The following is a 113,435-nucleotide window of genomic DNA, read 5'->3' as shown; positions in this document are numbered from 1 at the left end:
CACTTCGACCGCGAACGCATCCCGGAGCGGGTCGTCCACGCCAGAGGCGTGACGACGTACGGGTACTTCGAGGCGTACGGGAAGCTGGGCGACGAGCCGATCTCGCGGTTCACCCGGGCGAAGCTGTTCCAGGAGGCCGGCAAGCGCACCGACGTGGCCGTGCGCTTCTCGACCGTCATCGGCGGGCGCGACTCGGCGGAGACGGCACGCGACCCGCGCGGGTTCGCGGTGAAGTTCTACACCGAGGACGGCAACTGGGACCTGGTCGGCAACAACCTGGGCGTGTTCTTCATCAGGGACGCCATCAAGTTCCCCGACGTCATCCACGCGCTCAAGCCCGACCCCGTCACGTTCCGCCAGGAGCCGGCCCGGATCTTCGACTTCATGTCACAGACGCCGGAGTCGATGCACATGCTGGTCAACCTGTTCAGCCCGCGGGGCATCCCGGCGACGTACCGGTTCATGCAGGGGTTCGGGGTCAACACCTACAAGTGGGTCAACGACCGCAACGAGACCGTGCTGGTCAAGTACCACTGGATGCCCAAGCAGGGCGTCCGGAGCCTCACCGTCGAGGACGCGGCGGCCATCCAGGCGAACGACCTGGGCCACGCGACCAAGGACCTGATGGAGGCCATCGACCGCGGCGAGTACCCCGAGTGGGAGCTGCTGGTGCAGGTCATGTCCGACGACGAGCACGACGAGCTGGACTTCGACCCGCTGGACGACACGAAGGTCTGGCCGGAGAACGACTTCCCGCCCAGGCCGGTCGGCCGCCTCGTGCTCAACCGCAACGTCTCCAACAACTTCGCCGAGAACGAGCAGATCTCGTTCGGGACCGGTGTGCTGGTCGACGGGCTGGACTTCTCCGACGACAAGATGCTCGTCGGCCGGACGTTCTCCTACAGCGACACCCAGCGCTACCGGGTGGGCCCGAACTACCTGCAGCTGCCGGTCAACCAGGCGAAGAACGCCGACGTCCGGACCAACCAGCGCGACGGCATGATGGCGTACCACGTCGACGGCGCCGGCGAGAACCCGCACGTCAACTACGAGCCGTCGATCACCGGCGGGCTGCGTGAAGCGCCTTCACCGGGTGAGGAGGTCGGACCGGTCATCACAGGCCGGCTGACGCGCCGTCGCATCCCGCGGACGAACGACTACAAGCAGGCGGGCCAGCGCTACCTGCTCATGCACCAGTGGGAGCGCGACGACCTCGTGCAGAACTTCGTCACGCTGATCAGCGAGTGCGCCCGGCCGGTGCAGGAGCGGATGGTCTGGCATTTCCTGCTGGCCGAGGACGAGCTGGGCCTGCGGGTCGGCCAGGGGCTGGGCATCACGCCGGCCGACGTCGCGCACCTGGACCCCCTGCCGGGCCAGGTACTGACGGACGAGGACCGCCAGCGGCTGTCCCGGCTCGGCAAGAACGGGCCGCGCGACGTCGCGGGCCTGCGGATGACGCACTGCGTGCCCGACGAGAGGGGCCTGCCCTCGTAGCGCGCGACCACTGGGCGGGCGTCCCGTGAGGCGGCGTCGCCGTTGAGGCAGCCCCGCCGTTAGGCGGCGTCGCCGTTGAGGCAGCCCCGCCGTTAGGCGGCGTCGCCGTTGAGGCGGCGTCGCCGTTGAGGCAGCCCCGCCGTTGAGGCGGTGTCGCCGTCCCGCACGCGGACGCCCGCCCACACCGCCGGTGTGCGCGCGGAGACGGCGTAAATTGATCAGGTGCGTGTAAACCAGCTTCACCCGTGGCCGGCGACAGTGGCCGAGGCGGAGGCCGTCCAGGACCGGTTGCGACTTCACGTCGAGATGGCCGGGCCGCGTGCGTTCACGCTGGTCGCCGGTCTCGACGTGCACTACCGGGACGACGAGCGGCTGACCGCCGCCGTGGTCGTGCTCGACGCCGCCACGCTCTCCGTCGTGGAGGAGGTGACGGCGCACGGCAGGGCCGGGTTCCCCTACGTGCCCGGCCTGTTCGCCTTCCGGGAGCTGCCCGCGCTGGTGGAGGCGCTCGAACGGCTCACGGTGACGCCCGACCTGCTGGTGTGCGACGGCTACGGGCTGGCGCATCCGCGCGGGTTCGGGCTGGCCTGCCATCTCGGCGTCCTGACCGGCCTGCCGGCCCTGGGCGTGGGCAAGACGCCGTTCGTCGGCGCCTGCTCCGCCCCGGGCCCGGAGCGGGGAGCTTGGACGCCGATCGTGCTGGACGGCTCGACGGTGGGCCGTGCGCTGCGCACCCAGGACGGGGTCAAGCCGGTGTACGTGTCACCGGGTCACCGCATCGACCTGGACACCACGACCGAGCAGGTGCTGCGCCTTTCCCCGCGCTACCGCCTCCCCGAGCCGATCCGCAGGGCCGACCACCTCGCCCGCCATCCGGACTCGCTTCCTCGCCTCTGAGGAGGTCGGCGCGCTCCATCCGGGCGCGTCGGCTCCTGGTCGGCCGGGATGCCGACCGAGCAGGAGCCGTCCATAAGCGTTACTTCTGGGTGGCAGCAGAACCATCTCTTGGACTTCTCCGCGAGGCAGGAGAAGGATGGATGCCTCTGCAGTCCGGAATTCAGGAGACGACATGCCCGAATACGAGAAGGCGATGCGGCCGGAGGACATCACCCGCCTGTTCGTCGAACGGTCGAACGCCGGCGACGCGGCCGGGGTCGCCGCGCTCTACGAGGAGGGGGCGGTGCTGGCCTACCCGCCGGGCCGGCAGACCGTGGGCAGGGACGCGATCCGCGCGCTGTGGGAGAAGGTGCTGGCCCACCGCCCGCGCTTCGAGCCGGAGGAACCCCTGCCGACGCTGATCAGCGGCGACATCGCCCTCACCTCGACCCCGCCGAAGGACGGATCCGGCGCGCGGGCCCAGGTGGTCCGGCGTCAGCCGGACGGCAGCTGGCTGCGCGTGCTCGACCAGCCCGAGTTCGTCCCGCCGGCCCGCTGACGGCGGGCTCGCGCAGCCGTCGGCCGGCGGCGGCGTCAGACGCCGGCGGCCTCCATGGGGGTCAGGATGGCCTGGGCGTCGACCCCGGCGAACCACAGGCCGATGACGAACGCCGCCGTCGCCTCCAGCAGCACCGCCCGGTCGAGCCCGCCGCCGTCCACCGGGGTGCAACCCAGGTCCGTGACGAGGGAGCGCACCCGCGACAGGGCGTCCGGGTCGTCGCCGCATAGGGGGACCGCGAGGGGGCGGCCGTCGAAGACGGGCGGCGTCATCCGCCACACGTCCACGTGACCCAGGTTGAAGGCCTTCACGACGTGCGCGCCTGTGAGGTCCGCGGCCGTGCGCGCGAGGGGACGCGTGAAGTCGAAGTCCGGCAGCCGGTTGGTCACGTCGACGAGCGGCTTGCCGCGCAGCGCCGGCCCGGCGGCCTTGAGCACCTCTTCGAGGCCGTCCGCCGCGACCGCCGCCATGACGACCTCGCCGAACGCGGCCGCCTCCGGCCACGTCCCGTGCACCACGGGCGAGCCGCCGGCGGCCGTCATCCGGGCCGCCGTGGCCGCCGACCTCGCCTCGTCGCGCCCGCTGACCATGACCTCGTGGCCGGCCCGCGACCACTGCGTGCCGAGGGCGTCCGCCATGTTGCCGGCCCCGAGGATGCCGATCCGCATCTCGCTCTCCGTTCATGTAAGAACTGTGATTACGGAAGGATCGTAGAAACCGCATCGCGCACCATTCGGTGCCTAACGGAGGATGTACGTTGTTCCTCGCCGACTGTCAGGCCAGACTCGCCTTCGACCTGCTGGCCCCCACCTGGAACGCCGTCGTCGTGTGCGCCCTGCGGCATGGCCCGCGCCGCCCGGGTGAGCTGCGGGCGGAGATCGGCGGGATCAGCCCCAAGGTCCTGACGGAGACGTTGCGCAGGCTGGAGGCCAACGGCCTGGTCGCCCGGCGGGCGTACGCGGAGGCTCCGCCGCGGGTCGAGTACGAGCTGACGGAGCTGGGACAGACGCTGCTGGGCCCGATCCAGGCGGTCGGGAAGTGGGCACTGGACCACGCCGAGGACGTCCTGGCGGCCCAGGACCGCTGGGAGGAGAGTTTGGAGACCTCTTCCTGACGGGTCCCCCGTCCGCCACGTCGCGGGCCGGTGAGGCATCGAGGAAGAAGCCGCCGACATCCGTCGCGTGGGAGCGGGTTGGGCGTGATCACGCCGGTCGACGTGCAGGCGGGTGGGGCGTGGCCACGGCCGGTCGACGTGCAGGCGGGTGGGGCGTGGCCACGACCGGTCGACGTGCAGGCGGGTGGGGCGTGGCCACGACCGGTCGACGTGCAGGCGCGTGGGGTGTGGCCACGGCCGGTCGACGTGCAGGCGGGTGGGGCGTGGTCACGGCCGGTCGAAGTGCAGGCGGGTGGTGGTGCCGCCGGTGTGGCTGTGCCGGCGGACCAGGTCGGCGACCTCGTCGACCAGGGTGAGCCCGTGCCCGCGGCCGGAGGACGGGGAGATGCGGCGTACCGGGGGGACGCCGAAGCGGCCGTTGTCGTCGACCTGGCAGACGAACGTGCGGGGCAACGTCCAGATCGTGACGATGCAGCCGTGAGTGGTGTGCTCGAAGGCGTTGGTGGCCACCTCGTTGACCGCCAGCACCACCCGCTCGACCTTCCGGTCGCCCAGCCCGGCGGCGCGGGCCTCGGTCGCGGCGAACGAGCGCACGTCCGCCAGCTCTCCGACGGCGGTGAAGGCCCGCCGGCGCGCCCCGGCGGGTGGCGGGCTGAGTGGCTGGTCGAACATCCGGGTGTTCTCCAGGGGATGGTCAGGAGGGAGTACGCGAACGGGTCGCGGACCTGATGCGGGCCGGGCCGGTCATGCCGGGGTGCCCTCGGCGGCCTGGATCCGGTCGCGGGAGGCACGGGGCGCGTGGAGGGAGTCGACGAGGGCCAGCAGCTCCGTCAGGGCGGGCCGCGGCCCGCGCAGCAGGACGCGGCCGCGACCCGCGGCGACCACGCCGGCCAGCAGGCGGGCGGCGGCGACGTCGGCGAAGGCGAGGCCCGCCACGTCGATGACCACGGGAGCGCCGCTCGTCGCCTCGGCCGCCAGGGGGCCGAGCACGGCGGCCAGGGCGTCGTGGTTGGTGCGGTCGGCGGCGCCGTCGAGCGACAGCCCGTCGGGGGTGCGGCGGATGCGGAGCAGGGGGTCCCACTCCTCGTCGCTGCCCGCCCCGGCCCGGGCGGCGCCCGGGTGGGCGGCGCTGATCCGTTCGAGCTCCGCGTGGGTGAACAGCCGCCGGTCGTAGCAGCACAGCGCCATCGCGTAGCCGGCGGAGAAGATCTGGTTGGCCTGCGCCTCGTACCAGGTCAGCTCGTCCATGTCGACCAGCGGGCGGACCGTCCAGCCCATGTCGGCGGCCACCCGCAGCCCGGCGTAGCCCTCGGTGCGCGCCTGGTCGATGGCGGCTGTCCAGCCGTTCAGGGCCCGTTCGGGCTCGAAGGACCCGCCGGACAGGAAGGACTCCTCCGCGGTGGTGACGTGCAGTTGCCCGGCGTGCAGCGGCTGCCGCACCTCCGCCCCGTAGGCCTGCGCGGCGGCAAGGAAGGCGGGAGGGAGGAAGGTGTCGGTGAAGTAGAGGACCTTCTGGTGGTGTTCCAGACCCTTGCGGAGGAACCTGACCAGAGCCCGCAGATGGCGCTCGTGGTCATCGAAGGTCCAGCAGACGTGGTCCCCGGGGAGGAGCCGATCGACTGTGGTGGGATCTGCCATGAACCGCTTCTCGTCATCGGGGGACGGCGATGGCGCTCAGGTTGTGCCCTCGGGGGCGCCCTCTCCGCGTCTCGCCGTTCTTTCCACAGTAACAAAGCGCAGGACACGACAATCCCCTACAAATAGGACGACAACGGCATTTCACCGCCCTAGTGCCGTCCGATCAGGCGACGGTCGCGCCCGGTGCCGTGTGAGAACGGCGAGGCCGGGCAGGGGGCGGCGCGCACGGACACGGCCGGTGATCGTCAGGAGTAGAAGCTCTCCAGCACCACGGCCACCCCGTGCTCGTCGTTGGACAGGGTGCGCCGCTCGATCGCCGCGAGCACGAGCCGGTGGGCGTTGGCCATGGCGTAGCCCGCTCCGGCGAAGGCGAGCACGGCCAGGTCGTTCGGCATGTCACCGAACGCCGCCACCTCGGCCGGGTCCACCCCGCGCTCCTCGCACAGCGTGGCCAGCGTGCCGGCCTTCGTCACCCCCGCGGCACTGATCTCGAGCAGCCCGCCCACGCCGGAGTGGGTCACCTCGGCCTGACCGTCCACGGCGGCGACGGCCGCGGTGAACATGTCGTCCACCAGGTGCTCGGACGACCAGACGAGCAGCTTGACGATGGGGTCGGCGCACCCGAGCAGCGAGGCCACCTCACGGCGGTGACGCGCGTCGCGGGCGTGCCGGACGCCATAGCCGGGCTCGGCCAGCACGCCCGTGCCCGTCTCGGCGGCGAACGCCACCCCGGGCAGCGCCTCGGCCAGGGTCTCCACCACATGGGCGGCGGCGGCGGGGGCGAGGTCGTGCCGGGCGACGATCTCGCGGGCGCCCAGGTCGTAGACGATGGCGCCGTTGCTGCAGACGGCCAGGCCGTCGACTCCGGCCTGCTCCGCGATCGGCTCGACGCCGCGCGGCGCCCTGGCGGTGACGAACACGATCTCCGCCCCGGCGCCGCGCGCCAGCCGCAGCGCCCGGCGGGTGCGCGGCGTGACCGTGCCCGTGGAGTCGAGGAGGGTGCCGTCCAGGTCGGTGGCCACGAGACGCGGAGGCTTCACGCTCCGATTATGGCCGCCGGCCCCGGTGCCGCCCAGGGTGGGTGCGCGCGCTACAGGCGCATCTCGGAGGGCAGCCGCCTGGAGGCGCGGGTCAGTTCGAGGCCCAGCAGCTCACCCGCGCCGCCGAAGTCGAGCGTCACGCCGTCGGCGGTGACCTGGCTGACGACCTCGCCGGGCGCGATCTCGTGCTTCATGGCGAGGTAGGCCAGGTCGTGACGGCGGTCGCGGGTCAGGTAGACCGTGTGCCTGCGGCGGCCCATCGGTTCGTCGTCCCAGCTCAGCAGCCCCTCGCGGGCCTCGTGGGAGCGGGCGAGCGCCGCCCGGACCACGTCGACGACCGTTTCCAGCGCCTCCAGCGCGTCCACACCGGTGACCTTGCGCTCGTGCTCCCACCCCGCCAGGCCGTCGATCCGGTACGGGCACGACCACTCCCCCGCCGCGTCCTGCGTGGGCATGCCGATGGTGACGACGACCTCGCTGGGCGGGTCGCCGCGCAGGGTGAGCGTGCGGTGGGCGATCTCGTACATGCAGGGTGATCTACCCCGGTCGCGCGGCGCGCAAGACACACACCTCCCGGGCGCCCACCCGGCCGGCGCCGCCATACCGGCAGCGTCGAAAGCCTTCCGGCGTGCCGCCGGCGGCGGCTACTCTGCCTACGGTCGTGGTGAGGGGGCCAGGTGTGGAATGAGCCGTTCGGGACCCGGCTGCGGGCCCGGCTCGACAAGTACGGGCCGCTGTGCGTGGGCATCGATCCGAGCCCGGAGCTGCTCGGGGCGTGGGGCCTCGACGACTCACCGGCCGGGCTCGAACACTTCGCCCGCGCGGTGGTGGGCGCCGTGGCCGACGTGGCCGCCGTGGTCAAGCCGCAGTCGGCGTTCTTCGAGCGCTGGGGCAGCCGCGGGATCGCCGTCCTGGAGCGGGTCCTCGCCGACCTGCGGGAGGCGGGCACGATGGTGCTGCTCGACGTCAAACGGGGTGACATCGGCAGCACGATGGCCGCCTACGCCGAGGCCTACCTCGACCCGGGCAGCCCGCTGGCCGTCGACGCGGTGACGCTCAGCCCGTACCTCGGGTTCGGGTCGCTGGAGGTGGCGATCACCAAGGCGGTGGCCAACGACGCGGGCGTGTTCGTGCTGGCGCGCACCTCCAATCCGGAGGCGGCCGAGCTGCAACCGGCGGTCGCCGGCCAGGTGCTGGCGGGGGCCGAGAAGGCGAACGCGGGGCACGCCCCGCTCGGGCCGGTGGGGCTCGTGGTCGGCGCCACGTTGCCGTCGCTCGACCTGCCGCTCGACCGGTTCGGCGGCCCGATCCTGGCGCCCGGTCTGGGCGCGCAGGGCGCCACGCCGGCCGACCTGGCGCGCCTGTTCGCGGGGGTGCGGCAGGCGGTGGTGCCGTCGGTGTCGCGCGTGGTGCTCGCCGACCCGGACCGGGTACGCGACTACACGCTCCGCTACCGCGACGAGTGCGTCCACCACCTGGCCCCCTGAGCCGCCCTACGAGCCGGCGCGGTGTACCGCCGCGCGTGAAGCCGGCGCGGTGTGCCGCCGCGCATGAAGCCGGCGCGGTGAGCCGGCGCGGTGAGCCGGCGCGGTGAGCCGGCGCGGTGAGCCGGCGCGGTGAGCCGCGGCGTCAGCCGGTGGGGCCGACGTCGGGGCGCACCTCCTTCTCGGTGACGGCTTCCTCCGTCTCCTCGCGTCCTTCCTGCCGCTCCGGCTCCTCGGATTCCCCAGGAGGCTGGTCTGTCGCGGAGGGCGGCTGGGCGGCCTGGGCCTCCGGCGGGTCGGCGGGGACGGGGCGGCCGGAGGTGGACGTCTCGGCGCCCGACCGCTGCGCCACCACATCGCTCTCGGCGTTCAGCCCGCGCACGGCGTCGGGCGTCTCCTCGTGGTTCTGGCTCATGGAACACCCATGCCCCGGGGGCGGGCGGTGATGTCGCCTCTCCCCGCCCGGCCGGTGCGGCCCCCGCCGACCGGTCACGCGGCCCAGCGATCATCGTGAGGGATGCGGGGCCCGTGGAAGCGAGGTCCGGAGGGGGTGCTCAGGACCGCGGCGGGCGCGGCCTGAGCGAGGTCGGCACGAGCGTCAGTTCTGGATGAAGGCGAGTGGCACGCCGTGGGCGTCCTCGGCGGCGACGTAGAAGCCGTCGGGAGTGGTGTGGGTGGCGATCATGTTGTGCTCGACGAGCTTGCGCGCGGCGGTCAGGTCGCGGACGGCGACGGTGTGGGCGGCCAGCAGGGGCAGGCCGGGCACGGTGTGTCCGGGCAGGAAGTCGTGGAGCGCGGACTGCGGGACGATCTCCACTCGGCCGTGCCGCAGGGGGAGCACGCGCTTGGGGCCGTCGATCCACACGTCGGCGTCCAGGAGGCGGGCGTAGCGCTCCTCGTGGCCGTCCACCTCGTTGTCGGCCACGACCAGCAGCACGCTGTGCAGGCCGGTCGCGCCGTTGGGGTGATCGAGATAGCGGGGCTGGTGCACGTACTGAGGGGTGAGATGCTGCGTGGCCTGGAGCGCGCCCTCAGGGGTGTGGGCGGCGTCGATCCGGACGCTCTCGGCGCGGACGGTCCGTGGGCCGTCGGGGGTGGAGACCTCGCGTTCCAGCGCGCGGATCCCGGTGGAGGCCAGGCCGGCGGCGCGCAACCGTCCGGCGGTGGCCTGGACGTCGCGCGAGCCGAGGGTCATGAGCAGGCCGGGGTAGGTCTCGCGCAGCCGGTGGACGCCCCAGGGGTCGGGAGCCGCGGGGTCGACGATGCCGAGCAGCTCGATGAACGACTGCCCGAAGTAGGCGCACCGGTTGGCGGTGCAGGTCGGCATGAGCGGGCCGCCGGGCCGTTCGGCCAGGTGGTGGGGCGAGACGGGGCTGAGCGTGAAGCCGAGGGCCTCGTAGCGGGCGGAGGTCGCGTCGAGGTCGGTGGTGATGAGCACCGTGTGGTCGATGTAGTCGATGTCGGCGGTGTGTTCGCTGGTCATTGCGGTGGTGTCCTGTTGCTTCGTGGGTGATGGGGCGGGGAGGCGTGGCCTCACGCGGCCGCCGCGACGGCGGCGGCGATGAAGAGCACCTGAAGGGCCGTGCGAGCAGGGAGGGGGGTCACCGGTTTGCCGGCCAGGGTGAGTCCGCGGCGGGCCGCCGAGACGTTGGCCGGGAACATGGCGATCATCAGCAGGGCCAGCACGATCGCCGCGTACGGCGCGACCGGCGCGAACAGCAGCCCGGCCGCGCCGGCCAGTTCGAGGACACCGGTGAGGGTGACCAGCAGGGCCGGTCGCGGGAACGCCGCCGGGATCATCGCGACGAGGTCGCGGCGCCATGAGGGCAGGAAGTGCGGCACGCCGGTGACGACGAACATGAGCGCGAGAGCGCCGCGCAGTGCCGGCTGCCAGGCGTCCAAGGCGTCGATGCCGGCCAGGCCGATGAGCCGCAGGACGACGAAGCCGCCCGTGAGGGCGATGAACGGAACCATTCCTCCTCCAATCTTGTCACCGGCAAGATTGGAGGAGTGCATCCATCTTGTCAATGTCAAGATAGAGTGAGGTCGGCATGCCAGGCACCCGAGCGTGGAGGTGAGGTAGATCAGCCAGCCGTCCTACCATCACGGCAATCTGAGGCGCGTCATCATCGACGCCGCACTTCAGGCCATCGGCGAATCCGGCCCTGCCGGGTGGAGCCTGCGCGAGCTGGCCCGCCGCGCGGGCGTCTCGCACGCCGCCCCCGCCTACCACTTCAGCGACAAGCAAGGCCTGCTGACCGCCGTGGCCGCCGAGGGCTTCACCATGTTCGCCGACACCCTCGAGCGGGCGGCCACCGCTGACGTGTGGGAGGTGGGCGTCGCCTACGTCCGCTTCGCCATCGACCACCGGCCTCACTTCGAGGTGATGTTCCGGCCCGAGCTCTACCGCGTCGACGATCCCAGCGTCCGGTCGGCGCACGAGCGCGCCGCCGCCGTGCTCGTCTCCAGCGCGCGCTCGCTGTCGCCGGGCCCGGAGCACGACCGGATGACCACGATCGCCGCCTGGTCGCTGGCCCAGGGCTTCACCAGCCTGTGGCTGAGCGGCGCCCTGCCGGAAAGCGCCGGCGGCGACCCCGAGGCTCTGGCCCGCTCGATGATCCGCCTCGTGTTCGGCGCCATGCGGGAAGGACCGGCCGACCGGTGACCCGGCCGCGAGCACGATCGCGCCCACGGACGGATCGCGGCCGTGCGCACGATCGCGCCCGCGGACGGACCGCCGGCCGCGCACGATCGCGCCCGCCCTCCCCGGGGAGCGGACGGACCCGGCGGTCCACCGACAGCGGGCTGCCGTCCGTGCCTCCCGGTGTTGGATGGGCGCATGACCCAGACTGCTGCCGCACGCCTCCGTCAGGCCGTCTCCCGCATCCGCGACACCACCCGCGACCGGACCGCCACGGGCCGGGGCGCCCAGGACGCCGACGACGTCGCGGGCACCTTCGCCACGGACGGGGCACTCGGCTTCGACCCGTTCCCCTTCCTCCGCGCCCTGCACGCGGCGGGCTCGCATGCCGTCGTCATCGGCCAGGTCGCCGGCATCATGCACGGCTCCACCGAGCTGACCGGTGACCTGGACCTGCTGTGGGACGGCACGCCCGGGGAGGCGCGCGCCCTGCGCGAGGCCCTCGTCATCGCCGGGTGCGCCGAGCCGCCCGACCTCGGCCACGCCCAGGTCGCCTACCAGGTGACCGGGGCCGGCGGAGACCTGTGCACGCCGGCGCTGTCCTGGGGCGGCCTCGACGTCACCGCGTGCCTGACCCGAGCCGTGCGTGCGGACGACCCTTCGGGCTTCACGATCCGCTATGCCGCGCTCGACGACCTCATCGGCATGCGGCGGGCCATCGGCCGGCCGAAGGACCTGCGCCGCGCCGACGAACTCGAACGCCTGCGCACCTGACCGCCGGCTCAGCTCAGGGCGGCGTCGATCTCGGCGCGGGTGGGCATCGAGGTGCTCGCGCCCTGCCGTCGCACCGACAGCGCCGCCGCCGCCGAGGCGAACCGCAGCGCCTCGGCCGCCGCGAGTCCCTCCGACCGCGCCACCGCCAGGGCGCCGGCGAACGTGTCGCCGGCCGCCGTGGTGTCCACCGCCTCCACCCGTACGGCGGCCACGCGCAGCCGCTCCCCCGACCGCGACCCGTACAGGGCCCCCTCGGAGCCGAGCGTGATCACCGCCTCCGGCACCCGGTCCAGCAGTGCCTCCAGCGCCGCCTCCGGCTCGCTCTCGCCGGTCACCGCGGCGGCCTCGTGCTCGTTGGGGATGACGAGGGCGACCGCGTCGAGCAGCTCGTCAGGGAGGTCCCGGGCCGGAGCGGGGGTGAGGATCGCCGGCACGCCCGCCTCCTTTGCGGCCCGCGCGGCACCGGTGACCGCCTCCAGGGGAAGTTCGAGCTGGAGGAGCACGGCGCGGGAGCCGGCGATGACCGCCCGCTCGGCGGCGTCCGGGGCGGTGACGGTTCCGTTGGCGCCGGGCACCACGATGATCGAGTTGCCGCCCGTGTCGTCCACCACGATGTGCGCGATGCCGCTCGGTCCGCGCACCTTCCGCAGGTGCTCGACGTTCACCCCCGCCACGGCCAGCGTGTCGCGGATCTCCGCGCCGAAGCCGTCGTCGCCGACGGCGCCGAGGAAGGTCACCTCGGCGCCCGCGCGGGCCGCCGCGATCGCCTGGTTGGCGCCCTTGCCGCCGGGGATGGTGCGGAACGCCCGGCCGGTGACCGTCTCGCCCCGCCTGGGGGCCTGGGCCACGTACGCCACCAGGTCCATGTTGGCGCTGCCGAAGACCGAGATCATCGCTCCATCATCTCCCGCGTCCGGTGGGCCAGCTCGTCCAGCCCGATGCCGTCGAAGCCCGTCAGGCTGCTCGCCAGCGCGTTCTTCATGATCCACCGATCGGGGACGCCGCCGTTGAGCGCCCCGGCGACCGAGCCGGCGGTGGCGCCGGCGGAGTCGGTGTCCCAGCCTCCGGCGACCGCGCCGGCGATGGAGGCGGTGACGTCGTCCGCGCCGTGCACGAGGGCGGCGGCGACCAGAGCCGCGTTGTTGATCGTGTGCACCCAGTGCAGGTGGCCGTGCCGCTCGTACAGGCGGTCGACGACCCGTTCGAAGTCGCGTTCGGCCGAGGCGTCCTCGGCCGCCAGCCGGACCGCCTCGTGCAGGCGCGAGCCGGGCGGCACCACCGACAGCCCGGCGGTCACCACCTCCTCGGCCGAGGTGGCGACGAGCGACTGGGCGCACAGGGCGGCGGCGAACATCGCCCCGTAGACGCCGTTCGCGGTGTGCGTGAGCCGGGCGTCGCGCCAGGCGTGCGCGGCCGCGGCGGCCGGGTCGCCCGGGTTGACCCAGCCGTACACGTCGGCCCTGATCAGCGCGCCGATCCACTCGCGGAACGGGTTGCGGTGAGTGGCGGTCTCCGGCGGCTCGACGCCGGACAGCAGGTTGCGGTACGCGACCCGCTCCGCGGTGAACGTGCGGCCGGCGGGCAGCTCGTCCAGCCAGACCGCCGCCACGTCGTCGGTGGTGAAGCCGCGGCCGTGGCGTTCCAGGACGGTGAGCGCGAGCAGCGGGTAGTTGAGGTCGTCGTCCTCGGGGATGCCGTCGATGTTCTCGGCCAGCGAGTTGACGGCGCTGCGCCGGTTCCACGGCCACCGCGCGGCGACCTCCCGCGGCAGCCCTTCGGCGGTGAACCAGCCGCGCAGGGGCCAGTTGCCGGTGGCCTCGGCGATCTCCCTGATGCCCTGGCGGGGGATCTTCTCCACGGGCTTGCCCAGCACGCACCCGGCCGCCCGGCCCTGCCACGCCCCGAGCACGCGCGCGGGGTCCCCCTCCGCCCGGCCGACACGGCGGGCGGGCGGGGCGGGCCAGGAGGGGGTGGCGGCGATGATGGCGGCGAGGTCGGTGGGCTCGGCGAGCGGCGACGGGATCGCGGCCAGCTCGTCGAGCAGCCGCTCGGCCAGGGGGCGCAGCGCGCGGGCGCGCGGCTCGGAGGCGCCGGCGCGGGGCGGGGCGTCGTGCCCGCCGGCCGCGTGCCAGCGGGCCGCGATGTCGCGCACCTCCCGGCCGTCCCTGCCGTCCTCGGCGGCCTGCCGGAGCTCGTGCCCGACCAGGTCCTCCGGCTGGACCCACGTGAGCCGGATCATGCCCGTCCCGCTCCCTCACCGCCGGTGAGGGCGGCGAAGGCGGACTCGTGGGCGCGGCGGCGGGCCAGGTCGTCGGCGTGGACCTGCCGCGCCACCTGGGCGACCGCCCGGCCGGGCGCCACCAGGTCCGTACGGCTGGCCTCACCCACCCGCGTCACCCACTCCGCCGGCACCGCCCCGAGCCCGCCGAGCGCGCCGGCGATGGCGCCGCCCATGGACGCGATCGAGTCGGCGTCACGCCCGTAGTTGACGCCGCCCAGCACCGTGTCGCGGTAGTCGCCCTTGGCCACCACCAGGAACGCCAGTGCCAGCGGGAGTTCCTCGATGCTGTGCAGCCGGCTCGGCCGCCGGGCGCCGAGTCCCTGGTCGCGGTAGGTGTCGGCGACCGTGTCGTACGGCCGGACGGCGGCGCGCAGCGCGGCGAACGAGCCGTGCCAGTGGCCGATGCCCTGGGCGGCCTCGCAGACCGCCTCGATCGCGGCCCGGGTGCCGTCCTTGGCCAGGCGCAGGCAGGCGGCCACCACGGAGTCGACGGTGGCCTCCGGCCGCATGGCCTCGGCGACGGCCGCGGCCATCACGCCGGCCGCCTCCCGCCCGTAGCTCGACTGGTGCGCGCCCGCCAGGTCGATCGCCTCGGCGTAGGCGGCGTCGGGGTCGGCGGCGTTGACGATGCCGACCGGCGCCACGTACATGGCGGCCCCGCAGTTGACGATGTTGCCGACGCCGGCCTCGCGCGGGTCCACGTGCCCGTAGTGCAGGCGTGCGACGATCCACTTCTCGGCCAGGAAGATCCGGTGCAGCGGCAGCGCCTCCGCCTCCAGTTCGGGGATCCACCGCCGCTCCCCCATCAGCTCCGGCACGAGGTGCTCGGCCATCGCGTACGCCCCGAGGTGCCCGCGCGCCTTCTCGTACACGCGGATCAGCGCGTGCGTCATCAGGGTGTCGTCGGTGATGTGCCCGTCGCCCTTGTGGTAGGGCGCGATGGGGCGGGCGTTGCGCCAATCCTCGTTGAACGGCGGCACGATGCCCTCGACGGGCCCGCCGTACCGGTCCACGATCTGCTCGGGGGTCCAGCCCTCGGTGGCGCCGCCCAGCGCGTCCCCGACCGCCGCCCCCGCGACGCAGCCCATGGCCTTGTCGGTCAGCAGGTCGGAAGGCTGGTCTGCGAGCGTCATGCGGGTTCCTCCGTCGATGTCGTGGTGAGAGTCGGGGTGAAAGTCGGGGTGAAAGTCGGGGTGAAGGTCGCGGCGAGTGTGAGCAGGTCCTGACCCGCCAGCCGCGGCAGGCAGCACCCGGTGAGCGTGCGGGCCGTGCTGATCCATCCTTCCGCAATCGCCGCGAGTCCGCCGCAGGCGCCCGTGAGCGCTCCGGTGAGCGCGGGCGCCGAGTCGGCGAGCGGCGCGAGGCAGGCCGCGGCGGGCACGGCGGCGGCCGGCGAGCCGCCGGCCACCTCGGTGAGGGCCAGCGCCACGGGCACCGTCTGCGCCGCGCCGACCGCGTAGCTGTAGACGTGGTCGAGCAGCGCGGCGTCGAGCGCGGGCACGGCGGCGAACGGGTCTCCCGCGGCGCGGGCCACGTCCAGCGCGAGGCGGGCGTTGTGCCCGATGGCGGTGTCGGCGGGCAGCACGTCGAGCGCCGCCCGCACCGCCGCGGCCGCCGAGCCGGTGGCGACCGCCTCGGCCACCGCCCTGGCCATGGCCTGCGCGCCCAGGACGCCGTCGCCGGAGTTGGTGACCTGCGCGTCCTCGGTGGGGTCGCGGCCGAGCGCGCCGAAGGCGACGGCCCGCACGGCGGCGGCGTCGTCGAAGTGGTGCGGGTTGTCGTGCCCGCTGGCGGGCGGCTCGACGCCCCGGGCCAGGTTGCCGAGCGCGGTGGCGACGGAGACGCGGGCGCGGACGTCGCCGCCCAGTTCCCTGAACGCCTCGGCGCGCGGCCGGTCGATGGTGAGTGCCGTCCAGGCCAGCCACTCGGCGTCGTCGGACGGGCCGAGAGCGAGCGGGGCCACGGGCTGGTTGAGCGCGAACGGCACCGGCAGCGTGGTGAGCCGGTGCTCCTCGGCGAAGGCGTCGAGCTCCCGGTGCAGCCGCCTGCTCCACGGGGCGTGCAGGGCGGCGCGGTGCCTGGCCGCCGGCCAGCCCGCGGCGTCGCCCACGGCGAGGCCGACGAAGGCCCCCTGGATTCTGTCCCCCGACATGCGTCTCCTACAGTCCTTCGGGCGGTCCGTCCGCGCGGTCCCGGGACGGCTCTGTCACCGGGTCCTCGCGCGCCGGGTCTCCGCGTTGCGCCGAGCGTTGCACCAGGGCGGACAGCTCGTCCGCCACGTCCAGCACGTGCCTGCCCGCGACCACCGGCAGGCAGGCGCCCGCGACCGGGCCGATCCGCGCGGCCCACCGCGCGGGCACGCCGCTCTCGCCCTGCCCCGCCCCGGCCACGGCGCCGGCGATGGCGCCGATGGTGTCGGCGTCGCGGCCGAGGCTCACGGCGAACGTCACGGACGCCTCCACCTCTCCCCCGCCGGCCAGGTAGGCGGCCAGCGCCAGCGCGACGGCCTCGGGGGCCAGATCGGTCCACGGGTAGTGCGGGACCACGACGGCCTCGTGCAGCGCCGCCACGAGGGCCGCCTCGCCGGAGGCGTCTCCCTGGGCGCCGGCCTCGGTCACAGCTCCGGTGCCGGGCTCGGCGCCGGTCTGGGGTGCGGCCGTGGTGGCGGGCCCGGTGGCGGCTCCGGGTCCGGCCGTGGTGGCGGGCCCGGTGGCGGCTCCGGGTCCGGCCGTGGTGGCGGGCCCGGTGGTGGCGTTGGTGGCGGACTCGACGGCGGCGCGGGCGCGTACGAGGGCGCGGGAGGTCCAGGAGTCGGCCGGGACGACCGACAGGGCGGCCCGCACCACCTCGTCCGGCGGCAGTCCCGCCATGGCGGCGGCCACGGCCCCGGCGACGGCCCGCCCGCCGAGCACCCCTTCGCCGGAGTGGCTGACCAGGCCGTCCTGCTCGGCGAGCCGCGCCGCCTCGGCCGGGTCGCCCGGGCAGAACACCCCGTACGGCGCGGCCCGCATGGCCAGGCCGTCCGACCAGCCGTGCTGGTGCACCCGCCCGGTCAGCGGGGGCTCCAGCCCGCGGCGCAGCGCCTCCACCGTGCCCAGCTCGGAGAAGCCGGCCCCCTTCATCGGCCCGGCCACCCGCGGGATGACCTCGGCCCGGTAGGAGGCGGCCACGTCGGCCGGGGTGAGCGCGTGCCCGTGCCGGGCCAGCAGCGACGCGGCGAAGATCGCGTACTCGGTGTCGTCGGTGCCGCCGCGCTCGATCTCGGTGAGCCGGCCCCAGCGCCGCCTGATCTCGGCCGGGGTGAGGTTCTCGGCGGGGGCCCCGAGGGCGTCGCCGGCCGCCAGGCCGAGCAGACACCCCCGGGCCCTGTCGCGATGCGTCACCGCTGGTACCGCTCCAGCACCTGGTTGCCGTCCTCGACGAGCCGCTTGGCCGCCTCGTCGATGGTGATCTTGTTGGCGTAGTACTCCTGGAGCACCGGCGTGGCCACCTTGCTCTTCCACTCGTCGAACCCGTTCACCTTGAGGAACGGCGCCACCACCAGGGCCTTGGCGGAGGCGGTGGCGACGTCCCAGCCGTTCTCCTTCGTGGTGATGGACGGGTCGGCCGCCGCCTTGACGGAGGTCGGCAGCAGCCAGTCGCCCTTGGCGAGCTTGGCCTGGTTGGGGCCGTTGAGGAAGAACGAGATGAACTTCATCGCCTCGTCGGGGTGCTTGCTGTCCTGCGCGATCGACAGGGTCTGGGAGACGGCGCCCTGCTGGGTGGTGGTGCCCTTCAGTGGCGGCAGCGTCACCCACTCGAACCCGTCGGGCGCCTGCTCGGCCACCTGCTGGCGCAGGTAGACGCCGGCGGGCAGCATGGCGAACTTGCCCTTGTAGAAGGCGGGCAGCGGGTCGGCCGTGCCCTGGCCGAGCGCGGCCGGATCGGCCGACTTGTCCTTGTACAGCTGGTCGTGGATGCGCTGCAGGACCTGCTTCTCCTCGGGCCCGACCTTGACCGTGGTCTTGCCCTCGGCGGTCTGGAAGAACGTGCCGCCGAAGTTGAGCGCCAGGTTGAGGGTCTTGTTGACCGGCGACTTCATCGGCCAGGCGACGCCGAACGTGCCGTCCTTGGTCATCTTCTTGGCCGCCGCCGAGAACTCGTCCCACGTCCACGGCTGCTCGGTGGTGGGCAGGCGCACGCCGGCCGCGTCGAGCAGCTTCTTGTTGGCGATGATGACCTGCGACTCCTGCAGGAACGGCACGCCGTACACGCCCTGCTTGCCCTTGCCGTCGTCGAAGGTGACGGTGTCCCACGACTGCTGCGGGATGTCGCTCTTCAGCTCGGCGGGCAGCTTGTCCGACAGGTCCAGCAGGTAGCCGTCGGCGGCGAAGCCGGACAGGGCGGGCGAGTCGTTGTGGATGACGTCGGGGGCGGTGCCGCCCGCGAACTGGGTGACGAGCTGGTCGTTGACGTTGTCCCAGCTACCCTGGACGTAGGTGACCTGGATGCCGGGGTTGGCCTTGTTCCACTCCTCGACGAGTTGCTTGTTGGCGGCGAGGGACTCCTTCTGCCAGGCCAGGCTGAGGAAGTTGAGCTTGACGGGCTCGCCGGGCTTGGCCGCCTCGCCGCCGCTTCCGCCGCTGCCACCGCTGCCGCACGCGGCAGCCAGCGCGACGACCGCGGCCGCCGCCAGAGCGGACTTCATTCGCATGTGTGCCTCCTAGCCCTTCACGGCGCCGGCCATCAGGCCGGACTTCAGGCGCCGCTGGATGATTGCGAAAAAGATGAGGCTGGGGATCGTGGCCATGAGGGAGGCCGCGGCCAGCGGGCCGAGCCGGGCCACACCCTCGGGGCCGACGAACCTCGCCAACGTGAGAGGGAGCGTCATCACGTCCGGGTCCTGCAGGACGACCAGCGCGAAGAGGAACTCGTTCCACGACGAGATGAACGCGAACAGCAGCGTGGCCACCACGCCCGGGGCGAGCAGCGGCGCGACCACGCCGGTGATCGAGCGCAGCCGGCCCGCGCCGTCCACGGCCGCGGCCTCCTCCAGCTCGGGCGGAACCGCGCGCACGTAGCCCTGGAGCATCCACAGCGCGAACGGCAGCGTGAACGTCACGTGCACGATGACCAGGCCGGGCAGCGTGTTGACCAGCTCCATGTCCCGCAGGATCAGGAACAGCGGGATGATGATCAGGATGAACGGGAACACCTGGCTGACCAGCACCCAGCCGATCGCGATCCGGTTGACCAGGCTGCGGTAGCGGGCCATCGCGTACGCGGCGGGCAGCGCGATCACCACGGTGATGACGCTGGCGAACAGCGCCACGACCAGGCTGCGGGTGGCGGCTCCCACCAGGTCCTGCTCGTCGAACGCGTCGGCGAAGTTGGCCAGCGTCGGCTCGCGCGGGATCCACGTGGGGTCGGCCTGCGCCATCTCCTGCGGCGTCTTCAGCGCCGTGGACAGCAGCCACACCAGCGGGAAGGCCAGGAAGACGACGTAGGCGGCCAGCGCGAGGTACTGCGGCGCGCGCCTCAGCCCGCCCGTCCTCCCGCGGTTCATCGCGCCTGCCCTCATCTCGCGTCCCTTCATCTCGCCTCCCTCATCTGCCGCCACAGGTAGAGGCCGAGCACCGCGAGCACGACGATGGCCATGGCCAGGCCGAGCATCGAGGCGTAGCCGGCGTAGCGGTAGCGGAAGGCCTCCTCGTAGGCGAACAGCATGGGCAGCCGGGTCCGGCCGCCCGGCCCGCCCTGGGTGAGCACGTAGACCAGGCCGAACTGGTTGAAGTTCCACACGAAGTCGAGCGAGGTGATCGCCACGATGACGGGCTTGAGCTGCGGCAGCGTGATGTTCCAGAACCGGCGCCAGCGGCCCGCGCCGTCGACCTCGACGGCCTCGTACAGCTCTCTCGGGATGCCCTGCAGGCCGGCCAGCAGCACGACCGCCGTCTGCGGCATGCCGGTCCAGACGCCGACCACGATGATGGCGGGCAGCGCGAGCGAGAAGTCGGCGAGCCAGTTGATGTCGGTGCCGAGCAGGCTGTTCAGGATGCCCGCGTCGGGATGGTAGACGAGCTTCCACATCAGCCCGATGACCACGGGCGGCATCGCCCACGGCACCACCGCCAGCACCCTGGCCACGCCCCGGAAGCGGAGGTTCTGGTTGAGCAGCAGCGCCAGGCCGAGCGCGGCGAGGAACTGCAGGACGGTCACGGAGACCGACCAGACCACCCCGATCCGGAACGACGACCAGAAGTCGTCGTCGCCCATGAGCTGGACGAAGTTGTCCAGGCCGACGAAGGTCGTCTCGTGGGCGCGGGTGTTGCGCGCGTCGGTGAACGCCAGCCCGATCCCGTACAGCAGCGGACCCACGCTGAAGAGCACGACGGGCACGAGGGCGGGCAGCATGAGCAGCCACATCTCGCGCGAGCGCCGTGACCGGCGGGCGCGCCGCACGTGCCTGGCGGGAGGCGCGGGGGGTTTCGTCACGGTCGCCGTCATGCGCCTGCTCCGTCCGCGCCGGGCCGGTCGGCGTCGCCGGCCGGCGGCGCCTGCTCGCCGGCGGTGGAGGCGCGCACCTCCAGCCGGGGCGGCACGGTGACCAGGCGGGGCGCGACGTCGCCGTCCTCCAGCCTGTCCAGCAGCAGCTCCGCTGCGGCGCGGCCGCGTTCGGCCGAGCCGAGGGAGACGCTGGTGAGCGACGGCCAGGACGCCGCCGCCAGGTCGGTGTCGTCCATGCCGACCACCGCCACGTCCTGCGGCACCCGCCGCCCGGCGGCGCGCAGCACGTCGAGCGCGCCGAGCGCGATCAGGTCGTTGGCGCACATGAGCGCGTCGATGTCGGGCCGCCTGTCGAGCAGGGCGGCCACCGCACGGCGGCCGTCGGCCCGGTAGAAGTCGCCGATCTCCACCAGCTCCTTGTCGTACGGCAGGCCGAGAGCCGCCAGCGCCTCGACGTAGCCGGCGCCGCGGGCCGCGCCGGGCACGGTGTCGGGCGGGCCGTTGACCAGCCCGACGCGCCGGCGGCCGAGGGCGTGCAGGTGGTCGAGGGCGAGGCGGACGCCGGTGCGCGAGTCGGCGCGCACGTTGTCGACCGGCGTGCCCTCCGGCACCGAGCCGATGACGACGACGGGCGCCCGGGCGGCAGCGAGCATCCGCAGGTGCGCGTCGGTGACCCGCAGCGGCACCATGATCAGCCCGTCCACGTAGCGCTCACCGAGGCTGTGCAGCACGCCGATCTCGTCGGCGACGTCCGCGCCGGTGGAGTGCAGGACGAGCCGGTAGCCGGCCGCCTTGAGCACGGGCTGGATCTCGCGCAGCATGGCCAGGTAGGCCGGGTTGCCGACGTCCGCCATCGCGAACGCGACCTGGTGGGTGCGGCTCGACTTGAGCGAGCGGGCCACGGCGTTGCGCACGTAGCCGAGCTCCTCGGCCGCCGCCATCACCTTGCTCACGGTGTCCTGCCTGGTCGGCAGGCCGTTCAGCACCCGCGAGACCGAGGCGATGGAGACGCCCGCGCGTTTGGCGATCGTGGTGATCGTGGGTCCCTGGGCCAAGGCTTTCCTTCCGCCAAGGCAAACGTTTCGCCCCTGCTTCTGTAAACGTTTACCGTGTGGGGCACATGAAACACTCGCGTAACTCCAGAGGTCAAGTCACGATCACATAACGCCAGGTCAGGGCCATGTCCGGCCAACGTACACCCCTGACCGACCGCTCAGGCGGCACGGGCGGCGAGCAGCCGGAGGACGAGCGCCAGCGGGGGCCAGTCCGCACGGCCCCGACGGACGACGGCGTGGGAGCGCATCGTCACCTCGGGGGCCGTCAGCGGCAGCAGGCGGACGCCGGGCAGCGTGGGCTGGTCGGCGGGCAGCAGGCCGACGCCGAGCCCGGCGACGATGAGGTCCTGGACCAGTTCGAGGCTGTCGGCGTGATGGGTGATCCGCGGCTCGAAGCCGGCCATCGAGGCGATCGTGCGCACGACGTCCTCGTCGGCCGTGTTGCGGGAGTTCACGATCCAGTCGTGGTCGCGGTACGCCCCGAACACCGCGGGCGCGTCACCCCGCGTCCGCGCGTGGGACGCGGGGTGCGGCACGGCGAGGCTCCAGGGCACCGACCACAGCGGCATCGTCTCCACCGTGGCGTCGGCGGAGACGGGGGCGAGGTTGTAGTCGTAGACGAGGGCGAGGTCGACGTCGTCCGAGGCGAGCAGCGCCAGGGACTCGGCGGGCTCGTGCTCGTGGATGCGCAGCCGTACCCGCGGATGCCCGGCCGCCAGGTCCGCCGCGACGGGGAGCAGTGAGCGGCGCACCGCCGTGGCGAAGCCGGCGACCCGCAGGGTGCCGGTCGGCTCGGCGTCCGGGTCCAGGTCCAGCCTGGCGGCCTCGACCGCGGCGAGGATCGTCACGGCGTGCCGCGCCAGCCGCCGGCCCGCGGGGGTCAGCCGCACCCGCCGCCCGTCCGGCTCCACCAGGGGCGTGCCGACCTCCCGGGACAGCGCGGCGATCTGCTGCGACACCGTCGAGGTCGTGGCGCCCATCTCCTCGGCGACCTCGCGCATCGACCCCAGCCGGGACAGGTGCAGGAGCATCTGCAGGCGCCGGACGTCCATCCGTGGATTGTTCACGAACCATGAACGGTATGTCAAGCATTCTCACGTGGACGCGAACGGTCGTGGTCGCGTCTACTGGGGCCATGACGACCACCGCACCCGCGTCTCCCCCGGCCGCCCGCGCCGGCACCGCTCTGGCCCTCGCGTCGATGCTCTTCGTCCAGCTCGGCCTGGCCGCCTCGGTCACCATGATCGACCAGGTGGGCGCCGAGGGCGCGGCGTGGCTGAGGCTCGCGTGGGCCGGGGTGCTGCTGCTCGTGGTGGTGCGGCCCCGGCCGTCCGGCTTCAGCCGCTCCGGCCTGCTCGCCTGCGTGGCGCTGGGCCTGGTCACCGCGGGGCTGACCCTGTTCTTCATGGCCGCGGTCGCCCGGCTGCCGCTGGGCACCGCCAGCGCGCTGGAGTTCCTCGGCCCACTCGGCGTCGCCGTGGCACGCGGCCGCGGCGGGCGGAAGCTGTGGCCGCTGCTCGCCGCGGCGGGCGTCGTGCTGCTCACCGAGCCCTGGCACGGCGGCACCGACCTCACCGGCGTCGCCTACGCGCTGGCCGCGGCGGTCTGCTGGGCCGCCTACATCCTGCTGACCCAGCGGGTCGGCGACGAGGTGTCCGGCATCCGCGGACTCGCCGTCTCCATGCCGGTGGCCGCCCTGGCCGCCACCGCGGTCGTCGGGCCGTCCGTCCTCGGGCGGCTCACCTGGGAGCTCCTCCTCGTCGGCCTCGGCCTCGCGCTGCTGCTCCCCGTGGTGCCGTTCATCCTCGAACTGCTCGCCCTGCGCAGGCTCACCACCGCCGCCTTCGGCACCCTGATGAGCCTGGAGCCGGCCATCGCCGTCGGCATCGGCTTCGTCTTCCTGCACCAGGCTCCGGGCTGGGCCGCCGCCGCCGGGATCGCGTTCGTGGTCGTCGCCGGCATCGGCGCCGAACGCACCGGCGCCCGCGGCCAGGCCGAGCACGCCGCAGAGCCTCCCCCCGCCTCACCCGTCCGGAGGGGCGGTGAACCGGTTGACGTACCAGGCGGCGATCTGCGCGCGTGAGGTGAATCCCAGCTTGTCCAGGATGTGCTTCACATGGCCCTCGGCGGTGCGCTGGGAGATGACCAGCCGGGCCGCGATGTCCCTGTTGCGCAGGCCTTCGGCGACGAGACCGGCCACCTCGGCCTCCCTCGGCGTCAGCTCCGGCTGCGACGGCCCGGGCGCCGGCGTGGGCTCCCGCGCCTCGGGCGGCTCCTGCAGGGCATGGCCGATGGCCTCGTTGACGTCCCAGCTCGCGCCCTCGTCGGCGGCGGCGCGGTAACGCCTGTCGCCGAGACGGGCGCGCAGCGACGACTCCGCGGCGCGGTGGGCGTCGTGGTACGGGCGGAACCCTTCGAGCGACACCTCGAGCAGGCGTCGCATCGTCCCGGCGGCGCCGAGCAGGCGCGCGGCGGGCACGTCGCTCCCCTGCGCGGCGGCGACCCAGGCGAGCGTCTCGACGAACCACGCCGGACTGTAGCGGTAACCGGCCGACCGTTCGAGGCGCAGGCTGGACCGGAACAGGGAGGCGGCCTGTGCCAGGTCGCCGGAGGACCAGTGGCCGATCCCGGCAGCCCACATCGCCAGCGCGATCTCGCCGCGCGAGCCCGCCGCCTCGGCGATCTCGCGGCAGCGCGCCACCCAGCCCCCGGCGCGGGGATCACCGGCGAAGATCGCGGACAGGGCGAGGTAGAACGTCGGCAGGAACGCGTTGCGCAGGACCCCGTCCTCCGTGATCTCGCCCGTGTCGTCCTCGTACCAGTCAAGGACCGGTTCGAGCAGGCGGACCGCCTCCTGGTAGTCACCCTCCATCAGGGTCAGCCGTCCCGACAGGAACCTCGTCACCGCCTTCGGCCCCTGGCGGTCCCAGGCGTCGGCCAGCAGCCGGCACTCCTCCAGCAGCGGCCGCGCGAGGTCGTTCCTGCCCTGCATCAGGGCGAAGAACGTGCCCACGGTCAGCACGCCGAAGCGATCCCGCCCGGTCAGCTGCCGGCATCCGAGCAGCCGGTCGATCCAGTGGCGGGCTTCGGAGGGACCGCCGAAGAAGGTCCAGTACCCCTCCAGCGACGTGAAGATCCGCATCGCCTCCTCGACGCGGAGGTCCTCGCCGAGGCAGTGCTCCAGCGCGGCCCGCAGGTTCGGCAGCTCGGGGACGACCCTGATGAAGCACTCCACCTGGTTCGAGCCGAACCAGCCGGCCCTGTTGCGTTCGGCCAGGCGCTGGTAGTGCTCGGCGTGCCGGCGTCGGGTCGCCGGTGTCGTCTCGCTCCTGTCCAGCCGGTCCTGGCCGTACTGGCGCAGCGTCTCCAGGATCCGGTAGCGCACGCGGGTGCCGCAGGTCTCCCTGGTCACGATCGACTTCCCGGTCAGCGCGGCGAGCAGCGGCAGGACGTCCTCGCGCGCGAGCGGCGCGGCCGAGCAGACCTCCTCCGCCGCTGCCAGGTCGAAGCCGCCGGCGAACACCGACAGACGTTCCCACATGATCTGTTCCTGGACGGAGCACAGCTCGAAGCTCCACTCGACCGCCGCGCCCAGCGTCTGGTGGCGCGGCAGGGCGGTCCGGTAGCCCCGTGTCAGGAAGCGCAGGCGGTGGCCGAGCCGGTCGATGATCTGGTCCAGCGACAGGACCCGCAGCCACACCGCCGCGAGCTCGATCGCCAGCGGGATGCCGTCGAGCAGGCGGCACAGCCGCGCCGCCGCCGCGGGCTGCGAGACGATGTCGACCTCCGGCGCGATGTTCCTCGCCCGCTCCGCCAGCAGCGCCAGGGCGTCGTAACGGAGGACGTCGCCCCCGGTGACCTCGTCGCCGGGGGCGGGCAGGGACAGCGGCGGCACGATGAAGGGCGTCTCGCCCGGCACTCCCAGCGCCTCGCGGCTGGTGGCCAGCAGCCGCACCCCGGGTGCCGCGCCGAGCAGGGCGTCGGCCAGCCGCGCGCAGGCCTCCACCAGATGTTCGCAGTTGTCCAGCACGAGGAGCAGCTGCTTGGTCCGCAGACAGTCGATCATGCTCTCGGTCGACGGCTGCGGCATCTCCTCCTGCAACCCCAGGGCCTCCGCGACGGCCACCGCCAGCAACTGCTCGTCCTGCAGGGAGGCCAGCTCGACCAGCCACACCCCGTCGGGGAAGGCGCGCCGCGCGTGGGCCGCCACATGGGTCGCCAGGCGCGTCTTGCCCACGCCGGCCGTGCCCGTCAGCGTCAGCAACCGGGTGGTGGACAGGAGGCTCCTGATCTCGCCGATCTCACGCTTGCGACCGATGATCTCGCCTGTCTCGGCGGGGAGGGTGGGAGTGATCTGCTCGGCTGCCGGTCGACCCATGAGGGCGACTATCTGCCCTCGGCCCGCCCGGCCGTAACCGGCACACGGTCGAGGGGTGGCATAGGTATCACCAAGGAACGGTCCGGTCCCGGCGCTCGGCCGCGGGTCCTGCCAGGAGGGACCCGGTGGCACCGGAAGCCCTGGTCACTCGCCGTCTCCCGGGCAGGTCCCCTACGGCGAGGCCGCCGCGACGGCCGTCACCCCTCCGGAGCCGGTGAGCGGGCCGAACCGGCGGCGGTAGGCCGTCGGCGTCAGGCCGGTCTGCCGCCGCAGCCGGGCCCGCAGGTTGGCGGCCGTCCCCAGCCCGCTGAGCCGGGCCACCCTGTCGAGCCCCTGCTCGCCGCGCTCGATCAGCCGGCAGGCCAGCGCCACGCGTTCGGCCGTGAGCCAGGCGAGCGGGGTGGTGCCAAGCTGGGCGGCGAACCGCCGGTGCAGGGTGGCCGGGCTGACCGCCGCGCGGGCGGCGAGGTCGGCGACCGTCAGCGGCAGATCCAGCCGTTCCTGGGCCCAGGCCAGCACCGGCGCCAGTGACGTGTCGCGGATGTCCGGTACGGGGCGCTCGATGAACTGGCGCTGGCCGCCGTCGCGGTGCGCCGCGAACACCAGGCGCCGGCTCACCGCGTTGGCCACGTCGGCGCCGTGGTCGCGGCGGATCAGGTGCAGGCCGAGATCCAGCGCGGCGGCGCTGCCGGCGGCGGTCAGCACATCGCCGTCGTCGACGAACAGCACGTCGGGTTCGAGCCGCACCCGCGGGTGGCGGGCCGCGAACGACTCCGCCCAGCGCCAGTGCGTGGTCGCCCGGCGGCCGTCGAGAAGCCCGGCCTCCGCCAGCACGAAGGCGCCGGTGCAGAAGCTCACCAGCCGGGCGCCGCGGGCGGCGGCGCGGCGCACCGCGTCCAGCACGGCTCCGGGCGGCCGCGTCAGCGGGTCCGGCCGGTTGGGCACGATCACGGTGTCGGCGTCGTCGGTCCGCTCGAGTCCGCCCACCCCGGACAGCGTGAACAGCCCGGCGTGCATGCGCAGGGCGGGCGCGGCGGCGCTGAGCGTGAAGTCGTACCACGGCCGGTCCAGTTCGGGCCGCCGCAGCCCGAACAGTTCGGTCGCGACGCCCATCTCGAACGGATTGGACCCCTCGTCCACGATCATGGTCACCCGGTGGGGGCGGCCCACAGGGAGATGCGAGGATTCGTGCGACATGTGCGATTCCTAGCACTCACGGCGTGCGCGCGCCAGCCGCGACGATGGCCGCATGACCGATGAGCCGATTTCCCTGCGGGCCGCGCTGGCCCGGTTCGACCGCCTGTGGAGCCCGCGGATCGTCACCCGGGTGAACGACTACGACGTCCGGATCGCCAAGGTCGCCGGGGAGCACGTCTGGCACGCCCACGCGGACACCGACGAGTTCTTCCTGGTGCTGGAGGGCGAGCTGACGATCGCCCTGCGCGACGGCGGGGCCGCCGGTGCCGGCGGGCGCGCCGTCACGCTGGCGGCGGGCGAGGTGTTCGTCGTGCCGCGCGGGATGGAGCACAAGCCGTCCTCGGCCGCGGGGGCGTCGATCCTCATGTTCGAGCCGACCGGCACGCTGAGCGTCGGCGACCGTCACGACGAGCTCCCCGGCCACCTCGACGCCACCACGGGCCACCGCCTCTGAGCGGACGCGCGGGGAGGGCGTCAGGCGGGCACGGGGGCGGTCGCGCGGGCGGTGAGGGCGCGGATGGCGGGGGCGCCCGTCAGGGCGACCACGGCGGACAGGACGGCGGGAATGATGAGCGCGGTCGGCAGCGACGACGCCTCGGCCACGTAGCCGAGCACGGCCGGGCCCACCAGCAGCCCGCTGTAGCCGAACGCCGTCACCATCGCCAGCGCCCGCCCGACGGGCCCGCCGGCCGCTCCGACGGCGCTGAAGATGACCGGCACCACGGTGGCCAGGCCGATCCCGGCGAGCGCCCAGCCCGTCCAGGCGCAGGCCACGCGCAGGGTCTCGCCGGTCAGTGGGGCGGCCAGGACGAGGACGTAGCCGGCGGTGGCGAGCAGGCCGGCGAGCTGGATCGTCCGTACGGAGCCGAGCCGGGCGCGGATGGGGTCGCCGAGCAGCCGGATGGTCGTCATGGCCACGGCGAAGACCGTGTAGGCGAGGGGCGCCGCGGCGGGGTCGGTGTCGAGGATCCAGCGCGCGTGCAGGGCGGCCCAGTCGATGGCGGCGCCCTCGGCGAGGTGCCCGGCGAACGCGGCGAGACCGAGCAGCGCGATCAGGCCCCACCGCAGCCCCGAGCCGGCGCGCCTGCCGTCGGGGGCGTCCTCGGCGGGCTGTCCGGGTACGGCCGGCAGCAGCAGCCGGGCCAGCGGCAGGTACAGGAGGGGCACCACGAGGGCCGCGACGACGAGCAGGGTCTGGGCGTCCAGGCCGGCCCGAAGGACGAGCGCGGTCAGCGCGCCGCCCGCCGCCCCGCCGAGGCTCCACGTGCCGTGGAACGCCGAGATGATGGGCCGCCCGTAGGCGCGCTCGACCTCGACGGAGTGGGCGTTCATGGCCACCTCGGTCACGCCGAGGCCGAGCCCGAAGACCACGGCGAGGACGGCCAGGTGCGGGAAGCCGGGCGCCACGGCCGGCCCGAGCAGGACGAGGGCGGACAGCGGGCCGCTGATCCAGCAGACGGTCCGGCTCGACCACCGGTCCACGAGCGGCCCGGTCACCAGCATCGACGCCAGCGCGCCGCCCGAGATGAGCAGCAGGACGGTGCCGAGCCGCGCCGGGCCGAGGTCGAGCCGGTCGTTCAGCGACGGCAGGCCGGCGGCCCACAGCCCCATCACGAATCCGGCCAGGGAGAAGTAGCCGAAAACCGCGATCCGGGCACGCCTGGCCTCTGCGATACTTATGTTCACGCCTAGAGCATATTCAGGGATGTGAGAATCGCACAATGGCGACGAACGGGGCGACGACGAGTGGGGAGCTGCGCGCCCACAACCGGGTGCGGCTGCTGCGCGCGGTGCACGACTGCGGCGCCACCCTCACCCGCTCGCGGCTCACCCGTGACCTGGAGCTGGCCCGTGGCACGGCGTCGGTGCTGGTCGCCGAGCTGGCCGACAGCGCGCTGCTGCACGAGGAGCCCGCCGCCGAGCACGGCCGGGGCCGTCCCACCCAGGTGCCCGGCCCGCACCCGCACGGGCCGCTCGCGCTGGCGGTGGACGTGCGCGAGGACGCCTGGGAGCTCGCCGAGTGCGCCCTGGGCGGGCAGGCGACGGTCCTGGAGGTGCGCCGCCACGACGGCACCCCGGAGGGTGCGTTCGGGCCGCTGGGCGAGGCGCTCAGGCGACACCTGGACCGGCTCGCCCCCCGGGTGGTGGGGGTCGGGCTGGCCGTGGCGGGGCCGGTGCGCGCCGAGGGCCTGGTGGACGTGGCACACCTGGGCTGGCGCTCGGTCGACGTCCCGGCCCTGCTCGGCCTGCCGCCGCACCGGGTTCCGCCCGAGAGGGACGAGACGGCCCACCCGCACGCGACGGGGGACCGCTCCGCGTACGGGATGCCGCCGGCCGGGGGCGGGGCCGCGCACGGGATGCCCCTGGTGGGCAACGACACGGCGTTCGCGGCGCTGGCCGAGGCGCGGCGGGGCGTGCTGCGGGGCGTCGGCGTGGGACTGCACCTGCACGTGGACTTCGACCTGGGCGGCGTCCTGGTGGTGGACGGGCGGCCGCTCGCGGGGGCGGGCGGCATCGGCGCCGAGTTCGGGCACATGCCGCTGACCGGCGGCGCCGAGCCGTGCGCCTGCGGGGCGCACGGCTGCTGGGGCCGCGAGGTGGGCACCAACGCGCTGCTGCGCGGGCTGGGCCTCGCCCACGGCGGCGGCCGGGGACGGGAGCGGGCCGAACGGGTCTTCGCCGACGCCGGGGCCGGTGACGCGGACGCGGCGCGGGCCCTGGCGGCGAACGCCCGCGCGCTCGGCAGGGGCGTCGCCGCCCTGGTGAACGCCCACGACCCCGAGGTGGTGTCACTGTCGGGCTTCGGGGTGGATCTGCACGCGCGGGCCCTGACGGCGCTCACGGAGCCGTTCGAGGGCGGTCTGATGACGATCCGCCGCGAGCGGCCGCCCCGCCTGGCCCTCTCCGCCCTGGGGTGGCGCGGGGCGCTGGTCGGGGCGATGGAGTCGGTGTTCGACGCGTTCCTCACCGTCGAGGGCGTACAGGAGTGGTGTCGCGCCCGCGCCACGACCCCCGCCTGACGCCTGCACCAGGGGCGCGACACGCCCGAACTGCAGAATGTGATGCATACCACCCGTCCAGGGCGAAACATCCCAAGCAGCCGCTACATAGGCCGCGGCGGGCGATCCCGGGGCGCCATCCCGAGGCCGGTACGGCCGGAGGCGCGCGGGAGGCGGAGGGCGGCCCGGACGTCAGGAAGGTGCCGCGGCATCCGGACACGCTCCGCGACCATGCCGGGCGGCGCCGCGCCGGGCGGCGCCGCGACGGGCGGCGCGCGAGGATGCGCCGCTCCCCGCCCGCCTCGCCGACGGGGTCCGCCACGTGGCATTTCTCCAGGTGGTGACGGGTGCGTGGCCCGTCGGCCCCGGGACCGGCACCCGACGAGGGCGACGCCTCCGTGGCTCACGCCATGACACCGGCCCGGCCGGGGATGCCGGGTCACACGGGTGCGGCCACCCGGCCCCACACATGACCGTTTTATGCCTTTTGACGGTCGCGTCCCGCTCTGGGCGGATTACGGTGAAGAGGAACGCGTGGTGGGCGGCGTCGGGGTCAGCGGAGGGACGGTCGCGCGGGACGTGGCGTGCGCCGAGGCGGGGGCCTCGGCGCACAGCGCGGGCCGAGCATCGCTTTCCGCACCAAGAACCGCTGGTATCCGCCATGATTAGCCACTGCACTACGGGTAACAGGATCCCGAACGTTAACTCCCCGAGGAGAGACAGATGGCACTTCCCACTCTCACCCCCGAGCAGCGCAAGGCGGCTCTGGAGAAGGCGGCCGAGGCTCGCGCGGCCCGTACGGCCCTGCTGGCCAAGGTCAAGGCCGGCGAGCTGTCCTTCAGCCAGCTCCTGGAGCGCGACGACGACATCGCCAAGAAGATCAAGGTGTCGCAGGCCCTGCGCGCGGTCAAGGGCGTCGGCCCGGCCAAGGCCACCGCGCTGATGGAGGAGGCGGGCGTCGACGAGAAGCGCCGCCTCGGCGGCCTCGGCGCCCAGCAGCGCAAGAAGCTGGTCGAGGCGCTCGGCTAGGACGTGAGCGGCCGGGTCCGCGCGCGTCTGCCGCGCGGACCGGCCGGCCACCCTCCACCGGACCGCACCCGGCGGCACAGGCCCGCCGTACAGCCCGCCCCACAGGCCCGCACAGGTGGGCCGGGCGTGGGTCAGGCGGGGGTCAGGAGCGGAGATAGGCGAGGACGGCGAGCACCCGGCGGTGCTGGTCGCTGTCGTCGGCGTAGAGCCCGAGCTTGCTGAAGATGCTCCTGATGTGCTTCTCCACGGCCCCGTCGCTGATCACCAGCTGCCGTCCGATGGCCGGGTTGGACCTGCCCTCGGCCATCAGCCCGAGCACCTCCCGCTCACGCGGGGTGAGCTGGGCGAGCGGGTCGTCCTTGCGCCTGCGAACCATGAGCTGCGACACCACCTGAGGATCGAACACGGTGCCGCCCGCGGCGACGCGCCGCAGTCCCTCCAGGAACTCGTCCACGTCGACCACCCGGTCCTTCAGCAGGTAGCCGACCGCGCCGCGGGCGTCGGCGAGCAGGTCGTCGGCGTAGGACACCTCGACGTACTGCGACAGGATCAGCACGGGCGCCCCCGGCACCCTGCGCCGCGCCTCCACGGCCGCCCGGAGCCCCTCGTCGGTGAACGACGGCGGCATCCGCACGTCCACCACCGACACGTCCGGCCGATGCTCGGCCACGGCGGCGACCAGGGCGTCGCCGTCGCCGACGGTCGCCACCACCTCGCAGCCGAACTCCTCCAGCAGCCTGACCAGGCCCTCCCTGATCAGGACCGCGTCATCGGCCACCACTACGCGCACGGCACCTCCGCCACGATCACCGTCGGCCCGCCGTCGGGCGAGTCGACCGTGAGCTCCCCGTCGACCGCGCGGAGCCGGTCGGCGAGCCCGGCGAGACCGTGTCCCTTGGCGGCATGGGCGCCGCCGACCCCATCATCCCCGATCGTCAGCATCAGCGTGTTCCCGGTGCGGGTGAGCTGGACGGTGCACACGGTGGCTCGGCTGTGCTTGGCGACGTTCGTGAGGGTCTCGGCGACGACGAAGTAGACGGCGTTCTCCACGGCCGCCTGGAAGCGTCCGGTGATCTGCACGTCCAGCTCGACGGGGATCGTGCAGCGGCCGGCCAGCGCCGCCAGCGCGGGCGCGAGGCCCCGGTCCGACAGGATGGGCGGGGCGATGCCGCGCGACAGGGCGCGCAGCTCGTCGAGCGTCTCGCGGGTGGCGGTGATGGCCGAGCTGATGGTCCGCTGCGCCGCCTCGGGGTCCTTGCCGAGCTGGCGCTGCGCCCGGGACAGCTCCATGGCCAGGGAGACGAGCCGCTGCTGGGGACCGTCGTGGATGTCGCGCTCCAGCTTGCGCAGCGCGTTGGCCTCGGCCGACACGGCGGCGGCACGGCCCTCGGCCAGGTCGTCGATGCGTTCCTGCAGCTCGGCGACGCCGGTCAGCAGTGCCCTGCCGAGCCCGGCGCGCAGCAGCGCGGACATCCGCGTCACGAACGGCAGCAGGATCACGAAGACCAGCCCGAGCAGCGCGTAGAAGATCGAGTTGGTGAGATAGCCGGAACCGAAGCCGAGCAGCTCGGGCAGCTCGACGTTGCCCTCGATGCGGGAGGTGACGAGGCCGTGGATCGGGTACGTCAGCGCCACAACCGGCACCGCCCAGAACACCAGGGTCAGCACGAACGCCGCGATGGAGATCGGGAAGTTCAGCAGGCCGTGCAGGAGGTCGAGCCACGACTGGCCGCTGGTGAGCGGGGTGACCAGCCTGCGGAACCGGCCGGCGCCCTCGGGAGCCGGCCGGTAGCGGGGACGTACGGGCGGGCGGCCCAGCACGTCGGACAGCCAGCCGCGTTCGGCGTCGGCGAAGCCCCGCGCCATCAGCAGCGTCCCGGCCAGGACCGGCACCCCCACCCACACGACGACGGTGCTCAGCCCCGCGGCGAAGCCGGTGATCAGGAGCACGAAGCCGATGACGGCTGTGGGGAAGCCCACGAGCGTGTAGCGCGTGTCGAGCAGGACACGCCGGGTCAGGGAGCGCATGGCCTCAACGGTAGGACGCGTCGGCTCCCGGTTCGAGCCGGTCCCCCGGTGTCCGATGGTAGGGCCTGCCCTACCCGCCCCGGTGGTGTGATCTGACCGCGAGACGGCGGCTCACGGCACTGTGCCGCGGCCCTCGTGCCGGAAGCCTGGGGGCATCGCGTTCCCGACGAATCGAGGCCCCCCATGACCGCCCTGCTCGCTCCCCCGCCTCCCCTACGGCGGGCGCCGGCACGCCCCTCGCCGGTGGCCGCCAGGGACCCGTTCATCGACCTGCTGCGGGTGTTCGGCATGGTGCTCGTGGTGGTGCAGCACTGGACGATCCCGGTGCTGGCCTTCGACGGCGCCGCGCTGACCACGGGCAACGTGCTGGCGACGCCGGGGGTGTGGGTGGTGACGTGGCTCAGCCAGGTGATGCCGCTGGTGTTCTTCGCGGGCGGGGCGGCGGGCGCGATCAGTTTCGGCCGGGCCGGGGGCGGCGCGCCGCGCTGGGTGCTGGCGCGGCTGCGCCGCCTGGCCTGGCCGCTGCTGCCGCTGGCGGCGGTGTGGATCCCGCTCCCGCATGCGCTGGCGGCGCTGGGCGTGCCGGCGCAGCCGCTGGAGACGGGAGCGCGGCTGACCGGCCAGCTCCTGTGGTTCCTCGCCGTCTACCTGATCGCCGTGGTGGCCACGCCGTGGATGGCGCGCCTGCACGCGCGGCACGGCTGGCGGGTGCCCGCCGTGCTGGCGGCCGGCGCGGTGGCGACGGACGTGGTGCGGTTCGCGGCGGGCTGGGACGCGCTCGGCTATCTCAACATCGTGTTCGTCTGGCTGGCCGTGCACCAGGCCGGCTTCCTGTACGCGGAGGGGAGGCTGACCCGGCCGGGGACGATGGCGGCTGCCGGGTTCGGCGCCGCCGCGCTGCTGGTGTGGGCCGGGCCGTACCCGGGCAGCATGATCGGCCTGCCCGGCGCCGAGCTGTCCAACATGGCGCCGCCCACGCTCGCCATGCTGGCGGTGGCCGCCGGCCAGATCGGCCTGGCGTCGCTGCTGCGGCCGTGGCTGCTGCGCCTGCCGCTGCGCGGGCTGCTCTCCTGGGCGGGCCCGCGCGTCATGACGGTGTACCTGTGGCACATGCCGGCGCTGTTCGCGGTGACCGGGGTGGTCGTGGTGGGGCTGGGAGCCGGCACGCCGCAGCCGTTCTCGTCCGGGTGGTTCGCCGGGTGGCCGCTGTGGTTCGGCGCGCTGTGCCTGGTGATGTGGCCGCTGCTGCGGGCGTTCGGCCGGTTCGAGGAGCCGCCGGCGCTGCCGTACGGGCGGGCGGGGTGGCCGGTGGCGGTGGCGGCGGCCGTGCTGACCGGCGGCGGGCTGCTGACGCTGACCGTGGCCGGGTTCGCGCCGGGGGTGGCGCCCGTCGCCGGGGCCGCCGCGGTCGCCGGCGGCCTGCTAATGACGCTGCCCGGCAGCCGCCGGGACGTGCGGTGAGGACCCGGAAAAGCGCCCGTCACGAAGTCTCGGCACAATGGGGCGCATGACGAAGCTGCGCCCCGTGGCCGACGCCGACCTGCCCGGCGTCGCCGCCATCTACGCCCACTACGTCGAGACCAGCGTGGCCACGTTCGACGAGACGCCGCCACCGGTGGAGGAGTGGCGGGCCAAGCGGGCCGCGATCGCCGGGGCGGGCCTGCCGTTCCTGGTGGTGGAGGACGAGGGTGAGGTGGCGGGGTTCGCCTACGCGGGCCCGTACCGGCCCAAGCCCGCCTACCGGCACACCGTCGAGGACACCGTCTACCTCGCCCCCGGCGCGACGGGACGGGGGCTGGGTCGGCTGCTGCTCGGCGAGGTGATCGACCGGGCCGGGCGGGCCGGCGCCCGGCAGATGGTCGCGGTGGTGGCCGACGGCGGCGACCCGGCGTCGTTGCGGCTGCACGCGGCGTTCGGATTCGAGCAGGCCGGGCGGCTGCGGAGCGTCGGTCTCAAGCACGACCGCTGGATCGACACGGTGCTCCTGCAGCGCGCCCTGGGGTAGAGCCGGTTCGACCACGTCTCATTCTTCGGCAGGATAGGCATGTGAGCCTTCTCATCGACCGCCTGCCAGAAGAGATCGACGCCGATCCGGACGCCATCTTCGACGCGTTCGTCGCCTGGAACTCCGAGCGGGGGCTCACGCTCTATCCCGCCCAGGAGGAGGCCCTCATCGAGGTCGTCTCCGGCAGCAACCTGATCCTCGCCACGCCGACCGGCTCCGGCAAGAGCCTGGTGGCGGCCGGCGCGCACTTCGCCGCGCTGACCCGGGACGTGCGCACCTTCTACACCGCGCCGATCAAGGCCCTCGTCTCGGAGAAGTTCTTCGACCTGTGCGCGGTCTTCGGCACCGAGAACGTCGGCATGATGACGGGCGACGCGAGCGTCAACCCGGGCGCGCCGATCATCTGCTGCACCGCCGAGATCCTGGCCAACGTGGCGCTGCGCGACGGCGCCCAGGCCGACATCGGCCAGGTCGTCATGGACGAGTTCCACTTCTACGCCGAGCCCGACCGGGGCTGGGCGTGGCAGGTGCCGCTGCTGGAGCTGCCGGGGGTGCAGTTCGTGCTGATGTCGGCCACGCTGGGCGACGTCGCCATGTTCGAGCGCGACCTGACCCGGCGCACCGGCCGGCCGACGGCGGTGGTCAAGCACGCCGAGCGGCCGGTGCCGCTGGTCTACTCCTACCGGATGACGCCGCTGCACGAGACGCTGGAGGAGATGCTCAGCACCGGCCAGGCGCCGGTGTACGTGGTGCACTTCACGCAGGCCGCCGCGATGGAGCGGGCGCAGTCGCTGATGAGCATCAACATGGCGACGAAGGCCGAGAAGGAGGCCATCGCCGCCATGATCGGCGGGTTCCGGTTCACCACCCGCTTCGGCCGGGCCCTGTCCAGGCTGGTCCGCCACGGCATCGGGGTGCACCACGCGGGCATGCTGCCGAAGTACCGCCGCCTGGTGGAGCGGCTGGCCCAGGCCGGCCTGCTGAAGGTCATCTGCGGCACCGACACGCTGGGCGTCGGCGTCAACGTGCCGATCAGGACCGTGCTGTTCACCGCCCTGTCGAAGTACGACGGCAACAAGGTGCGCCGGCTGCGGGCCCGCGAGTTCCACCAGATCGCCGGCCGGGCCGGGCGCGCCGGGTTCGACACGATCGGCTACGTCGCCTGCCAGGCGCCGGAGCACGACATCGAGAACGCCAAGGCCCTGGCCAAGATCGGTGACGACCCGAAGCGGCGGCGCGGCTACGCGCGCAAGAAGCCGCCGGAGGGGTTCGTCGGCTGGAGCCAGGAGACGTTCGAGAAGCTGCAGACGGCCGAGCCCGAGCCGCTCAACTCGCGGTTCAAGGTGAGCAACGCGATGCTGCTCGCGGTGATCAACCGGCCGGGTGACTGCTTCCAGGCGATGAAGCACCTGCTGACCGACAACCACGAGGACCGCAAGTGGCAGCGGCGGCACATCAGCCAGGCCATCGCCATCTACCGGTCGCTGCTCGCCGGCGGCATCGTGGAGCAGCTCAAGGAGGCCGACGAGCAGGGCCGGCGGGCCCGGCTGACGATCGAGCTGCAGGAGGACTTCGCGCTCAACCAGGCGCTGTCGACGTTCGCGCTGGCCGCCTTCGACCTGCTCGACGTGGAGTCGCCGAGCTACGCGCTGGACATGGTGTCGATCGTCGAGTCGATCCTCGACGACCCGCGGCAGATCCTGTCGGCCCAGCTGAAGAAGGCGCGCGGTGAGGCCGTCGCGCAGATGAAGGCCGACGGGATCGAGTACGAAGAGCGCATGGAGGCGCTGGCGGAGGTCATGTACCCGATGCCGCTGGAGAGCCTGCTGCTCGGCGCGTACGAGACGTACCGGCGGGGCCACCCGTGGGTGGGTGACTACACGGTCAGCCCCAAGTCGGTGGTGCGCGACATGTACGAGCGGGCGATGACGTTCAGCGAGTACATCCAGTTCTACGAGCTGGCCCGCTCGGAGGGCACGGTGCTGCGCTACCTCGCCGACGCCTATCGGACGCTGTCGCGGACGGTGCCCGAGCACCGCAAGACCGACGACCTGGTCGACCTGATCGAGTGGCTGGGCGAGCTGGTCCGTCAGGTCGACTCGTCGCTGATCGACGAGTGGGAGAAGCTCGCCAACCCGGCCGAGGCGCTGGAGCGCCAGGAGGAGCTGGAGGCCAGGGTGCGGCCGGTCACCGGCAACGCGCGGGCGTTCCGGGTGCTGGTGCGCAACGCGATGTTCCGGCTGGTGGAGCTGTGCGCCCTGGAGAAGGAGGAGGAGCTGGCCGAGCTGGCCCCCGACGTCGACTGGGGTGCGGCGCTCGACGCCTACTACGACGAGCACGAGGAGATCCTCACCGGCGCCGACGCGCGCGGCCCGGCGTTGCTGCGCATCGAGGAGGAGAGCGGCCTGTGGCGGGTCCGCCAGACGATCAAGGACCCGGCGGGCGACGGCGACTGGGGCATCGACGCCCAGGTGGACCTGGCCGCCTCCGACGAGGAGGGCCGGGCGGTCCTGCACGTCACCGGCCTCAACCGGCTGTAGGCGGGGCGCCCGGGGACGGGTGCCCGGACATGAAGATAGCCGTGTGCCGGAACGGACTGGCAAGGACGTCCCGGCACGCGGCTGTCTCTATTCATGCTCGCCACGCAACGTCCGCGTCGCGTCATGGCCATGTCTCAAGATCGAGACATTCGATCAGGACCGGGGTGGTGGAGGGCGTGGCTAGCAGGAGGCGATGGCGCAGATCTTGCCGAGCATGCGCTGGGCGTCCTTGGACTGCCGGGCGAAGTCGCCCTTGGCGGGCTTGCCCCACTCCCCTGCCTGCGTGTAGACGACGAGGGCGTTGGCGCGGCGGGCGACCACGGCGCGCTCGCCGCCGATGGCGGGCCGCCGTCCCTGGTAGCTCTGCCCGGTGACGGTCAGCGCCTCGTCGCCCAGCTTGACGGTGCCGGCGCTGTAGCGGTAGCCGCTGATCCGGCAGGAGCCCACGGCCGCGCGCAGCTCCTTGACGGCCCTGCGGGCGGCGGACTCCGACGTGTAGAGGATGACCTGCTCGGACCTGGAGAAGTCGGGCACGGCCGTGTAGACGATCGTGCGCGCCGCGGTGCGGCCGGTCTGGCCGAGTTTGGGGCGTTCGCACGGGTTGACGACGAGCGGGGCGGAGGTCTGGCGGCTCACCGCCCAGGAGGTCTCGGGGTCGTCGTCCTTGACCGTGGCGGCCTTGTCGTACAGGAGGAAGCCGCTGGGGATGGAGACGGCGGCGGCTAACAGGAGAGAGATGACCATGGCTCAAAATAGTACGAATGAGCGATGAGGAGATCCGGCGGGTCCTCGGCCTGCTGTCACAGGACGACACGGTGCGGGCGTTCGCCGCGTTACTGCTCGGCGTGGACGGCGAGCGGCCGGCGAAGGCGCTCGACCGGCTGGCGGGCGGCGGGCTGGCGGAGCGCGGCCCGGACGGGGCGTGGCGGGCCCGGCCCGAGCGGTTCCGCGAGCTGCTGAAGGGGCTCGCCGAGCCGCCCGCCCCGGTGAGCGAGGAGGAGCGGCTGCTGCGCACCTTCCTGGTGGACGGGCGGCTGCGAGCGATCCCGGTGCGACGGGAGAAGCGGCTGGTGGTGTTGCGCTACGTCTCGCGGGCGTTCGAGCCGGGCGTGCGCTACCCGGAGAAGGACGTGAACGTGACGTTGCGCGCCTTCCATGACGACTATGCGGCGTTGCGCCGCTACCTGGTGGACGAGTTGCTGCTGTCGCGGGAGGACGGCTTCTACTGGCGCACCGGCGGCCCGGTCGACGTGTGACCGGACAGCCCCTGACGCCCGGCGCCGAAGATCCTCCCAGGCGCCGGGCGGACAGCGGACGGCGCCTCGGCAACCCGCCCGGTGCCCGGCCCGCGTCCACCGCGCGCCTTCAGGAAGCGTTCACCAGACGCCTTCAGGAGCGTTCACCGCACGCCTTCAAGAGGTGTGAGCGGCCCGGAACGACAAGAAAGCCCCAGACTCCGGCGGACGCCGTGAGCTGGGGCTCTGTCTCCGTTGACCAGGTCAGACCTGATCTGCCATGGAGCGTGGTGGACGATACTGGGATTGAACCAGTGACCTCTTCCGTGTCAGGGAAGCGCTCTCCCGCTGAGCTAATCGTCCTTGGAGGTGGAGACGGGATTTGAACCCGTGTGGACGGCTTTGCAGGCCGCTGCCTCGCCTCTCGGCCACTCCACCGTGCCGAACTCCGAGCGGAAGACGGGATTCGAACCCGCGACCCTCACCTTGGCAAGGTGATGCTCTACCACTGAGCCACTTCCGCGTTGTCGCCCGTCCACTCTAGCGGGTTTTCCGAGCGGATGCTCACTTGCGGAGCTGTCGCGCCACGCTGCGTTCGGTCGCGGGCAGGCTCAGGAAGATCTCCAGGATGCGGGTGAGCCGGTGGACCTCGATGCGGTGGAAGGCGGGCCCCTCGGAGCGGGCCAGCAGCAGGGTGAGCGCGAGCGGCGGCAGCGGGGCGTGGATGACGTGCAGGCCCCCCTCCAGCGTGGCGGCCGTCGGCCGGGCGGGGACGCCGTCGGGCAGCGGCACCTTCTGGGGCGCCCGCCAGCTCGCGTAGACGACGCCGTGCTCGGCGGCCGTGGCGGCCCAGTCGGCGCTGAACAGCACCGGCAGCGAGTCGACGAGCGTGGTCAGCGCCCGGTCGCCGGCCGTGGTGATGTACTTGAGTATCTCCAGCTCGGGGTAGGTGCCCGGCGCCTCGCGGGTGCTCCAGACGCCCTCGACCGACACGCCCTCGACGCCGAGCAGGCCCTTGACCAGGGTCTCCTTGGGCGTGCCCTCGGGGCAGAACACGGTGAGGTCGTCGACCGCCCGGCCCTCTCCCCGGTCGAGCACGGTGACCTGGGTGATGTCGGCTCCGGCCGTGCCGAGGACCCGGGTCACCTGGGCCAGCGAACCCGGGCGGTCGGGCAGCGTGATGCGGACACGTAGGAGCATCCATCCCTCCCTGCGCAGATGCCGCTCCCAGCCTATCGGCGAATACCGGTAGGAGCCGGACCTGCGCTACAACTGAACGGGTGAAGATTGGGCCGATCGAGGTGTGGCCGCCGGTGGTGCTGGCGCCGATGGCGGGCATCACGAACGCGCCGTTCCGGGTGCTCTGCCGCGAGCAGGGCGCCGGGCTGTTCGTGTGCGAGATGATCACGACGCGCGCGCTGGTCGAGCGCAACCCCAAGACGCTGCGGATGATCAGATTCGCCGAGTCGGAGACGCCGAGGAGCATCCAGCTCTACGGGGTGGACCCGGTGACGGTGGGGCGCGCGGTCGCGATGATCGTCGAGGAGGACCTCGCCGACCACATCGACCTCAACTTCGGCTGCCCGGTGCCCAAGGTGACCCGGCGGGGCGGCGGCTCGGCGCTGCCGTACAAGCGGCACCTGCTGCGGCGGATCCTGCGCGAGGCAGTGGCCAACGCCGGCCCGCTGCCGGTGACGATGAAGATGCGCAAGGGCATCGACGACGACCACCTGACCTACCTCGACGCGGGCCGCATCGCGGCCGAGGAGGGCGTCGCGGCGGTCGCCCTGCACGCCCGCACGGCGCGGCAGCACTACGGCGGGGTGGCCGACTGGGACGCCATCGCCCGGCTGAAGGAGGCCGTGTCCGAGATCCCGGTGCTGGGCAACGGCGACATCTGGTGCGCCGACGACGCGCTGCGCATGGTGGCCGAGACCGGCTGCGACGGCGTCGTCGTGGGGCGGGGCTGCCTGGGGCGGCCGTGGCTGTTCGCGGATCTGGAGCACGCCTTCGACGGCTCCTCGGAGCGGGCCCGGCCGACGCTGGGCGAGGTGGCGGCGGTGATGGCCCGTCACGCCGAGGGGCTGGCCGCGTGCTTCGACGTCGAGCGGTACGCGGTGGCCGACTTCCGCAAGCACGTGGGGTGGTATCTCAAGGGCTTCACGGTGGGCGCCGAGCTGCGGCGCGAGCTGGCCACGGCCGAGTCGCTCGACGGCCTGCGGGCGGGGCTGGCGAAGCTGGAGCACGACCAGCCGTGGCCGCCCAACACCGACACCCCGCGCGGCAAGTCGGGCGAGCGCGCCAAGGTGCTGCTGCCCGACGGCTGGCTCGACGACCCGTGGGACTGCGCCGTGCCGGCCGACGCCGAGTCGGACATCTCGGGCGGCTGACGGTCGCCCCCGCCGCCCGGCGCGGCGCGGGTCCCAGCGCACACCAGCAGGTCCGCACACCACGCGTACGGGTGTCAGCGCACGCCGCGCGGCCGGAACTGGACGCTGATGCGTGGCCCGGTGGGCCGGCTCGTCTTGGGGATGGCGTGCTCCCAGGTGCGCTGGCAGCTGCCGCCCATGACGAGCAGGTCACCGTGGCCGAGATCGCGGCGGATCGAGTGGCCGCCGCCGCGCGGGCGGAGCAGCAGGGAGCGCGGGGTGCCGAGCGAGAGGATCGCGACCATGGTGTCCTCGGTGCTGCCCCGGCCGATGGTGTCGCCGTGCCAGGCGACGCTGTCGCGGCCGTCACGGTAGAAGCACAGCCCGGCCGTGCGGAACGGCTCCCCCAGCTCGTCGAGGTAGTGGGCGTTGAGCGCCTCCAGGGCGTCGTCGAGCACCGGGTCGGGCAGCCGCTCACCCTCGTCGTAGAACTTGAGCAGCCGGGGCACGTCGACGACCTTGTCGTACATCCACCGCCGCTCCTCCTTCCACGGCACACCCTCGGCGAGCCGCTCGAACACGACGTCGGCACCCGTCAGCCAGCCGGGCCGCGCGTCGATCCAGGCCCCCTGGCCGAGGACCGTCCGCTCGACCGTGTCACCGAGCGGGCCGAGGGCGATGCCGTGATCGAGGTCGAGCAGTGACGGCTGGAAAACGGCCTTCATGTCGCCGAGTGTAGGCGATGCTTCAAACACCCATTCGACCCAGGGTTCGCCTTCGGCAGCGGCCCGGGCGTGCGCAGGAGCGCATGCCCGGGCCGGGTGACCTGTCGAGGATCCTGGCATCGGGCCGGCGCCTACAGGCAGCCCATGCCGGGTGTCACGGCATGCAGGGGGTCAACACTCCTGGACGACTCCGATGACGCCTCCGGAAATGGTGAGCCCACCGCCCAGGGCGGCGATCCCTCCGCCGATGACCGCCCCGGGATGCCCGCTCGACATCGCCATGACGCCGCCGACGAGTCCCAGGCTCGATCCGGTGAGCTCCGCGGCCTCCTTCACACAGTCCGTGTTGACCACCTTCTTGTAGGGCGCCTTGGCCGTGCAGCGTTCGCTGCCGCTTCGGCAGATGACTTGAGCGCCGCCCGGGAGTGTGGTCGTCTCACGCCACATCTCCCCGCGGGGACTCTTCAGCGTGTATCTCTCGATCGTTTTGTCGCCTTCGCTGTGGCGTGACACGCAGAGGCTGAGTTCGTACCGCTCGACGGTCATGCAGCCGTGGTCCTGAGCGGGTGGCGTGGCGGCGGGCTGCGGCACAAGCGGCTTCGAGCCGATCGCGCCACGGCAGGGAGCCACCCCGTCCGGGCAGTTCGCCTTGTTCGTGTTGACGGGGTAGCGCGGCGCGGGCGGCGGCCGCCAGGGCGGCGGTACCGGGTTGTAGTGGGTGGCGGGGTTGCGCTCGCGCTTCGGCGGGCCGTACCCGTGGTCGCATTCGCCGTCGGGGCACATCGGGCCCTGAGGCATCCGCCCGTCGGGATCGCTGAGCGTCACCGGCGTGTTGTTGGCGTACGAGTACGCGTTCAGGTGCTCGGGCGTGCCCGGATCCAGCAGGGGATCCACCGAGAGGAACTTGCCGCCCGACGTGTCGTAGTCGCGCACGCCCAGCTTGGTCAGCCCGGTCGCCGGCTCGGCGATGCCGCCGACGAACCCGCGGCTCGACGGCCAACCGGCCGGCGCCTGCCCGCGCTGCTTGCCGAACGGATCCAGCCGCCGGTGGACGACCTGCAGGGTGGTCGCGTCGATCGCGGCGACGTCGCTGCTGTTGTGGTCCTGTGCCAACCAGGTCAGCGCCGTGGCGGTCCGCATGCCGATCACTTCGCCGTTGTGCCTGTAGTAGCGGGTGCCGGTCCGCCGGCCGGTCGCCTGGTCCCAGCGGACCTCGCCGCTGTCCAGGTACAGGGTGGAGCCGGTGCCGTCCCGGCTGATCAGCAGGTCTCCGTCTGGTTCGTAGACGGAGCTCGTCCCGGCCGAGGTGGACGCCAGGCGGTCCTCCTCGTCCCAGTCCAGGGTCTGGGCCGTGCCGCCAGGCCCTGGCCGGGTCCTGGTCGAGCCCGTCTCGTGGTAGCCGAAGGCGTCGGTTCTCGTACCCGCCGGACCGGTCGTGGTCACCTGCAACGGCGCGTGCGGGCGAGGCTGGCCCGTGGCGGGGTAGTCGGACCGGCGTACCGTGTCGCTGGCGCCGGCGAGACCGTGCTCGGTCTCGGTCTCCCTGTTGCCGATCGCGTCGTAGCGGTAGCTCGTCCAGTAGGGCGCCGGACCGTCGACGGTGCTGCCCGCGGCGAGCGCGCAGTCGTCGGTGGTCGTGCTGCCGGCCGTCCACACCTCGGTGAGCCGCCTGAGGTAGTCGTAGCCGAAGCATTGCCGGTCGGTCCGCTGCCCGGGGACGGTCGTCACCAGCTTGGTGACGTTGCCTTCCTCGTCGTGCGTGTAGCGCATGTCCGGCTGGGCGCCGACGACCTTGCGCGTCTCCACGGCGATCTGGGACAGCCGCCGTGTCGCGGGGGCGTAGTCCTTGAGCGTCCACGCCTCGTTGTTGACCACGCCGCGGCGGATCATCTCCACTTCGCCGAACTCGGTGTAGCGCGTGTAACCGACGTAGCTGTGGGTGTCGTTGCCGACGAAGCTCAGCTTGCCGAAGTCGTCGTAGCGGTAGTTGATCTCCTCACCGCCCAGGTCGCCGCCGAGCCTCGGCACGTTCTCCCAGGTCAGCGATCCTTCGGGGCCGTAGGTCGCCTTGGAGCGGTAGGTGCCGGCGAGTCCCGGCTCGGCGGCCGGGATGGTGATCAGTTTCTCGGTGACGTTGTAGGCGGCGTCGTAGCCGACGATCTCGGTCCTGTACGGCCGGCCGTCGACGAACCGGGTGCTGGAGGCGAGCTGTCCCCGCGCGCCCGGCACCGTGTCGTACGTCTTCTTGGTCAATGTCGTTGCGGTGTCCGATCCCGTGCGGGTCGCGATGGTCTCGTACTCGCGGCCGCGTTCGTCGTACCTGTACGTGATGCTCCGGCCGCGGGCGTCCGTCCGTCGGATCAGCTGGTCCCCGTCGTCGTACTCCATCGTGGACGTGCCCTTGTCCGGGTCTCTGGCCTCGATCCGCCGGCCGCGCACGTCGTAGCGGTAGGTCCACTGATTGCCCGCCGGGTCGGTGAGCGCCGTCAGACGGCCCGCCTTGTCGTAGGCGTACTTCGTGATGACCCCGGGCTGCCCGGCCAGAGTGTTGAGCTGGTGGAGCTCGGTCGTCCGGTTCCGGGCGTCCTTGAACGTCATGGTCGGTGTGCCGCCCTTGGGAGGCCTGACCACGGTATGGTCCCCGCGGTGCTCGGTCGTGGTGACCCACGTGCTGGAGAGCGGCCGGCCCTGGCTGTGCAGCTCGGACCTGACCTCCCGGCCGGCGCCGTCGTAGGTCAGCACCCTCTGCGAGGGAATCTGCGCGTCTCCGGAGGTCGGGGCGAAGAGGTTGCCGTTCGCCGCCTGTCCGTCGAAGTACTCGCCGTTGCGTTTGACCTCGAGACCGCGCGTGTCGCGGAAGGTGTCGGTGATGACCCTGCCGGTGCGTCCGCCCTCCAGCCACGCCGGTTCCTGGGTCTGTCTCGGCCGCAGGAAGCCGTCGAGGAGCACGTACGAGGTCCGGGTGTTGAGCCCGGCCTGCAACGACTCCGTCGCCACGGAGCTGGCGCCGTCGTTACGGATGTTGTAGGTGAACCGCGTGTGGGGGCTGTCCTGCCCCTTGGTCCGGCCCGGCATCCACACCGCGGTGAGGCGGCCGAGCCCGTCGTAGGTCATCTCGGTCCTGCGGCCGTTGATGTCCGTCGTGGACAGCGGTTCGGGAAACGCCGGATCCATCAGGGCCGTCGTCCTGGTGTTGCACGCCGGGTCCGTCGCGGGCTCCGCGGCCGTGTCACATGCCGGATCTCTGGTGAGGACCGTCGTCGGCGGACCTGTCTCCGGATCGTAGGTCGTGGCGTCGGTCCTGCCCAGCGCGTCGGTGACCGTCAGCGGCCGGCCGTAGGCGTCGTAGGTGGTCTGCGCGTCGAGAACGTAGACCGGCTCACCGTCGACGTAGTCCTTGAGCCGCTCCTTCCTGGTGGCGAACCCGGCGGTCGGCGCCGCGCCCAGCGCCTGGCCGTCGTAGTGGATGCGCTCGTCGGAGATGGCGTCACGCGGGAACGTGGGAGTCGTGCCGCAGGCGGCGCCGACGGTCGTGACCTGGCTGGGCAGGTCGAGAATCCACAGGTCGCGGTTCTTCGCGTAGGCGGTCGTCGTGCACCGGTCGTCATCGGCCTCCGCGACGTCGCCGAGGTCGTTGACCGTCCTGACCCTGTGGTCGTCGTCGTAGGTGTAGCCGATCTCGGACCTGCGGACCCCGCCGGCCGCGAGCGTGGTGCGGCCGAGCGTCCTGGCCGGTTTGACCACGTAGGCGTGGGCGGTGCCCTGGCCGGCGGTGTTCACCCGGTAGGGCAGGTTCAGCGTGCCGCTGACCTCGGGGCCGTTCACCCCGTCGAGCGTGCGTTCCTCCAGCAGGAACCCCTGCAGGCCGTCGGAGTCCTCGTGCTCGGCGGTCGTCGAGTCCGCGACCTTGGCGGTTCTGCTGCCGCCGTCGCGGTTGAGCCGGTCGCCGTGCATCCCGCGGAAGTAGCGGTACTCCTTCTCCGTCTGCCGCACCCCCGGCTCGGACGCCGGGTCACCGGTACGAACCCTGACCAGGCCGTAGCCGCGCCACTGCGTCCAGGACCGGTTCTCCGGCTTCTGCATGGGGTCGTCGTTGTAGTGCCAGGCGCCGCCGCCGAAGTAGTGGTAGGACGTCTTCTCGATCTTCCCGCCTCCGACGCGCTCGTCGGCGTTGACCTCCGCGACCACGTACTTGCGGAACCAGTCGTTCTTCGCCTCGGCTCCCTTCGGCGTCCAGCGCACCGGGAAGCAGCGCAGCGCGTTCGCCTCCGGTGCGAGCTGGGCCAGCCCGCTCGCCGGGCAGTCGTCCGGCGCCCAGTTGATCTCGGTGCGCCCGCCGCTCTCGTTGTAGACCGTGTGGATGCGGTACTTCTGCATCGGCAGCAGCCCGTCCTCCGGCGTGTTGACCCGGTTCGGTTCGGGCGTGCCGCGGAACTCGATCGGCGGGATGGTGGTCTGCCGGCCTCCGGCGAGGCCGACCCGGGTCAGCTTCTGCAGCCAGAGCGCGGGATCCGACGAGTCACCGGTCAGGGGGAAGCCCTGCTCCAGGGTCCAGGAGTCGACCGGCTTCCCGCCGATCGACGTGGTCACCTTGGCCAGCCGCTTGGTGCTCCAGAATGTCGGGGAGACCTTCCCCGAACAGGTGGCGTCCGTGCACTCCTGGTCGTAGGGGACGTCCGGGTAGCTTTCCTTGGTGTGCTCGGCGCAGTCGGCGCCCGTCCGGCAGCGGTCGGCGCTCTCGAAGTCCACCATCGCGGTGGCCGGCACGCCGGCGCGGGAGCCGTACTCGACGCGGTCGAGGGTCCCGCCGCGGGTGTACGCGACCTTGGCCTGCGCCATGTTCAGGCCGTAGTGGTTGATCTCTTTGTCGTAGAAGTAGGTGATGGTGTTGCCGGCACGGTCGACGACGTGGTCGAGGTTCCAGCGCCACGCCTGCTGGCACCAGGAGGCGCCGAAGCCGGAGGCGTTGTTGCACGGCTCGCCGGCGTTGTTGCCGAACACCGGCACGGTCCAGGTCGAGTGGGTCTCCGGCTTGCGGCCGAAGTAGTACTGCGTGCCCCCGGTGGTGGTGACCCGCCAGTACTGGCCGTCGTGATCGCCGTTGCCCACGCCGGACACCTGCTCCACGCGCGAGCCGTCATCGTCCTTGAGCCGCCAGACCCTGCGGCCGCTGTCGTAGAGCAGTTCGGACGCCTTGCCGTCGAAGACGATCGAGGCGTGGTCACCGGCCCAGCACATGTCGCCGGTGTCCTGACCGGTGACGCCGTCGTCGGCGCATCCCTTGAATCGCCATTCGACGTAGCCGGACCACAGGGACCAGCCCTCGCCGACCCAGGAGACCTGGTTGTTGGTGGACGCCGTCCGGCCGTCCACGCTGCCCGAGGAGTACGACAACGCGAACTCGGGTACCAGCCCGCCCGGCACCGCGGGCGCGGGCAGCGGGTACGACAGGGTGAAGCTGCCGCTGTTGCCGCCGGCCGCCCACTGCATCGACGGTGACAGCGAGGTCGCCTTGTAGTCGCCGGTCTGGCCCTCGGGGGCGGGGTCCAGGGCGTACACCGCTCCGTCCGTCGCAGCCGTGACGCGTGCGAAGGCCTTGCCGGCCCTGGCGTCGTTGCGGGTCGGGACGAGGGTCTGCCGGCGGCATTCGGGCTTGTCCGGGTCGGTGAGCGCGCAGGCGGGCAACGCGACGACCCTGAGCCTGGCGCCGAAGTCGCCGCCGAACGCCCGCCGGAAGCCGGAGTAGTCGAGTTCGAGATCGACCGGTCCGTTGCCGGGCTTGCCGTCCGTACGGCGCACGTCCACGACCAGCCCGCGTGCTCCCACGCTCTCCACGGCCGCTCGGTCCCACAGGTTGACATGCACCTTCGCGGGCGAGGGGGCGCCGTTCCGGTCGGACGTGGCGGCGCGGACGGCCACCGGCGACACGCCGACGCGCATGGCCTTGGCCGCCGATTCCAGCTCGACCTCGGCAGCGGCGGGCGCCGGCCACCTCACCTCCGTCCTGCCTCGCAGCCGGCCCTCCCACGCGGGATCGGCGGGTTTGGCCGGGACCGCCAGGGTCTTGCCGTCGACGTCCGCTGCCCGGCTCAGCGGCGCCGGATCGCCTGGCGGTCTGTCCGCCACCGCGGTGGCGGTGGCCGGTAAGGCCACCACCAGGGAGATCCAGAGCGTCGCGGCCAGGCCGAGCGCCCTTCCGACAGGTGAAGATCGCATCTGATCCCTTTTCCGTAAGGCTTGGACGAACCCCGCGACGGCACGGATCTGTGGCCGACGGCGTGGCGTCATCGGATGGCGGGTCGTGGAAGGCGATGGTCGGGCTCGGTGGGCCCCCCGTAGTGGGTGGTCCATCGGGCCCGTTCCTCGCCGGAGGGCGGGCTTACCCGGTGATGCGGGCGGGGTCGAGACCGAAGCCGAGCGACCCGAGGACCTCCTGCCCCTCGCAGTCGGGGTCGGTCGATTCGAACCGCTCCCTGATCTGGCCGATGTCGGCGCAGCTGAACAGTTCCTGCGCGGCGGGATCGTCGGGCCGCCGCGGCCAGATCCAGCCGAGCATCTTGAGCCGCTCGGCCTGGTCGCTGCCGCACGCTGCATCGTTCGAGGCGTAGGTGTCCGTCCCCGAGCGGCACAGGTGGAGAGGGATCAGCCCGGTCACGTCGCCGGAGCGAAGCGCGATGAGATCGCGCCGCACCTGGTACAGGGCCGGCACGTTGCCCACGTCACTCCTCCGGTCCGCCGGGCCGTCGAAGGTCCGGTAGCTCGACAGCAGCGTGTACGGCAGCACGTAGCCGAGCTCCCCCTCGACGGTGTGGCCCTCGCAGTCGGCGGTGACCGAGTCGAAGTGCTCCTGCCAGCCGTCGCGGACCTTGCACCGGGTCACCTTTCTGGGCGTGATGCCGGGCGGCGGGCTGCTGTAGACCGGCCCGAGCGGCCCGAGCGACTTGTGGCCCTCGCAGTCCGGCGACCTCGAGGTGAATCCGTTGAAGCTCCCGCTGGCGGTGACGGAGACGCAGCTGTAGAGCATGTGCGTGCCCGGCGTGCCGGGCGGCGCGTAGAAGCCGAGCGTGTTCTCCCTGCGGTACTCCACCGGCATCGGCCCGTTGCCGCTGCGGTGATCGCCGCGCAGGTCGATGAAACGGCCGTGCGCGGGCAGCCGGCTCCGGTCGGGCAGCGGCGAGCTCGCCTCCGCGTCGATCTCCCCGGCACTGCGCACCCCGCTGTGGACGCGCACCTCGTCGATGGCCCCCACCCACGGGTCGACGTTCCTGCCCAGGTACAGGGCGCGGCCGATCTGGAACGCGCCCGCGGCGTTCCACTTCGCGGCGGGCACGGCCCGCGGCGCGCCGCTCTGCGCGCCGTTGACGTACAGCCGCAGCTCGGGCACCGACTCGTCGTAGACCGCGGCCAGATGCGTCCACGCGCCGTCATGGACCGCCTCGGTCGACGTGACCTGCGGCCGGGCCGACGTGCCGCTGTCGGCGTCCGGCACGACGAACTGCCACGACGGGGCCGCCTCACCCTCCCCCCAGCGGTACTGCAGGAAGAAGCCGCTCATGACGCTGCCCGACTGCGCCGCGACCGTACGGACGCCTCTGGCGAGCTTCGCCGGTCTCACCCAGGCCGACACCGTGAAGCTGTCGTCGGTCCGGACGGCCGGCCCGTCGGCGACCACGTGGTCGCTTCCCTCGTAGGTGCTGTCCATCGCGAACCCGGTCGTGCCGTCCCGGCCCGTCGTCCAGGACCGGGCCGGGAGGGCCGCGACGCGCGGGTTGCCCGTCGCGTCGTGGGTCGTGACGCCCGACCCCTCGTCGAAGGCGAACACCGCCTCCTGCAGCGAGGTCTGGGCGAGCGCGTCCAGTTCCGAGGGGCCGTTGTCGATCCGGACGTCGGACAGGGCGCGGTCGTGGACCTTCACCTCGTCGATCGCTCCCGGCCAGTAGTCGCCGATGGTGTCGGCCCACATGCCGCGCCCGATCTGCAGGGACTTCGGCGCGGCGCTCCCCCAGAACCCGTCGTGCGGGCTCTCACCGGCGAGCAGGCCGTTGACGTACAGCCGGATCTTCTTCGCGGTCACGTCGTAGGTGCCCGACAGGTGCGTCCACACGCCGACGCGCGGCAGGAAGCCATCGTCCATCGCGACGGCCGAGTCGATCCGAGGCGTCGTGGAGTCCTCCGACATCATGGAGAACGCCCATCTGCGGGTGCTCTCGCCCTTGTACTGCAGCGCGAAGCGGCTGACGTGCCCCCCGTCCTGGCTGACCGCGGTCACCCACCGGCTGCCCGGATCGGTGTCCAGCCGCACCCAGGCGCTGACCGTGAAGCTCGCGGTGGTGTCGAGGGCGGGACCGTTGCGCGTGCTCACGTACGAGCCGGCGGCGCCGGAGAAGTCCAGGGCCCGGCCGGCCCTGCCCTTGGTCCACAGGGCCTTGCCCGCGGGGAAGGAGCCCGGGTGGTCACCGGTGGAGTCCCTGACCTCGGTGTCGAGATGCTGCCCCTCCAGCCGCCAGTGGCCGGCGGGAGGCGTGGGGCCGTTGACCCGGATCTCGTACCGGCGGACGTTGCTCAGCTCGGGCCGGAGCTCGTTGTCCTGCCCGACGTTGCCGGCTCTGTCCTCGATGGTGACGTCGAGCCGGATGGGGTCGGCCGTCGTGGGCGCGATGTCCACGGAGGCGGAACCGTTCACCGCCGGAACGGACTTCCAGCCCTGCCCGCTGACCCGGTAGCGGAACCCGGCGGCGTCCGCCAGGCCGGCGGCGTCGAAGAGGAACCGGCCGGACTTGCCGGGCGCCCCGCTCGACACGCCCTCCGGATAGTCGGTCGACGAGACCGTCGGCTTGCGGTCCGGCGCCGTGGTGTCGACGCTGATCTCGCACCAGCGGGTCCAGGGGGACTCGGCGCCATGGGGGTCTCTGGCCTTGACGCGCCAGGAGATCCGCGAGCCGTCGCGGTACAGGCCGGCCGGGGCGGTCACCTGGAACTGCGAGCCCGATTCCTGCTCGCCGACCACGGCCTCGTGCAGCGGCGCGGACCCTCCCGAGTTCCAGAACTCGAAGACCGCCGTCAGCCTGCCTCCGTCCGGGTCGTCGAGTCGCGCCTTGACCGTCGGTGTCGTCGTGGTGACGTACGGCTCGTCCGGGGCGTAGGCACAGCCGGGCTTCGGTGCTGCGGTCAGCTCGCCCGGGGTGTGCGGGTACTGGTTGAACCTGACGATCAGCTTCGGGTGCTCGCCCTGGGACGTGGTGTCCCATTTGCGCCAGCCGTACTTGTCGTTCTCCGGGCCGCTGAGCCGGAACGTCACGTGGTCCGTCCTCGCGTTGGACCACGCCACGTCGGAGCCGACGTCCCAGCCGACCCACCGGGCACCGCAGCCGGTCCGTCCGAAGCCGCTTTCCCAGCGTTCCTGGGTGTGTCCGGTGCCGGGCTGGTTGGCCCACGTCGTACCGCTCCAGACGCCGTCCGAGTGCGCCAGCCAGTAGGTGCTGTTGGCGCAGGTCGCCGAATACCCGCCGAGGATGTTCAGCTCGGCGCCGAGGACCTGTTTGTCCCGCATGGAGCGCAGGTCGAAGTGGTAGAAGGAGCGGACGGTGACCGGAGGCCAGTCCCAGTCGCCCGAGTAGCCGGCGCGAGCGCGCATGTCGCTGCCCATGTTGGCGCCGTTCCAGTAGGAGTCATGCGGATACTGCGCGTACACCGACGTCCAGCCGAACTGGCCGACGGGCCACCACTGCTCGGCGATCCGGATCGGGAACCCGGCGTCCGGGTCGTCCAGGATTCCGGTGTCGGGCGTGATCACGATCTCGTCCCCGGAGGAGGTGATGGCCGAGTGGCCGCGGCGGGTGCCGGGATCGCCGTCCGGCCGGGAGTCCTGCACCACGGAGGTGGGCGACTGGAAGATCGCCTTCCCGGCCGCGGTGACGGCGGTCCGCACGCCTTTCTCGGTCTTCACCGTCAGGCCCTCGACCGGGATGCGGATGTCGCGCAGCGCCGGATCACGCGCGGCGGCGCGATTCTTGACGATCAACGCGTAGCCGAAGCCCTGCTTGAACGTCTCCAGATGCAGATCGACGCCCGGCAGCACCTCGCGATAGATCGCCTTGTGGCCGTCGAGCTCGGGCGTGGGAAGCGCCGTGGGCCAGCGCAGCACGAGCCGATCGGCGCCGGCACCGAACTCCGCCAAGGCGGCCGTGCCGCCACCGGAGTAGAGCGTCGGTGTGACGGTGGCCGCGGGCGCGACGCGGCCGTCCTGGCGGGCCTTCACGGTCGTGTCGACGTCAACCCAGTCCCGTCCCCGCCGGACCCGCACCGGCTCGGCCGACTGCTCCATCTTGTAGGAGCCGTCGGGCTGCGCGAACACCTGGGCGCGCTCCGTACGCTGGGACATCACCTCCACCGGTTTCCCGGTGACCATCGCCTGCTCCTCGGCGGTCAGCGCCACCGACTGCGCCGCGGCGGGGAAGACCGGCATTCCCTGCAGAACCGACAGCAGCACAAAGCTGCGGACGAGTAACCTTCGCACGCTCGCCTCTGATTCAACGATTCATCGACAAATGACGCGAGCTGACGAAGCGGCTTCTGATCGGCCCAGCTGGAAGGCAGCCACATGCTCGTCAGACATCGAGTGTCTTACCTTGGCTGAACCCGTTTTCAGCCCGATCCGTTGTTCGATGATCTCCCACTCGGATCAGGGGCGCCAAGGCTGGAAGCTGCCATTGACCGCGTTTTTCCCGCCAGTCATCCTGCCGATCCCTCGACGGGCACTTCTTGATCGTGGGCCCCTGCGGTGCCGCGACGACTTCAACCATGTAACGTCTCCTTCGTGTTGAGCCGTTACATGGTCGGTGCCGTGGCAGCGCGCACCGGTGACGAGATGTCCGGTCCCGCCCTGCTCCTCGCGGGGCTCGCCCTGAGCGGGTCCCCCGTTCCGGGGTCGTGGCTGCTGGCGGGCCTGACCGCCTCGGCGGCCGTCGGCGGACCCCTGCTCGGGGCGCTGCTCGACCGGGCCGGACGGCCGGGCCGGATGGTGGGCTGGTGCCTGCTCGGCTACACCGCCGGCCTGCTCGCCGTGCTCCTGGGGCTGGGGCGGCTGCCCGACGCCGCGCTGGTCGCCGTCGCCGCGCTGGCGGGGCTGCTGGGGCCGGCGCTCACCGGCGGATGGACCTCCCAGCTGCCCCTCGTCGTCCCGCCGGACCGGCTGGCGCGGGCCAACGCGCTGGACGCGATCAGCTACAACGTGGCGGGCCTGGTCGGCCCCGCGGCGGTGGCCGCGGTCGCCGCGGCCACGAGCGGGCAGACGGCCGTGCTGGTGTCGGCCGCGCTCCTGCTCGCGGCGGTCCCTCCGGCATGGACGCTCCCACCCCGCCGCCCCACTCCCGCCCCGGGCAACGCCACGGCATCGGACGCGACGGCGACGGACGGCGCGGCATCGGACGGAGCGGCGACGGACGACACGACGACGACCGGCGCGGCGGCGGGTGGGACGGCGGCGGGTGGGGCGGCGTTGCGCCGGGAGCTCGCCGCCGGGTTCGGCGCCATCGCGCGCAACGCGTCCCTGAGGCGGGCGACCGCCACCTCCATGGTCTCCTTCTGCGGAGTCGCCGTGCTGGTGGTCGGCACGCCGCTGCTCGGCGCCGAACTGACGGGCGAGGCGTCGTACGGGGCGCTGCTGCTGGCGGTGACGGCGGCCGCCGCGCTCGCCGCGAACACGGCGGCAGCGCGGCTGCGGCGCTGGGAGCCGCGGCCCGACACCGTCCTGGCGGGTTCGACGCTGCTCCTGGGCGCGGCCATGGCTCTGGCCGCCGGGGTCGCGCACACCGGCGGCCCGTTCGCGCTGGCGGTGCTCGCCGCCGCGCTGGCGGGAGCGGCGGAGGGGCCGCAGCTCACAGCGCTGCTGGCGGTGCGGCACCGGGAGGCGCCGCCGCGCCTGCGCGGCCAGATCTTCACCACCGGAGCCAGCCTCAAGATCACCTCGTACGCCGGTGGCGCCGCGCTGGCCGGCCCGCTGGCCGCGTACGACCTCGGGGCGGCCCTGCTGGCCGGGGCGATGCTCCAGGTGCTGGCCGCCGGGGTGTACCGGCTGCTGTCGCGTCCAAGTGGCCGGCTGCGCGAACCGTCCGGGACGAGCGCGGCAGGCTGACGCTCGCGGCCGGCGGGATGCCGGGGGCCGCGCTCCCGCGGCGGGCACTCCCGTGCGATCCCGGTGTGCGGCACGGGCGAGACGCCCTTGTCCGCAGCTCACCAGGGATCATTCCGTCAGCCCCATGAGTCAGGCACGGGCCCGGTGGGCGGCCACGCGTTCGCGGGTGGCGCAGCGGGTGCCGCAGAAGCGGCGCGGGCTGCCTCCCCCGAGGTCGAGGTAGGGCCGCCGGCACCCGGCCGAGGCGCACAGCCCGCCGGGCACCCGCTGGTGGTCGGCCAGCAGGACGGCCAGCGCCATGGCCGACGACGCCAGGAACCACTCCGCCCACGGCACGTCGTCATGGGCGTCCACGTGCACGTGCCAGGGGGAGGCGCCACCATGGCTGGTCAGCCGGGGCGGCCGGGCCGTGTCGGCGAGGATCCGGTTGAGCAGCCCGGCGGCGGCGTCCGTGCCGGGTGCGGCCAGCACCTCGACCAGCCGCCCCGCCGCCTCCCGCATCGCCGCCACGTCGTCGGCCCGCACAACCTCCGCCCGCGCGACCTCCGCCCGCACACCCTCGGCCCGCACACCCTCGGCCCGCACACCCTCGGCCCGCACACCCTCCACCGGCATGACTTCCGCCCGCGAGTCTCCGGCGTCCTCCGCCGGCTCGCCTTCGGCGACGGCCCGCTCGCCGTGGGCGCGCAGCAGCCGGGCCACCGACTCGGCCGACGGTTCCTCGTACAGCAGGGCCACGCACAGGTCGACGGCCCGCTCGGCCATCGCCCGGGTCGAGTGCACGCTCACCCCCGCAGCGTACGCCGGGCGCGGCTACGGCAGCGGGCGGCGGCCCGCGAAGCCCAGCTCGGTGCGGTGGTACCAGCGCAGCTCGGTCTCGCCCTCGATCCAGCACAGCCGGACCGAGGCCCCGTCGAGCACGGCCGGGAAGTCGAGCAGGACGGGGGCGACGCCCTTCACCTCGATCCCCTGACGCGCCCAGCCGCTCAGGAGGTCCTCGATGCGGGCCTCCAGCGCCTTCAGCTCGGGGATGCCGCCCAGCGGCGACGTGCCGGCGGTGCGCCGGTCGTGGGCGAGCTGCGTCATGTCGGCGCGCGCGGCGATCAGCGCGCGGGCGTCCGCGACGATCGAGGGCAGCAGCGCACGGGCCTCGTCCACGGTGAACAGCCTGTCCATGGCGGCACGCTACCCGTTCGGCTCGTAGGCGCGCGTCAGCTGCTTCTCGGCCTCGTCGAGGTAGCCGTCGAGGTAGGCGGCGGCCTCCTCCGAACGGCCGGACCGCAGCAGCTCCAGCAGGCGCCGGTTGCGCTCCACGAACGGCTCGTGGAACGCGCGCGGGTTACGCATGACGGCGAACACCAGGCGCAGCTCGGCCAGGAGCTGCCGCATCGCCTCGTCCAGCCGGGGGCTTCCGTTGAGGCTCACCAGCGCCTGGTGGAAGCGGATGTTGGCGGTGCCGACGCCCTGCCAGTCGTCCCGCTCGGCGGCCCGCTCGGCGTCGGCGAGGGCGGCCTCGATCAGGGTGAGCTGGTCGGGGGTGAGCGCGCGGCGCACGGCCGCGCCCTCGATGACGCGGCGCACCCGGTAGAGGTCGGCGACGTCCTCGGCGGACAGCATCCGGACGAACACGCCGCGGTTGAGCCGGTGCTCCAGGAGCCGTTCGTGGCCGAGCAGCCGGAACGCCTCGCGCAGCGTGTTGCGCGACACCCCGAGCGCCTCGGAGATCGACTCCTCGGACAGGCGCTGGCCGGGCGTGAAGAAGCCCTCGCTGATGCGGTCGCGGAGGATGTCGGCCACGCGCTCGGCGGTGCTGCTGCGCCCCAGCCGGGTGCGGTCACGCTCGAGATCGGCAACGGCGTCGTTCACAAGCGCCAGACAATCATCGAACAAAACCCTTGTCGAGTTGTTCAACGATCCTTATGTTGAAGGGAAGCCCCCCGAGAACGAACAGGAGCGGTGACATGTCAGGCTCCACGCAACAGACACGCCGGGTCATCCTCGCCAGTCTGATCGGCACGTCGCTGGAGTGGTACGACTTCTTCCTCTACACGACGGCGGCCACCCTGGTCTTCGGCAAGCTGTTCTTCCCGACGTTCGACCCGCTCAACGCCACACTCCTGGCACTGACCACGAACGCCGTCGCCTTCGTGGCCCGCCCGCTCGGCGGGATCGTCTTCGGCCACTTCGGCGACCGCGCCGGGCGCAAGACCGTGCTCGTGGTCACCCTCCTGGTCATGGGCGTCTCGACGTTCCTCATCGGCGTGCTGCCCGGCTACGACAGCATCGGCGTCGCCGCGCCGATCCTGCTGGCGCTGCTGAGGTTCGTCCAGGGACTCGGGCTGGGCGGCGAGTGGGGCGGCGCGGTGATCATGTCCCTGGAGCACGGCGACGACCGCCGGCGCGGCTTCAACGCGAGCTGGCCGCAGGTGGGCGTCCCGGCGGGGTTCGTGCTGGCCACCGCGCTGCTGACGATCCTGTCGGGCACCCTGTCGGAGGCGGCGTTCCTGTCGTGGGGGTGGCGGGTGCCGTTCCTGCTGTCCGGGGTGCTCGTGCTCGTCGGGCTCTGGGTCCGCGTGAAGATCACCGAGTCGCCGCTGTTCGCGCAGGTGGAGCGGTCGGGGGCCAAGGCGAGGATGCCGCTGGTCGAGGTGCTGCGGACGCACCCGCGCGCCCTGCTGTCGGCCTTCACCGCGCGCATCGGGGTGGACGTGGCCTTCTACACCTTCACCGCGTACATCCTCGTCTACCTCACCGGCTCGCTCGGCATGGACCGCTCGGTCGGGCTGAACGCGGTGCTGATCGGCTCGGCGCTGCAACTGGTGCTGATCCCGCTGTTCGGCTCGTTGTCCGACCGCTTCGGCCGGCGTCCGGTCTACCTGGCGGGCGTGGTCGGCGCGGCGATCTGGGTGTTCGCGTTCTTCCCGCTGCTCGACACCCGGTCGTTCCCGCTCATCGCGCTCGCCGCCGTCGTGGCGCTGGTCACCCACGCCGCCATGTACGGCCCGCAGGCGGCGTTCATCGCCGAGCTGTTCACCACCCGGCTGCGCTACAGCGGCGCCTCCATGGGCTACCAGGTGGCCGGGATCGTCGGCGGCGCGCTCGCCCCGATCATCGCGATCAAGCTGTTCGACGTGTACGGCACGACGCTCGCCGTGTCGATCTACGTGGTGGCCGCGCTGGCCGTCACCGCCGTGGGCCTGGCCATCGCCCCGGAGACCCGCGACCTCGACCTCACCGCCGGCCCGCTCCCCCAGCGGACCTGACGGCGCCCGGGGTCGCCCCCCGAACCCGCCGCGAAGAACCGCGGGCGGCGGCTGCCACCGCCGCCCGCGACGGGCCCGGAGACCGCCGCAGGGACCGACCGGTTCCCCGGAGCTCCACGCGGGCATCAGCGTCCACGCTCCCGGCACCCTCCGGCCCGGCCGTCGTCCCGGCCGGCCGAACTCCGCGTCCGGCACGGCGGGCGAGCGCTCCCGTACACGGGTCACGGTTGTGATTGAATCGCCACCGATTCGCAGAACACAGGGGGGCCAATACGCATAAACTGCGCGCCTGTGAGCCTCCCTGTACGTGAACGTTCCCGTCGGCCGGGTGGCGGCCGCCACCGCCGCCCCGTCCCCACGTCCCTGCCGCCGGACGCCCCTGTGCTCGTGCTCGCCGCGCCGGGCGACATCACGGGCGTGGCCGCCGAGATCGCCGGCGTCGTACGGGTCGACCACCCGCAGATCGAGGTGCGCCTGACCGCGGTCACCGAGCTGGCCGCGTCACTGCCGCAGGACCGCGAGGCCGTCGTGGTGCCGCTGCTGACCTGGGACGACCCCGAGGTCATGGCCGACATCGCCGGAAGCGTCGAGGCCGCCGGCACGGGCGCGGTGATCACCGAGGCGCTCGGCCCGCACCCACTGCTCGCCGAGGCCCTGCACATCCGGCTGGCCGAGCGCGGCCTCGCCCGCGCCGACCGGGTCCGCCTGCTGAACGTCTCCAGCCCCGTCGACGCCGTCATCCTCGCCACCGTGGGCGGCACGCGGGCCGTGCAGGCGGTGCAGCCGACGGCGGTGCTGCTCGCCTCCCGCCTCACGCTGCCCGTGGTCGCCGCCTCGCTTGACAGCGACCCCGGTGTGCCCATGGCGGCCGAGCGGCTGCGCGCCGCCGGAGCCGACCGGCTGGCCATCGCGCCCTGCCTGATCGGCCACGAGGCGCCCGCCGACCTGGTCGAACGGGCCGCCGCCGGCATCGGAGCCGGGCACGCCGAGCCGCTCGGCGCCCACGGTTCGATCGCCGAGCTTGTCGCCCGGGCTTACGGGAGTCAACTCGCGACTTGACAAGGGCTTGTGGAGATCACAAAAGTGGCGTTTACTTCTCCGCATGCGCCGCGTGCAGTGCAATGGTGCGCGTCTGTCTCTCCGTGACGTGACGGAGGCCGACGTGGCGGCACTGCACGCCGTCTACGGTGACCGGACGGCGACGCAGTACATGCCGTTCGGTCCCCGCACCAACGAGCAGGTGGCCGACCTCGTCCAGGAAGCCCTGGCGGCGGCCGAGGCCGAGCCGCGCCGCCTGTACATGCTCGCGGTGGTCGACACCGACCACCGCGACGTCATCGGGGTGGCGCGGTTGCACATCGAGGCCGACCACCCGCACAGCGCCGAGATCGGCGTGGGCCTGCGGCCCGACCAGTGGGGCCGGGGCATGGGCACCGACCTGATCCGGCTGCTGCTGGCGTTCGGCTTCAAGCAGCTCGGGCTGCACCGCATCTGGGGCGCCCGCGCTCCGGACAACCTGCCGGCGCAGCTGGCGATGCTGACCGCCGGCATGGTCGAGGAGGGGCGCATCCGCCACCACGTGCACACGCCGGACGGCTGGCGCGACTCGATCGTCCACTCGGCCCTGCAGGACGAGTGGACCGACCGCTAGGAGCGGCCCTCACGAGGTCCTCCCGTCCGCGCCACCTCACCCCGCACGCCCGACCCGCCTCCCGACCCGAAGCCCGGAGCACCTCCCCACCCGCCACCCGACCCGCCGCACGACCCGAAACCCGGCGCACCACCCAACCCGCCACCCGACCCGCCTCCCGGCCCGAAACCCGGCGCACCACCCAACCCGCCACCCGACCCGCCTCCCGGCCCGAAACCCGGCGCACCACCCAACCCGCCACCCGACCCGCCGCACACGCCGCCCGACCCGCCGCCCGGCGCACCTTCCGGCCCGAAGACCGGGCCGGGGTCCGGCGGGCGCGCGGTCCGGGTGCGTCTTCGCCGGAGATTGTCGGTGGCTCCCCCTACGATGAGGCTCCTCACGTGGAGGGATCTCACATGCTCGACTCTCTGATCGTGCCCCTGTTCGTCACGACGGACCTGCCGCCCCGGGCGGACCTGGCCGAGTTCGGGGGGCTGCTCGCCGAGACGGCGCGCACGCTCGACCATGACGGCGAGAGCTACGAGGCGTTCCTGGCCGGCAAGGTGTTCTGGCTCGACCGTCCGGCGCCCGCCCGGCAGGGGGCCGCGGAGGCGGAGCTGCGGTTCGCGGGCATGCTGGGCTACCTGGCGGCGTCAGGTCCCGGCCACACGACCCGCGGCGTCGTGGCCGACGTCCGCCGGGCGATCTCCACGGCCGTCACGGGCCGCTACGGCGACGTGGGGGCGGCGCCCGCGGTGTTCGCCATCCGCGACCGCGACGTGCGCGAGCGCACCCCCGACGCGGCCCTCTACGTCGACACCCGTGACGCCGTGCCCGACCTGGTCACGGTCACCCGCCCCTACCTGTGACGCGCGGGCCCGCGGCACGGGTCAACATCTGTTATAGGCCGGCGCCGGACGGTGACGTGGCACCCGTCCGGGGTAGCTGTGCACCCATGCTCTTCGGCAAGGAACACGTACTCCGCTACCAGCAGACCGGCGGCGAAGAGGGGCACGACTGGAACGACACCACCGTGCTCCTGCTGACCACCAAAGGCCGCAGGTCCGGCCGGCCCTACACGACACCGCTCATCTACCAGCGGCACGGCGACGCCTACGTGGTGGTCGCCTCGAAGGGAGGCGATCCCGACCACCCCGACTGGTACAAGAACCTCCAGGCCAGCCCCGAGGTCGAGGTGCAGGTCAGGGCCGACCGGTTCAAGGCTCTCGCGCACACGGCGATCGAGGAGGAGAAGCCCGAGCTGTGGGCGCTGATGACGCGCGCCTGGCCCCAGTACGACGAGTACCAGACCAAGACCGACCGGGAGATCCCGGTGGTCGTGCTGCAGCCCCTCCGCTGAGCTCCGCTTCCGCGCCCGGCTAGAACGTCACCAGCGGATCGCCGAGGAAGTCGGCGATGAAGTTGACGAAGAAGAAGCCGAAGAACAGGAAGTTGAGCACCAGGATGACGTAGTGCCACGGCCGCGGCCGGGCGGGCCGCGGCAGCCTGCTGTTGAGGTAGATGAGCAGGAACGGGTAGAGCAGCGCGCCCAGGTTGGACATGTTGGCCGACCACTCGACGAGCGCCACCGGAAGGCTCAGGTGGATGATGATCGAGATGACGACCAGCAGCGCGATCATGAACGGGTAGTAGAACCGCCGAGGGTCCCCCTCGACCAGCGCGCGCAGCCGCGGGCTGGTGGCGTGCGCGGCGTCCGTGGTCACCCGCACCATGGCCTCGAAGATGCCGAGCTGCGTGGAGAAGAGGATCAGCACGCCGAGTACCAGCGCCACGTAGAACAGGAACGGCCCGTACTCCTGGCCCAGCGCGCTGGCGACGAAGGTCGGCACGCTGGCGCGCGTCGGCCGCTCGCCCGTCATGGCGACGGCCTGCGACATGAGGATCGTGGGCAGCAGCATGCCGAGCATGGCGCCGACGAAGAACACGCCCCACATGTCCGTCAGCAGCAGCCGGTACCACCGGTGCCACAGGCCCCGGTTGAGCTCGTCGTCGGGGAAGGTGACGCCGCTGGCGAGGATCTCCCGGCGCTCGCCGCGCATGCCGGAGATGTATCCGGCGCGGTAGCCCATGCCGTAGCCCTTGTCCCGGTAGTGCCCCATCACGTACCAGTTGAGGCCGGAGGCCAGGGCGGTGAACCCGGCCAGGCCGCCGAGCTGCGTGGCGGTGATGCCCGCCGGCGGGGCGGCCGGTGTGAAGAACCCGCGCACGCCCTCCCACCACACGCTCCACGGCACCACGAACAGGCAGAGGACCAGCAGGATGACGAGGATGGAGCCGACCAGCAGCCAGTTGGCCAGCTCCAGCGCCCGGCTGATCCGCCGCGCCCCCGCCGTGATGAGGAAGACGACGACGAGCAGGGCGATCGCCCACAGGCGCGGCTCCTCGGCCCCGGCGGGCGCGACGGTGCCGTGCACGAGCGCGTACACGCCCTGGCCGGCCGAGGCCGCCCAGCCGCCCGCGATGAAGGCGAAGATGACGACGAACACCGACAGCGGCACCCACAGCCGCCACCCCGGCGGGACGCGGCCCCAGCCGACGACCGGAACCTCGCCGGTGGCGACGACGTAGCGCGCGCACTCGACGTTGTAGAACGTCTGGAGCAGCGCGGAGATCAGGATGACCCAGCCCACGCCGACGAAGCCGTACTGGCCGACGCTGAGCGGCCCGAGGAGCCACTCACCGCTGCCGATGGAGATGCCGAGCGCGATGAGGCTCGGACCGACGGCGAACTGGAACAGCTCGCGCGGCCCGAGCCTCGGGACCTTGAACACCTCTTCGGGGGTGGGCAGGTCGGTGACGACGAGTTCGGGGCGGCTCACTCCAAGTGGGTGCGTCATTTCTGGCCTCCTGACGCTCAATGTGATCCACGTCACTGTGGACCACAAGACCCAATCAGCCGGGGAGCGACGGCCAGCCGTTCCCCCGTCAACCCGAAACATTCCCCTGAACAGGGGAAACGCACCCCAAGAAGCGGGAAAACCGCCTCAGGCGAGGAGCGAGGTGTACAGGTCGAGGGTGCGGCCGGCGATGCGCTCCCAGGAAAAGTGCTCGACGGCTCTGGCCCGGCCGGCCTCGCCCATCGCGCGGGCCCTGGCCGGGTCGCCCAGCAGGGCGTTGACCCGCTCGGCCAGGTCGGCGGCGAAGCGGGCGGGGTCGTGCGGCGTGCCGTCGGCGCCCTGGTCGATCGGCACCAGCAGGCCCGTCTCGCCGTCGGCGACCACCTCCGGGATGCCGCCCGTGGCCGTGGCCACCACGGCCGTCTCGCAGGCCATCGCCTCCAGGTTGACGATGCCCATCGGCTCGTACACCGACGGGCACACGAACACCGCCGCGTGCGTGAGCAGCTGGATGACCTCGGGCTTGGGCAGCATCTCGGAGATCCACAGCACGCCCTCGCGCTCGCGTTCGAGCTCGCGGACCAGGCCGGTGACCTCGGCGGCGATCTCGGGCGTGTCGGGCGCGCCCGCGCAGAGCACGAGCTGGGCGTCGCGGTCGAAGGCCCGCGCCGCGTGCAGGAGGTGGACCAGCCCCTTCTGCCGGGTGATCCGCCCGACGAAGATCACGTACGGCCTGCCGGGGTCGACCCCGTGCTTCTTCAGCACCTCGTCGCCGCGGTCGGGGGCGTACTCGGCGGTGTCGATGCCGTTGTGGATGACGCTGACCCGCTCCGGCGCGATCTCGGGGTAGGCCGCCAGCACATCGCGCCGCATGCCCTCCGACACCGCGATGACGGCGTCGGCGGCCGCCAGCGCGGTCCGCTCGGCCCAGGAGGAGATCGTGTAGCCGCCGCCGAGCTGCTCGGCCTTCCAGGGGCGCAGAGGTTCGAGGCTGTGGGTGGTGACCACGTGCGGGACCCCGTGCAGCAGCTTCGCGACATGCCCGGCGAAGTTGGCGTACCAGGTGTGCGAGTGGACCACGTCGGCGCCCTCGCAGGCGGCGGCCATCTCCAGGTCCACCCCGAGCACCTGCAACGCCGCGTTGGCCGACTCCAGCCCGCCGGGAACCCGGTAGGCGGACACGCCCGGCTCCTCGCGGTCCGCGCCGAAGCAGCGCACCCGGACGTCGGCCAGCCGCCGCAGGCGGCTCGCCAGGTACTCCATGTGAACCCCGGCACCGCCGTACACCTCGGGCGGATACTCCCGGCTGAGCAGATCGACACGCATGGTACGACCTTACGAGCAACCCGCCCGCCGGGGACACCTCGACAGGCCGTCCCGCGCGATCGGGATGAACAACACGAAACCGGAGATGGCCCCGGGGCACCATGCGGGGTTTCGTCGATAGATCGGCCAAATGGGGGTAGCGTCTGGACATGAGGTCCCAGAGGGTGCTTGCGGTCGTGCTGGCAGGTGGCGAGGGCAAGAGGCTCATGCCTCTGACGGCTGACAGGGCCAAGCCCGCCGTGCCGTTCGGCGGGATATATCGGCTCATCGACTTCGTGCTGTCCAACCTTGCCAACGGCGGCTACCTGCAGATCGTGGTGCTGACCCAGTACAAGAACCACAGTCTTGACCGGCATGTGTCGCGCACCTGGCGGTTGTCGGCCATGCTCGGCAACTACGTGACCCCGGTGCCGGCGCAGCAGCGGCTCGGGCCCCGGTGGTTCTCCGGGTCCGCCGACGCGTTGTTCCAGAACCTGAACCTGATCTACGACGAGATGCCCGAGCACGTCATCGTGTTCGGCGCCGACCACATCTACCGGATGGATCCCCGGCAGATGGTCGAGCAGCACGAGGAGTCGGGCGCCGACGTGACGGTCGCCGCGATCCGGCAGCCGCTGTCGCTGGCCGACCAGTTCGGGGTGATCGAGACCGATCCGCAGGGGCGGCGCATCGTGGCCTTCCGCGAGAAGCCGAAGGACGCCGTCGGCCTCGCCGACTCCCCCGACGAGATCTACGCCTCGATGGGCAACTACGTGTTCAGGACGCAGGCGATGATCGACGCCCTGCGCGAGGACGCCCTCGACCCGACGAGCAAGCACGACCTCGGCGGCAACATCATCCCCATGCTGGTCAAGTCGGGCAGCGCCGACGTCTACGACTTCGCCGACAACGTCGTGCCGGGCTCCACCGAGCGCGACCGCGGCTACTGGCGCGACGTGGGGACCCTCGACGCCTACTACGAGGCCCACATGGACCTCATCTCGGCGCACCCCGTCTTCAACCTCTACAACGACAAGTGGCCCATCCACACCGGCCACGACCCGCTGCCGCCGGCCAAGTTCGTGCACAACGACGGCGACCGGGTGGGCCGGGCGATCGACTCGCTGGTCTCCCCCGGCGTGATCGTCTCGGGCGGCACCGCCATCCGGTCGGTGCTCTCGCCGAAGGTGGTGCTCCACTCGCACTCGCTGGTGGAGGACTCGGTGCTGATGGAGAACGTCAAGATCGGCAGGGGCGCGATCGTGCGCAAGGCGATCATCGACAAGAACGTCGTGATCCCCGACGGGGCGCGGATCGGCTTCGACCTCGACCACGACCGCACCCGTTTCGCGCTCACCCGCGGCGGCGTGGTCGTCATCGGCAAGAACGAGATCGTCGAGCGGTGACCGCCGCGGCAGTCACCCGGGCGGCAGGGTCATCCGCCAGGCGTGCGGTGCGACGGTCCAGGTGCGGGAGGTGTAGGGGCCGCTGAGCTCGCCGTCGGTGTTGACCCACACCGGCGGCCCGGAGACGCGGACCCGCGAGCCGCGGACGGTCACCACGTCCGTGCGGGCCGTGTGCCGGCCGAGCCGCAGCTGCACGCCGTACAGCAGGCGGCGCAGCGGGCCGGTGGCGAAGGACACGACCACGTCGGCGAGCCGGTCGGCGGGGCTGGCGTCGGGTGTGATCGGCGTGCCGCCGCCGATGGTGCGGCCGTTGCCGACGCCCGCCATCAGCACCCGCCGCCGGCCGTCCGCGACCACCGCGCCGTCCACCTCCACCCGCAGGGGGACGCCCCTGGTGCGCACGCCGGCGATCACACTCCCGGCCGCGTAGGCGAAGCGGCGCAGGAACGGCTTGAGCGGCTGGGCCGTCCGGGCCGCCTCGACCCCCACCCCGGCGTGGGCCGCGTTGACCACGATCCCGCCGTCCTCGTCGCGCAGCAGGTCGAGGGAGCGCGGCTCGCCCGTCGCCGCCACCCGGGCCGCCTCCACCGGGTCGAGCGGCACGCCCAGGGCACGGGCGAGGTCGTTGCCGGTGCCCAGCGGGACCAGTCCGACCGTGCGGGACCCCAGCTCGCCACGCCCGGCGAGCGCCGCCACCAGGCAGTGCAGGGAACCGTCGCCGCCGAGCACCACCGGGTCACGGCCGGGGTGCTCGGCCAGCAGGCCGTCGAGCTCGGCCGGGTCGTCGAGCCGGGTCTTGACCGTGTCGGCGTGCTCGGCCAGCTCGGCGAGCACCCGTGACAACGCCTCGTCGTCCGCGCTCCCGGCCGCAGAGTTCACGATGGCCACCAGTCGGCGCACAGGACCCTCCTTCGTCCGCTGGCCGCCGTATACCCCGATCGGCGCGGGTGATCCCTCTTTCGATCGCAGGCGCTCCAGGCACCGGGTCACAGGCGCTCGCGCGGCGATGTCCTGGCACTCCGCGAGCGGGTGGGCCCCGGGACGGGCTGGCGTGGGCGCCGCCCGGGGCGAGGGCTGTGTCCGGCCGGGGGGCGCCATTCCCGCCGGCCAGACCGTGGCCCGCGGCCCTGATCCCCTGTCAGGGCCGTCGTCGTGTGGCACGGCGACGAGAAAGCCGCCTCGGGAACATCCCCGGGCGGCTCCTGGAGTCCGATGGTCGGGACTGTCAGGCAGCCTCACCCGCCGTGAGCCGCGTGGCGCGCGGTCCGCGGGAGAAGGGGGTGGTCACGTGGGGCCTTCCTGGTCGTGCTGGACGTCTTCCACGGTAGCCGGGTGATCAGCACCGGGGCCAGTGATTAAAGCGCGCGGTGGCGGGCGCGGAACCCCGCCGCCTTGGCGCGGTTGCCGCACTCCTGCATGTCGCACCAGCGCCGGGCTCGGCCGCGCGAGGTGTCGACGTACAGGCGGGTGCAGGTGCCGGCACCGCACTCCTTGATCCGTACGGCCTGCGGCCCGCCGAGCAGCTCCACCGCCTGCCGGGCGACCGTGGACAGGGCCGCCGCCAGGTCGCCCGCCCGCTCGGCCCGGCCGGCCTCGTCGAGCCGCACCCGCGTGGGCGGGACGGCGGCGAAGCGGTTGACCACCTCGCGGTCACCGGCCCGCGCCCCCGGCCCGGGCGGCTCTCCGGGCGGCGGCGCGACCACCGGCTCCTGTCGCTGAGCCTCCGGCGGCTCCGGTTGGGGCGCGGCGAGCCGCGACACGACAGGCTGGGGCGCGGTGGGCTCGGGCGCGACAAGCTGCGACACGACAGGCTCGGGCGCGGTGGGCTCGGGCGCGGTGGGCTGGGGTGTGGTGGCGGTGAGCGCGAGCCGGTAGACGGCCTCCCGGAGCTCCTTGGCCGCCGTCAGCCCCGCCGGGGTGACCGCGCACGGCTGGTCGAGGACGCCCGCCTCGACCAGCCAGCGGGCCAGGTCGGCGGGCTCGAGCAGCAGGTCGCGCCGGTCGGTCCGGCGCTGCTGGACCGTGCCGGCCAGGTCGAGGGCGAGGTTGCCGCTGACGAAGGCGAACACGCCCCCAGCATACCTAACCGGCTTGACAGGTTATCCAGCGTCACGGAACAGTGAAGTAACCGATTCAAGTGGTTATGTGGAGGCTGGCATGGCGGTTCAGGTCCGGACACCCCGGAGCCGGGAGCGGACGAGGGTGCCGGCGCCGCTGCCGGCCCTGTTCGTGGTGATGTGGAGCAGCGCCTTCGTGGCCGGGCTGATCGGGATCGGGGCCGCGCCGCCGCTGCTGCTGACGTTCGCCCGGTTCGCCCTCGCCGGAGTGCTGCTCACCGGCATCGCGCTGGCGGTGCGGGCGCCCTGGCCGCGGGGACGGGGGCTCGCGCACGTGGCGGTGGCGGGCGTGCTGGTGCAGGCGGTGCAGTTCGCCGCGTTCTACACGGCGCTGGGCATGCGCGTGCCCGCGGCGGTCCTGGCGCTGGTGCAGGGGCTCAATCCGGTGGTCATCGCCCTGGTGGCCGGGCGGGTGCTCGGCGAGCGGCTGAGCCCGCGCCAGTGGCTCGGTTTCGCCCTGGGCGCGGCCGGTGTCGGGCTGGCCGTGGCCGACCGCCTCGCCTTCTCCGCGGCCGGGGTGACGCTCGCCGTGGTGGGACTGCTGGCGCTCAGCCTCGGCACCGTCTACCAGAAGCGCTTCGCCGCCGACATGGACGTGCTCGCGGGCACCGCCGTGCAGTTCCTGGTCAGCGCGCCGCTCGTGGGGCTGGCCACGGTGCTGCTGGAGACGCCGCGGGTGACGGACCCGGCGGCGTTCGCCGGGGCGGTGGGCTGGCTGGTGCTGGTGAACTCGATCGGGGCGTTCCTCCTGCTCAACACCATGTTGCGGGACGCTCCGGCGAGCCGGGTGAGCACGCTGTTCTTCCTCACGCCGGCGGTGACGGCCGTGCTGGCCTGGCTGCTCGCCGGCCAGTCGCTGCACCCGCTCGCGGTGGCGGGGCTGGCGGTCGGCGGCGTGGGGGTGCTGCTGGCGACCCGCCGATGAGGCGTCAGGCCCGTTGCGGACCGGCGCCGGGACTGGGGCCGGGGTCGGCGCCGAGGTCGGCCGTCCACGGCACCCCCACCCGGGTCTCCGGGGTCTCGACGCGGAAGCGTGGCAGCGCGTCGGGGAAGTTCTCCCTGATGTAGGTGACCAGGTGCTCGCGGACGTCGCACTTGAGGTCCCAGGCGGACGGGGAGTCGGCGGCGCTCATCAGGGCACGCAGCTCGACCAGCCCGTTCGGCAGCACGTCGGTCACCTGGAGGGTCCAGTCCTTCTGGTCCCACAGCGGGTTGCCCTGGATGAAGGCGTAGAGCTCGTCGCGCAGCTTGGCGACCGGCACCGTCCAGTCGACCCGCAGGAACACGACGGCGATGACCCGGCTGCCGTGCCGGGTCCAGTTCTCGAACGGGTTCTGGGTGAAGTAGGAGACGGGCAGGACGAGGCGGCGCTCGTCCCACAGACGCACCACCACGTAGGTCAGCGTCAGCTCCTCGATCCTGCCCCACTCGTTGTCCACCACGACCACGTCGTCCAGCCGCAGCGCGTCGCTGAAGGCGAGCTGCAGACCCGCCAGGGCGTTGCCGATCGTCGGCTGGGCGGCGATGCCGACGATCGCGCCGGCGATGCCGGCGGAGGCGAGCAGACCGGCGCCCAGCGCCCGCACCTGGGGGAAGGAGAAGAGCATCGCGCCCACCGCGATCACGATGATGACCGCGGCGGCGATCCGGCGGACCAGCCCGATCTGGGTCATGATCCGCCGGGCCCGCCGGTTGCGCTCCCCCTCGACCTTCACCAGCCGGTCGAGCACCACGTCCGTCAGCGCGTACGTGGCCTGGACGATCAGCCAGGTCACCGCGCCGATGGTGACCAGCCCGAGCGCCCGCTCCACCGTCCGGCCGGTGGCCAGCTCCCCCGGGCTCTGGCCGAACATCCCCGGCCCGAACACGAGGTTGAAGGCGACCACGGCCGCCACCGTGAACCCGGCCCAGGTGCAGTGCTCGACCAGGTGCCGGGCGAGCGCCCACTTGCGGCCGGCCCTGGACAGCAGTCTTCGGAAGATCTCCACGCAGAGGACGGCCCCGGCCACCGCGATGGCGAGAACGAGCCAGCTGGCTGGCGTCTGCACGAGTGATGCCCCCAAATGTCCTATCAAGTAAGCCTAAAACGTCTCATCGAACGTCACATTGCCCTCAACCGCAACCTGATAAGCCGACACCCGCCGCTCGAAGAAGTTCGCCAGCTCCTGCACGTCCTGCAGCTCCATGAACGCGAACGGGTTGGCCGTGCCGTAGCGCACCGGCAGCCCGAGCCTGACCAGGCGCTGGTCGGCCACGTACTCAAGGTACTCGCGCATCTGCTCCGCGCTCATGCCGGGCATGCCGTCACCGCACAGGTCGCGGGCGAAGGCCAGTTCGGCCGCCACGGCCTCCTCCAGCATCGCGGTGACCTGCTCGCCCAGCTTGTCGTCGAACAGCTCCGGCTCCTCGGCCCGTACGGTGTCCACCACGCTGAACGCGAACTCCATGTGCATGGACTCGTCGCGGAACACCCAGTTCGTCCCGGTCGCCAGGCCGCCGAGCAGCCCCCGCGAGCGGAACCAGTAGACGTAGGCGAAGGCGCCGTAGAAGAACAGCCCCTCGATGCAGGCGGCGAAGCAGATCAGGTTGAGCAGGAACTGCCGGCGCTCGTCGGCCGTCTCCAGCCGCCGCAACCCGTTGATGGAGTCGATCCACCGGAAGCAGAACTCGGCCTTGTCCCGGATCGACGGGATGTGCTCGATCGCGGCGAACGCCTTGACCCGCTCGTCCGGGTCGGGCAGGTAGGTGTCGAGCAGCGTCAGGTAGAACTGCACGTGCACGGCCTCCTCGAAGAGCTGCCTGCTCAGGTACAGGCGCGCCTCGGGGGCGTTGACGTGCTGGTAGAGGTTGAGCACCAGGTTGTTGGCGACGATCGAGTCGCCGGTGGCGAAGAAGGCGACCAGCCGGTTGATGAGGTGGCGTTCCTGCGGGGTCATCCTGGCCAGGTCGGCGAGATCGGTGTGCAGGTCCACCTCCTCGACGGTCCAGGTGTTGCGGATGGCGGCCCGGTAGCGCTCGTAGAAGTCCGGGTAGCGCATGGGCCGCAGGGTCAGGTCCATTCCAGGGTCGAGCAGCATGTCTGGTGAGGTCTCCTTACGTGGTCGGGGCGGTTACTGGCAGGCTTCGCAGACTTCGGGGTTCTCCAGCGAGCAGGCGACCGCCTCCGCCGCGGTGACCTCCGGGGCCGCCGGGGCCGCCGCCACGGTCGTCTGGGCGATCCGGGTCGCGGGCCGGGACCGCAGGTAGTACGTGGTCTTCAGGCCGCTCTTCCAGGCGTAGGCGTACATCGAGGAGAGCTTGCCGATGGTGGGGCTGGCCATGAAGAGGTTGAGCGACTGCGACTGGTCGATGTACGGCTGGCGGGCCGCGGCCAGGTCGATGAGCGCCTTCTGCGGCAGCTCCCACGCGGTGCGGTAGAGCGTCTTCAGGTCGTCCGGGATGCCCGGGACGTCCTGGACGGAGCCGTCGGCCCGCTTGATCGCGTCGCGCATGGCCTGCGTCCACAGCCCGCGCGCCTGCAGGTCGGCCACCAGATAGCGGTTGACCTGCAGGAACTCGCCGGACAGGGTCTCGCGCTTGAAGACGTTGGACACCTGCGGCTCGATGCACTCGTAGCAGCCGGCGATGGAGGCGATGGTGGCCGTCGGCGCGATGGCGATCATGAGGGAGTTGCGCAGCCCGGTCGTGGCGACCTTGGCGCGCAGCGCGTCCCAGCGCGGCGAGCCCGCCGCCCCGGCGTAGTGGTCGGGGTGCAGCACCCCGCCGGCCGCGCGGGTGTCGTCGTAGGAGGGGTGCCTGCCGCGCTCGGCGGCCAGGTCGGCGGAGGTGTCGTAGGCGGCCAGCGCGATCTCCTCGGCGATCCGCGTGGACAGCTCCAGGGCCCGCGGAGAGTCGAACGGCAGGCGCAGCGCGAAGAACACGTCGGCCAGCCCCATCACGCCGAGCCCGATCGGCCGCCACCGCCGGTTGGCCGCCTCGGCCTCGGGCGTCGGGTAGAAGCCGAGGTCGATGGTCCGGTCGAGGAAACGCACCGCGGTCCGCACGGTGCCGCGCAGCCGGTCCCAGTCGAGCCCGGCGCCGTCACGCAGGTGGGCCGCCAGGTTCACCGAGCCGAGATTGCACACCGCCGTCTCGGCGTCGCTGGTCACCTCCAGGATCTCGGTGCACAGGTTGGACAGGTGGATGACGTTCTCGGGGCGGGCCGTCTGGTTGGAGGTCCGGTTGGCCGCGTCCTTGAAGGTCATCCAGCCGTTGCCGGTCTGCGCGAGCGTGCGCATCATCCGGCCGTACAGGGTGCGGGCCGGGATCCGGCGGACGTAACGGCCCTGCTCCTCGTAGGCGCGGTAGGCGCGGTCGAAGGCGTCGCCGTACAGGTCGGTGAGGTCGGGGACGTCCTTCGGGTCGAACAGCGACCACGGCTCGTCCGCCTCCACCCGGCGCATGAACTCGTCCGGCACCCAGTTGGCGAGGTTCAGGTTGTGCGTACGGCGGGCGTCCTCGCCCGTGTTGTCACGCAGCTCCAGGAACTCCTCGACGTCGGCGTGCCAGGTCTCCAGGTAGACGCAGGCCGCCCCCTTGCGCCGCCCGCCCTGGTTGACCGCCGCGACCGAGGCGTCCAGGGTGCGCAGCCACGGGACGATGCCGTTGGAGTGCCCGTTGGTGCCGCGGATGAGCGAGCCGCGCGAGCGGACCCGGGTCCAGGAGATGCCGATGCCTCCGGCGTACTTCGACAGCCGGGCGACCTGGCCGTACCTGTCGTAGATCGCCTCCAGCTCGTCGCGCGGCGAGTCGAGCAGGAAGCACGACGACAGCTGCGGACGGCGGGCGCCCGAGTTGAACAGCGTCGGCGAGCTGGGCAGGTAGGCCAGCGTGGACATCAGCCCGTACAGCTCGGCCGCCTCGGCCACCGACGACGACAGGCCGCAGGCCACCCGGAGGAGGAAGTGCTGCGGGCGCTCCAGGACCGCCCGCGTCTCGGGGTGGCGCAGCAGGTAGCGGTCGTAGACGGTGCGCAGGCCGAAGTACTCGAACCGGTCGTCGGCCTCGTCGCGGGCGAGGGCGTCCAGCTCGGCGGCGTGGGCCGCGACGAACGCCGCGAGGGAGTCCTGGACCAGCCCGGCCGCGTGGGTCGCCGCGACCGACTCGGAGAAGGTCCGGACGCCGTGCCCGGCCGCCTCGTCGGCGATCTCCTCGGCCAGCAGCCGGGCGGCGACCCGGGAGTTGGCCGGGTCTGCGATCACCCGGGCGGCGGCCTCCTCGATGGCCAGCCGCCGGTCGGCCTCAACGATCTGCGTCACGTGCTCTCCTCGCGAGCTCTGCCTCGTCGGAGGCGCGCGAGAGCACGGCGGCACGGGGCACGCCCCGGCCGCGTCGGCCCCCGGGCCCTCCCTCGAGGCCCTGGACAGGTCAGCCGGGCGTGCCGGGCCGGCGTGCGACGTGCGCACGCTCCGGCCGGGACCCCGGCGTCGCCGGCAGGTCTTCGGGCTCGCGGGCACGCATGATCAGGATCGTCATGCCGGTCCTACTGGCCGTCGCTTCCCGGATCGCTCCAGTGCTCGTGACGGCGGTCGTTCCCGCTCACCGCTGCGGGGCAGCCCCGGAATCGCACCGGGTTCCCTTTTGCTCCGCCCCGAGGGGCGAACCAGCGACGAGCAGGATCCTACATCTGGTGCTCACGGTCGCAACTCGCCCCATCATGTTGTGCCGGGCGTGTCGATGAGTCCGAGGTCGCGGAGCACGGCGCGGGTGCGGGCCGTCTCGGAGGCGAGCCACTGCTCGAAGTCGCCGCCGCCGAGCGGGATCGGCTGCCAGCCTCCGGCGCGGCACGCCTGGTGCCACGGCGCGGAGCCGGCGACGCGCTCGCACATGTCGATGGCCGTGGCGCGCAGCTCGTCGGGCATGCCGGGCGGGCCGACCGCCGCGCACCAGTCGGCGAAGTCGATGCGCACCCCGGACTCCAGGAGGGTGGGCACGTCGAGCCCGTCGACGCGCCGGGCGCTGGAGACGGCCAGGGCGCGGACCCGCCCCTTGCGCAGGCCGGCCCGCCAGGCGCGCAGGCTGCCGGCCGCGGCCACGGCCCGCCCGGCGCGCAGGGCGTCCGCGGCCTCCGCCGGGCCCGCGTGGCCGGTGTAGGCGATCCGGCGGGCGTCGGCGCCGAGCCCCCGCGCGATCAGCCCGAACAGCAGGTGGTCGGGCTCCCCCTGCGGCCCCCCGGCCAGCGGCGTCTCCTCCGGCCGAGCGAGCAGCTGGGCGCCGAAGTCCTCGAAGTCGTGGAACGGCGAGCCGGCCGGCACGACCACGGCCTCGACCTCCCCGGCGAGCCTGACCAGCGGCGTCGCGGTCTCGTGCAGCCGCGGCCCGGCGTCGATCTCGGCGGCGGCCAGCGCGGGCAGCCCGGTGACGGTGATCGTGGTGGCCTGGCGCCGGCCGGACAGCATGAACCCCGACTGCCAGGCGGCCCGGGTGAGCGCCTGCGTCACGCCCGCCCACCGCTCGGCGCCCGGCGCGATGGCGAACGGCACGCGCACCGCTCCGGCGGTGGGGCGGCGCTCGGTGCCGCATGCCGCCCCCGCCAGGCCGAGCGCTGCCGTGCCGAGCCCCAGCGCGAAGAACTGCCGTCGGCGCATGCGTGCCTCCCCCGGGCGCGCGGGTACCTCCCACTACCTGAGGTTATTGACACATCACCATGGGTTACACCTGTCGCGGCCGTGTCTTCCAGCCGACTCCGGCCATGAGGTACGACGCCGTGGACGGCTCGCCGACCAGCCGGGGCCGGTCGGGCCGCCAGTCGGCGGCGTGCACCAGCCCGGGTTCGACCAGCGTGAAGTCGCCGAAGAACGACCGGATCCGGGCGGGCGGCCGGGCGGTGCCGCGGCCGGCGGCCGGCTTGGCGCGGCCCGGTGAGGTGGAGTGGGTGAGCACCAGGTGGCTGCCGGGCGCCACCGCCTCCCGCAGGGCGGCCACGGCGGCGTGCGGGCCACGGACGCCGCCACTCGTGAGGCCGCCCGTGTCGCCGCGCGCGTGGCCGCCCGTGCCGTCGCGCGGGTGGCCGCCCGTGTCGCCGCTCGCGTGGCCGCCCGTGCCGTCGCGCGCGTGGCCGCCCGTGTCGCCGTCCGTGTCCGGGATGAAGTGGAGGATCGAGATCAGCAGCACGCCGACCGGCCGGCCCAGGTCGAGGAAGGCGGCGGCGCGCTCCAGCACCCCGGCGGCGTCGAGCAGGTCGGCCTGCACGAAAGCGGCCCTGCTCTCGTCGCGGAGCAGGGCCGTCGCGTGCTCGGCCACCACGGGGTCGCGGTCCACGTAGACCACCCGGGCGTCCGGGACGACCTGGTGGACGCTGCCCTGGGTGGGCAGTCCGCTGCCCAGGTCGAGGAACTGGCGCACGCCCGATGCCGCCAGGTGGCGTACCGCCCGCTGCTGGAAGCCCCGGTTGACCCGGGCCAGCGGCACGGCCTGCGGGACCAGCTCGGCCAGCCGGTCGGTCGCCTCGCGGTCGACGGCGTAGTTCGTCACACCGCCGAGCATGTAGTCGTACATGCGTGCGAGGTTGGGCGTGCGCGGATCGAACTCGACCACAAACGGATCTTAGGTCGATATTGCGCTAATTACACGACCTTTGTGCGATTGTGGCCATAGTGCCGCCTGGACTCACTCGACCGTGACGCTCTTGGCAAGATTGCGAGGCTTGTCCACATCGCGGCCGAGGGCGACCGCCGCGTGGTAGGCGAAGAGCTGGAGCGGGATCGTCAGCAGGATCGGGTCCAGCTCGATCTCGTTCTTCGGCACCACGATCACGTCGTCGGCCAGCTTGGCGTCGGGGTGGCGGTGACCGACCATGAGCACCTGGCCGCCGCGGGCGCGGATCTCGCCGAGCGTGGTGAGGTTCTTGTCGAGCAGCTCGTCGTCGGGGACGATCGCGACCGTGGGCATCTCGGGGCCGATCAGCGCGAGCGGCCCGTGCTTGAGCTCGCTGGCCGGGTAGGCCTCGGCGTGCACGTACGAGATCTCCTTGAGCTTCTGCGCGCCCTCGCGGGCCACCGGGTAGCCGCGCACCCGGCCGACGAACATCATGCTCGGGTGGTGGGCGTACTTCTTCGCCAGCTCGGCGATCTTGTCGCCCTGCGCCAGGATCTCCTCGATCTGGCCGGGCAGCCGGCGCAGGCCGTCGCAGATGCGGCGGCCGTCGGCGGGCGACAGGTCGTGCACCCGGCCGAAGTGCAGCGCGAGCAGCGCGAACGCCACCGCCGTGGAGGTGAACGCCTTGGTCGAGGCGACCGACACCTCGGGCCCGGCGTGCAGGTAGACGCCGCCGTCCACCTCGCGGGCGATGGCGCTGCCGACGGCGTTGACGATGCCGATCACCCGGCCGCCCTTGCGCTTGAGCTCCTGCACCGCGGCCAGGGTGTCGTACGTCTCGCCGGACTGGCTGATCGCCACGTACAGCGTGTCGGGGTCGACCACCGGGTTGCGGTAGCGGAACTCGCTGGCGGGCTCGGCGTCGGCCGGGATGCGGGCCAGCTCCTCGACGAGCTGGGCGCCGATCTGGCCGGAGTAGTAGGCCGAGCCACAACCGATGATCTTCACCCGGCGGAAGGACCTGGTCTCGCGGGCGTCGAGGTTGAGGCCGCCGAGGTGGGCGATGTGGAAGCGCTCGTCCAGCCGGCCGCGCAGGGTGCGGGAGACCGTCTCGGGCTGCTCGGAGATCTCCTTGAGCAGGTAGTGTTCGTAGCCGCCGGTGTCGTAGTGGCCGGCGTCCCAGTCGACGGTCAGCGGCTCCTTGGCGGTCTCGCGGGCGTCGCTGGCGAAGGTGTGGAACCCGTCCGCCTTGATCACGGCCAGCTCGCCGTCCTCCAGGTGCACCACCTGGCGGGTGTAGCGGACCAGCGCCGACACGTCGGAGGCGGCGAACATCTCCTTCTCGCCGATGCCCAGCACGATCGGGCTGCCGTTGCGGGCCACGACGACCTCGCCCGACCGCTCGGCGTCGATGACGGCGATGCCGTACGTGCCGACGACGCTCTTCAGCGCCTTGCGGACGGCCTCCTCCAGCGACTCGGTCTCCTGGACGGTGCGGGCGATCAGGTGGGCGAGCACCTCGGTGTCGGTCTCGGAGACGAACACGACGCCGTCGGCGGCCAGTTTGGCGCGCAGCTCGTCGGCGTTCTCGATGATGCCGTTGTGCACGACGGCGATGCGCTCGTCCGACGACAGGTGGGGGTGGGCGTTGACGTCACTGGGGACGCCGTGGGTGGCCCACCGGGTGTGCCCGATGCCGAGGCCGCCCTTGAACCGGGCCGGCATGGCCTTGGCCAGGTCGGCGACACGGCCCTTCACCTTGCGGACCTTCAGCCCCTTGCTCGACACCACGACTCCGGCCGAGTCGTAGCCTCGGTACTCCAGCCGTTGCAGCCCCTCCAGCAGGATCGGGGCGGCGTCCTTGGGACCGACATAGGCGACGATTCCGCACATCCGGGGTTCTCCCTCTTCCATGAACGATGACGATGTCCGCGACTCGGGACCTGCGGCAGGGGCCGCGGAGGCCGGCCCCTGTCAGCCGTAGACGATGCGGCGCAGCTGGCGCAGGGACAGCTCGGGCGCGGCCACCCGGCGGGTCCGGAGCTCGGCGGCGACCCGGGGGAAGATCTCGTCGTTGGTGAGACCGCGGGACTTCAGCTCGGCGTGACGCCGCCGCACGAACTGCTCGACCGGCTCGGAGAAGTAGGCCAGCACGTCGGCGACCACGCGGGCCGCCTCACCGGGACCTAATCCGCTGGTCCTGGTGAGGTGCGCGATGAGCTCCTCGTGGGGATGCCGCGTCGTGGACACAGACGAGGACACTACGCACAAGCAACCGGACACGCCAACATCCTGCCCGCAATCGGGCAGGATTCGCGCCCAGGGCATGTCGCCCCGAGGCCGGGCGTGGCCGAAACACCGGCGTACCGCGCTTCCTTCTTCGCGGCGAACACGGACAGTAGTCTGACGAAACCGATCCGTGGGGGGTTGCCATGCTGCAGTGGGTCGTCGCCGGTCTCACCGCCGGTGCTCTGGTGGGGCCGGTCCAGGACCATGGCCGCCAGGGCGACTTCGCCGAGGCGGCGCGCGAGTACGGGGTCCCGGTGAGCGTCCTGCTCGGGGTGTCGTACCTGCAGTCGCGCTGGGACAGCCACGCGGGCCGGCCCAGCACGGACGGCGGGTACGGCCCGATGCACCTCGTGGACCTGGAGACGGCCGCGCGCCCGGAGGGGCGGGACGGGCATGCGGGGCACGGCGGGCAGAGCGGGCACCATGGGCACGGCTCCGGCGATGCGCGGGGGGATGGGGCCAGACCCGCGCCGGAGCGGTCGGCCACGGCGCCGGACCGCGACGCGGGCGGACGGGACGGGCGCGCGCCCGCTGGTGGGTCCGCTGATGGATCCGCTCGCGGGGCCGCCGGTGGGTCCGCCGATGGGCCCGCTGGTGGGCCCGCCGGTGGGCCCGCGCCGTGGGAGTCCGAGGTCACGGGGCCGTCGCTGCGGCGCGCGGCGCGGTTGACCGGGCTGCCCGCCGAGCGCCTGCGCACCGATCCGGCCGCGAACATCCGGGGCGGGGCCGCGCTGCTCGCCGCCTACCAGCCGCACCCCACCGACGATCCGGCCGGCTGGTACCAGGCGGTCGTCCGCTACTCGGGCGCCCGCGACCCGTTCACCGCCAGGAGCTTCGCCGACGAGGTCTTCACGGTGATCCGGGAGGGCGCGGCCCGCCGCACCGACGACGGGTTCGCGGTGCGGCTCGCCGCGGCGCCCGGCCTGCGCCCGCCGGCCGTCCCGCCGCTGCGCCGCGCGCAGCCCGCCGAGTGCCCCGCCACGCTGGCCTGCGAGTGGATGCCGGCCGCCTACAGGCGGACCGGCGGGGGCGACTACGGCAACCACGACCGGATCGCGGGCGAGCGGCGCGTCGACTACATCGTCATCCACGACACGGAGGGCTCCTACGACGGCATCAAGTCGATGGTCGCCGACCCCGACTACGTGAGCTGGCACTACACGGTCCGCTCCCGCGACGGGCACGTCGCCCAGCACGTGCGCACGAACGACGTCGCCTGGCACGCCGGCAACTGGGACGTCAACACCCGCTCGATCGGCGTCGAGCACGAGGGCTACCTCGCCAAGGGCGGCGCCTGGTACACCGAGGCGATGTACCGGGCGTCGGCCCGGCTCGTGCGGCACCTCGCCGACCTGCACGACATCCCGCTGGACCGGGCGCACATCCTCGGGCACGACAACGTGCCGGGCACCACCCCGGAGACGTTGCCGGGCATGCACGACGACCCCGGCCCCTACTGGGACTGGGCGCACTACTTCGACCTGATGGGCAGCCCCCTGCACGCCGACGGCCGGTCGCAGGAGGACCTGGACGCCGCCCGGCGGTACGCCGCGCCTCCGGCCTCCCGCACCCAGGCCAGGCACAACCCGGCCGAGCACACCGCCGCCGAGCACACCGCCGCCGAGCGCAACCCGGCCGAGCACAACCCGGCCGAACGCACCGCGGCCGAGCGCAACCCGGCCGGGCGCAACCCGGCGTCACATGCTCCGGCCTCGCGCGGCGCGGGCGAGACGCGGGCGGGCGAGGCGGGGCGCCGTGCCGCCGCGGCGACGAAGAGCCGGGCGGGCCGGGCGGACGGCGACACCACCGCCTCGGTCGTCATCCTGCCCGACTACGGCACCAACCAGCCCGCCTTCACCGGCTGCGTCAAGGCCCGGCCGACCCGGGCGTGCGAGCCGCACGGCGCCTCGACGGTGTGGCTGCGCACCGAGCCGCGCGAGGACGCGCCGCTGGTGGACGACGTCGGCAAGCGGGTGGGCAAGCCGAGCACGTCCAGCGTGTACGACCACAGCGCGCGGGTCTCCACCGGGCAGCGGTTCGCCGTGGCCGGCACCCGCGGCGACTGGACGGCCATCTGGTACCTGGGCCGCAAGGCGTGGTTCCACAACCCGCCGCAGAACCCCACCGCCGTGCCGGCCGACGGGCCGCTGGTCATGCCGCTCAAGGACGAGGTCGAGGTGTACGGCCGCGCCTTCCCCGGACGGCCCGCCTACCGGGGCACGGGCGTCGACTTCCAGGAGCGGATCCCCCTGCCGTACGTCATCCGGCCCGGCCAGGCGTACGCGCTCGGGCACACGGTGCGCAGTTCCTACCTGTCGGCCGGCTCGTACGACCCCGGCCGGCACGTCACCGTCACCGGCCGGCAGCGCTACCACCAGATCCAGCTCGGCCATCGCGTCATGTACGTCAAGGCGAGGGACGTCCGGGTGGTCCGCTGACATCCCCGCGACGATTTTCCGCCCACCCCCGTTTGCTGCGCACGGGCACTCCGCGGAGACGATATGGTTTTCCCGTGGCCCGGCACCGCCGGGAGCACGCGGAAGTGGCTCAGTGGTAGAGCATCACCTTGCCAAGGTGAGGGTCGCGGGTTCGAATCCCGTCTTCCGCTCGGAGCGCAAACTCCATGGTGGAGTGGCCGAGAGGCGAGGCAGCGGCCTGCAAAGCCGTCCACACGGGTTCAAATCCCGTCTCCACCTCGGTTGTCGGCGGACCCTCCGGGATCCGCTAAAGTAAAGCGCAGCGCCATGCGGAAGTGGCTCAGTGGTAGAGCATCACCTTGCCAAGGTGAGGGTCGCGGGTTCGAATCCCGTCTTCCGCTCTGAGTGACAACTCAATACGGACGATTAGCTCAGCGGGAGAGCGCTTCCCTGACACGGAAGAGGTCACTGGTTCAATCCCAGTATCGTCCACCACACTCCCTGGCAGATCTGCTCGGACAGGAGTCAAAGCCCCAGCTCACGGCACTCACCGGGAGCCTGGGGCTTCTTGTTGTTCCGGGATTGATCGTCAGCACCGGTGCCGCCGTTGTGCCGACGCCGTGATGATGCAAGCCGGCGACTGTCGCTTGAGCTCCCCAGCAGCGACACGGAGACCACTCTGCGAGCTGATGACGTGGTCTCAGCCGACCAGCGCCCCTGCCGATGCATCCTCACATTCCCCGTCGAATTGTCGTAGGGGTGATCAACAATGGCGTGCCATGGGATGGATCACGCTCGCGACGGGCCATGAGCTCACCGTCGAGGGTACGCTGCGGCCGTTGCTCGCCTGCCGGACGGCCGCGGGCCGCGTGCTGGCCAAGGTGCCCGCCAATGTCAGGAAGGATCCGGCCGCGGTACGGCTCGCCGCCCTCCGCGACCGGCTCGGCGAGCACGCTCGGGCCGTGCACGACCGGGTCGAGTCCTGGATGGTGCGGTCGCTGCCCGTCCCGGCCGCGGTGTTCGCGGCCGTCTGGGACGACCCGGTGTGGCGTGAGACGCTCACCGACCTGGTCATCGCCCCGATCGTCGAGGGCGCGCCCGACCTCGGCCGCTGCGCGCTCCTGCGCGAGGGCGCCTGGACGGGCGCGGACACCTTCGCGATCCCGCACCCGCTGCTGTTCGGCGACGAACTGCTCACCTGGAAGGGACGGTACCTCACGCAGGTCGTCGAGCAGGTACGCCGCCAGGTGTGGACGCGTCCGGCGAGCATGGACCGCGCGTTCGGCGTCGTCGAGATCGCCGGGGCCTCCTACGAGAGCGGCGCCGCGTTCGAGCGCCGCGTGCACGAGCTGGGCGGGCGGATCAAGGGCGACAAGGCACGGTTCACCGTGCACGCGCCCGAACCGGTCGGCGTCGAGCTGGACCTGTACTGGAGCGGGCCGATGAGCCCGGCCTCCGTGGAGGGGATGAGGTTCATCGCGGGCGGCCGCGAGATCGGCGACATCACCTGGTCCGAGGGCATCCGCATCCTCATGGCCCTGGACGCGGACCGCACCGTGGACGAAACCGAGCCCGAGATGGAGGCGGCCGACGCCTACGCGCACTACTGCGACACCCACCAGGGCGAGCCCGGCACCGTGGCGCCCTCCGGCATCACCGGCCCGACGCGCGAGGTGCTGCTGCGCGCCGGGGCGGTGCTGCCCGGCCCGGCCACCGGCCCCGGCGAGGACACGTGCGTCGCCGTCCGCTACGAGCACCGCGTCCTGGACGAGCCGGTCGTCGAACTCGTCCGGCACGAGGCCGTCGACGGCGACAAGGCCGAGAAGTCCCTGTACGACCTGGACCCGGTCGCGGAGACCGGCGTCGGCACCGTGCACGCGGGCCCGCTCGGCTTCCTCGCCTCCGCCCTGCGCCGCTACCCGGCGCACCGCGCTCGCATCCTGACCGCGCACACCGACCTGCGGGCCGCCCGCGACCTGGCCGCCCGCAAGCCCGGCCTCGCGCGCACCGCACTCACCCGTACCGGCGAGGACCTGCAGACGCACGCGCCCGCGCTGCTGCCCTCGTTCTACGAGGAGTGCGCGTCGATCATGGCCGCCGCGGGCAGCGCCCGCTTCGCCGCCGCCTTCTTCGAGACGGCCCGCGCCGCCGAGGAGACGCACGCCCTGCCGGTCGACGAGGCCGCGCTCGTCGCGGCGCACCTGGTCGCGGGGCCGGACGCCGCCGGATCGGCCATGCTCAGGAAGCACGGCAAGCGGCTCGCGGCCCGCCATCCCGCCCCCGCCGCGTACGACTGGCACCGCCGCCTGCTCACCGCGTGGTGCGAGAAGGTCCCGGACGGCGCGGACGGCGCGCTGGCCCTGGCCGACGGCTGGGCGGCGCTGGCGAAGGTGGCCGGGCACGCGCTCGGCGGGCCCGGCGACGAACGCGCCGTACGGGCCCTGCTGGAGAGCGGCTGCATGGAGTCGGCGCCGCAGGCCCTCTGGACGTTCCTCCTTCCGCTGCTCGGCCCGATGGCACGGGCGGACGCGGGCGTCGCCCGCGCGCTCCTCGGCACCCTGCCGCTGCCCGCCAAGGACACCCCCAAGGCGAGGAGCGCGGCGGTGTCGCTGCTCCTCGCCAACCTCGCCGGCGCGGGCCTGACCGCCCCGTTCACCACCGCCCCCGGACTGGCGGGGGCGGCGACCAAGGACTGGCTCGGGCGCTTCCTGAAGCTGTACGCGGGGCTCGCACTCCCCGTCGCCGGCCTCGGCGACCTCCTGCACGACGCCGGCACGCGGCTGCGCGCCGAGGGCCTCACCTGCGACGACCACGAGGCGGTGCTGGGAGCGGACGAGGACGAGATCAACCGCTGGGAGGAGACCGCCGCCGACCTCCCGCTCCTCGATCTCCTCCTGGAGTGCGGCGTCCCGCTCGCGCGGCCCCGGCTGCTGCACACGTTCAAGCTGTACGACCGGCTCGCCTCCGGAACCGGCACCGATCTGGCCGCCGTCGCCGCCGACCCGGACTGGGCCCCGCTGCTGCGCGACGCGATCGTGGGCAACGTGACCAACCAGCTCAACGTGACCGAGCCCGCCGTCCCGAAGCAGACCGCCCCCGAGACCGTACGTGCCCTGACCACGACACCGGGAACGGCACGGATCGTCGCCGCCATCCTGGCCGAGCACGCAGAACGGGTCCCCGGCCAAGGGCTGCCGGACACGCACGCCGCCCTGTGCGACGCCGAACGGTTCACCGCCGCCGGAGTCCCCGCCCCCCTCCTGGACAGCGTCCGGACGATCGCGACCGGGACGGACCCGGCACGCGCCCTCGCCGCCACGCTGAGCGGCGGCGTCCTCGACGAGCTGGAGTTGCCCGCCTTCGTCCCCGGCCACGTCAACACCATCACCAACTACCTGGAAGAGAGCGGCGCCGACCTGCTCCTCATCCAGTCCGGCCGGCTCTGGGAGCACCAGTTCCGAGCCTGCGTCGTCACACCGGACAAAGCCGGCCCGCCCCACGGCTTCGGCACCTACGAGCACATCTCCAGCCGCTCCCACGAACGGACCGAGGCACGCGACCTCTACGACCGCTGCCTGATCGCCGCGAACGGCCGGGTGACCGTGCTGGACCACGGCGGCCCGCACTGCCCGCACGACAGCGCGCACCCGGCCGCCCGCCGGGTCGTCCCGGCCGACGGCGAACGGGTCGCCTTCCCCGGCGGCGCCGAGGCCACCGTGTGGCGCGGCCGGGGCCGGATCATCGAGCTGCGGGACCCGGCCGGGCGGACCATCGGCCGCTACGTCCGTGGCTGGGGCAGGGTGCCCGAGCACGACGGCGCCGAGAACATCGGCGTGGTCGCCCACCACCGCTACGCGGCCGGGACCCGCCTGGTCGCGCCGCCCGGCTGGTGGTCGGCGATGCGCCCGCGCGACCCCGAGGGGTCGAGGGCGCTGCGCGCGGTCGACGAGAGGAAGGCGCAGGCCCTCCTCGACGTCGTGGACGCCCGGCTCGCCGCCAAGCTCATGCGGGTGCTGGACCCCGAGAGCACGTACCAGGAGAAGGACGCGGTCCGCGACGAGCTGGCGGGACGGCTCCGCCCGCTCCTGCCGGAGATCACCGACAAGTCGCTCCTGAGGGGCGTCACGCTCCTGGTGTGGACGGCCGTCGAATGTCGCGAGCGCGCGTTCGCCCTGCTGGAGCGTCTGGAGCCGGCCCCGCCGCCCCACCTGCGCCCCGCGCCCGCCGTCGCCGCGCCCGCCGTCCGGGCGGAGAAGGCACCCGAGCCGGACGATCCGGGGCCCGAGTCCGCCTACGAGAGGATCGCCCACTTCGCCCGCGCCGCCGCTGACCTGCCGTACGACCAGAAGGTCGCGATGTTCCACGCCCCCGCCGTCAAGGGGGTCGAGAACACGCTGGGCCGCCTCGGCGCCGCCGTCCTGGACGCCGCGTGGGGCGACGGCGACGGGCGCGCGCGGCTTCAGGAGCTGGCCGCCGTCCCCGAACTCCTCCGCACCGACGGCACCTGGCACGTCGCCCGGCTGCGCCCGGACCTCGCCCCTGGGGAGATCCACTCGGGCCACGGTCCCGTCGCAGCCGCCGCCGTCGCCGACCACGAGCTGGTGGACTACGCGTACATCGTCACGGCGCTCCTCCACACCCCGCAGGGCCCCGACCCGCTCCTGTTCACCCGCAACCGCGTCGTCGAGGTGCGGACCTGCCGCGGCTGGGGCGACCCGGACCGGCTCAGGCGGGCGCTCGGCCTGATCGCCGACAACGGCCCGCCGCCCGTGGACCGGGAGACGACCGTGCGGGCGTTCGGCGAGGCCACCGGCCTGTCACCGGCCCAGTGCCTGATCCTGCTGTCCACCTCGGCCCGCACGCTGTCCTGGCCGGACGGCTGGGCGCGGGGCCGCGTCGCAGCCTTACCCGCGGGCGACGCCGCCCGCGCCCGCGACCTCGGCCTGACCCAGCTCGACCTGCACGTCGCCGCGCTGTCCCTGGAGGCGCTCACCACCACCGACGAGGCCGTCGAAGTCGTCGAGCAGCTCATGCCCGATGACCCCGCCGACCTCTGGCGTAAGGGGCCCGACCTGGACCGGGCGGTCGCGTACTGGACGGAACTCCACCCGAGGCTCACCCCGCTCACTTCCCAGCAGTGGGTCACCCTCGCCTCCGGCGCCGAGGACGCCCTGCAGGCGCTGATCGCCCTGCTCGGCGAGCGCGAGCGTCCGTCCGCACCGCCGCTCGGCCGGCTCGCCCGCGCCGCGCAGCTCCTCGCCGACCGCCTGCCCAAGCACCACCCCGCCCGTACGACCGCCGCCGCCCGCCTGCGTGACCTGCACGACCACGTCACCGGCCCGGACACGATCCTGCCCGTCATCACAGGGGTCACCTCGGTCGCCGCCCTGGAACGAGCCGCCGGAGCGACCGCGGCGCACCTCCCGGAGAGCAGGCTCGCCATCGGCGACGCCCTCACCCTGGAGCCCGCCGGAGACGGCTACCGCGTCCACCTCCGCCCGGCCCGCTGGCCCGACCTGGACGCGCTGGCCCCGGCCCTCCGCCGCGGCGGCGCCACCGGCGTCGCCCTGGTCGTGGAGGACCTGCGTTTCCTCCGTTCGTCCGAGTCGCTGGAGGCCGCGGCCCGGCTGGAGTGACCTTCCCGCAGGGGCAGGTGGCGGCAGGCGATTACAGACTGCCACGCTCGTTCTGCGAGGCCCGGAGGTGAGACCCCTCCGGGCCACCGGCACTTGGGGCTGACCCGGCCGAAGACCCGGTCCCACGGCGAACGCCGCGAGACCGGGTCCTTCCTGTTGTGCGGGGTTCAGGTGGGCGTGGCATCCCGCCGGGGCCGAGCGTCCCCGCCCACGGCGGATGTGGCGACCTTCAGCTCGCACACGCCGTCCGAGCAGGATCGTCGCAGCCGCCCCATCGAGATCGTCTGGGCCAGCCCGATGACCCAGCAGGTCGGGCATCCTCGAAAGGCCAGCACCCCGACCCCCGCGAGCAGCAGCCCGGCCGGTCCCACCACCGGGAGGAGCGCGACCGAGGCGATCAGCGCGCCGAATCCCACCACGCCGCGCGCCAGGTGACGCGGCACCGAGGAGCTGCCGAAGTTCCGGCGGTCAGTCATCGAGACCTCCCAGGTCCGGGTCGGACAGCGCGCGCTGCACGGCCGCCCGCGCGCGGTGCAGCCGCGACTTCATGGCCGCGGTGCTCAGTCCCAGGGCGCCGGCGACCATCGGGCCGCTGATGCCCTGGACGTCCCGCATGATCAGCACCTTGCGCTGGTCGGCGGGCAGCGCGGCGATCGCGCTGGCGATCCGGGCGGCTTCCAGGCGCTGGAACACCTCCTCCTCCGCCGAGGGCGTGGCGGCCGTGGACCGGCCGGACTCGGCGTGGGGCGGGCGGAGCATCAGCCGGGCCCTTCGGACGCACTCGTTGCGGATGATCCGGAACATCCACGAGACCAGGGCCCCGGACGCCCGGAGCGTGCCGATCTTGCGGTACAGGACGATGAGCGCCTCCTGCGCGGCGTCCTCGGCGTCCTCCGGCGTGGCGCACAGCGAGCGCGCGAACCGCTGTACGTGCGGATGGGCGCCCGAGACCAGCGCGACGATCGACTCGGTGTCCCCGTCGCGCGCGGCGGTCACCAGCCGTTCGTTCGCCCAGCCCGGCTCAGCCACGTCCTTGCCCCCTTCGCCGCAGCACGACGACGCTACAGGTGCCGACGAGCACGACCGCGACCGCGATGCCGATACCCACGAGCATGACGAACCTCCCTATCGGATGCCCCGGCCCTGTCGCCGGGACATGGATGAGAGGCGCCGGACCCGGCAAAGGATTCAGGCCGGACCGCGACCGTTCCCGGTCGCCCGGCCGGCGCACGCCGGCTCGGCGCTCCGAGCGGCTGTGGAAGCGTGCCGTCGCCAGGCCGGCAGGGGCGGCGCGCGCCCGGGGGCCGGGGTGCCGTCGAGGTGAACTTGCCCGTCTTCGGGGCACAGGAAGGCCGGACCGGAGTCGGCGGGCGGACCGTACGCCGGAGCGAGCCGGTGGCGGACCGTACGCCGGAGCGGCGACGGGGGCGGGCTGTGCGCCGGAGCGGCGGCGGGGGCGGCGCCGCTGCACTACGGTCGGTCAGGACGGCGAAGCCGCGAAGGAGGTGGGCACGATCACGGGTGATCACTACGCTGGGTGGTCCTCTGAAGGACGCTCGGGTGGGATGGGTGACGCGGTGACGGTGAACGCTGAGGTGCAGATCACTGACCTGAAGGTCAATGATCATGCTTGCCTGACCTTCGGTGAACCGGAGGAGTTGCTCGACCTGACCGCCGCGTACATCCGTGACGGGCTCACCGGTGGGCTGCGGGTAGTGTGGTTGTGCGAGGAGCCTCAAGGAGCGATGGCCGAGCTGAGCCGCCGCGGCGTCGCCGTGAGGTCCGCCACCGCGGCGGGCAGCATGGACGTGGTGGCCTCCGGCGACGGCCTGCTGTCCGGGCGGTCGTTCGCGGTGGACCACGCGATGGGCTGGCTGCGCCGGCAGATGGAGTTGACCTCGCGCGAGGGCTACGCCGGGCTGAGGGTGGCTCTCGACATGGGGTGGGCGCTGCGACCTGTCAGCGGGATCGAGCAGTTGCCGGCGTTCGAGGAGGAGATCGCGACGGCGTTGCCGGACACCAGGGTGTCGGTTCTGTGCCAGTACGACCGTGAACGGTTCGACCCGGTCACGTTGGCATCGGTGTCCACGTTCCACACCCGGTCGGTGACCGCGGCGACCTACCACAGCGATCCGCTGCTGCGGATCTGCCGCCAGTACGCGCCGCCCGGCATCCGGCTGGCCGGGCAACTGGACCGGTCGGCCGAGGAGTCGCTGGCGCTGGCGTTGTCCGAGACGATCAGGGTGGACGGCGACATCACGATCAACATGTCGGAGCTGTCCTTCATCGACCTGCCGAGCACACGGATGATCCTCGACGCGGTGCGGAGCATGGCGCCCGACCGGTCGGTGGTGCTGCGCTGCGGCCACCCCATCGCCTCCCGGTTCGTCCTGCTGGGGGCCGCCGGCATAGCCGGGGTCAGACTGGTGACCGGTCATGGTGGGTGACGGACCCGTGGACGTCCCGCCGGCCACGGCGGGACTGGCGGCCCGTTCCGGCGCCGAGCCCGCCGGTGCGGCGGAGACACTGCTGGAGCAGCCGTTCGACGGCGACTCCCTGTACGCGCTGCGGGCCACCCTGGAGGCGCACGCGTCGCGGGCCGGGCTGCCCGACGGCCGGGTCATGGACCTGGTCATGACCGTGCACGAGCTGGCCACGAACGTGATCGTCCACGGCGCGGGCAGCGGCCGGGTGCGGATCCGCCGGGTGGACGGCGCGCTGCGCTGCGAGATCACCGACGCTGGTCCGCCCGGAGCCGGCACGGACGTTCGCGCGGGAGACGTCGCCGGCGCCGGCACGGGCGACGCTCCGGACGACAGCGCCGGAGAAGGCACAGGCAACGCTTGGGGAGACCGCGCTGGAGACGGCGCTGGAGACGGCGCTGGAGACGGCGCTGGAGACGGCGCTGGAGACGGCGTCGGGTGGCCGATCCGGCATGGGCACGGGCTGTGGATCGCCCGGCACCTGACCGACGGGTTCACGCTCGCCACCGGCCCTGAGGGGACGGTCGCCGCCGTCGACTTCACCCTGCCCAGCGTCTCCGTGGAAGCGTCGCCGTTCGAGCTCGTCCGGCACGATCGCGGCTCGTACGTGCTGCTCGAACTCACCGGCCCCCTGATCGAGCAGGCCGCCGAGCTGATCAACGCCGTGGTGGGCGACATCGCGTCCGGCGGCAGGCCGCGGCTGGTGCTCGACCTGAGCGGGGTGACGTTCTGGGACGCGGTCGGCGTCGCCGCGCTGATCATGGCGCGGGAGCAGGTCCGGGCCGCCTCCGGGGTGCTGGTCCTGGCCGGGCCGGCCCCCGGGTTCCGGGAGCGGCTCGACGCCCTGAGCCCCACCCCGTTCACCGTGTACGCGGACCGCGACGAGGCCGCCGGACGCTTCGGGACCGAATCCGGCTCCTGACCGCTGCTCCGGCAGCACCGCATGGCGAACCGCCCTGTGGCGGCGCGGCCGGGGTCGGGCCGCGGGGGCTCGCGGCGACGGTCAGCCTTCGGTGAGGACGCGCTGGGCGACGGCGAAGGCGGCGTTGGCCGCCGGGACCCCGCAGTAGATCGCCGTCTGCAGCAGCACCTCCCCGATCTCGTCCGGCGTCAGGCCGTTGCGCAGGGCCGCGCGGACGTGCAGGGCGAGCTCGTCCAGATGGCCGTGGGCGACGAGCGCGGTGAGGGTGACGCAGCTCCGGGTGCGGCGGTCGAGGCCTGGCCGGTTCCAGATCTCGTCCCAGGCGTAGCGGGTGATGAGGTGCTGGAAGTCGTGGGTGAAGCCGGTCGTGGCCACCACCGCCCGGTCGACGTGGGCGTCGCCGAGCACCTCGCGCCGGGTCCGCATCCCGGCGGCCCAGCTCTCCGCCCGGCTCTTCTCCTCCCGGCTGCTTCGGGGCCGGTGTTGTTCCGGATCGCCGGCGGAGTGCGCAGCGCCTGCCGGGCCGTCACGGTGCGGGCGATCGGGAAGGAGCGGGTTCAGGTGGTCGGTGATGAACCGGGTGACCGCGTCCGCACGCTGAACGGTGGCGAGGTGGGCGGCGTGCGGGACGACCACGAGGTGGGCGTCCGCGATGCCGCGGGCCAGGACGAGAGCCTGGTCCAAGGGGGTCGCGGGGTCGTCCGCGCCGGCGACGACCAGGGTGGGAGCGGTGATCGCGGGCAGCCGCCCGGTGAGGTCGCAGGCGGCGAGGGCCTCGCAGCAGGCGGCGTACGACTCGGCGTCCACCCCGGCCGGCATGTCCAGCACCCACCCGCCGTCGTAGCCGGGGGTGAACCAGCGGGAACCCAGGACCGGGGCGAGGGCCGCCACCCCGCCGGCGCGGACGGCGGCGGCCCGTTCCCGCCACGGTCCGGGCTGGCCGAAGCGGGCGGCGGTGCAGCAGAGGACGAGCCCGCGCACCCGGCCGGGTTCGGTGACGGTTCCGGCCACGGCTATGGCGACGGCGCCGCCGAGGGAGACCCCGCCGACGGCGAACGGCTCGTCCGGCACCAGATCGAGCACGGCGCGGGCCAGCGTGTCGACGGTGAACCCGGCGGGCGCGGCCGGGGAGCCGCCGTGGCCGGGCAGGTCGTACCTGAGCACCCGCCAGGACTCGGTCAGCGCCGGAAGCTGGGGCCGCCAGAGGTCCATGGTGGTGCCGAGCGACGGCCCGAGGACGAGCAGCGGCCCGTCCGCGGGACCGTCGACGCGATGGTGAAGGGTGAGCTGCGCGGTCATGGGTCCGTCCTGATGATGCGGTGCTGGAGCGGCGTCAGGGGTGGCGGTCATGGTAGGCGGTGAGGATGCGGTCGATGAGTTCGTGGGCGGCGCCCAGGTAGGCCGCCGGGTCCAGCAGGTCGTCCGGGGCCCGCAGCGGGCCGTCGGCGCGCAGCAGCGCCGACAGCTCGTCCTGCGGCAGGTGGGCGGCCAGCCGTTCGGAGACGACGCGGCCGCCGGTGAGGTCGAGGTTGGCGCGCATCCGGCCGGGGAACACCGTCAAGCCCGCCAGCAGCTCGGCGGCCGTCTCGGCGGCGCCGCCGGTCAGCCGCAGGCACTCGCGCAGCGGCGCCCACTCGGCCTGCCACGCCCCGGCGGCGCGCTCGTGCTCTCCGGTACGGCCCAGCGGCTGGGCGTACACCGGCACCTGCATCGCGGCCGAGCGGACGAGCACCGACAGGGCGGGGTTGCGCTTGTGCGGCATGGCCGAGGAGCCGCCGGGAGCGGACTCGGCCACCTCGCCGACCTCGGTCTGGGCCAGCAGGATCACGTCAGTGGCGATCTTGCCGAGCGCTTCCGCCGTGCCCGCGAGGGCCGCCCCCAGCTCGCCCACCACGGTCCGGTCGGCGTGCCACGGCGCCGGGGGCGCGGCCAGCCCGAGTTCCTCGGCGTACCGGTCCACGAGGGCGAGTGCGCTCACCCGCGCTGGGGGCGCGTCCGCGTCGGCGGAGACCGCATCGGCGGGGACCGCTTCGACGCGGGCTGCTTCGACGTGCGCCGCGTCGGCGGAGACCGCATCGACTTGGGCCGCTTCGACGAGGGCCGCGAGGGTGCCGGCCGCGCCGCCGAGCTGGGCGGGCAGGCGCACGGCCAGCAGTCGGTCGCGGGCGCGCAGCAGCCCGGCCAGCCACCCGGCCGCCTTCAGGCCGAACGTCGTGGGCACGGCCTGCTGCCCCAGCGTGCGGGCGGCCATCAGGGTGTCACGGTGCCGGTCGGCGAGCGCGGCGAGCGGGCGCATGGCGGCGTCCAGGCCCGCCGTGATCTCCGCGACCGCGCGGGAGGCGACCAGCATGGCGGCGCTGTCCATGATGTCCTGGCTGGTCGCGCCCTTGTGCACGAAGGCGGCGGCCTCTCCGCAGGCGGCGCGGAGGTCGGCGACCAGGGGGACGACCGGGGTGGCCGAGCGCCGGGCGCGGCGGGCCAGGCCGGCGGGGTCCACGGTGAGGTCCGCCGCCGCCCGGGTGATGAGCGCCGCCGCCCGTTCGGGGATGTAACCGGCACGGGCCTGGGCGCGGGCGAGGGCCGCCTCGGCGTCCAGCATGGCGCGCACCCACGCCGCGTCGGAGGTGAGCCGCTCCACCCGGGTGCCCGCGCGCACCGGGGCGAGCAGCCCGCCGTCCGGAGCAGGGTCGCCGGTGGTCCGGGACGCGGCACCGCCGCACGTCCCCGCGGGAGTTCCGTCCGAAGTCCCGCCCGAGGTCCCGTCAGAAGTCAAAAGCGACCGTCCCGCCTGAAGTCCCGTCAGAAGTCAAGGAAGACCGTCTCCCCCTCCCCCTGCAGGCGCACGTCGAACCGGTGGGTGTCGCCGGAGCGGGTGGCGAGCAGCGTGGCACGCCGCGCGGGGTCGAGGCCGTCGAGCAGCGGGTCGGGCACGTCCTCCAGGTAGACGCGGGTGAGCACCGACCGCAGCAGCCCGCGGGCGAAGATCTGCAGCGACAGGTACGGCCCGGCCGGCGGCGCGGTGCGGAACCGGTACGTGCCGTCGGGCTCGGTGGCGCACCGGCCGAACCCGGACACGCCGCCGTCGCCGCGCCGCAGCGCGCCCCGGTCGCCGGTGCGGCCGAGCCACAGCTCCAGCAGCGCGTCGGGTACGGGGTCGCCCGCCCCGTCGAGCACCCGCCCCTCGAGGGTGACGGCGCCGGGGTGGCCGGGCGGTACGAGCTCCCAGTCGTGCGGGTAGGGCAGCGCGTGGGCGAAGAACGGCCCGACGGTCTGCGACGGTGTGATGGTCATGGGTTCTCCACGGGCGTACGGCCGAGCACGATGTCGAAGGTGTACCCCAGCGCCCACTCCGGCTCGGTCACGTCCAGGGAGAAGGACGAGACGAGCCGTTCGCGGGCCGCGGCGTCGGGGATCGACTGCAGGACCGGGTCGAACGGCATGAGCGGGTCGCCCGGGAAGTACATCTGGGTGACGAGCCGCTGGGTGAACGCCGTGCCGAACACGGAGAAGTGCAGGTGGGCGGGCCGCCAGGCGTTGGGGTGGTTGCGCCAGGGGTAGGCGCCGGGCTTGATCGTGACGAACCGGTAGCGGCCCTCGTCGTCGGTGAGGCACCGGCCGGCGCCGGTGAAGCAGGGGTCGAGCGGGGCCGGGTGCCGGTCGAGGTCGTGCGCGTACCGGCCGGCCGAGTTGGCCTGCCACAGCTCCACCAGCGTGCCGCGCAGCGGCCGGCCGGTGTCGTCGAGAACGCGGCCGGTGACGATGATGCGCTCGCCGATCGGCTCGCCCGCGTGCCGGCGGGTGAGGTCGTGGTCGAGTGCGCCGACCTCGTCGTGACCGAAGACGGGGCTGGTCAGCTCGATCGTGTCGGGGTCGGCCGTGAACGGCACCGGCGGGTGCGCGGGCGCCCGCAGGAGGGTGCTGCGGTAGCCGGGACTCAGGTAGGGCGGGTGGCTCATGGCTGTCCTCGGTCTGCTGTCGGGGCGGATGTCGGATCGGTCATGGCAGGCCCACGTAGTTCTCCGCCAGGGTCGTCGCGGCCGCCTCCGAGGCGGTGACGTAGTCGAGATGGGACACCTGAAGCCGCCGGCCGTAGTCGTCGTCGGTGTCGAAGGTGTGCAGCAGGGTCGTCATCCACCAGGAGAAGTGCTGCGCCCGCCACACCCGCTTCAGGCACGCCCGCGAGTAGCCGTCGAGCAGGTCGGCCGAGCCCGTCGCGAAGAAGGCGTCGAGCGCCTCGGCCAGCACGCGCACGTCGGCCACGGCCAGGTTGAGGCCCTTGGCGCCGGTGGGCGGCACGATGTGGGCGGCGTCGCCGGCCAGGTAGAGCCTGCCGTACTGCATGGGCTCGGTGACGAAGCCGCGCATCGGGGTCACGCCCTTGTCGAAGATCTCGCCGGTGGCCAGCGTGAAGCCGGGCACGGTCTCCAGCCGGGCCTTCAGCTCGGCCCAGATCCGCTCGTCCGGCCAGTCGTCGGCGCTGGTGTCGGGCGGCACCTGCAGGTAGAAGCGGCTGACCTCGGGCGAGCGCATGCTGTGCAGGGCGAAGCCGCGGTCGGTCCTGGCGTAGATGAGCTCCTCCGCCGACGGTGGCACCCTGGCGAGGATCCCGAGCCAGGCGAAGGGGTAGGCGCGCTCGTACGTGGTGAGGACGCCGTCGGGGACGGCCGGGCGGGACACGCCGTGGAAGCCGTCGCAGCCGGCGATGACGTCGCAGTCGAGCCGCTCGCCGCCGAAGGTGAGGTAGGGCCGATCCTCCAGCGCGTGCAGCGCCACGTCGGTCACCTCGAAGCGGATGTCGCCGCCCGCCGCGAGCCTGGCGGCGATGAGGTCCTTGACGACCTCCTGCTGCCCGTACACGGTGATGGACCTGCCCGGGAGGAGCTGGTCGAACGCGATGCGGTGGCTTTCGGCGCCGTACCTGAGCTCGATGCCGTGGTGCGGCAGCCCTTCGCGCAGCAGCCTGGCGCCGACGCCCGCCTGGACGAGCGTGTCGACGGTGCCGTGTTCCAGCACGCCGGCGCGCACGCGCCGCTCGACGTGGTCCCGGCTGCGTTTCTCCAGGACCACGGAGGAGATGCCGCGCAGGTGGAGGAGGTGGGACAGGAGCAGCCCGGCGGGTCCCGCCCCGATGATCCCGACCTGAGTGCGCATGGGGCAAGCCTCCCGCCCCGCCGGTGGCCGGGCCGAGCCTGTTCTTCCACTGGGCGGAAGACGAGGGCAGGATGGGCCGCATGGCCGGTGGAGCGCGGGAGGGCGGGCGTTCGGTGACGTCCAAGGTGCTCGCCATCCTGGGCGCGTTCGACTCCGCCCATCAGCAGCTCACGCTGAGCGATCTGGCCCGGCGCAGCGGGGTGGCGTTGAGCACGGCGCACCGGCTGGTGGCGGAGCTGGAGGCGTGGCAGGCGCTCAGCCGCACGTCCGACGGCCGGTTGCGGATCGGGATGCGGCTGTGGGAGCTGGGCCAGCTCGCGCCCGGCCGGCTGCAGGACATGGCGCATCCGTGGCTGCAGGAGGTGTTCGCGAGCACCGGGGAGAACGTCCACCTGGCCGTGCGCGACGGGCTTGAGGTGCTGTACGTGGACAAGGTGCACGGGCGGCGCGCGGTGCCGATCGTGTCGCGCACCGGCGGGCGGCTGCCGATGCACCCGACCGGGGTGGGCAAGGCGCTGCTGGCCTACGAGCCCGACTGGTTCGTGCAGGCGTACCTGGCGCGCAAGCTGGAGCGGCCGACCCCGCACACGATCATCGAGCCGGGGCGGCTGGCGCGCGAGCTGGCCAGCGTGCGCGCCCAGGGCTACGCGCTGACGTACGAGGAGATGACGCTCGGCACCTGCTCGGCCGCCGTGCCGGTGCTGGTGGACGGGCGGCCGGTCGCCGCGCTCGGCATCGTGATCGCCTCCCGGCGGGCCCGTGAGTTGCACCGCCTGGTCGAGCCGCTGCGCGAGGCGGCGGAGCAGATCGCGCGGGCCGCCCGGGAGGGTTCCGGGGGTGAGGGCCATGGCCCTGGTAGGGCGTGACGGACAGCCCCCAGCAGGCGCGTTATCGCGTCGTTACCGGCTGCCTGTACGGTCCCTTCGTTGTCACTGAACAGGTTGTTCAGTGGAGGCGATCAAGGGGTTCGATGACCGAGTCGGAGACCGCGCGTCTGGGCGCCCGCATCAGGGCGTACCGGACCATGCGCCGGCTGACCGTGCGCGCGCTCGCCGTCGAGGCCCAGGCCAGCCCCAGCTTCATCAGCCAGCTCGAACGCGGGCAGACCAGCGCGAGCGTGGGGATGCTGCGCCGGATCGCGCAGGCGCTGGGCCTGACGGTGGCCGAGCTGTTCAGCGACGAGACCGAGGTGGGGCACCGGGTGGTGCGCCGCGCGGAGCGGCCGACCCTGCCCGCCGGGCCCGGCGTGCGCAAGTTCCTCGTCTCCCAGCGCCCGTTGCGGGGCGTGGAGATGTACGCGGGCGAGCTCGACCCCGGCGCCTCCACCGGCGACGATCCGTACACGCACGGCGACTCCCAGGAGATCTTCCTGGTGCTGCGCGGCCGGGTCGCCGTCTGGCTCGGCGCGCCCGGCGAGGCCGTCGCGCACGCGCTGGAGCCGGGAGACAGCATCGAGTACCACACCTCCGTCCCCCACCGGGCGGTCAACGACGGCGACGAGGTCGCCGAGGTGCTCTGGGTGGTCAGCCCGCCGACGCCGTAGCCTGATGTCCGATTTCGTCTATTTTTCCGATGAGCCACCTGGGGAAGGTTCCTGACGTGACACGAGGCATCCCGCTGAGCGGGGACTTCGCCAATGGCGGCGTCTCCTTCTGGTACCGGCAGATCGGCCTGCCGGACCGGCGGGCGGCGCTGCCGGGCTCCCGCGCGTACGACGTGGCCATCGTCGGCGGCGGCTACACCGGGCTGTGGACGGCTTACTACCTGAAGAAGGCCGACCCCGGCCTGCGCGTGGCGATCCTGGAGAAGGAGTTCGCCGGGTTCGGGGCGTCGGGCCGCAACGGCGGCTGGCTGTCGGCCGAGTTCGCCGGGTCGCGCGAGCGCCATGCCAAGGCCCGCGGCCGGCAGGCCATGATCGACCTGCAGCGGGCGATGTTCGGCGCGGTGGACGAGGTCATCGGTGTCACCCGCGAGGAGGACGTCGACGCCGACGTGTACAAGGGCGGCGTGCTGCACGTCGCCACCAACCCGGCGCAGCGCCGCCGGTTGCGCGCGGAGGTGGCCGACCTGCGCGCCTGGGGGTACGGCGAGGACGACATGCGGCTGCTGAGCCGTGACGAGCAGCGCGAGCGCCTGCAGGTGGCGGGCACGCTGGAGGCCGCCTACTCCCCGCACTGCGCCCGCGTCCAGCCGGCCAAGCTGGCCGTCGGGCTGGCCCGCGTCGTCGCCGGGCTCGGCGTGGACGTCTTCGAGAACACCACCGTCACCGAGATCCGCCCGCGCCGGGACGGCCGGCCGGCCGAGGCCGTCACCCCGCGGGGCGTCGTGTCGGCCGAGTACGTCATCCGCGCGACCGAGGGGTTCACCGCCGGCCTGACCGGCCAGCGCCGGCAGTGGCTGCCGATGAACAGCTCCATGATCGTCACCGAGCCGCTGCCTCCCGAGGTGTGGAAGCACATCGGCTGGGCGCAGAACGAGCTGCTCGGCGACACCGCCCACGCCTACATCTACGCCCAGCGCACCGCCGACGACCGCATCGCCATCGGCGGGCGCGGCGTGCCGTACCGGTTCGGCTCGCGCACCGACGACCGGGGCGTCACCCAGGCGTCCACCGTGGCGCTGCTGTGGCGGATGCTGGTCAAGCTGTTCCCGGCGGCGGCCGACGCGCGGGTTCAGCACTCGTGGTGCGGGGTGCTCGGCGTGCCGCGCGACTGGTGCTCGACCGTGCACCTCGACCACGCCACCGGCCTCGGATGGGCGGGCGGCTACGTGGGCAGCGGCGTCACCACCGCCAACCTGGCCGGTCGGACCCTGCGGGATCTGGTGCTGCGGCACGACACCGAGCTGACCGCGCTGCCGTGGGTGGGCCGGCAGGTGCGCCAGTGGGAGCCGGAGCCGCTGCGCTGGGCCGGGGTGCACCTCATCTACACCCTGTACCGGGCCGCCGACCGGCACGAGAACGACCGGGGCACCACGACCTCGGCCTACGCCCGGCTGGCCGACCTCATCTCGGGCCGCTGACGCCGGGCCCCGCGGCCTCGGGGTGCCTGCGGCGTACCGGGGTGAACACGGCGACCGCCGCGAGGAGCAGGCAGCAGCAACCCGCGAACACGAACACCGGGCCCGTGCCGAACCGTGCCGCGCCCCAGCCGAGGGCCGCGGCGCCGACCGGGCCGAGCGAGAAGTGGATGGTCCAGAACGCCGAGGTGACCCTGCCGAGCAGGTGGTCGGGGGTCACCTGCTGACGCAGCGACATCGAGCAGATCCCGGCGACGCTGACGCAGGCGAGGTAGCAGGCCATCGCCACGGCCACACCCGCCACGCCGTCGGCGAAACCGATGCTGACGATCGCCACGCCGCCCACGGCCTGCGCGCCGATCCACGCCGGGCCGAACCCGGCGAGCCTGCGCACCCGCGCCACCAGGAACGAGCCGGTCATCGTGCCGGCGGCCGCGACGCCGAGGACGCCGCCGACGACCGTGTCGGACTGGCCCAGGTCGTGCTTGAGCCGGAAGATCACGATGTCGGTGAGCCCGAGCGTCAGGAAGATGAAGAACGACAGCAGGACGGTCAGCATCCGCAGCACCGGATGCCGCCACAGGAACACGGCCCCGGCCACCAGCTCGCGCCAGGACCGCTCCCCCGGCTCGCGGGGCACGGGGGTGCGGCGGGCGATCCGCACCAGGTAGACGCCCGCCGCGGACACCGCGAAGCTGACCGCGTTGACGGCGATCGCCGCGCTCGCCCCCCACTGACCCGCCACCACACCGGCCAGCATCGGGCCGAGGACGCCCGCCGCCGCCGCGGTCCCGTAGAGCCGGCCGTTGGCCTCGGTGACGCGCTCCTCGCCGACCAGGCTGCGGACCGTGGAGACGTACGTGACCTGGAACAGCATGCCGACGGCCGCGGCCAGGGGCAGCACCGCGTACAGCAGCCAGACGTGGACGCCGGTCAGCCAGGCGAGCGGGATCAGCGCGTACAGGACGAACCTGAGCAGGTCGCAGACGATGAGCAGCTTGCGCCGGTCGAACCTGTCGACGAGCACGCCGGCGAAGATCCCGGCGGTCACCGACGCCGCGCCTGACACGCCGGTGAGCAGGCCCATCTGGGCGACCGAGCCGGTGGCCTCCAGGATCAGCAGGGGGACGGCGATGAGCGCGAACGAGTCGCCCGCCACCGACAGGGTCTGCGCCGTCCAGAACGTCAGGAAGTTGCGGTCCCGCCACAGCGAGCGGCCGCCGTCCGGCTCGCCGGGAGGCTCACCGTGCGGCTCGCCGGGAGGCGATGCGGGCGGGGTGGCCGGTGGGGTGGCCGGTGGGGTGGCCGGTGGCGCGGGAGGCGGGGCGGCGGGTGGGGGGCTCGGCTGGTCGGTCCGTGCGTCCTCCGTCACCCGGTGTCCTCCTCGTCCGTCGTTCCCGGCGCTGATCATCGTGCGCACCGCACGGGCGGGCGTCAATCGGTTTTCGGCCCTTCGAGGCGGCTCCGCCGGGCCCACTGCGGGAGCCGCGCGGGCGGCGCCCTGCGGGCTTGCGGTTCGCCACCCGTGTAGTACCTGAGAGCCAGGCGCGAGGTGGAGCCCGCGGCGGGACGCCGGTGACGGCAGCTGATCCCTAGCTTGGCGATCACAACCGCATCCGGTACGGAAGGACCCCCACCGATGGCGCCCCAGCCGCGCGACGTCTCCCCCGGCTCACCGCCCACGGCCCGCCCCCAGGACATGTCCTCCCCCACGGAAGACCCGCCTGCCGCGCCGTCCCGCGAGGGCCGCCCGCCCGCGCCCCGGCCGCGCGGCGGCGCGGGGCGCGGGCGCCCGGGGCGGCTGCGACGAGGGGTCCTGACGACCCTGGTCGCCGCGTCGGTGGCCGTGCCGGTGGCGGGAGCCGCCCGGCCGCCGGCCGTGCCCGCCCCCGTCCCGGCGCCCGTGCAGCCGCTGCGCGCCGCCGGCCCGGCCGCTCTCGCCGACCGGTACGCCGCCTCCCGCGCCGCCGTCAGGGACGCGGAGCGGATGGCCGCCACGCACGGCCACCTGCGGCGGGCCGCCTCCCTGCACGCCATGGCCGGCCCGGCGCGCACCTTCCTGTTCTTCGACGGGCGTGACGGGGGCCGTGCCGCCGAGGTGTTCGGCGACCTGTCGCGCGCCGGGCGGGTCGCCGTCCTGGTCCCCGGCGTGGACACCAACCTCGACCGGTACGGCCGCCTCCAGGCCGGCGCGTCGGCGCTGCACCAGGAGTTGCGCGCCCGCTCCGCCTCGCTCGCCTCGGTGGCCTCCGATCAGGTCCTCCCCCACCGGCCACGCACCCCGTCCGGCACACCGGCCGCGACAGCCGCCGGCCCGGCCGCCGTCGTGGCGTGGCTGGGGTACCGGACGCCGGGCACGTTCGGGGTCGAGCAGCTGACCGCCGGACTCGCCGAGCGCGCCGCCCCCGGCCTGCGCCGTTTCGTGCGGGAGCTCCGCGCGGCACGACCCGGCGTGCGGGTCGTGCTCGTCTGCCACTCCTACGGCTCCGTGGTCTGCGCGCGGGCCGCGGCCGAGCCGGGGATCTCCGACGTCGTCCTCTACGGCAGTCCGGGCGTCGGCGCCGACCACGTCTCCGGCCTGCGGACCGGGGCCGGCGTCTGGGCGGGCCGGAGCGCGGGCGACTGGATCTCCGTGGTGCCGCACACCCGGGTGCGCCTGCCGTTCGCCGCCCTGGGGCACGGGACCGACCCGGTGTCCCCGGAGTTCGGCGCCCGCGTCTTCCCGGCGGGCGGCGGCGGCCACAGCGACTACCTGCGGCCCGGGTCCGTGGCGCTGGCGAACATCGCCCGGATCGTCCTCGGCCAGGCGACTGACGCGGGCGTGCGTCATGACTGAGCGAGGCCTCGGGCTGCGGGTCCCGGGCGGGGCGGCGGGGGCATGAGGGGCGGGACGGTGCTGCGCCGGGTGGAGGCGGCCACCCCGGCGGAGCGTGACCGGGGGCTGGACGCGTTACGGGCGCTGGCGATCGGCGGCGTGGTGCTGGGGCACTGGCTGGTGACGGCGCTGGTCTTCGACAGCGGTACGGTGCGCGCCGCGAGCCCGTTGCGCCACCTGCCGGAGCTCGCCCCCGTGTCGTGGGTGTTCCAGGCGCTGGCCGTGTTCTTCCTCGTGGGCGGCTGGGTGGGGGCGCGGGGCCAGGCCGCCGCCCAGGCGCGCGGCGAGCCGTACGGGCGGTGGCTGCGGGATCGGACGGCGCGGCTGTTCCGGCCGGTCGCGGCCGTGGTGGCGGTGTGGGCGATGGCCGCCGGAGCGATGCTGGCGTACGGTGCCGGGCCGGAGAGCGTGCGGGCACTGGTCAAGCTGGTGCTGTCGCCGATGTGGTTCCTGGTGGTCTTCGCGGTGCTGACGGCCGCCACACCGCTGGCTCGGCGGCTGCATCCGGCGGTGCCACTGGTCGTGGTGGCCTGCGTGGACGTGGCGCGGTTCGGGCTGGGCGGACCGCAGTGGCTCGGCTGGGTGAACGTGGCGGCCGCGTGGCTGGTGCCGTACTGCCTGGGCGCGGGCTGCGCCACCCGTGGCGTGCCCGCCCGTGCCGCCGGCTGGTGGTTGCTCACGGGCGGCGCAGCCGTGACCGCCGGGCTGGTGGGATGGGGCGGCTACCCGGCCGCGATGGTGGGGGTGCCGGGCGCCGCGGTGTCGAACCTGGATCCGCCGACCCTGGCGGCCGTCTCCTTCGGGCTCGCCCAGTGCGGGGCGGCCCTGCTGCTGCTCGGCCCGCTGCGGCGGCTGACGCGCCGGCCCGCCGCCTGGGCCGGGGTGGCGCTGGTGAACCTGTCGGCGATGACGGTCTTCCTGTGGCACCAGACGGCGCTGATCGCCGTCACGGCGCTCGGCCTGCTCGCGGGCGGGGCGCTGCCCGGCCTGCACACCGTCCCGGCCGACGGCGGATGGGTGCTCGCCCGGCTGGCCTGGGTGCCGGTGTTCGGGCTGGCGCTGCTCGGCTGCTGCGCCGCGTTCGGCGCGTACGAGAGGCGGCCGGACCGGAAACGTCAGGACGCGGGCTGACCCGGCCCTGCCCGGCGGCGCGGCGGACGCGATCGGCGCCACGCCCGAGGCGGCCGTCCCGGCCGGACCGACGCGGTCGGTGCCACGCCCGAGGCGGCCGTCCCAGGCGGACCCGCGGCCTGACGGGCGCGCTCAGCCGTCACCCCACGGGTCGTAGTCGACCTCCAGCGGCTCCTGCCCCGGGCGCTCCGCCTCGGGGACGTGCTGGAGGTTGACCCGGATCCGGTACCAGACGCTGCTGCGGCCGCGCATCCCGTCGACCAGCACGTCGGCCGGCTGCAGGCAGGCCGCCGCCTCGGGGTGACGGGCCTTCCACCGCTCGAAGCCGGCCATCGCCTCGTCCTTGTGCTGGGCGCGGGCGATCTCGATGACGGGCAGCGTCTGCCGGCGGCGGCCGGTGCCCTTGGGCGGCTTGGGGGCGGGGCCGAGCGTCTCGGCCAGCTCCAGCAGCCCGTCGAGGGATCCGGCGTGCAGGTCGATGTCCTCCCACGGGTCGCCGGCCTCGGCCAGCCGCTTGGGGACGGTGTCGATCGTGAACTTCTCCGGCCGACAGCCCGGCACCTCGTCCCAGGTCAGCGGGGTGGACACGCGGGCGTCGGGCACCGCGCGGACGGAGTAGGCGGAGGCGACGGTGCGGTCATAGGCGTTCTGGTTGAAGTCGACGAACACGCCGTGCCGTTCCTCCTTCCACCAGCGGCTGGTGGCCAGCTCGGGCGCCCGCCGCTCGACCTCGCGGGCGACGGCCTCGGCGGCCCTGCGCACCTCGGCGAACGGCCACCGCGGCTCGATCCGGGCGTAGACGTGGAACCCACGTGACCCGGACGTCTTGGGCCAGGCGGCGAGGCCGTGGTCGGCGAGGACCTCCCGCGCGACCTGGGCGGTGCGCAGCACGTCGGCCCACTCCACCCCCGGCACCGGATCGAGGTCGATGCGCAGCTCGTCGGGACGGGCGAGGTCGGTGGCGCGGACCGGATGCGGGTTGAGGTCGACGCAGCCCAGGTTGACCACCCACACGAGCTGGGCGAGGTCGCTGACGACGACCTCCTCGGCGCCGAGCCCGGACCGGTAGCGCAGCTCGGCCACCTCGATCCAGCCGGGGCGCTTGGCGGGCGCCCGCTTCTGGAAGAACGCCTCCTCCTCGATGCCGCGCACGAACCTCTTGAGGATCATGGGCCGGCCCGCCACCCCGCGCAGCGCCCCGTCGGCCACCGCCTGGTAGTAGCGGATCAGGTCGAGCTTGGTGTGACCGCTCCGCGGAAAGATCACCTTGTCGGGGCTGGTGACGCGGACCTGCCGCCCCGCGACCTCGATGTCGGGCATGCGCCCACCCTACGCGGAGCCCCCGACAATCCCTCGGACCCGCGACGGCGCCCGGACGGGCCGGGCGAGTCCCGGCGAAACCCGGTTGCGCTGCGGACGCGCGGTTGTCCATGCTCGGCGGGATGAGTGTCCCCCATCGGCAGATCCGCGCCGTCCACACCGGCGCGTCCATCACCGTCTACCAGGCCTACGACCCGGCCATCGCCGGGCCGGCCGTGGCCGCGCAGCGCTTCGTCCCGCCGTTCAGGCGCGAGCGGATGACCTGGATCAAACCGTCGTTCCTGTGGATGATGTACCGCTGCGGCTACGCCACCAAGCCCGGCCAGACCCGGGTCCTGGCCGTCGAGATCACCCGCGACGGGTTCGAGTGGGCGCTGGGCCACGCCTGCCCGAGCCATCCGGACGGCGCCGACCCGGCCGAGTGGAGACGGCGCCTGCGCGAGAGCCCGGTCCGCGTCCAGTGGGACCCGGAGCGGGACCCCCACCACAACCCGCTGCCGCACCGGTCGATCCAGGTGGGATTGTCGGGCGAGGCCGTCACCCGCTACCTCGACCGGTGGACCGTGTCGATCACCGACGTCACCGGCCTGGCCCGCGAGATCGGGCAGGCGGTGCGCGCCGGCCGCGACGTCACGCCCATGCTGCCCGACGAGCGCCCCTATCCCCTGCCCGAGCCGCTGGCCCGCTCGGTCGGCGCCACCGACACCGCCATCAGCGACCCGCACCTCCCGTGAAGACCCGCACCGACCCGCACCTCCCGTGAAGGCCCGCACCGACCCGCTCCGCCCGTGAAGGCCCGTACGAGGAGTCGCCGCGGCGGCGGTGGCGAGCCGCCGTTCACAGGCTCACGCCGAAGACCACCCGCTTGTTCCTGAACTCGGTCACGCTCCACAGCCGGCCTCCCTGGACGGTCAGGTCCTCGGGGCCGATCGGGAAGGGGCGGATGACCGGGTCGCCGTCGCCCTGGACGACGAGCCTGCCGTTGGTGCGGGCGTCGGCGGCCTGGCTGAGATACCAGGTGCCGCCCGACGACAGCGCGCCCTGGATCTTGGCGTGGCCGAGGACGTGGGCGTCGCGCGGGGTGCCGTCGGCCAGGGTGCCGTCCTCGGCCAGGTCCCACCGGACCACCAGGCGGTCGCGGCTCGCGTCGGCGTACTCGCCGGAGACGAGGGCGTGCGGGGCGGTGGTGCGGTCGATCGCGGCGAAGGAGAAGCGGCACCCCTCCTGGACGAGCCGCCACGCGTCCGTCTGCGGGATGACGTAGCGGTAGCCGAAGGCGTGCAGCCGCCCGGCATGGCGGCCGATCCGGGTGGGGTCGCCGAGGTCCTTCTGCGCGGTGCGCAGGTCGAGGATGTGTCGGGTGTCGAAGACACGCAGGCCGCGGAAGGTGTCGGCCACGTAGAGGAGGTCGCCGTACCAGCCGATGCCGCCGGCGTGGATGTCGAGCGGCATGTACGATCCGTCCGGTTTCGCCTCGACCAGCAGCGCGTGCTGGTACTTCAGCGAGCGGGGACTCAGGAACGTCACCCGGACGCCGCGTTCGGCCACCGGTGGCTCCGGCTTGAAGTACCAGCTCACCACGAACACCGGCACGCCCGCCGCCCCGGAGTCCTCGTCGCCGGTCAGGCCCTGCGGGTACCAGTCGGGGGTGTCCTGGTCCTTGGCGTCGAAGGCGTACCAGTCGGCGGGCCGGGGCCGCATGGCGCCCAGTGCCGCCGTCGCCCCCCTGCGCACGGCGGTCCTGTTGCCGCGGCGCAGCACCGTGGCCACGCTGACCGCGCCGATCTCGGTGGCGAGCTTGGCCGCTCCCTCCGGCAGCGTGCCCGTCGCCCGCGTCAACGCGTAGCCGGCCGTGTCCGCCGGGACCAACCCCGTCGCCGCCATCTCGCCCTCGCTTTCCGTCATGGTGGAGAGTCTGACGGCCGCGGGGCGACAATTGTTGCGACTACGGCCACATATGAACGGGAAGCCCGGAAAGGGCGTGCTCGCGGTACTCGCGCACCAACCGTTCGGAATCCCCGCCGAACCGGGCCAGCGCCTCCCGCTGCCAGGCCGCACCGGTACGGCGCAGCCGGGTCCGCTCCCGGATGATCTCCAGGGCGGTGTCCACGTCGTCGGGCACCACGCCGGCCTCCAGCAGCGCGGCCCGCGCCTCGGGCAGCAGCCGGAGCACCAGGTCGGTGGCCTGGAGCTCGCCGTCCACGCCGGGCCACGACAGCTTGGCGTCCAGACCGTGCATGGCGGCCCGGTAGAAGTTCTGGTACGTCTCGCCGAAGCGGTAGCCGGTGAGGTCGCGCTCGGCCTGCGCCAGCGTCAGCCCGAGCAGGAACGCCGCGTTGGCCGTCATGTCGGCGCAGGTCGGGCCGGCGGGCAGGGCGCGCATCTCGATCCGCAGGTGGCCGCCGCCGGCCGGGTCGTAGACGGGCCGGTTCCACTGCCACACGGTGCCCTGGTGCAGCCGCAGCTCCGAGACGTGGCGCGGGTCGTCGTTCTCCCTCAGGTCGGGCAGGATCGGGTCGTAGTCGCGCACGTACCTCTCGAACAGCTCGTACGCGCCCTCCCGCACCCAGTCCAACCCGAACGTCACCCGCCCGTCCCTGCGGTAGCGGCGCTCGATGTCGCGGTCGTCGGCCGCCTCCTCCATGAGGGCGATCCGCGTCTCCTCCCACAGGCGCCGGCCCAGGAAGAACGGCGAGTTGCCGCAGACGGCCAGCACCGGCCCGACGGCGAGCTGCGCGGCGTTGAACAGCCGGGCGAACCGGTCGGGCGGGGTGCGCAGGTGCACCTGCCAGGAGGTGTTGGCCGCCTCGAGGATCACGTCCTCGACCGACAGCTCCAGGTCCTCGATCTTGACAAGGAACGGTTCGAGGCGCAGCCGCCGGAAGCCTCGGCCCATGGCGCGGTAGCGGTTCTGGTCGCTGATGGCCTCCTTGGTGAAGTCGCCGGTGGCGAACGAGGGCAGGATCCCGATGGGCACCGCCCCGCCGCCCGCCACCGCCGCGTCCACCCTGGTCAGCGCCTCCTGGACCTCCGCCCCGATCAGCTGGAACGGCCGGCCGGCGAGCGGCACCGGGGTCAGGTTGACCTCCAGGTTGTAGCGGCCGAGCTCCAGCACCACGCGGGGGTCGCCGAGCGCCTTGCGCACCTCATCGTTTCGCGGCAACGGCCGGCCCGCCGCGTCGACGAGGACCAGCTCCAGCTCCGCGCCGATCGTCGCGGGTCCCTGGCCGAACCCGGGCTCGGCCAGCAACGCGCGCAGCACGCCCAGCTGCTCGCGGAGCCGCTCCCCGAAGCGGGTGTACTCCGCCTCGGAGAAGCGCTCCTTGTCCAGATCTTGTCCCATGCCCCCTTACTGTCCGGTGGGGCGGCCTCCACACCTCGCCGGCAGGTACGTCGTCCTGGAGGTATGCGCCGCTCAGGGCCGTCCGGCGCCCGGCGTGGCGATGCGGGATGCCGCCGGTGCCCGGCCGCGAGGACCGCGGCGCGTCCTCCGCCCGGCCCGGCGGGGCTCGCCCGGCCACCGGCCTTGCGCGAGCCGCGGGAGCTGACTCTAAGCTCGTGAGATGCGAGCCGTTGCCTTTGACCTGTTCGGTGGGGACCTCGACCTGCGCGAGCTGCCCGATCCGTCGCCCGCGCCCCACGGGGCGGTGATCAGGGTCGAGGCGACCGGGCTGTGCCGCAGCGACTGGCACGGCTGGCAGGGCCACGACCCCGACATCCGGTCCCTGCCGCACGTTCCCGGCCACGAGTTCGCCGGGGTGGTGGAGGCGGTGGGCGCCGAGGTGCGCGACTGGCTGCCCGGCGCGCGCGTGACCGTCCCGTTCGTGTGCGCGTGCGGGACGTGCGCGGCCTGCGCCGCCGGCGAGCAGCAGGTGTGCGAGCGGCAGACGCAGCCGGGCTTCTCCCACTGGGGGTCGTTCGCCGAGTTCGTGGCCGTGGACCACGCCGACGTCAACCTCGTGGCCGTGCCCGAGGACATGACGTACGCCACGGCCGCCTCGCTGGGCTGCCGTTTCGCGACGGCGTTCCGGGCGGTCGCGCAGGTCGGCGAGGTACGGCCGGGCGAGTGGGTGGCTGTGCACGGCTGCGGCGGGGTGGGCCTGTCGGCGGTGATGATCGCTTCGGCGGCGGGGGCGCGGGTGGTGGCGGTGGACGTCAGCGCCGAGGCCCTGCACCTGGCGGAGCGGATGGGCGCCACGCACTTCGTCGACGGCTCGGCGGGCGACGCCGCGGCCCAGGTGCGGGAGCTGACCAGGGGCGGCGCGCACGTGTCGCTCGACGCGCTGGGCAGCCCGCAGACGTGCGCCGCCTCGGTCGGGAGCCTGCGCCGCAGGGGCCGCCACGTGCAGGTGGGACTGCTGCCGGGCGACGCGACGCCGGTGCCGATGGGCCGGGTGATCGGGCACGAGCTGCGGCTGCTGGGCAGCCACGGCATGGCGGCCCACGCCTACCCGCCGATGATGGAGATGATCCGGGCCGGCATCCTGCACCCCGAGCAGCTCGTCACCCGCACGATCGGGCTCGGCGACGCGGGCAAGGCGCTGGCCTCGATCGGGTCCGTCCCCGGGGTCACGCTGATCAGCCCGCACCTCTGAGCGCACGTCCGGACGCGGGCGGAAGGGCGCCCTCCACGGGCGGGAGAGCGCCCACGCCACGCGCCACGTCCCCGGCCACCTGCGCGCGAGAGCGGCCGGTCCGCCTCGCCCTCGCCAAGGGACCTGATCTGTCCGCCCTGTAAAGTGTGCGATCTGGGAATCTCACCCTGATTAGGGTGGGTTCATGGAATACACACGACTTGGCGCCACCGGCCTGCAGGTCTCCCGCATCTGTCTGGGCATGATGAGCTACGGCGATCCGGACCGGCAGGAGTGGGCGCTGCCGCAGGAGCGGGCCGAGCCGATCGTCCGTCGCGCGGCCGAGGCCGGGGTGACGTTCTTCGACACCGCCGACGTCTACAGTGACGGGCAGAGCGAGGTCGTGACCGGCAAGATGCTGCGCGCGATCTTCCCCCGGCGCGAGGACTACGTGCTGGCCACGAAGGTCTACTTCCCGATGGGCGAGGGCCGCAACGACCGCGGCCTGTCGCGCAAGCACATCCACGCGGCGATCGACGCCTCGCTGCGGCGGCTCGGCACCGACTACGTGGACCTCTACCAGATCCACCGGTGGGACGACCACACGCCCATCGAGGAGACCATGGAGGCGCTGCACGAGGTGGTCAAGGCGGGTAAGGCCCGCTACCTGGGCGCCTCGTCGATGTGGGCGTGGCAGTTCGCCAAGGCCCAGCACGTGGCCCAGGTCAACGGCTGGACGCGGTTCGCGGCGATGCAGCCGCACTACAACCTGCTCTACCGCGAGGAGGAGCGGGAGATGCTGCCGCTCTGCGCCGACCAGGGCGTGGGCGTGATCCCGTGGAGTCCGCTGGCGCGTGGTGTGCTGGCCCGCGCCGGCGCGTCCGGATCGTCCGCCTCGACCGCCCGCACCGGTTCCGACCCGCGCATCGACGCCCTCTACGACCCGGACAACGACCGCGTCATCGTGGACCGGGTCGCCCAGCTGGCGCGGGAGCGGGAGCTGCCGCCGGCCCGGGTCGCGCTGGCCTGGCTGCTGCACCAGCCGACGGTGACCGCCCCGATCGTGGGCGCCACCAGGGACGCGCACGTGGACGACGCGGTCGCGGCGGTGTCGGTCGGCCTGTCGGACAAGGAGCTGGCCTTCCTCGCCGAGCCGTACCGGCCGCGCGAGGTCCGTTTCTGACAGGCGTCCCGGAGCGGCGGGAAGTGTCGGTGCCGCCTTCTAAGCTGGCCTCATGGCACGGGCAAACGAGCAGGCCGCGGCGGCGCTGCAGGAATACGCGGAGCTGTTCGCGCTGACCGGGGGCGACGCCTTCCGGGTGCGCAGCTACCAGAAGGCGGCCAAGGCGATCGCCGGCCACCCCGAGGACATCTCGGCGACGGACGTCCGCGCCGTCCCCGGCGTCGGCGAGGCGATCGCCAAGAAGATGGAGGAGTTCCTGCAGCGCGGGAGCTTCCGGCAGCTCGACGACCTGCGCGGCCGGGTGCCCGAGGGGGTGCGGCGGCTGACCCGGGTGCCGTCGCTCGGTCCCAAGACGGCGATCACGCTGTTCGAGGAGTTCGGCATCGACTCTCCCGCCGCGCTGGGCGAGGCCATCGCGGCGGGGCGCCTCGACGGGGTCAAGGGGCTCGGCCCCAAGACCCTGGCCAACCTCGCCAAGGGCGTCGAGCAGCTGGAGCAGTCGGGCCGCCGGGTGCACATCGGGGTGGCCATGGCGCTGGCCGAGCAGGTGATGGCGTCGCTGACGGCCGAGCGGGTCGCCTACGCCGGGTCGCTGCGCCGGATGAAGGACACGATCGGTGACATCGACATCCTGGCGGTGGCGCCGGTTTCGGTCATGGAGGGGTTCCGGGCGCAGCCGTACGTCGCGGAGGTCATCGCCGCGGGCGACAAGAAGACGTCCGTGCGCACCACCTCGGGGATCCAGGTCGATCTGCGCGTGGTGCCCGCCGGGTCATGGGGCGCGGCGATGCAGTACTTCACGGGCTCCAAGGAGCACAACGTCGCGATCCGGGAGATGGCCGTCAAGAAGGGGTGGAAGCTGTCGGAGTACGGCCTGTTCGAGGGTGAGCGGGTGATCGCCGCCGAGTCCGAGGAGGACATCTACGCCGCGCTCGGCATGCAGTTCGTCCCCCCGCCCATGCGGGAGGACGGCGGCGAGGTGCGGGCGGCGCTGCGCGGCGAGCTGCCCGAGCCGGTCCGGCTGGAGGACCTGCTCGGCGACCTGCACACCCACACCGACCTCACCGACGGCATCGCCTCGCTGGAGGACATGGTGGCGGCGGCCCACGCCCGCGGCTACTCCTACTACGCCGTCACCGACCACGCTCCCGACCTGGCCATGCAGCGCATGACCCTCGACAAGGCGCTGGAGCAGCGGGAGCGGCTCGCCAAGCTTCAGCAGAGCTATCCCGGCATGCGCCTGCTGCACGGCACGGAGCTCAACATCGCGCCCGACGGCTCGGTCGACTGGCCGGCCGACGTGCTGCGCGCGTTCGACGTGTGCGTCGCCTCGGTCCACTCGCACTTCGGCATGCCCCGCGACGAGATGACCCGCCGGTTCATCGCCGCCTGCGAGAATCCCTACGTCGACATCATCGGCCATCCCACCACGCGCAAGATCGGCAAGCGGGAGCCGGTGGACGCCGACTGGGACGCCGTCTTCCGCGCCGCCGCCCGCACGGGCACGGCCATGGAGATCGACTCCTACCCGGATCGGTCCGACCTGCCCGCCGACCTGGTGCGGCTGGCCAGGCACCACGGGGTGAAGTTCTCCATCGACAGCGACTCCCACGCCATCCCCCACCTGGCCCACCAGCGCTTCGGCGTCGGCATCGCCCAGCGCGCCTGGCTGACCACCGACGACGTCATCAACACCTGGCCGTTGGAGCGCCTGCTGGCGTTCCTCCGTCCCTGACGTCCACCGCCCTCCGGCACACCTCGAAAGGCCGAGCCGTTCACTCATCGGCGACGAGCACGCCCATGGACCGGGCGGTGCCCGCGACCTGGCGCATCGCCGCCTCCACGTCAGCGGTGTTGAGGTCGGGCAGCTTGCGCTCGGCGATCTCCCTCAACTGGTCCCGTGACAGCTTCGCCACGCTCTGCGTCCCCGGCCGGGCCGCGCCCCGCGCCAGGCCGAGGGTCTTGCGGATGAGGTATGCCGTGGGCGGCGTCTTGAGGCGCAGCGCGTACGTCCGGTCCTCGAAGACGGTGACCACGACGGGCACGACGTCGCCGCGCTGGGCGGCCGTGGCGGCGTCGTAGTCGAGCTTGAGCTGCCGCGTGTTGATGCCGGCGGGTCCGAGCATCTTGCCGATGTCGGTCATCGCCGCGTTGCCGGCCTCCAGCTCCAGGGTGACCTCACGGGCGATCTTCTTCTGGTTCGTCATGCGGCGGACGCTAGAACCTCACGCCGCGGCAGGGTCAAACCGTTTCCGCGCCACTTCCCACCCGGGTCCCCGACCCGCTCACGCCCCGGCCCCTCCCCCCGAACTCCCACCGGGAGCCCTCTCCACTCCGACCTGAACCCCTGGCTCCCACCGGCAAGCCCATCGAGCCCCGCATCCCGCCTCACCGAACCGGCGCCCTCCCACCCGACCAGCCGCCGAACCCCACCCCGACCATCGTGACCGTTGCTCGCCCGTCGGCATCCCGGGCCTGGAGCGCGGGCCGGCCGCCGTCAACGCCGGATTGTCCGCATTCAGATGGAAATTGGCAGGCGACCGCCTCGATCACCAACGCACCGCGCCCTAACGTGGGACGCGCTCGAAGCAGAGATCGGCGGAGGGGACCAGATGATCGTGAAGACGACGGCACGGCTCGCGGTGTCGGCGGCGGTGGCCGTGGGCACCCTGACGTTCACCGTGGGCGCCGCGGCCGCGGCGACCTCACCGGTGACCGCACTCGGCTCGTGGTACGTCGCGGCGACGTACCCCAACACGGCGCAGGGGTGGCGTGACTGCGGCAACGCCACGGTCAACGTCTACAAGGGGCACTGCAAGCTCGACAGCGAGACCGGCCTGTACGTCAACCTCTGGGGGTATCGCGCCTGACGTCCGTACGCACGTGGCCGCGTCCGTGCGACGACATCGCCGCCGTCACGTTCACCTGGCGTGAGTGTGGGATAATCATGACCACGGAGCCCTCTCGGCCCGGCGCGCACAGCCCGGGCGAGAGGGTTTTTTCATGCCCGCCCTACCGCGACGACGCGCCCCGCGGCGGCACCTCACCCTCTGGGAGTCTCGATGAAGCTCGGTCTGACCTGCCCCCGTTACACCTGGCCCGGCGGTGACGCCGCGATAGCCGAACGGTTCGCCGCCGTCGCCCGCGGCGCGGACGAGGCCGGGCTGCACAGCCTGTGGGTGATGGACCATCTCTTCCAGATCCCCAACTTCGGCTCCGTGACCGATCCCATGCTGGAGGCGTACGGCGCGCTGTCGTACGCCGCCGCCCTCACCAGTCGTGTCACCCTGGGAGCACTGGTGACCTGCGCCGTCCACCGCGAGCCGGGGATGCTGGTGAAGCAGGTCAGCACCCTGGACGCGCTCTCCGGCGGCCGTGCGGTGCTCGGCATCGGGGCGGGGTGGTACGAGGAGGAGTCGCGGGGGCTCGGCCTGCGCTTCCCGCCGCTGGCGGAGCGGTTCGAGCGGCTGGAGGAGACCCTGCGGATCGCCCGGCAGATGTGGAGCGACGAGGACAAGCCGTACGAGGGACGCCACTACCGGCTGGGCCGGACGCTGAACGCGCCGCAGGGTCGCCCGCCCATCCTGATCGGCGGCAGCGGGGAGACGAAGACGCTCCGGCTCGTCGCCGAGTACGCCGACGCCTGCAACCTGCTGCACGGGGCCGACGTCCGCCACAAGCTCGGCGTGCTGCGCGCGCACTGCGAGCGGCTCGGACGGCCGTACGAGGAGATCGAGAAGACTCTGCACATGCGGATCCCGGCCGGTGAGAGCGTCTCGGAGAGCGCCGAGCGCTGCGCCGGCCTGGCCGGCCTGGGCATCGACCACGTCATCGTCGCCGTTCCGGACGCGGCCGACGACAGGTGGCTGGCCCATGTGGCCGACCTGGCCGACCGGGTCTCCGCCGTCGTCCCGGCCGGTCGCTGAGCGAGGGCTCGACAGGCGGTGCGGCCGGGCCCGGCCGGCCCGGTCCAGGCCGGCCGGGCCGGGCCCGGCCGTCCTGGACCGGGCCGACGTCACCGACGTCGTGGACCGGGGTGAGCGCTCCCGGCGCGCCTGGGGTTCCGGCGCTCGGGATCGGACGGGGCGGGGACCGGGTAGGGAGAAACCAGGGAGTGGCTCCGCGGTGTTGGTTGTCCGAGAGGGGCGGACATGTCCTGGCCTGGGGAGATCGAGGAAGCGGCCCTCTCGGGCGCCGGGAGATCCGTGTGCGGTGGGAGGTGGATCGGCGGGCCCCGCCGTGATTACATGGTTTTCAAGTAGGAAATGAAGGAGGAGGCATGAAGCAGGTCACGGCGTCCATCGTCAAGCCGCTGCCGGATCACCTGTTCATCCGGCACGACGGAAACGCGGAGATGCGCTGGGAGGCCATGGCCGGTCTCGGCTACCACACGCCGATCGACCGCTTCTTCGTACGCAACCACACCACCACCCCGCGGATCGACGCCGACGCGTGGCGGCTGCGCCTGCACGGGCCCGGAGTGCGATGTCCGGCCGTGCACGACTACGCCGACCTGAGGGCCATGCCGTCGCGGACGATCGACGTCGCGATCGAGTGCACCGGGAACGGGCGGCGGTTCTACGGGACGCAGCAGCACGACCCGGCGCCCGGCACCCCGTGGGGTCTGGGCGCCATCGGGGTGGCCCGCTGGCGCGGAGTGCCCCTGGCGCACCTGCTGAGGCAGGCCGGACTCCGGCCCGACGCCGTGGACGTGGTGGCGCAGGGGCTCGACGCGCCGTTCGAGCAGTACGGGCATGTCCGCCGCCCGCTGCCCGTGGCCAAGGCCATGGAGGACGTCCTCGTCGCCTACGAGATGAACGGCCGGCCGCTGCCGCCCGACCATGGGTTCCCGGCCCGCCTCGTGGTGCCGGGATGGGCCGGAATCGCGTCGATCAAATGGCTCGGCGACCTGGCCGTGACCACGTCCGCGGCCGTCACGCCGTGGAACACCGTCTTCTACCGCGACATCACCGTGCAGCCGGTGCGAAGCGCCTTCGAGCTCGCCTGGGATTCCACCCTCGTCGCCGGGCGCCCGTACGTGCTGCGCGGCAGGTCGTGGTCCGGGCGGGGACACATCGTGAAGGTGGAGGTGAGCTTCGACGGCGGGCTCACCTGGCGCGAGGCCGAGCTACACGGCCGGCACCTGGTCGGCGCCTGGACACGCTGGCACGTCACCTGGGTGCCGCCTCGCCGGGGACCGCACGTCCTGATGGCGATGGCGACCGACGAGACGGGCGCGACGCAGCCGCTCGTCGCACCGCGTCATCCGCTGGGCTACGACTTCGACGCGGTCGTCCGGCATCCCGTTCAGGTCGTCGAATGGTGAAGAATCGCACCAGATGCGGCGTGGGGCGCGGAGCAGGAGAATAGTTTCCCGAAAGGCGTGGAATACATCCGCAGGTCTCCCGCCGAAACCAGTGCCGACATGGTCGCGCGTGATGCCGACCGGCACACCCAGCGAGGGGGAGCGAATGCGCCAGCTGACCGCGCTCGACGCCCAGTTCCTCCATGTCGAGTGCGCGACCACGACCGCGCACGTGGCGGGTCTGGCGATCCTCGACCCCGCCGACGGCTCCGTCAGCCGGGAGTCGCTGGCCGCGCTGCTCCGGCAACGGATCCACCTGTCCCCCGCGCTGTTCCTCCGGCTGGCGCCGGTGCCGTGGGGTCTGGACCGTCCGTACTGGATGGCCGGGCCGGCTCCGGACATCGACGACCACCTGTTCGAGACGGTGCTTCCGGCACCGGGCGACCACCGGCGGCTCGCCGAGGAGGTGGCCCGCATCCACGCGCGCCGGCTGGACCGGACGCGGCCGCTGTGGGAGATGCACCTGATCCGGGGGCTGGCCGGCGGCCTGGTCGCCGTCTACACGAAGGTGCACCACGCGGCGATCGACGGCGTCTCGGGCGCCGAGACCCTGGCCGCCCTGCTGGACCTCACCCCCACGCCGCGCCGCCCCGTTCCCCCACCCGCCGGCACAACCCCGGCCGCAGGACCGGACGGGACGCGCTCCGGAAAGGTCGGCGGGCCGCAGCCGACGACCGGCGAGAGGCCCGGGGACGACAACGCGCCGCAGCCGACGACCGACCAGAGGGCCGGGGACGCCAGCACGCCGATGGTCGGTCGTCAGAGGGCTGGGGACGCCGACGCGCCGGATCCGACGACCGACGAGAGGCCCGGGGACGCCGGCACGCCGCAGCC

The 113,435-nt window shown here is 73.2% G+C and carries 97 protein-coding genes, 7 tRNA genes, 1 pseudogene and 1 riboswitch (1 of these 106 running past the window's edge); of the genes and pseudogenes, 47 read left to right on the top strand and 58 right to left on the bottom strand.

The genetic code is table 11. The features are described 5' to 3' along the window. The 3 genes from CXR44_RS10710 to CXR44_RS10700 form a co-directional block, all read left to right on the top strand. Positions 1-1,494: the 3' portion of a catalase gene (locus CXR44_RS10710; RefSeq protein WP_101785031.1), read on the top strand. It extends 138 nt beyond the left edge of the window; only the last 1,494 of its 1,632 coding nucleotides appear in the window; the start codon falls outside the window, past its left edge; the stop codon is at positions 1,492-1,494. Between the two features lie 222 nt (positions 1,495-1,716). Next, positions 1,717-2,391 (top strand): endonuclease V, encoded by a 675-nt coding sequence (locus tag CXR44_RS10705; protein WP_245899053.1) that lies wholly within the window; start codon positions 1,717-1,719, stop codon positions 2,389-2,391. Positions 2,392-2,563: 172 nt separating this feature from the next. Beyond that, positions 2,564-2,929, top strand: a complete 366-nt coding sequence (locus CXR44_RS10700; RefSeq protein WP_101785029.1) for a YybH family protein — start codon at positions 2,564-2,566, stop codon at positions 2,927-2,929. A gap of 35 nt (positions 2,930-2,964) precedes the next feature. Here CXR44_RS10700 and CXR44_RS10695 read toward each other — a convergent pair whose 3' ends face one another. After that, entirely contained in the window at positions 2,965-3,597 is a 633-nt protein-coding gene (locus CXR44_RS10695; RefSeq protein WP_101785027.1) for an NADPH-dependent F420 reductase, read from the bottom strand. 89 nt (positions 3,598-3,686) lie between these two features. Here CXR44_RS10695 and CXR44_RS10690 point away from each other — a divergent pair, with 89 nt between their 5' ends. Beyond that, entirely contained in the window at positions 3,687-4,043 is a 357-nt protein-coding gene (locus CXR44_RS10690; protein ID WP_101785025.1) for a winged helix-turn-helix transcriptional regulator, read from the top strand. Positions 4,044-4,310: 267 nt separating this feature from the next. On the opposite strand, the gene CXR44_RS10685 is transcribed toward CXR44_RS10690, so the two are convergent. The 4 genes from CXR44_RS10685 to CXR44_RS10670 all read right to left on the bottom strand — a co-directional run bounded on the left by CXR44_RS10685 (position 4,311) and on the right by CXR44_RS10670 (position 7,248). Further along, positions 4,311-4,715, bottom strand: coding sequence for an ATP-binding protein (locus tag CXR44_RS10685; RefSeq protein ID WP_101785023.1), 405 nt, complete (start codon positions 4,713-4,715; stop codon positions 4,311-4,313). Between the two features lie 72 nt (positions 4,716-4,787). Then, positions 4,788-5,681, bottom strand: a complete 894-nt coding sequence (locus CXR44_RS10680; RefSeq protein ID WP_101785021.1) for an MEDS domain-containing protein — start codon at positions 5,679-5,681, stop codon at positions 4,788-4,790. A gap of 245 nt (positions 5,682-5,926) precedes the next feature. Continuing rightward, positions 5,927-6,721 (bottom strand): HAD-IIB family hydrolase, encoded by a 795-nt coding sequence (locus CXR44_RS10675; RefSeq protein ID WP_101785020.1) that lies wholly within the window; start codon positions 6,719-6,721, stop codon positions 5,927-5,929. A 50-nt stretch (positions 6,722-6,771) separates the two neighbouring features. Beyond that, a complete protein-coding gene (locus CXR44_RS10670) occupies positions 6,772-7,248 on the bottom strand; it encodes a DUF2283 domain-containing protein (protein ID WP_101785019.1) in 477 nt (158 codons plus the stop codon). A 150-nt stretch (positions 7,249-7,398) separates the two neighbouring features. Here CXR44_RS10670 and pyrF point away from each other — a divergent pair, with 150 nt between their 5' ends. Further along, a complete protein-coding gene (pyrF, locus tag CXR44_RS10665; protein ID WP_101785018.1) occupies positions 7,399-8,208 on the top strand; it encodes an orotidine-5'-phosphate decarboxylase in 810 nt (269 codons plus the stop codon). A 142-nt stretch (positions 8,209-8,350) separates the two neighbouring features. Here the strand turns inward: pyrF and CXR44_RS10660 are convergent, their stop codons facing one another. The 3 genes from CXR44_RS10660 to CXR44_RS10650 form a co-directional block, all read right to left on the bottom strand. Next, a complete protein-coding gene (locus CXR44_RS10660) occupies positions 8,351-8,620 on the bottom strand; it encodes a hypothetical protein (protein ID WP_101785017.1) in 270 nt (89 codons plus the stop codon). A gap of 183 nt (positions 8,621-8,803) precedes the next feature. Continuing rightward, positions 8,804-9,688 (bottom strand): VOC family protein, encoded by an 885-nt coding sequence (locus CXR44_RS10655; RefSeq protein ID WP_101785016.1) that lies wholly within the window; start codon positions 9,686-9,688, stop codon positions 8,804-8,806. Between the two features lie 50 nt (positions 9,689-9,738). Then, positions 9,739-10,179, bottom strand: a complete 441-nt coding sequence (locus CXR44_RS10650) for a DoxX family protein (protein WP_101785015.1) — start codon at positions 10,177-10,179, stop codon at positions 9,739-9,741. 109 nt (positions 10,180-10,288) lie between these two features. Between CXR44_RS10650 and CXR44_RS41650 the strand changes: the two are divergent. The 3 genes and pseudogenes from CXR44_RS41650 to CXR44_RS10640 form a co-directional block, all read left to right on the top strand. Continuing rightward, positions 10,289-10,459, top strand: a pseudogene (locus CXR44_RS41650) (TetR/AcrR family transcriptional regulator); the annotation flags it as partial. Positions 10,460-10,468: 9 nt separating this feature from the next. After that, the gene (locus tag CXR44_RS10645) at positions 10,469-10,870 is read left to right on the top strand and encodes a TetR-like C-terminal domain-containing protein (protein WP_245899052.1); all 402 of its coding nucleotides are present in this window, start codon (positions 10,469-10,471) and stop codon (positions 10,868-10,870) included. 174 nt (positions 10,871-11,044) lie between these two features. Then, the gene (locus CXR44_RS10640; protein WP_101785013.1) at positions 11,045-11,620 is read left to right on the top strand and encodes a hypothetical protein; all 576 of its coding nucleotides are present in this window, start codon (positions 11,045-11,047) and stop codon (positions 11,618-11,620) included. A gap of 8 nt (positions 11,621-11,628) precedes the next feature. Here the strand turns inward: CXR44_RS10640 and rbsK are convergent, their stop codons facing one another. From rbsK to CXR44_RS10590, 10 genes are all read right to left on the bottom strand, one after another. Further along, positions 11,629-12,513, bottom strand: coding sequence for a ribokinase (rbsK, locus tag CXR44_RS10635; protein WP_101785012.1), 885 nt, complete (start codon positions 12,511-12,513; stop codon positions 11,629-11,631). Beyond that, the gene (locus CXR44_RS10630) at positions 12,510-13,859 is read right to left on the bottom strand and encodes an ADP-ribosylglycohydrolase family protein (RefSeq protein WP_101785011.1); all 1,350 of its coding nucleotides are present in this window, start codon (positions 13,857-13,859) and stop codon (positions 12,510-12,512) included. The genes rbsK and CXR44_RS10630 overlap by 4 nt, the downstream gene beginning before the upstream one ends. Then, complete coding sequence (locus CXR44_RS10625; protein ID WP_101785010.1) at positions 13,856-15,034, bottom strand: ADP-ribosylglycohydrolase family protein; 1,179 nt, start codon at positions 15,032-15,034, stop codon at positions 13,856-13,858. The genes CXR44_RS10630 and CXR44_RS10625 overlap by 4 nt, the downstream gene beginning before the upstream one ends. Next, a complete protein-coding gene (locus CXR44_RS10620; protein ID WP_101785009.1) occupies positions 15,031-16,053 on the bottom strand; it encodes an ADP-ribosylglycohydrolase family protein in 1,023 nt (340 codons plus the stop codon). The genes CXR44_RS10625 and CXR44_RS10620 overlap by 4 nt, the downstream gene beginning before the upstream one ends. A gap of 7 nt (positions 16,054-16,060) precedes the next feature. Further along, positions 16,061-17,284 (bottom strand): ADP-ribosylglycohydrolase family protein, encoded by a 1,224-nt coding sequence (locus CXR44_RS40800; protein ID WP_101785008.1) that lies wholly within the window; start codon positions 17,282-17,284, stop codon positions 16,061-16,063. Then, positions 17,281-18,594: an ABC transporter substrate-binding protein gene (locus CXR44_RS10610; RefSeq protein ID WP_101785006.1), complete on the bottom strand. Its 1,314-nt coding sequence runs from the start codon at positions 18,592-18,594 to the stop codon at positions 17,281-17,283. The genes CXR44_RS40800 and CXR44_RS10610 overlap by 4 nt, the downstream gene beginning before the upstream one ends. Before the next feature lie 9 nt (positions 18,595-18,603). Then, positions 18,604-19,476, bottom strand: coding sequence for a carbohydrate ABC transporter permease (locus CXR44_RS10605; protein ID WP_245899051.1), 873 nt, complete (start codon positions 19,474-19,476; stop codon positions 18,604-18,606). Then, on the bottom strand, positions 19,473-20,387 hold the full coding sequence (locus tag CXR44_RS10600) for a carbohydrate ABC transporter permease (protein ID WP_101785002.1): 915 nt from the start codon (positions 20,385-20,387) through the stop codon (positions 19,473-19,475). Before CXR44_RS10600 ends, CXR44_RS10605 begins: the two co-directional genes overlap by 4 nt. After that, positions 20,384-21,442 (bottom strand): LacI family DNA-binding transcriptional regulator, encoded by a 1,059-nt coding sequence (locus tag CXR44_RS10595; protein ID WP_101785000.1) that lies wholly within the window; start codon positions 21,440-21,442, stop codon positions 20,384-20,386. The genes CXR44_RS10600 and CXR44_RS10595 overlap by 4 nt, the downstream gene beginning before the upstream one ends. 158 nt (positions 21,443-21,600) lie before the next feature. Further along, positions 21,601-22,509 (bottom strand): LysR family transcriptional regulator, encoded by a 909-nt coding sequence (locus tag CXR44_RS10590; RefSeq protein WP_219601730.1) that lies wholly within the window; start codon positions 22,507-22,509, stop codon positions 21,601-21,603. Positions 22,510-22,577: 68 nt separating this feature from the next. Between CXR44_RS10590 and CXR44_RS10585 the strand changes: the two genes are divergently transcribed. Beyond that, a complete protein-coding gene (locus CXR44_RS10585; protein WP_219601729.1) occupies positions 22,578-23,525 on the top strand; it encodes an EamA family transporter in 948 nt (315 codons plus the stop codon). Here the strand turns inward: CXR44_RS10585 and CXR44_RS10580 are convergent. Together CXR44_RS10580 and CXR44_RS10575 are read right to left on the bottom strand one after the other, a co-directional pair. Beyond that, positions 23,466-25,820, bottom strand: a complete 2,355-nt coding sequence (locus CXR44_RS10580; RefSeq protein ID WP_101784996.1) for an ATP-binding protein — start codon at positions 25,818-25,820, stop codon at positions 23,466-23,468. The two genes, CXR44_RS10585 and CXR44_RS10580, sit on opposite strands and share 60 nt — an antisense overlap. 171 nt (positions 25,821-25,991) lie before the next feature. Further along, positions 25,992-27,017 (bottom strand): helix-turn-helix domain-containing protein, encoded by a 1,026-nt coding sequence (locus CXR44_RS10575; protein WP_101784994.1) that lies wholly within the window; start codon positions 27,015-27,017, stop codon positions 25,992-25,994. Between the two features lie 52 nt (positions 27,018-27,069). On the opposite strand from CXR44_RS10575, the gene CXR44_RS10570 reads away from it, so the two are divergent. Further along, positions 27,070-27,471: a cupin domain-containing protein gene (locus tag CXR44_RS10570; protein ID WP_101784992.1), complete on the top strand. Its 402-nt coding sequence runs from the start codon at positions 27,070-27,072 to the stop codon at positions 27,469-27,471. Positions 27,472-27,491: 20 nt separating this feature from the next. On the opposite strand, the gene CXR44_RS10565 is transcribed toward CXR44_RS10570, so the two are convergent. After that, entirely contained in the window at positions 27,492-28,703 is a 1,212-nt protein-coding gene (locus tag CXR44_RS10565) for an MFS transporter (RefSeq protein WP_245899050.1), read from the bottom strand. A gap of 35 nt (positions 28,704-28,738) precedes the next feature. On the opposite strand from CXR44_RS10565, the gene CXR44_RS10560 reads away from it, so the two are divergent. From CXR44_RS10560 to mihF, 3 genes are all read left to right on the top strand, one after another. Further along, entirely contained in the window at positions 28,739-30,037 is a 1,299-nt protein-coding gene (locus CXR44_RS10560) for an ROK family protein (RefSeq protein WP_101784988.1), read from the top strand. Positions 30,038-30,463: 426 nt separating this feature from the next. Continuing rightward, complete coding sequence (locus tag CXR44_RS10555; protein ID WP_342748536.1) at positions 30,464-30,685, top strand: heme-binding protein; 222 nt, start codon at positions 30,464-30,466, stop codon at positions 30,683-30,685. Positions 30,686-30,739: 54 nt separating this feature from the next. Next, entirely contained in the window at positions 30,740-31,045 is a 306-nt protein-coding gene (gene mihF / locus CXR44_RS10550) for an integration host factor, actinobacterial type (protein ID WP_101784984.1), read from the top strand. 142 nt (positions 31,046-31,187) lie between these two features. On the opposite strand, the gene CXR44_RS10545 is transcribed toward mihF, so the two are convergent. After that, entirely contained in the window at positions 31,188-31,835 is a 648-nt protein-coding gene (locus CXR44_RS10545; protein ID WP_101784982.1) for a response regulator transcription factor, read from the bottom strand. Then, the gene (locus tag CXR44_RS10540) at positions 31,826-33,073 is read right to left on the bottom strand and encodes a sensor histidine kinase (RefSeq protein WP_101784980.1); all 1,248 of its coding nucleotides are present in this window, start codon (positions 33,071-33,073) and stop codon (positions 31,826-31,828) included. Before CXR44_RS10540 ends, CXR44_RS10545 begins: the two co-directional genes overlap by 10 nt. 183 nt (positions 33,074-33,256) lie before the next feature. On the opposite strand from CXR44_RS10540, the gene CXR44_RS10535 reads away from it, so the two are divergent. Genes CXR44_RS10535 through CXR44_RS10525 form a run of 3 tightly spaced genes read left to right on the top strand, consistent with a single transcriptional unit; the run spans position 33,257 to position 37,618 of the window. After that, a complete protein-coding gene (locus CXR44_RS10535; protein WP_101784978.1) occupies positions 33,257-34,534 on the top strand; it encodes an acyltransferase family protein in 1,278 nt (425 codons plus the stop codon). A 46-nt stretch (positions 34,535-34,580) separates the two neighbouring features. Then, positions 34,581-35,078, top strand: coding sequence for a GNAT family N-acetyltransferase (locus tag CXR44_RS10530; RefSeq protein WP_101785421.1), 498 nt, complete (start codon positions 34,581-34,583; stop codon positions 35,076-35,078). 41 nt (positions 35,079-35,119) lie between these two features. After that, positions 35,120-37,618, top strand: coding sequence for a DEAD/DEAH box helicase (locus tag CXR44_RS10525; RefSeq protein ID WP_101784976.1), 2,499 nt, complete (start codon positions 35,120-35,122; stop codon positions 37,616-37,618). A 180-nt stretch (positions 37,619-37,798) separates the two neighbouring features. Here CXR44_RS10525 and CXR44_RS10520 read toward each other — a convergent pair whose 3' ends face one another. Then, the gene (locus tag CXR44_RS10520; RefSeq protein ID WP_101784974.1) at positions 37,799-38,362 is read right to left on the bottom strand and encodes a hypothetical protein; all 564 of its coding nucleotides are present in this window, start codon (positions 38,360-38,362) and stop codon (positions 37,799-37,801) included. Between the two features lie 17 nt (positions 38,363-38,379). On the opposite strand from CXR44_RS10520, the gene CXR44_RS10515 reads away from it, so the two are divergent. Beyond that, positions 38,380-38,874, top strand: a complete 495-nt coding sequence (locus tag CXR44_RS10515; RefSeq protein WP_180903299.1) for a DUF2087 domain-containing protein — start codon at positions 38,380-38,382, stop codon at positions 38,872-38,874. 267 nt (positions 38,875-39,141) lie between these two features. Here CXR44_RS10515 and CXR44_RS10510 read toward each other — a convergent pair. The 4 genes from CXR44_RS10510 to CXR44_RS10495 form a co-directional block, all read right to left on the bottom strand. Continuing rightward, a tRNA-Val gene (locus CXR44_RS10510) sits at positions 39,142-39,216 on the bottom strand. A gap of 1 nt (position 39,217) precedes the next feature. Next, positions 39,218-39,291, bottom strand: a tRNA-Cys gene (locus CXR44_RS10505). Between the two features lie 13 nt (positions 39,292-39,304). Continuing rightward, positions 39,305-39,376: transfer RNA gene (locus CXR44_RS10500), tRNA-Gly, on the bottom strand. 41 nt (positions 39,377-39,417) lie between these two features. Beyond that, positions 39,418-40,053, bottom strand: a complete 636-nt coding sequence (locus tag CXR44_RS10495) for an ACT domain-containing protein (protein ID WP_101784971.1) — start codon at positions 40,051-40,053, stop codon at positions 39,418-39,420. Between the two features lie 80 nt (positions 40,054-40,133). Between CXR44_RS10495 and dusB the strand changes: the two genes are divergently transcribed. Beyond that, positions 40,134-41,243, top strand: coding sequence for a tRNA dihydrouridine synthase DusB (dusB, locus tag CXR44_RS10490; RefSeq protein ID WP_101784969.1), 1,110 nt, complete (start codon positions 40,134-40,136; stop codon positions 41,241-41,243). Between the two features lie 74 nt (positions 41,244-41,317). On the opposite strand, the gene CXR44_RS10485 is transcribed toward dusB, so the two are convergent. From CXR44_RS10485 to CXR44_RS38855, 4 genes are all read right to left on the bottom strand, one after another. Continuing rightward, positions 41,318-41,947, bottom strand: a complete 630-nt coding sequence (locus CXR44_RS10485) for an alpha-ketoglutarate-dependent dioxygenase AlkB (RefSeq protein ID WP_101784967.1) — start codon at positions 41,945-41,947, stop codon at positions 41,318-41,320. A 171-nt stretch (positions 41,948-42,118) separates the two neighbouring features. Beyond that, positions 42,119-48,163 (bottom strand): RHS repeat domain-containing protein, encoded by a 6,045-nt coding sequence (locus tag CXR44_RS10480; RefSeq protein ID WP_144069921.1) that lies wholly within the window; start codon positions 48,161-48,163, stop codon positions 42,119-42,121. A gap of 163 nt (positions 48,164-48,326) precedes the next feature. Beyond that, positions 48,327-52,463, bottom strand: a complete 4,137-nt coding sequence (locus tag CXR44_RS10475) for a LamG-like jellyroll fold domain-containing protein (protein WP_144069920.1) — start codon at positions 52,461-52,463, stop codon at positions 48,327-48,329. A gap of 91 nt (positions 52,464-52,554) precedes the next feature. Further along, positions 52,555-52,749 carry a hypothetical protein gene (locus tag CXR44_RS38855; protein ID WP_144069919.1) on the bottom strand — a complete coding sequence of 65 codons (195 nt, stop codon included), beginning with the start codon at positions 52,747-52,749 and terminating at the stop codon, positions 52,555-52,557. 41 nt (positions 52,750-52,790) lie between these two features. Here CXR44_RS38855 and CXR44_RS10470 point away from each other — a divergent pair, with 41 nt between their 5' ends. Continuing rightward, on the top strand, positions 52,791-54,080 hold the full coding sequence (locus CXR44_RS10470) for an MFS transporter (RefSeq protein WP_245899049.1): 1,290 nt from the start codon (positions 52,791-52,793) through the stop codon (positions 54,078-54,080). Positions 54,081-54,209: 129 nt separating this feature from the next. Here the strand turns inward: CXR44_RS10470 and CXR44_RS10465 are convergent, their stop codons facing one another. Genes CXR44_RS10465 through CXR44_RS10455 form a run of 3 tightly spaced genes read right to left on the bottom strand, consistent with a single transcriptional unit; the run spans position 54,210 to position 55,946 of the window. Further along, the gene (locus CXR44_RS10465; RefSeq protein WP_245899048.1) at positions 54,210-54,869 is read right to left on the bottom strand and encodes a CGNR zinc finger domain-containing protein; all 660 of its coding nucleotides are present in this window, start codon (positions 54,867-54,869) and stop codon (positions 54,210-54,212) included. Positions 54,870-54,893: 24 nt separating this feature from the next. Then, entirely contained in the window at positions 54,894-55,256 is a 363-nt protein-coding gene (locus tag CXR44_RS10460) for a DUF2203 domain-containing protein (protein ID WP_101784957.1), read from the bottom strand. A gap of 9 nt (positions 55,257-55,265) precedes the next feature. Continuing rightward, a complete protein-coding gene (locus tag CXR44_RS10455; RefSeq protein ID WP_180903297.1) occupies positions 55,266-55,946 on the bottom strand; it encodes a GntR family transcriptional regulator in 681 nt (226 codons plus the stop codon). Between the two features lie 95 nt (positions 55,947-56,041). On the opposite strand from CXR44_RS10455, the gene CXR44_RS10450 reads away from it, so the two are divergent. The 5 genes from CXR44_RS10450 (at position 56,042) to CXR44_RS10425 (ending at position 60,336) form a co-directional block, all read left to right on the top strand. Beyond that, positions 56,042-57,343, top strand: coding sequence for an MFS transporter (locus CXR44_RS10450; RefSeq protein WP_101784953.1), 1,302 nt, complete (start codon positions 56,042-56,044; stop codon positions 57,341-57,343). Between the two features lie 291 nt (positions 57,344-57,634). Further along, positions 57,635-58,402, top strand: coding sequence for a sirohydrochlorin chelatase (locus tag CXR44_RS10445; protein WP_245899047.1), 768 nt, complete (start codon positions 57,635-57,637; stop codon positions 58,400-58,402). A gap of 43 nt (positions 58,403-58,445) precedes the next feature. Further along, complete coding sequence (locus CXR44_RS10440; protein ID WP_101784948.1) at positions 58,446-58,994, top strand: GNAT family N-acetyltransferase; 549 nt, start codon at positions 58,446-58,448, stop codon at positions 58,992-58,994. Between the two features lie 398 nt (positions 58,995-59,392). Then, positions 59,393-59,845, top strand: a complete 453-nt coding sequence (locus CXR44_RS10430) for a hypothetical protein (protein ID WP_101784946.1) — start codon at positions 59,393-59,395, stop codon at positions 59,843-59,845. 86 nt (positions 59,846-59,931) lie between these two features. Further along, positions 59,932-60,336 (top strand): nitroreductase family deazaflavin-dependent oxidoreductase, encoded by a 405-nt coding sequence (locus CXR44_RS10425; protein WP_101784944.1) that lies wholly within the window; start codon positions 59,932-59,934, stop codon positions 60,334-60,336. A 19-nt stretch (positions 60,337-60,355) separates the two neighbouring features. Here the strand turns inward: CXR44_RS10425 and CXR44_RS10420 are convergent, their stop codons facing one another. Both CXR44_RS10420 and glgA read right to left on the bottom strand, forming a co-directional pair. Then, positions 60,356-61,834 carry an Nramp family divalent metal transporter gene (locus CXR44_RS10420; protein ID WP_101784942.1) on the bottom strand — a complete coding sequence of 493 codons (1,479 nt, stop codon included), beginning with the start codon at positions 61,832-61,834 and terminating at the stop codon, positions 60,356-60,358. A 147-nt stretch (positions 61,835-61,981) separates the two neighbouring features. Next, positions 61,982-63,160: a glycogen synthase gene (glgA, locus tag CXR44_RS10415; protein WP_101784940.1), complete on the bottom strand. Its 1,179-nt coding sequence runs from the start codon at positions 63,158-63,160 to the stop codon at positions 61,982-61,984. 149 nt (positions 63,161-63,309) lie between these two features. Between glgA and glgC the strand changes: the two genes are divergently transcribed. Continuing rightward, positions 63,310-64,545 (top strand): glucose-1-phosphate adenylyltransferase, encoded by a 1,236-nt coding sequence (gene glgC / locus CXR44_RS10410; RefSeq protein WP_101784938.1) that lies wholly within the window; start codon positions 63,310-63,312, stop codon positions 64,543-64,545. Positions 64,546-64,557: 12 nt separating this feature from the next. Here the strand turns inward: glgC and CXR44_RS10405 are convergent, their stop codons facing one another. Further along, positions 64,558-65,445, bottom strand: coding sequence for a diacylglycerol/lipid kinase family protein (locus tag CXR44_RS10405; RefSeq protein WP_245899045.1), 888 nt, complete (start codon positions 65,443-65,445; stop codon positions 64,558-64,560). A 455-nt stretch (positions 65,446-65,900) separates the two neighbouring features. Continuing rightward, on the bottom strand, positions 65,901-66,614 hold the full coding sequence (locus CXR44_RS40795; RefSeq protein WP_245899044.1) for a CGNR zinc finger domain-containing protein: 714 nt from the start codon (positions 66,612-66,614) through the stop codon (positions 65,901-65,903). A gap of 88 nt (positions 66,615-66,702) precedes the next feature. Between CXR44_RS40795 and CXR44_RS10390 the strand changes: the two genes are divergently transcribed. Next, entirely contained in the window at positions 66,703-67,587 is an 885-nt protein-coding gene (locus CXR44_RS10390; RefSeq protein WP_101784934.1) for a DMT family transporter, read from the top strand. Positions 67,588-67,591: 4 nt separating this feature from the next. Here CXR44_RS10390 and CXR44_RS10385 read toward each other — a convergent pair whose 3' ends face one another. The 7 genes from CXR44_RS10385 to CXR44_RS10355 all read right to left on the bottom strand — a co-directional run bounded on the left by CXR44_RS10385 (position 67,592) and on the right by CXR44_RS10355 (position 76,403). Beyond that, complete coding sequence (locus CXR44_RS10385; RefSeq protein WP_101784932.1) at positions 67,592-68,710, bottom strand: mechanosensitive ion channel family protein; 1,119 nt, start codon at positions 68,708-68,710, stop codon at positions 67,592-67,594. Between the two features lie 33 nt (positions 68,711-68,743). Continuing rightward, positions 68,744-69,739 carry a ribonucleotide-diphosphate reductase subunit beta gene (locus CXR44_RS10380; RefSeq protein ID WP_101784930.1) on the bottom strand — a complete coding sequence of 332 codons (996 nt, stop codon included), beginning with the start codon at positions 69,737-69,739 and terminating at the stop codon, positions 68,744-68,746. 33 nt (positions 69,740-69,772) lie between these two features. Further along, positions 69,773-71,959 (bottom strand): ribonucleoside-diphosphate reductase subunit alpha, encoded by a 2,187-nt coding sequence (locus tag CXR44_RS10375; protein WP_101784928.1) that lies wholly within the window; start codon positions 71,957-71,959, stop codon positions 69,773-69,775. Positions 71,960-72,115: 156 nt separating this feature from the next. Further along, a riboswitch (cobalamin riboswitch) is annotated at positions 72,116-72,323 on the bottom strand. Between the two features lie 32 nt (positions 72,324-72,355). Further along, entirely contained in the window at positions 72,356-73,288 is a 933-nt protein-coding gene (locus CXR44_RS10370; RefSeq protein WP_101784926.1) for a tripartite tricarboxylate transporter substrate-binding protein, read from the bottom strand. Positions 73,289-73,352: 64 nt separating this feature from the next. Continuing rightward, positions 73,353-74,237: an SAM-dependent methyltransferase gene (locus CXR44_RS10365; protein ID WP_101784924.1), complete on the bottom strand. Its 885-nt coding sequence runs from the start codon at positions 74,235-74,237 to the stop codon at positions 73,353-73,355. A gap of 72 nt (positions 74,238-74,309) precedes the next feature. Next, the gene (gene glmS, locus CXR44_RS10360) at positions 74,310-76,130 is read right to left on the bottom strand and encodes a glutamine--fructose-6-phosphate transaminase (isomerizing) (protein ID WP_101784922.1); all 1,821 of its coding nucleotides are present in this window, start codon (positions 76,128-76,130) and stop codon (positions 74,310-74,312) included. Positions 76,131-76,211: 81 nt separating this feature from the next. Continuing rightward, complete coding sequence (locus CXR44_RS10355) at positions 76,212-76,403, bottom strand: hypothetical protein (RefSeq protein ID WP_245899043.1); 192 nt, start codon at positions 76,401-76,403, stop codon at positions 76,212-76,214. Between the two features lie 266 nt (positions 76,404-76,669). Here CXR44_RS10355 and CXR44_RS40790 point away from each other — a divergent pair, with 266 nt between their 5' ends. The 6 genes from CXR44_RS40790 (at position 76,670) to CXR44_RS10325 (ending at position 84,579) form a co-directional block, all read left to right on the top strand. After that, positions 76,670-78,964 carry an N-acetylmuramoyl-L-alanine amidase gene (locus tag CXR44_RS40790; RefSeq protein WP_245899042.1) on the top strand — a complete coding sequence of 765 codons (2,295 nt, stop codon included), beginning with the start codon at positions 76,670-76,672 and terminating at the stop codon, positions 78,962-78,964. Positions 78,965-79,062: 98 nt separating this feature from the next. Next, a tRNA-Gly gene (locus CXR44_RS10345) sits at positions 79,063-79,134 on the top strand. A 17-nt stretch (positions 79,135-79,151) separates the two neighbouring features. Next, positions 79,152-79,222 (top strand) — tRNA-Cys (locus CXR44_RS10340). Positions 79,223-79,272: 50 nt separating this feature from the next. Then, positions 79,273-79,344: transfer RNA gene (locus tag CXR44_RS10335), tRNA-Gly, on the top strand. Positions 79,345-79,363: 19 nt separating this feature from the next. After that, a tRNA-Val gene (locus CXR44_RS10330) sits at positions 79,364-79,438 on the top strand. A 284-nt stretch (positions 79,439-79,722) separates the two neighbouring features. After that, positions 79,723-84,579: a DUF4132 domain-containing protein gene (locus CXR44_RS10325; protein ID WP_180903295.1), complete on the top strand. Its 4,857-nt coding sequence runs from the start codon at positions 79,723-79,725 to the stop codon at positions 84,577-84,579. Between the two features lie 167 nt (positions 84,580-84,746). On the opposite strand, the gene CXR44_RS10320 is transcribed toward CXR44_RS10325, so the two are convergent. Both CXR44_RS10320 and CXR44_RS10315 read right to left on the bottom strand, forming a co-directional pair. Next, the gene (locus CXR44_RS10320) at positions 84,747-85,055 is read right to left on the bottom strand and encodes a hypothetical protein (RefSeq protein WP_101784918.1); all 309 of its coding nucleotides are present in this window, start codon (positions 85,053-85,055) and stop codon (positions 84,747-84,749) included. Beyond that, positions 85,048-85,608, bottom strand: coding sequence for an RNA polymerase sigma factor (locus tag CXR44_RS10315; RefSeq protein ID WP_101784916.1), 561 nt, complete (start codon positions 85,606-85,608; stop codon positions 85,048-85,050). The genes CXR44_RS10320 and CXR44_RS10315 overlap by 8 nt, the downstream gene beginning before the upstream one ends. A 548-nt stretch (positions 85,609-86,156) precedes the next feature. On the opposite strand from CXR44_RS10315, the gene CXR44_RS10310 reads away from it, so the two are divergent. Together CXR44_RS10310 and CXR44_RS10305 are read left to right on the top strand one after the other, a co-directional pair. Then, a complete protein-coding gene (locus tag CXR44_RS10310; RefSeq protein WP_180903293.1) occupies positions 86,157-87,026 on the top strand; it encodes an MEDS domain-containing protein in 870 nt (289 codons plus the stop codon). Continuing rightward, positions 87,016-87,984 (top strand): ATP-binding protein, encoded by a 969-nt coding sequence (locus tag CXR44_RS10305; RefSeq protein ID WP_101784912.1) that lies wholly within the window; start codon positions 87,016-87,018, stop codon positions 87,982-87,984. The genes CXR44_RS10310 and CXR44_RS10305 overlap by 11 nt, the downstream gene beginning before the upstream one ends. 81 nt (positions 87,985-88,065) lie before the next feature. On the opposite strand, the gene pcaDC is transcribed toward CXR44_RS10305, so the two are convergent. From pcaDC to CXR44_RS10280, 5 genes are all read right to left on the bottom strand, one after another. Continuing rightward, positions 88,066-89,283, bottom strand: coding sequence for a bifunctional 3-oxoadipate enol-lactonase/4-carboxymuconolactone decarboxylase PcaDC (gene pcaDC / locus CXR44_RS10300; protein WP_101784910.1), 1,218 nt, complete (start codon positions 89,281-89,283; stop codon positions 88,066-88,068). Between the two features lie 34 nt (positions 89,284-89,317). After that, positions 89,318-90,640: a lyase family protein gene (locus tag CXR44_RS10295; protein WP_245899041.1), complete on the bottom strand. Its 1,323-nt coding sequence runs from the start codon at positions 90,638-90,640 to the stop codon at positions 89,318-89,320. A gap of 143 nt (positions 90,641-90,783) precedes the next feature. Beyond that, positions 90,784-91,275: a dioxygenase family protein gene (locus CXR44_RS10290; RefSeq protein ID WP_101784908.1), complete on the bottom strand. Its 492-nt coding sequence runs from the start codon at positions 91,273-91,275 to the stop codon at positions 90,784-90,786. Continuing rightward, positions 91,272-91,940: a protocatechuate 3,4-dioxygenase subunit beta gene (pcaH, locus tag CXR44_RS10285; protein ID WP_101784906.1), complete on the bottom strand. Its 669-nt coding sequence runs from the start codon at positions 91,938-91,940 to the stop codon at positions 91,272-91,274. Before pcaH ends, CXR44_RS10290 begins: the two co-directional genes overlap by 4 nt. 40 nt (positions 91,941-91,980) lie before the next feature. Then, positions 91,981-93,135 carry a 4-hydroxybenzoate 3-monooxygenase gene (locus CXR44_RS10280; protein ID WP_101784904.1) on the bottom strand — a complete coding sequence of 385 codons (1,155 nt, stop codon included), beginning with the start codon at positions 93,133-93,135 and terminating at the stop codon, positions 91,981-91,983. Positions 93,136-93,215: 80 nt separating this feature from the next. Between CXR44_RS10280 and CXR44_RS10275 the strand changes: the two genes are divergently transcribed. The 3 genes from CXR44_RS10275 (at position 93,216) to CXR44_RS10265 (ending at position 96,156) form a co-directional block, all read left to right on the top strand. After that, positions 93,216-94,001 carry an IclR family transcriptional regulator gene (locus tag CXR44_RS10275; protein WP_101785413.1) on the top strand — a complete coding sequence of 262 codons (786 nt, stop codon included), beginning with the start codon at positions 93,216-93,218 and terminating at the stop codon, positions 93,999-94,001. Positions 94,002-94,105: 104 nt separating this feature from the next. Beyond that, a complete protein-coding gene (locus CXR44_RS10270) occupies positions 94,106-94,678 on the top strand; it encodes a helix-turn-helix domain-containing protein (RefSeq protein WP_101784902.1) in 573 nt (190 codons plus the stop codon). A gap of 56 nt (positions 94,679-94,734) precedes the next feature. After that, positions 94,735-96,156 carry an NAD(P)/FAD-dependent oxidoreductase gene (locus CXR44_RS10265; protein ID WP_425437406.1) on the top strand — a complete coding sequence of 474 codons (1,422 nt, stop codon included), beginning with the start codon at positions 94,735-94,737 and terminating at the stop codon, positions 96,154-96,156. Here the strand turns inward: CXR44_RS10265 and CXR44_RS10260 are convergent. Further along, positions 96,140-97,525, bottom strand: a complete 1,386-nt coding sequence (locus CXR44_RS10260; RefSeq protein ID WP_219601727.1) for an MFS transporter — start codon at positions 97,523-97,525, stop codon at positions 96,140-96,142. The two genes, CXR44_RS10265 and CXR44_RS10260, sit on opposite strands and share 17 nt — an antisense overlap. A gap of 267 nt (positions 97,526-97,792) precedes the next feature. Between CXR44_RS10260 and CXR44_RS10255 the strand changes: the two genes are divergently transcribed. Continuing rightward, entirely contained in the window at positions 97,793-98,989 is a 1,197-nt protein-coding gene (locus tag CXR44_RS10255) for an alpha/beta hydrolase (protein WP_245899040.1), read from the top strand. 42 nt (positions 98,990-99,031) lie between these two features. After that, complete coding sequence (locus CXR44_RS10250) at positions 99,032-100,159, top strand: acyltransferase family protein (protein WP_101784899.1); 1,128 nt, start codon at positions 99,032-99,034, stop codon at positions 100,157-100,159. A gap of 132 nt (positions 100,160-100,291) precedes the next feature. On the opposite strand, the gene ligD is transcribed toward CXR44_RS10250, so the two are convergent. Beyond that, on the bottom strand, positions 100,292-101,479 hold the full coding sequence (gene ligD, locus CXR44_RS10245; protein ID WP_101784897.1) for a non-homologous end-joining DNA ligase: 1,188 nt from the start codon (positions 101,477-101,479) through the stop codon (positions 100,292-100,294). Between the two features lie 122 nt (positions 101,480-101,601). Here ligD and CXR44_RS10240 point away from each other — a divergent pair, with 122 nt between their 5' ends. Beyond that, complete coding sequence (locus tag CXR44_RS10240) at positions 101,602-102,213, top strand: DUF4291 domain-containing protein (RefSeq protein ID WP_101785407.1); 612 nt, start codon at positions 101,602-101,604, stop codon at positions 102,211-102,213. Positions 102,214-102,316: 103 nt separating this feature from the next. Here CXR44_RS10240 and CXR44_RS10235 read toward each other — a convergent pair whose 3' ends face one another. Together CXR44_RS10235 and CXR44_RS10230 are read right to left on the bottom strand one after the other, a co-directional pair. Next, positions 102,317-103,384, bottom strand: coding sequence for a hypothetical protein (locus tag CXR44_RS10235; protein WP_144069917.1), 1,068 nt, complete (start codon positions 103,382-103,384; stop codon positions 102,317-102,319). 40 nt (positions 103,385-103,424) lie between these two features. Beyond that, positions 103,425-104,822, bottom strand: coding sequence for a glutamate-cysteine ligase family protein (locus CXR44_RS10230; protein WP_101784893.1), 1,398 nt, complete (start codon positions 104,820-104,822; stop codon positions 103,425-103,427). A gap of 220 nt (positions 104,823-105,042) precedes the next feature. Here CXR44_RS10230 and CXR44_RS10225 point away from each other — a divergent pair, with 220 nt between their 5' ends. The 3 genes from CXR44_RS10225 (at position 105,043) to polX (ending at position 108,971) form a co-directional block, all read left to right on the top strand. Then, entirely contained in the window at positions 105,043-106,074 is a 1,032-nt protein-coding gene (locus CXR44_RS10225; protein ID WP_101784891.1) for a zinc-dependent alcohol dehydrogenase family protein, read from the top strand. Between the two features lie 184 nt (positions 106,075-106,258). Further along, positions 106,259-107,236 carry an aldo/keto reductase gene (locus CXR44_RS10220; RefSeq protein WP_101784889.1) on the top strand — a complete coding sequence of 326 codons (978 nt, stop codon included), beginning with the start codon at positions 106,259-106,261 and terminating at the stop codon, positions 107,234-107,236. A gap of 52 nt (positions 107,237-107,288) precedes the next feature. Next, positions 107,289-108,971: a DNA polymerase/3'-5' exonuclease PolX gene (gene polX, locus CXR44_RS10215; protein WP_101784887.1), complete on the top strand. Its 1,683-nt coding sequence runs from the start codon at positions 107,289-107,291 to the stop codon at positions 108,969-108,971. A 40-nt stretch (positions 108,972-109,011) separates the two neighbouring features. On the opposite strand, the gene CXR44_RS10210 is transcribed toward polX, so the two are convergent. Continuing rightward, positions 109,012-109,443 carry an uL11 family ribosomal protein gene (locus tag CXR44_RS10210; RefSeq protein WP_101784885.1) on the bottom strand — a complete coding sequence of 144 codons (432 nt, stop codon included), beginning with the start codon at positions 109,441-109,443 and terminating at the stop codon, positions 109,012-109,014. A gap of 405 nt (positions 109,444-109,848) precedes the next feature. Here CXR44_RS10210 and CXR44_RS10205 point away from each other — a divergent pair, with 405 nt between their 5' ends. The 4 genes from CXR44_RS10205 to CXR44_RS40080 form a co-directional block, all read left to right on the top strand. Then, the gene (locus tag CXR44_RS10205; protein ID WP_101784883.1) at positions 109,849-110,106 is read left to right on the top strand and encodes a hypothetical protein; all 258 of its coding nucleotides are present in this window, start codon (positions 109,849-109,851) and stop codon (positions 110,104-110,106) included. 192 nt (positions 110,107-110,298) lie between these two features. Next, positions 110,299-111,162 carry an LLM class F420-dependent oxidoreductase gene (locus CXR44_RS10200; protein ID WP_101784881.1) on the top strand — a complete coding sequence of 288 codons (864 nt, stop codon included), beginning with the start codon at positions 110,299-110,301 and terminating at the stop codon, positions 111,160-111,162. A gap of 353 nt (positions 111,163-111,515) precedes the next feature. Beyond that, positions 111,516-112,562, top strand: coding sequence for a sulfite oxidase (locus CXR44_RS10195; protein WP_101784879.1), 1,047 nt, complete (start codon positions 111,516-111,518; stop codon positions 112,560-112,562). A 145-nt stretch (positions 112,563-112,707) separates the two neighbouring features. Beyond that, positions 112,708-113,435, top strand: a 728-nt coding sequence (locus tag CXR44_RS40080; protein ID WP_281260260.1) for a wax ester/triacylglycerol synthase domain-containing protein, incomplete at its 3' end; no start/stop codon positions are given.

Source organism: Nonomuraea indica, assembly GCF_002850745.1.
GTDB lineage: Bacteria > Actinomycetota > Actinomycetes > Streptosporangiales > Streptosporangiaceae > Nonomuraea > Nonomuraea indica.
The sequence above is the reverse complement of the archived record's forward strand: the minus strand, read 5'-3'. Positions and strand labels throughout refer to the sequence as shown.

What these genes read in the sequence shown, in the direction of transcription:
- CXR44_RS10700 (WP_101785029.1), top strand. Translation starts at nt 2,564, where the DNA reads ATGCCCGAATACGAGAAGGCGATGCGGCCGGAGGACATCACCCGCCTG.
- CXR44_RS10695 (WP_101785027.1), bottom strand. Translation starts at nt 3,597, where the DNA reads ATGCGGATCGGCATCCTCGGGGCCGGCAACATGGCGGACGCCCTCGGC.
- CXR44_RS10685 (WP_101785023.1), bottom strand. Translation starts at nt 4,715, where the DNA reads ATGTTCGACCAGCCACTCAGCCCGCCACCCGCCGGGGCGCGCCGGCGG.
- CXR44_RS10680 (WP_101785021.1), bottom strand. Translation starts at nt 5,681, where the DNA reads ATGGCAGATCCCACCACAGTCGATCGGCTCCTCCCCGGGGACCACGTC.
- CXR44_RS10670 (WP_101785019.1), bottom strand. Translation starts at nt 7,248, where the DNA reads ATGTACGAGATCGCCCACCGCACGCTCACCCTGCGCGGCGACCCGCCC.
- CXR44_RS10660 (WP_101785017.1), bottom strand. Translation starts at nt 8,620, where the DNA reads ATGAGCCAGAACCACGAGGAGACGCCCGACGCCGTGCGCGGGCTGAAC.
- CXR44_RS10655 (WP_101785016.1), bottom strand. Translation starts at nt 9,688, where the DNA reads ATGACCAGCGAACACACCGCCGACATCGACTACATCGACCACACGGTG.
- CXR44_RS10650 (WP_101785015.1), bottom strand. Translation starts at nt 10,179, where the DNA reads ATGGTTCCGTTCATCGCCCTCACGGGCGGCTTCGTCGTCCTGCGGCTC.
- CXR44_RS10640 (WP_101785013.1), top strand. Translation starts at nt 11,045, where the DNA reads ATGACCCAGACTGCTGCCGCACGCCTCCGTCAGGCCGTCTCCCGCATC.
- rbsK (WP_101785012.1), bottom strand. Translation starts at nt 12,513, where the DNA reads ATGATCTCGGTCTTCGGCAGCGCCAACATGGACCTGGTGGCGTACGTG.
- CXR44_RS10630 (WP_101785011.1), bottom strand. Translation starts at nt 13,859, where the DNA reads ATGATCCGGCTCACGTGGGTCCAGCCGGAGGACCTGGTCGGGCACGAG.
- CXR44_RS10625 (WP_101785010.1), bottom strand. Translation starts at nt 15,034, where the DNA reads ATGACGCTCGCAGACCAGCCTTCCGACCTGCTGACCGACAAGGCCATG.
- CXR44_RS10620 (WP_101785009.1), bottom strand. Translation starts at nt 16,053, where the DNA reads ATGTCGGGGGACAGAATCCAGGGGGCCTTCGTCGGCCTCGCCGTGGGC.
- CXR44_RS10610 (WP_101785006.1), bottom strand. Translation starts at nt 18,594, where the DNA reads ATGCGAATGAAGTCCGCTCTGGCGGCGGCCGCGGTCGTCGCGCTGGCT.
- CXR44_RS10605 (WP_245899051.1), bottom strand. Translation starts at nt 19,476, where the DNA reads ATGAAGGGACGCGAGATGAGGGCAGGCGCGATGAACCGCGGGAGGACG.
- CXR44_RS10600 (WP_101785002.1), bottom strand. Translation starts at nt 20,387, where the DNA reads ATGACGGCGACCGTGACGAAACCCCCCGCGCCTCCCGCCAGGCACGTG.
- CXR44_RS10585 (WP_219601729.1), top strand. Translation starts at nt 22,578, where the DNA reads ATGACGACCACCGCACCCGCGTCTCCCCCGGCCGCCCGCGCCGGCACC.
- CXR44_RS10580 (WP_101784996.1), bottom strand. Translation starts at nt 25,820, where the DNA reads ATGGGTCGACCGGCAGCCGAGCAGATCACTCCCACCCTCCCCGCCGAG.
- CXR44_RS10575 (WP_101784994.1), bottom strand. Translation starts at nt 27,017, where the DNA reads ATGTCGCACGAATCCTCGCATCTCCCTGTGGGCCGCCCCCACCGGGTG.
- CXR44_RS10570 (WP_101784992.1), top strand. Translation starts at nt 27,070, where the DNA reads ATGACCGATGAGCCGATTTCCCTGCGGGCCGCGCTGGCCCGGTTCGAC.
- CXR44_RS10560 (WP_101784988.1), top strand. Translation starts at nt 28,739, where the DNA reads ATGGCGACGAACGGGGCGACGACGAGTGGGGAGCTGCGCGCCCACAAC.
- mihF (WP_101784984.1), top strand. Translation starts at nt 30,740, where the DNA reads ATGGCACTTCCCACTCTCACCCCCGAGCAGCGCAAGGCGGCTCTGGAG.
- CXR44_RS10540 (WP_101784980.1), bottom strand. Translation starts at nt 33,073, where the DNA reads ATGCGCTCCCTGACCCGGCGTGTCCTGCTCGACACGCGCTACACGCTC.
- CXR44_RS10535 (WP_101784978.1), top strand. Translation starts at nt 33,257, where the DNA reads ATGACCGCCCTGCTCGCTCCCCCGCCTCCCCTACGGCGGGCGCCGGCA.
- CXR44_RS10530 (WP_101785421.1), top strand. Translation starts at nt 34,581, where the DNA reads ATGACGAAGCTGCGCCCCGTGGCCGACGCCGACCTGCCCGGCGTCGCC.
- CXR44_RS10520 (WP_101784974.1), bottom strand. Translation starts at nt 38,362, where the DNA reads ATGGTCATCTCTCTCCTGTTAGCCGCCGCCGTCTCCATCCCCAGCGGC.
- CXR44_RS10515 (WP_180903299.1), top strand. Translation starts at nt 38,380, where the DNA reads ATGAGCGATGAGGAGATCCGGCGGGTCCTCGGCCTGCTGTCACAGGAC.
- CXR44_RS10495 (WP_101784971.1), bottom strand. Translation starts at nt 40,053, where the DNA reads ATGCTCCTACGTGTCCGCATCACGCTGCCCGACCGCCCGGGTTCGCTG.
- CXR44_RS10485 (WP_101784967.1), bottom strand. Translation starts at nt 41,947, where the DNA reads ATGAAGGCCGTTTTCCAGCCGTCACTGCTCGACCTCGATCACGGCATC.
- CXR44_RS10480 (WP_144069921.1), bottom strand. Translation starts at nt 48,163, where the DNA reads ATGCGATCTTCACCTGTCGGAAGGGCGCTCGGCCTGGCCGCGACGCTC.
- CXR44_RS38855 (WP_144069919.1), bottom strand. Translation starts at nt 52,749, where the DNA reads ATGGTTGAAGTCGTCGCGGCACCGCAGGGGCCCACGATCAAGAAGTGC.
- CXR44_RS10460 (WP_101784957.1), bottom strand. Translation starts at nt 55,256, where the DNA reads ATGGACAGGCTGTTCACCGTGGACGAGGCCCGTGCGCTGCTGCCCTCG.
- CXR44_RS10450 (WP_101784953.1), top strand. Translation starts at nt 56,042, where the DNA reads ATGTCAGGCTCCACGCAACAGACACGCCGGGTCATCCTCGCCAGTCTG.
- CXR44_RS10440 (WP_101784948.1), top strand. Translation starts at nt 58,446, where the DNA reads ATGCGCCGCGTGCAGTGCAATGGTGCGCGTCTGTCTCTCCGTGACGTG.
- CXR44_RS10430 (WP_101784946.1), top strand. Translation starts at nt 59,393, where the DNA reads ATGCTCGACTCTCTGATCGTGCCCCTGTTCGTCACGACGGACCTGCCG.
- CXR44_RS10425 (WP_101784944.1), top strand. Translation starts at nt 59,932, where the DNA reads ATGCTCTTCGGCAAGGAACACGTACTCCGCTACCAGCAGACCGGCGGC.
- CXR44_RS10420 (WP_101784942.1), bottom strand. Translation starts at nt 61,834, where the DNA reads ATGACGCACCCACTTGGAGTGAGCCGCCCCGAACTCGTCGTCACCGAC.
- glgA (WP_101784940.1), bottom strand. Translation starts at nt 63,160, where the DNA reads ATGCGTGTCGATCTGCTCAGCCGGGAGTATCCGCCCGAGGTGTACGGC.
- glgC (WP_101784938.1), top strand. Translation starts at nt 63,310, where the DNA reads ATGAGGTCCCAGAGGGTGCTTGCGGTCGTGCTGGCAGGTGGCGAGGGC.
- CXR44_RS10390 (WP_101784934.1), top strand. Translation starts at nt 66,703, where the DNA reads ATGGCGGTTCAGGTCCGGACACCCCGGAGCCGGGAGCGGACGAGGGTG.
- CXR44_RS10380 (WP_101784930.1), bottom strand. Translation starts at nt 69,739, where the DNA reads ATGCTGCTCGACCCTGGAATGGACCTGACCCTGCGGCCCATGCGCTAC.
- CXR44_RS10370 (WP_101784926.1), bottom strand. Translation starts at nt 73,288, where the DNA reads ATGCGCCGACGGCAGTTCTTCGCGCTGGGGCTCGGCACGGCAGCGCTC.
- glmS (WP_101784922.1), bottom strand. Translation starts at nt 76,130, where the DNA reads ATGTGCGGAATCGTCGCCTATGTCGGTCCCAAGGACGCCGCCCCGATC.
- CXR44_RS40790 (WP_245899042.1), top strand. Translation starts at nt 76,670, where the DNA reads ATGCTGCAGTGGGTCGTCGCCGGTCTCACCGCCGGTGCTCTGGTGGGG.
- CXR44_RS10325 (WP_180903295.1), top strand. Translation starts at nt 79,723, where the DNA reads ATGGGATGGATCACGCTCGCGACGGGCCATGAGCTCACCGTCGAGGGT.
- CXR44_RS10320 (WP_101784918.1), bottom strand. Translation starts at nt 85,055, where the DNA reads ATGACTGACCGCCGGAACTTCGGCAGCTCCTCGGTGCCGCGTCACCTG.
- CXR44_RS10305 (WP_101784912.1), top strand. Translation starts at nt 87,016, where the DNA reads ATGGTGGGTGACGGACCCGTGGACGTCCCGCCGGCCACGGCGGGACTG.
- pcaDC (WP_101784910.1), bottom strand. Translation starts at nt 89,283, where the DNA reads ATGACCGCGCAGCTCACCCTTCACCATCGCGTCGACGGTCCCGCGGAC.
- CXR44_RS10290 (WP_101784908.1), bottom strand. Translation starts at nt 91,275, where the DNA reads ATGACCATCACACCGTCGCAGACCGTCGGGCCGTTCTTCGCCCACGCG.
- pcaH (WP_101784906.1), bottom strand. Translation starts at nt 91,940, where the DNA reads ATGAGCCACCCGCCCTACCTGAGTCCCGGCTACCGCAGCACCCTCCTG.
- CXR44_RS10280 (WP_101784904.1), bottom strand. Translation starts at nt 93,135, where the DNA reads ATGCGCACTCAGGTCGGGATCATCGGGGCGGGACCCGCCGGGCTGCTC.
- CXR44_RS10275 (WP_101785413.1), top strand. Translation starts at nt 93,216, where the DNA reads ATGGCCGGTGGAGCGCGGGAGGGCGGGCGTTCGGTGACGTCCAAGGTG.
- CXR44_RS10270 (WP_101784902.1), top strand. Translation starts at nt 94,106, where the DNA reads ATGACCGAGTCGGAGACCGCGCGTCTGGGCGCCCGCATCAGGGCGTAC.
- CXR44_RS10255 (WP_245899040.1), top strand. Translation starts at nt 97,793, where the DNA reads ATGGCGCCCCAGCCGCGCGACGTCTCCCCCGGCTCACCGCCCACGGCC.
- CXR44_RS10250 (WP_101784899.1), top strand. Translation starts at nt 99,032, where the DNA reads ATGAGGGGCGGGACGGTGCTGCGCCGGGTGGAGGCGGCCACCCCGGCG.
- ligD (WP_101784897.1), bottom strand. Translation starts at nt 101,479, where the DNA reads ATGCCCGACATCGAGGTCGCGGGGCGGCAGGTCCGCGTCACCAGCCCC.
- CXR44_RS10240 (WP_101785407.1), top strand. Translation starts at nt 101,602, where the DNA reads ATGAGTGTCCCCCATCGGCAGATCCGCGCCGTCCACACCGGCGCGTCC.
- CXR44_RS10235 (WP_144069917.1), bottom strand. Translation starts at nt 103,384, where the DNA reads ATGACGGAAAGCGAGGGCGAGATGGCGGCGACGGGGTTGGTCCCGGCG.
- CXR44_RS10230 (WP_101784893.1), bottom strand. Translation starts at nt 104,822, where the DNA reads ATGGGACAAGATCTGGACAAGGAGCGCTTCTCCGAGGCGGAGTACACC.
- CXR44_RS10225 (WP_101784891.1), top strand. Translation starts at nt 105,043, where the DNA reads ATGCGAGCCGTTGCCTTTGACCTGTTCGGTGGGGACCTCGACCTGCGC.
- CXR44_RS10220 (WP_101784889.1), top strand. Translation starts at nt 106,259, where the DNA reads ATGGAATACACACGACTTGGCGCCACCGGCCTGCAGGTCTCCCGCATC.
- polX (WP_101784887.1), top strand. Translation starts at nt 107,289, where the DNA reads ATGGCACGGGCAAACGAGCAGGCCGCGGCGGCGCTGCAGGAATACGCG.
- CXR44_RS10210 (WP_101784885.1), bottom strand. Translation starts at nt 109,443, where the DNA reads ATGACGAACCAGAAGAAGATCGCCCGTGAGGTCACCCTGGAGCTGGAG.
- CXR44_RS10205 (WP_101784883.1), top strand. Translation starts at nt 109,849, where the DNA reads ATGATCGTGAAGACGACGGCACGGCTCGCGGTGTCGGCGGCGGTGGCC.
- CXR44_RS10200 (WP_101784881.1), top strand. Translation starts at nt 110,299, where the DNA reads ATGAAGCTCGGTCTGACCTGCCCCCGTTACACCTGGCCCGGCGGTGAC.
- CXR44_RS10195 (WP_101784879.1), top strand. Translation starts at nt 111,516, where the DNA reads ATGAAGCAGGTCACGGCGTCCATCGTCAAGCCGCTGCCGGATCACCTG.